The organism is Streptococcus sp. ELY_137 (assembly GCF_058314515.1).
Window position 1 is genome coordinate 115,344 of record NZ_JBZFUL010000001.1, and the last position, 115,343, is coordinate 230,686.

The window sequence follows — 115,343 nt, forward strand, 5'->3', positions numbered from 1 at the left end:
TGAATTGGCATACCATTCATGTTCTAATTTTTCACCATCAGAGAAGATCTCTGGTTTAGAGATATAATTGATGACATCCATCCTAAAGCCATCAACTCCTTTAGCTGCCCACCAATTCATCATGTCATAAATTGATTCCCTGACTTCGGTATTTTCCCAATTTAAATCGGGCTGTTCAGGAGCAAATAAGTGAAGATAGTACTGCCGAGATTTTTGGTCGTATGTCCAAGCAGATCCCCCGAAAAAACCTCCCCAATTTGTGGGTTCTTTGTTATTTTTACCATCGCGCCAAATATAGTAATCTCTGTATTTACTGCTGGGATTATTCTTAGCTTCTTGGAACCATAGGTGCTGGTCTGATGTGTGATTAACGACCAGATCCATCATGATTTTAAGATTTAGAGCGTGAGCCTTAGCAATCAATTCATCAAAATCTGCCATAGTTCCAAAATCAGGGTTAATGGCTCTGTAATCAGAAATATCATAACCATTATCAACTTGAGGTGACTGATAAATTGGACTGAGCCAGAGGATATCAACTCCTAACTTTTTCAAATAGGATAATTTGTTGATAATTCCCTGAAGATCGCCGATACCATCATTATTGCTATCTGCAAAACTTTTAGGATAGATTTGATAAATGACAGCCTTGTTCCACCAGTGTTTGTTTTCCATAATTAAACTCCTAACTTTTTTGGATAAAATATTCAAAAGCTTCCCGTATCTGGGGGACGTTTAAACCAACAATAATTTGAATGCCTCCTTTGGAATTATTAATGATACCAGCAGCACCAGCTTCTTTGAAAGCAGCCTCATTGGCTACAATACTTGAATCTTTTACCGTTAGCCGTAGTCTAGTTGTACAGTTAGTAATGTCAATAATGTTATTTTTTCCGCCAACTAGTTCTAAGTATCGAAAAGCTTGTCGTTCAAATCTAGAAGCATTCTTGGACAGCTCTAATGTCGAATTTGTCGCATTTTCTTGTTTTTTCTTTTCATATAACTGTGGTGCTTGGTCACTGCTCTCTCGCCCCGGTGTTTTTAGGTCAAATTTTAAGATCATAAAAGTAAAAACAAAGTACCAGACCGCCGTGGCTACCAGACCGATCAGAATCTGCGTCAGATAGGTTGCACTGTGAAATTTCCACAAGGGCAACCAATCCAGTCCCAACCAGTTAATTAAGCCGCCGCCAAAGTCTCCCACGACTCCGAAATAGTAGGAGACCGTGGCTAAAATGGCATCTAAACCAGCGTGAACAAACCATAAGGCGGGAGCAGCGAATAAGAAAGTAAATTCAATTGGCTCTGTAATCCCTGTTAAAATAGCTGTTAGGGCAGCTGGCGCAACAATAGCAATCGTCTGTTTCTTTTTCTCCTTATAGGCTGTTTTGATAAGTGCTAACGCCAATCCTAGAGTTCCGAATACTTTGGACATACCTGACAGGGCGAAACCACCAATGGGATAGAGTTCTTTAAGGGTGGCCGAGTCGGTTTGAAAGTTAGAAATATGCGATGCCCAGTAGGCCGACATTCCTCCTTTTACAACAGCGTCATCATAGGCAAATGGGGCATAAACGAAATGGTGCAAACCGGTTGGGATAAGCAATTTTTGCAGGAGCTCGTAAATAAACACCCCCAGATTCCCTGAATGGACAAAGAACCCCTGCATATTTTTTATCCCATCTTGTAAAAAAGGCCAAACGAAACATGTTACCAGAGCTAGAGGCATCATCACAAAGAAACCGATACTAACGATAAATACCGAACCGCTAAAAATGGAGAGGATTTCAGGCAGGACCTTGTCGTAATAGCGGTTGTGTAAATACACTGCAACTCCTGACACCATTAAGGAGCCCAACATGCCAGTGTCCAAGGTTACGATTCCTGCAACAGAAGCCAGTCCAGATCCATCAGCAATCTTGTCTGTTATATGAACACCAAAAGAATCTGGCCATAGTGTTAAGATTTCATTGATAAAGTAATTGAAAACAAGGTAGATAACCAAGGCTTCCATTACCGCGCGGGCAGCGTTTTTTTTGGCTAGGCTGATTGGAAGACCGACGACAAATAAAATAGGTAGCTGAAAGAAAGGAGTCCAAGCACCTGCTGCTATAACCATCCAAAATTTGGTCCATGTGGTATTAGGGGCTGCAATGTTTCCCATAATGACCTGATTTGAGAATAGGAGGGCAAGTCCAATGACTAGACCGAAAAAGGAAAAGAGCATGACTGGGGCAATCATAGCCCCGCCAAAACGCTGTAATTTATTTAACATTTTTAACCTCCTCGTATTAAGATACAAAGGGCGTAAAAAGCGACTAGGATTTTAGGAAGGTGACGCTGTGTGCTGGCACACAAGGAAGCTTATCTAAATCCCAAGCTTTTAGCCCGTGTTCAGTTAAGTTTTTGTGTATAGCTATTGTATCCGGTTAGCCATACGCTTGATATAGATCATTAAATAGAAAATTTCATCGTCAGTACAAATTTTTTCAAGTCTGTCTTCCAAAAAACCAATAATACGTTTGGTACAGATATAAACCTCAGGTTCCTTCTCTCTGATAGTATCTATGAATGAACGGAAGTCTCCCTGACTGACCTGCTCATTATTCTTGATTCGTTTGAGGTAATAGCGAAGGTGCATCACAAAACGGTTGTATTCAAAACTTTTGGTATTGATATGGGTGTCAAACTCTTGTTCCAATATGATAGTTATTTGATTAATCAGATAACCATCACTATGTCCATCAATATCTGTGATGTTTTCTTTAGATTCCAATTGGGAATTAATAAGGTGCATGGCAATTGCAGCAATTTCTGTATTTGGTAGTTCAATCCCCAACTCCTGTTTAATCAGATCAACTGCAAAATGACCTAAAGCAGTTTCTTCTGGGTAAAACTGTTCGATTTCGTAGGTAAAAGGCAACTGGAGTTCACTGTAATGCTGGCCTCTTTGAATGGCAAAATTGATATGGTCTGCTAAAGTAAAAATCAGATTGCGGTTAAAGGAGTTTCTGATTCTAGCTTTTGCTTGGTGGACAATGTTTTCTGAGACGTCAAATATTTCTGTAGGGATCTCTTTTAACAGTTGCAGGTATTTGATATCTAGATTGTAAAAGGTTGTTGAAATTTTGCTGAGATCAGTCAGTTCGTAAGGCATTTTTGGAAAACCTAGGCCCTTGCCGAAGGCAACGAGCTGCTCGCCGTTGTCATCAATACAGACTGCAACATTATTATTAAGTTTTTTAACGACTTTCATGCCAGCCCTCCCATTTAGCCTCTTATAAAATACAAGATTATTTCTGTTGGATTGTTCTGCAACTTCTGAATTTTATAACATCAAAAAACTCTTCAAGGCACACCTCTCCTCCAAAAATAGGAAGAAACGGTAATGCCTCAAAGAGCTGAGTAACAATCCTTATAATATGATAACGTTTACAGTGCCAGTATAATGGATTTCTAAAGTATTGTCAATAGAGAAATTAAAGAAACTATAAGGTTAAGCAAATAAGATTTAGCAACTTTGCTGGGAAATTGATAGTGGCTAATTATTAGCATAAATGTTGGTATTTCAATTTGGAACAATGGCATAGTGGTTTGATTTTCAGAAAGGGGCTTCCAAAAGTCAAATTTTACTTTATCTGTTTTTGTATTGATCACAAAAAAGGTCAGCAAAAGTCAAAAAAAACTATTGACCTTTGCTGACCAATGATGTATACTAGAGTCACAGGGATGAAAGGAGCCCTTGCTAAAGATTATCATTACTTGTCGGTCTTAGAGGCATTTTATTTTTTGATAAATAGTCAGTAAAGGTCAGTGTTTTCGATAGCTATTTGAAGCTTAGATGCCTGGCAAAAATTTTCCGACGAAAGGTCAGTGATAGTCAAAGTTAAGATATGGTATTTGACCGATCCTAGGGTTCAGCAGAAAGAAATAAGAATGATTTGTCATCCTTTCCTAATTCTTTGAGTTGTCTAGTGGTTTAGTGTCATATATCTGCACAGGTCTGTATCCCTGCGGAGTTCAATGGGCTGGAGAAGGTTTGCTGAAGCTCATTGCTTAAAAATGAAAGGAAGCATTAGTTAAGCAAGCATTTGATTTTTGAGTCACTTGGTGACTGAGTATTTGTAAGAAGAGAGGTAAGATTATGAACAACAATTTTGAATTCAATAACATGGATGATATTTTTAACCAACTGATGGGAAATATGGGTGGTTTTAATTCAGAAACCCGTCGTTACCGCATCAATGGACGCGAGGTTAGTCCTGAGGAGTTTGCTTATTTCCGTCAAACGGGTCACTTACCTAATCAAGAAGCGGTGCAAGAAGGATCCCCCCAAGCTGGCAAAGGTCAGTTAAAGCAGGATGGCATCTTGGCTAAATTAGGTCGCAACTTAACGGAAGAAGCCCGCAAAGGTCAGCTAGATCCTGTCATTGGTCGGAATCAGGAAATTCAAGATACAGCAGAAATTCTCGCTCGCCGTACCAAAAATAACCCCGTCCTAGTGGGTGACGCCGGTGTTGGTAAAACAGCTGTTGTCGAAGGTTTAGCTCAGGCTATTGTGAATGGCGATGTTCCTGCCTCGATTAAGAATAAGGAGATCATTTCTATTGATATTTCTGGCTTGGAAGCTGGAACTCAATATCGCGGAGCCTTTGAGGAAAACATTCAAAAGCTGATGGATGAAGTTAAGAGTGCTGGTAATGTTATTCTTTTCTTTGATGAAATCCACCAAATTCTAGGAGCAGGCAGTACTGGTGATGGTCAAGGTTCAAAGGGATTGGCTGATATTATTAAACCAGCCCTTTCACGCGGGGAATTGACTGTTATTGGGGCAACGACCCAAGATGAATACCGCAATACGATTCTAAAAAATGCAGCGCTAGCTCGTCGTTTCAATGAAGTCAAAGTTAATGCCCCTTCGGCTGAAGATACTTTAGCCATCTTAAAAGGGATCAAGCCTCTCTACGAACAGCATCACAATGTGGAATTACCTGATTTAGTCTTAAAGGCTGCTGTCGATTATTCTATTCAGTACATGCCCCAGAGAGCTCTACCTGATAAGGCTATTGATTTGGTCGATGTTACAGCCGCCCACTTGGCTGCCCAGCATCCAGTGACTGATGTCAAGACTTTGGAAGCAGATATTGCCAAGGCACGTGATCGCCAACAAGCCGCAGCTGATAAGGAAGACTATGAAGCAGCCTTGGCTGAAAAGGTTAAGATTGATGAGTTGCAAAAACAAATTGACAACCATACTGAAAACCAAAAGGTTGTAGCTACTATTAACGATGTAGCTCAGGCTGTTGAACGTATGACCGGTATTCCTGTTTCCCAAATGGGAGCTTCCGATATTGAACGGCTCAAGGAAATGGGGCAAAGGCTGAAAGGTAAAGTCATTGGTCAAGATGAAGCGGTGCAGGCTGTTAGTAAGGCCATTCGCCGAAACCGTGCTGGTTTTGATGAAGGCAATCGCCCAATCGGTAGCTTCCTTTTCGTTGGTCCAACGGGTGTCGGTAAGACTGAATTAGCTAAACAATTAGCTTTGGATATGTTTGGCACCAAGGATGCCGTCATTCGTCTGGATATGTCTGAATACAGCGATCGTACAGCAGTCTCTAAGTTGATTGGGACAACAGCAGGCTATGTCGGCTACGATGATAACTCTAATACTTTGACGGAGCGCGTGCGCCGCAATCCCTACTCCATTATCCTTCTCGATGAAATTGAAAAGGCTGATCCACAAGTCATTACTCTGCTCTTGCAGGTTCTGGATGATGGCCGCCTGACTGATGGTCAGGGTAATACCGTCAACTTCAAAAATACGGTTATTATCGCAACCTCTAATGCTGGTTATAGCTTTGGGGCTGCCTCAGAAGAGGATGGTAAAGAGCTCAGTCTGCGCGATAAATTGGCTCCATTCTTCCGTCCAGAATTTCTCAACCGTTTCAACGGTGTCATTGAGTTCTCTCACCTCTCGAAAGAAGATTTGAAAGAAATCGTTGATCTTATGCTGGAGGAAGTCAATCGTACTCTAGCCAAAAAGAATATTACACTAGAAGTGAGCGAAGCGGCCAAGGCTTACCTGATTGAGGAAGGTTATGATGAAGCTATGGGGGCTCGGCCTCTGCGTCGAGTTATCGAGGGTCAGATCCGTGATAAAGTGACAGACTTCTATCTTGATCACCTTGATGTTAAAGCACTTAAGGCCGATATGGTAGATGGCGAACTGTTGATCGAAGCAGCTTAGGTCTGGCTGTTTACCCCTACTAGTTGAATGACACCCCAAAAATTAAACTAAAATGTGAACCGATGATTGGCACCTCAAAAGTTAGATTAAAGCTCTAATGATTGGGGTGCTTTTTCGGCAGGCTCGATTTCTACTAGGGAACTTTTTGCCGAATTATAAGTCAGCTGGAACAGTCTTACTGTGCTATAATGAAAAAAAACTAGGAGGACATCATGACAGTTATTGCATTAACAGGAGTTACAGGTCATCTGGGAGGGTTGGTTGCCCAAGCATTAGACGGCAAATCTTTAAAAATCCGCTATCTGGCTCGTCGGCCTGAGAGAGCTCCGCGGACAGAGGGAGTATCAGTCTATCAGGCAAGCTATGAGTATTCTAGGGAAGCCATTGAGGCTTTGAGGGGGAGCGATGTACTTTTTATGGTATCGGCTTCAGAAAGTCCAACACGTTTAGAAGAGCACAAAGCTTTTATTGATAGTGCTAAAGCAGCGGGTGTTAGGCATATTATCTATACTTCTTTTTACCATGCTGATTTGCAGGCTACCTTTACACTTGCTCAAACGCATGCAGCAACAGAAAACTATATCAAGGAAAAAGGGTTTACTTACACCTTTATTCGTGATAATTTTTATATGGATTTCTTTGTCGACTTGGCAAAGGAATATCGTGAAATCAAGGGACCGGCTGGTCAAGGAAAGGTATCTGCAGTAATACGATCTGACGTTGCTCAGGTTGTTGCTAAAATTTTAGAAGATCCTCGCAGTTGGGAAAATCAAATTTTGGATATGACTGGTCCGGAAGAATTGTCAATCCAAGAAATAGCAGATGTGATCGGTCAAGAGCTTGGTTGGCAGGTTGCTTATGTCCCTGAAACAGTGGAAGGAGCCTATGAATCTCGTAAAGCTTGGCCGGCAGAGGACTGGGAATATGATGCTTGGGTGTCTACTTATACAGCCATTGCTAAAGGAGAGCAAGCAGGTGTTTCCAATGATGTCGAGCGAGTTTTGGGGCAGCCAGCCACCACTTTGCAGGCTTTCTTGAAAACGTATAAATAACTTAGAACTCAACGTACTGACAGTGATGTTTAGCTGTAAGAAAAAGGGATGATTAGCATTGAGAAAAATGGTAGACAGCTCGATGTAAACTGGGAAGAGGGGGGAAGAATATCTATTTTTAAGTTTATACGGCGACTACTACGTGACTGCTTGGGGGGGCTTTGTGGAGGCTTATAATAGGGGTATGCCAGAGACTGAGGAAGAATACTTAGGCAGTACGGATAAAAATCTAACACTCCCTAGTTTTCTTAATTTTATAGTTACCTAGTACAAAATCAGTAACTGATTGTAGGCTGATTAAGAGATACTGATGCTCTTTGAGAACTGAAAAAGAACCGAAAATTTTGACTTTTAGATATAAAATTCCTATTTTACGAAATCCAGCTAACGTGCTATAATGGTGACGTTATGCAGAATGTTATCATTCTTAAAAATCGAAAATGAAGAGGTGAAACCCATGGGACGTAAATGGGCTAATATTGTTGCTAAAAAGACAGCTAAAGATGGAGCCAATTCAAAAATTTATGCTAAATTTGGCGTTGAAATCTATGCAGCTGCTAAGCAGGGAGATCCTGATCCAGAATCAAATTCGGCTTTGAAGTTTGTTTTGGAGCGTGCGAAGCAAGCGCAGGTGCCAAAACACGTTATTGATAAGGCTATCGACAAGGCTAAAGGAAATACCGATGAAACCTTCGTTGAAGGTCGTTACGAGGGATTTGGCCCGAATGGTTCGATGATTATTGTTGATACCCTCACTTCAAATGTTAATCGTACAGCGGCTAATGTCCGTGCTGCTTTTGGTAAAAATGGCGGGAACATGGGGGCCTCTGGTTCAGTAGCTTACATGTTTGACCGCAAGGGGGTTATTGTCTTTAAAGGAGACGATGCGGACAGCGTTTTCGAGCAGTTACTTGAAGCGGATGTTGATGTGGATGATGTTGAGGTAGAAGATGGCAGCATCACAGTTTATACAGCGCCGACAGATCTTCATAAGGGAATGGAAGCTCTCCGTGCTAATGGTACTGATGAGTTCCAAGTAACTGAGTTGGAAATGATTCCCCAATCAGAGGTTGAGCTTTCAGGTGAAGATCTTGATGTTTTTGAAGGTTTGATTGATGCTCTTGAGGACGATGATGACGTGCAAAAAGTCTACCATAATGTCCTTGATATGTAATAAGATGCGACAGAGGCTTGTTATCTAAGTGCTTCGCACTTGATAGCAAAGGAGTCTGGACAAAAACTCGTCCAGTATTCCTCTTTTGAAATAAACTCTTGACGCAGTGGTTGGGAGTAAGACTTGTTGGCTAGACCAAGAAGTCTTACTCTTGCACAGTTCATTAGGTGCTTTAGCACCAATGAACCACTGCTGGCTGGTTTTCCTTTTGCCAGAAGGCCAAAGCGGAAAATCTAAACAAATGTGATGAACGCTGTTCATTTTATCGCCAACCTCCAAAGGTTCCCCGAACCTTTGGAGGTATGCGGGGGTTGGTTAAAAAGGTCTGGGAGACCTTTTTAATCGGGAAATAAAACTTGCAAAGCAAGTGTCAAAAACGGTTTGGGGAGAGACTGTTTCAGGTCTTAAAATTAGGGAGTGGTGAGAACCAAAATTTTCAATTTTTGGGTTGATCCCACTCCCTACCTCTTCTGCTAATTTCGTTTAATTAGTAAGCTTAATTAAGCAAACTTCATGTCGAAGGTGCTGATTCGTTTAACGAAAACTATCAACAAATAGGGGTCATCTCAAAATTCTGTTTTTTGAGGTGACTTATTTTTTGCTTAAGGCAGTATTAATCATGTGTTCAGTCTCTAAGGGACACAGTGCTGGTTCGACTTTATATAAAATTCCTATGGCGCAGGGTAGCTTAGTAAACTAGGTTAATTGCTGTAAACTAGCTGATTTTTTTGCTGAAAAAAGATGAAACCGTTATCAAAAAATGTTATAATGAGGCTAAGAAAAAATAAGTGAGGATGATCAACTATGGCTGTTAAAGATTTTATGACTCGCAAGGTCGTCTATATTTCGCCTGATACAACAGTAGCTCATGCTGCAGATGTTATGCGTGAACAAGGGCTTCGCCGTTTACCGGTCATTGAAAATGATAAGCTTGTAGGTTTGGTGACAGAGGGCACTATGGCAGAAGCTAGTCCGTCAAAAGCGACTAGTTTATCGATCTATGAGATGAACTACCTGCTCAATAAGACTAAAATTAAAGATATTATGATAAAGGATGTGGTGAGCGTTTCGCCATTTGCCAGTGTAGAAGATGCTATTTATATCATGATGACTCATAAGGTTGGTGTCCTTCCGGTCGAAGAGAATGGAGTTGTTTCAGGGATTATCACTGATAAAGATATCTTTCGAACCTTCCTTGAAGTATCTGGTTATGGAGAAGAAGGAATACGGGTGCGTATTCTAGCTGATGATAGCGTCGGTATTTTGGAAAAAATCGCCAGCACTATTGCCAAGGAAGGTCTTAACATTCGTCGAACAGTGCTTGCAGGTGCTAAGGATGGTAAGGTTGTTAATGAAATACAGCTCGATGGCAAGACCGATGTTGCTGCACTCAAGGCCAAGTTAGAAGCGGCTGGCCTGCTTGTTGACGATATTCAAGAAACGAAAGCCAAGGTGTTATTTTAACTGAAATGGCAGGAAAGCCATCTTAAATTTTCATGACTGGTGGGAGAAATCTTGCCAGTTTTTTGGTAAAATAAGTTTAGTATGAAAAATGTAAAAACGGATAAAACAGGCCGATTGGTCACTCTGGAAGGACCGGATGGTGCTGGTAAAACCAGCGTTCTTGAACAGTTAGTCCCCCTTTTAGAAGCTAAGGGGTATGAGGTAGTGACCACCCGTGAACCTGGTGGTGTTGCAATAGCTGAAAGCATTCGTGAGGTTATCCTTGATGTTGCTAATACGGCAATGGATAAAAAAACAGAGCTTTTGCTTTATATTGCTGCTCGGCGTCAGCATCTTATTGAGAAAGTCCTGCCAGCTTTGAGTGAAGGTAAGCTTGTTTTGGTTGATCGGTTTATAGACAGTTCGGTGGCTTATCAGGGCTATGGTCGCGGCCTGTCAGTCAGCGATGTTACTTGGCTTAATGACTATGCCATTGAGAATACTAAGCCTGATTTAACCCTGCTTTTCGATGTTCCTTCGGAACTTGGTCTAGCTCGTATTGAAGCTGCTGATCTACGTGAGGTCAACCGTTTAGATTTGGAAAAATTAGAGTTGCATCAGCGAGTGCGCCAAGGCTATTTGGATTTAGCTGAGTCTAATCCCGAACGCATTAAAGTTGTTGATGCCAGTCAGCCATTAGCAGATGTTGTTGCTGATGCGGTGCGAGTTATTATCAAGGAGCTTGCAGGATAGTATGAATTTACCAGAGTTGCAGCCTAAGATTTTTCAGGAATTTCATCACATTTTGCGTCAGGGTAAGCTCAGCCATGCTTATCTCTTTTCTGGAAATTTTGGCAGTTTTGAGATGGCACTTTTTCTGGCTCAAAGCCAATTTTGCGAAAATAAACAGGATTATTTACCTTGCGGCAGCTGTCGTGAATGTCGCTTGATTGCCGAGAGGGATTTTTCAGATGTCAAGGTGATAGAACCGCAGGGAAATGTGATTAAGACGGATACCGTCAGGGAGCTGTTACGCGATTTTTCGCGCTCTGGTTTTGAAGGTCAAACGCAGGTTTTTATTATTCGCGATGCGGATAAGATGCATACTAATGCAGCTAATAGCTTGCTTAAGTTTATTGAGGAGCCCCAGTCGTCCTCTTATATGTTTCTCTTAACATCCGATGACAGCAAAGTTTTACCTACTATTAAGAGTAGGTGCCAGATTTTTCGTTTTTCTAAAAATGAGGCTTATCTTCAACAAAAACTAGAAAGTCAGGGACTTTTAAAGGACAAGGCCAGTTTGATTGCAGCTGTAGCTGAGGATGAAGAGATGGCTGAGGCTTTGGCAGATATGGGGAAATTTGATGATATATGGCGCAGTCTGGATAGATTTGTCGGCAGTTTATTAAAGTCTCCTGAGCAATCTTTTTTGCAGGCTACTCATATTGCTAGTGTGGCTGGGGAAAAGTTTGAGCAAGATCTAGCTTTTAAAATTATGCTAGTATTACTAGCTAAGGATAGGAACCCAGAAGCTGCTACTAAGGTTTATCAGGCTAGGCAGATGTGGCTAAGCAATGTTAGCTTTCAAAATGCTTTAGAATATATGGTGTTAAGATGACAGAAGTAATAGGGATCAAATATGAAGAGAATGAGGCTCTTTCTTATGTTTTGCCCGATCAGCAGTATAAGAAAGATGATCTGGTCGTTATTCGATTGCAAAAGGGAGACCGCTTAGCGTGTGTGGTTCGCCCTAATGTTAGCTTGGCCAGTGAAACACTGCCAGCTCAGATGGACAGGGTCTTAGGGCTGGCTCGGCCTCAAGATATTGAGCGGCATGAGGCTAATCGAGCTTTTGCTCGTGAGAATTTTTCTTTTGTTAAGGAGATGATTGCCCAGCGCCAGTTGGATATGAAGCTAGTCAGAATCGCATTTCCGCTGGATCGCAGCCATGTGTTCATCTCTTTTACGGCAGAAAAGCGCGTCGATTTTCGTCAGTTGCTCAAGGATTTAGCTGGCTATTTTCGAGCGCGTATTGAACTTCGTCAGATCAATACACGTGAGGAAGCTAAAATATATGGTGGACTAGGTCCCTGTGGTCGGCCCCTGTGCTGCTCGACCTTTTTAGGCGATTTTCCGCCCGTGTCTATTAAGATGGTGAAAAATCAGAACTTATCTCTCAATACCGGTAAGACAACGGGACTTTGCGGCCGTCTCCTCTGTTGTCTCAGCTTTGAGGATTCTTTTTATCAGGAAGCTAGGCAAAAATTTCCAGATTATGGCAGTAGAGTTAAAACGCAAGAAGGAATGGGGATCGTCGCTGGTATGGATGTTTTTGCAGAGACCATTAAGGTACGTTTTGAAGATAAGGCCAGTTTGTTGACCTATAGTTTGGAGGAAATTAGTCTATATGGATAAAAGAGAGCTTTTTAAAGCTTTTGAGGATGTCTCCAATAACCTTATGGAAAATTTTGCCCAAGTTGAATTAATGAAGAAAAAACTTCATGAAATCATGGAGGAAAATTCGCAGTTACGATTGGAGAATGCGAAATTGAGAGAGCGCTTGTCCGATATGGAGCCAGAAGTACCAGTAAAGTCATCTGTGCAGGGGCGAGGTAATTTAGAATCTATCTATGAAGATGGTTTTCATGTTTGCAATAATGATTATGGTAAACGCCGTGATAATAATGAGGACTGCCTCTTCTGTATGGAATTGCTGAATAGGGAATAAAACATGCAGGTACAAAAAAGCTTTAAGACGGATACTGGGAAGGGAAGTCTCTATCTAGTCCCCACCCCTATTGGCAATTTACAGGATATAACCTATCGTGCTGTGCAGGTGCTTAAGGATGTGGATTGTATTTGTGCCGAAGACACCAGAAATACTGGTCTTTTGCTCAAGCATTTTGGAATTGAAACAAGGCAGATTTCATTTCATGAACATAACGCCCATGAGAAAATTGCCGATTTGACTGAGTTACTCTTATCTGGCAAGTCTCTGGCTCAAGTTTCTGATGCTGGCCTGCCTAGTATTTCTGATCCAGGCCATGACTTGGTGCGGGCTGCGATTGATAAGGATATTCCTGTCATTGCTTTGCCGGGAGCGTCAGCGGGCATTACTGGTTTGATTGCCAGTGGCCTAGCTCCCCAGCCTCATGTCTTTTACGGTTTTCTGCCTCGCAAGAGGGGGCAGCAGGAAGCCTTCTTTCATGAAAAGGTGGCCTATCCTGAAACCCAGATTTTCTATGAGTCGCCCTATCGGGTAGTTGATACCCTGACTAATATGCAGAAAGTATATGGGGATCGTCAGGTTGTTTTGGTTAGAGAGCTGACCAAGCTGTATGAGGAATATCAGCGAGGAAAAATTTCTGAACTGTTAGCTTATATAGCATTAAATCCGCTTAAGGGAGAGTGCCTCTTGATTGTTGCTGGTAATGAAAATTTACCTGTAGCTATTGAAGCACAAGATTTGGATATTAAGGCTTTAGTCGCCAATTTGGTCGCTGGTGGTATGAAACCTAATAAGGCTATCAAAGAAATCACGAAAGAGTATCAGCTCAACCGTCAGGAAGTCTATAATATCTACCATGATTTGTAGAACAGAAGCCACCATTAAGCGTCTGGGAGAGGATCAAGCGATCCTCTTTTTTGGCTCTTTGTCAACTGTAAGGTGATCTTTTTGAGCTTTAGTCAGCTGATACTGCTGATCAGCTATGGTTTGGAAGGGTTTAGCTGGGTCTGCTATTTTGAAGGGGGAAGCCATCAGGATTACGGTGCATTATCAAAATTATAGCTGAGGTGCCGATAAGGTGGAAATGTATTTACCTAAAAATCTGATTATAATAATGGCTTTATGCCAAAAGGTTCGGTTATTAAGAAACTTTTACCACTATATTGTGATAAAAATTACAAAATTCAGATAATTGTGCTATAATATTTCCAACTTTATTTTGGAGGTATCGTTATGACGGTTTATAATTTTTCGGCAGGGCCTGCTACCTTACCAAAACCAGTTTTGGAACAGGCGCGTGATGAGATGCTTGATTATCAAGGTTCCGGTATGTCGGTACTAGAGATGTCCCACCGTTCTCCAGAATTCGACAAGATTATTAAAGACGCAGAGAAGTTACTGCGCGAATTGATGGCTATTCCTGATAACTACAAAGTTATGTTTTTGCAAGGGGGAGCCTCCCTGCAATTTTCAATGCTGCCGCTTAACCTAGCACAAGGTAAAAAGGCTTACTATTTAGTAGCTGGCTCATGGGGGAAGAAGGCCTATAATGAAGCTGTTAAACTTGCTAAAACAATTCCTTTTGCCCCCCTTTTACTAGCTTCGTCTGAAAATACAACTTATGACCATATTCCTGACTTTGATCCAGCTAGTATTGATGAGACTGCAGCTTATGTTCACATCACAACGAACAATACGATTGAAGGGACGTCTATCTATGATCTGCCGGACACTAATGGTGTTCCAATTGTAGCAGATATGTCCTCCAATATTTTGGCAGCTCGCTATAATGTAGAGGACTTTGCCTTGATTTATGCTGGCGCTCAAAAAAATATTGGACCAGCAGGTGTTACTGTGGTAATTATTCGAGAGGATTTCTTAAATGATCAGCCTCAATTATCTGCTATGCTGGATTATCGTATTCAGGCGGAAGCAGGGTCTCTGTACAATACGCCACCTGCTTACAGTATTTACATTTCAAAACTTGTCTTTGAATGGGTCAAAAATACTATTGGTGGTGTTGATAAAATGGTGGAGATTAACCGTGAAAAATCCGGTCTCCTCTATGATTTCATAGATCAGTCATCATTTTATACTAGCCCAGTGAAACGTATTGCTGAGCGCTCAGTGACTAATATTCCATTTGTGACACCAAGTAAAGATTTGGATGCTAAATTTGTGGCTGAAGCCGATAAACTAGGCTTTAAAAATATTAAAGGACATCGTAGCGTTGGTGGCATGCGGGCCAGCCTTTATAATGCTTTTCCGCTCCAAGGTGTTCTTGACTTAATTGATTTTATGAAAAAATTTGAAGCTGAAAATGCATAAAAATATCCCCAAAAGGAGAGAATCCAATGAATATTCGTTTAGCTTTTCCCAATGAAGTATCCCAGATTATGACTATTATTGACGATGCTAGACGTTACTTAGCGGAGTCTGGCAGTGATCAATGGCAAGGCGCTTATCCCCAAGAGGCTGATATTTTTAATGATATTCTTCAAGGTCAGGCTTGGGTCGGTCTTGAAGAAGGAGAAATAGTGGCATATGCTGCGGTTATTGATGGCCGCGAACCAGCTTATGATGCAATTTATGACGGGCATTGGGCGCACAATAATCACCGCTACATAACCTTTCATCGCATTGCGGTATCGGCTAAAGTTCGCGGCCGTGGTTTAGCTCAGACATTTTTGCAGGGATTAATTGAGGGGCATGATGGGCCAGATTTTCGCTGTGATACACATGAGAAAAATTTAGCAATGCGTCATGTTTTAGAAAAACTAGGCTACATCTACTGTGGAAAGGTTACCTTTGAGGGTGAGCGTTTGGCCTATCAGAAGATTAAGCGGAAAACTGAAAAAGGCTTTTACCAAGAGGTAGATGAAGCCGATTACCATAGTTTTTAAAAGAAATATTAAAGCAGTAAGGAAGTGAATGTATGGTTTATAGTGTTAAAACTTTTAATAATATCAATCAAGTAGGACTACAAGAGTTGGGCAATCAGTTCCAAATAGATGGTGATTTATCGGAAAATCCAGATGCCTATATTATCCGCAGCCAAAATCTTCATGATGCAGTATTCCCGAGCAATCTTAAGGCAATTGCGCGTGCAGGTGCCGGAACCAATAATATCCCTATTGATATTGCCACGGAACAGGGAATCGTTGTCTTTAATACCCCTGGTGCTAATGCCAATGCGGTGAAGGAGGCTGTGACGGCATCTATTCTGTTATCGGCGCGTGATTACATTGCTGCTAACGCTTGGGTTAATGGGCTTTCAGGTGCTGATGTCCCTAAACAGATTGAAGCTGGTAAAAAACAATTTGCCGGTACTGAGATTCGGGGCAAGACACTGGGTGTTATCGGTCTGGGAGCTATCGGTGCCCGTATTGCTAATGATGCCAGGCGCTTAGGCATGTCTGTTTTGGGTTACGATCCTTATGTATCTATTGAGGCAGCGTGGAATATCTCTCATCATGTCAAGCGGGTTCAGGATTTGAAGGAGATCTTTGCTAACTCTGATTACATTACAATTCATGTTCCGTTGACGGATGCAACGCGTGAAACCTTCAGTACTGAGGCTTTTGCTCTTATGAAAAAGGGGACAACGATTATTAATTTTGCCCGTGGAGAATTAGTCAACAATCAGGCTCTTTTTGAAGCTATTGAAACAGGTGTAGTTAAACGTTATATTACGGACTTTGGAACAGACGAGTTGCTTAATAAGAAGGGAATAACTGTCTTTCCCCATGTTGGTGGTTCAACAGAGGAAGCAGAGCTCAACTGTGCCGTCATGGCCAGTCAGGAAATCCGTCAGTTTATGGAAACTGGCGAAATCACCAATTCGGTTAATTTTCCCAATATGCACCAGGCTCTCGAGGCTCCTTACCGCATTACTTTGATTAACCGCAATGTTCCCAATATTGTGGCTCGTATCTCGACCGCAGTTTCTGATGCCAACATCAATATCGCTAATATTCTCAACCGTTCCAAGGGGGATTTTGCCTATACCTTGCTGGATCTGGATGAAACCGATAAAGATAAAATTAATGCTCTCGTGGCGGCCTTTGAATCCAGTGACAATATCATCAAGGTACGCTTGATTAAGGCTCATAAGTGAAACCATGTTCTTTCGTCAAAAGCAGTGTCTCTTTGAAGGCATTGTTTTTTTCTATAATTTGGTACAATAAGACTACTGACTATCAGCTAGGAGGATCTCATGGATAAAAGAGATTTAAAAGACTATCAGAAATCACTAGGAGAGCAGTCTTATGCACTTAATTTTACGCCTAAGGCACAGGGTATTTATGGAGCGGGTATTCTGTATACAGGTATAGAATATCTTTTTGTTGTTGCTGGTGTTTCTGGCGGCAGTTTAATGCCTTTGCTGGCAGCCCAAAAATCAATGAAAAGTGGCGAAATGGAGAATTATGATTTATAAACAAATCTATCAGTCTCCTTTGGGCCCCATTTCTTTGATTGCTGATGACCGAACTCTTTTAGGAGCTTGGTTTCTCGGTCAGAAATACTGTGAAAAAGGTTTTGAAGAGACTGATTTAACCTTCAAGGCTAATTCTGTTCTTGAGCAGGCTAAGGTTTGGCTGGATACTTATTTTGCTGGTCAAAATCTGCCAGTTGCTGACTTTCTGGCTCCTCAGGGTACAGCTTTTCAGAAGCAGGTCTGGCAGGTCTTGACCACAATCCCTGCCGGCTCCACCATGACCTATGGTCGGATTGCCAAAATTCTTAACTGTCGGTCTGCTCGAGCTGTTGGTTCTGCTGTTGGCAAAAATCCTATCAGTATCTTTATACCTTGCCATCGTGTCTTAGGCAGTCAGGGCCAGCTGACAGGCTATGCAGGAGGTTTAGAACGTAAAATCTGGCTCTTAGAGCATGAAGGTGTCCAGTTACAAACGAATTACTAGAAAAGAGGAAATCATGCTTACTTTCTATGAATATCCCAAATGTTCAACCTGTAAACGAGCTAAAAAAGAACTTGATGAGCTAGGTGTGGACTATGAATCTATTGACATCAAGCAAGAACCGCCCAAGGCTGAGGTGCTTAGGGAATGGATTAGTACCAGCGGCGTGGCTATCAAAAAATTTTTCAACACCTCAGGACAATCTTACCGAGCACTTAATTTGAAGGACAAGATTGATAAAATCAGTCTGTCGGAAGCCGCTGATTTACTAGCAGCCGATGGTATGCTGATTAAGCGGCCTCTGCTGGTTAAGGATAATACAGTCTTGCAAATCGGGTACCGAACTCCTTACATAGATTTGAATCTATAGTATATCTAAACTGCTTCTGTTTTTGAGGCCGTTTTTTTCTAAAAAATAACCGTTCACGACAAAATAACAACCATTCACGACATAGATAATCCAAAAATAAAAAAACGAGTATAATGGATTTATCAACATAACGCTAACTGTGTTGATAAAAAAGGAGCGAGGATATGTAAGTCGATTATTAGAAATCTTGTAAGAAGTTGAAATTAACTTAGAAAATATAGAATCACTTATAACTGATAATTTGTTGTGCTGACTAGATGAGTCATTGTCATGATAATAGAATATCATTTTACGAGGAGAATTGAGATGTTAGGAAAATCACTTGAACTTGGTGAACTCTATAAAGAACTTAGGATGGCCAGAGGACTGAAGTTGAAAGATGTGGCAAGGGATAATCTATCGGTTTCTCAACTATCCAAATTTGAAAATGGTCAGACCATGCTGGCAGCTGATAAGCTTATTTTAGCCATTCAGGGTATCCATATGACTTTTTCAGAATTTAGCTATGCTTTAACCCAATATCAAGAAAGTAATTTTTTTAAGACGGGTCAAAAACTAGTGGAACTTCAGGCGAAAAAGGATACTGAAGGATTGAAGCAAATATTGGCTGATTACCAAGATGTAGAGTCTTATGATGTTTATAATCGCCTTAATACTTTAGTGATCAAAGCAATTATTTATAGTGTAGACGAAAACTTTGAGATTTCAAATGCCGATAAAGAGTTTCTAACTTCTTACCTTTATGCTATTGAGGAGTGGACGGAGTATGAACTCTATCTTTTTGGCAATACTTTATTTATTTTATCCGATGACGATTTAGTTTTCCTAGGGAAGGCTTTTGTTGAGCGAGATAAATTGTATCGGGAACTTCCTGAGCATAAGAAACGCTCAGAGTTGGTTTTAATTAATCTTATCCTTATCTTGATTGAGCACCGTAAACTCTATCATGCTTCATATTTTGTTGAAAATCTTGAAAAGATGTTAACTTACCAAGATATGTTTGCCAGAATTTTTTTAAATTTTTTAAAAAAAGTGATGAATTACTTGACAGGAGGGGGCATTAGTCTATCTGATGTTGAAGACTATATTAGCTTAATTGAGCAGCTGGATAACCCTACACTTGTTATGTTTTTAAGAACGAATTTGGAACATCTTGTAGCAAGAAAAGAATAGAAAAGTGTACAATACGTATAAGTAAAGTCGCTCTGGATAAAAGGATAAAATCCAGAGCGACTTTTAAGTATGAATCTTTGCATTACCTATGTGATGGTATAATGATTTGTTGAATAAGAAATTATAGGTGAGAAAGTAGAATTTCTATAATAATAATGGTAATAGAGCAATCGGTAGACAAAAAGCAAGCGTGATTAATCTTTTAAACATAATGAATTTCAACCCCTTTCATGTTTATTCTACTAAGAAATTTTTGTAAAACGGCATATTCGCAAATATGAAAAATTAGAATCAAAAAGAATCAAATTTGCGAAAATGATAATTTAGATGATAAGCATGTTAATCTATTGTTAATGATATATATAATTTAAAGGAGGAGGAAATTTGGCTAAAATTACTGAGCAACAAATTATAAATTATTGGTTACGATATTTTCCAGAATGCTCTTCTAGTAATGAATTAGCTGAGTTATTTACAGAAAATAGTACAAATGGGTTAGTATCTCTAAAAGAAGAATATAATCAATATGAATTGGCGAGTGAAAATTTTGTATATGATTATTTAAATTTTCTAAATACTGAAAGATTGACGACTTGTGAAGCTTCTTTTTCGAAAAGATCTTTATTTTTACCCTATGTACGCCCAATCGTAAATAAATTTTTTGATGATTTTTATTTTAAACTGAAGACAAACTCTCTGATTTATGATTTTGATTTCATGCTTAATAATGTTGTAGAAGATATATATTTGAGAGTTGAAGGAATTATATATAAATCAGTAATTAGTTTAATTAATGATTTAAAATATTCAAATAAGCTACAAGGTGATAGTCCAAAAGCTCGCCTTGATTACTTTCAGTTTATATATTCTAATATTGATAAAAATATTGTGAAGTTCTACCAAAGATTTTCTGGAGTGTTAAAACTTGCCTCTCAAACTGTATTTGACTCTTTTAACTATATCTTACAAATTTTTAAGCATATTACAATATGTAAAGATAGGATTCAAAAAGAATTTTCATTAGATCTATTGGAAAATATATTAAAGCTAGAGCTAGGAAATGGGGATACACACCAAAATGGAAAAAGTGTGGTTTCGATATATCTGAAAGATGGGAAAAAATTTTTATATAAACCACATTCGCTGGAAATAGATTATAAGATTAACAGATTAGTGAGTTGGTTGACTGAGAGATCAAAGATAATTCTTGATCATAAATTCGCTAAGGTTGTTTTAGGTGATACATATGGGTTTGCCGAGTTTGTTGAGTTTGAAGAATGTAAAGATAAGAAGGCCGTAGGTAGATTTTATGAGAGGATAGGTGAGTTACTATGTGTTCTATATTCCTTAAATTCTGTTGATTTTCATTATGAAAATTTAATCGCACAGGGTGAATATCCTATGTTGATTGATTTAGAAACTATTATACATCCCAATTTTATTTCAAACGATTTAAATATTCAAAAGGATGCCTTTTTTAAAGCTGGTAAGGAGTTTGATAACTCAGTATTAACAACGGGCCTACTACCTATCTATTTAAAAGGAAGTGAAGTTGGTGGAGTCAGTGCTAACAAGGAGCAAGTTTCTACTTTTAAAACTGACTTCATTACGGATGCAGACAACGATAATATTCATATTGTTAGAGACTTATTTACTATATTGCCAGAAAATAATAATCCTATGTTAAACGGAGAAGTTATAGATTCAAGTAAGTATACCTTGGAAATTAAAGCAGGATTTAAAAGAGTATATAATTGGATACTAAAAAATAAGCAAGCATATGAAGAAAAAGTTAACGCCTTACTAGTAGGATGTGAGGGGCGCGTAATTTTGCGACCTACACTATATTATGTTCAATTGCTAAATATTTCATATAATCCGGAATTCACTAAAAAAGAATTTGAAAGGGAACTAATTCTAAAACGGCTCTATGTTGGAGAACAGCGATATTCTAAAGAAAGTATTAATGCTGAATTCAATGATCTATTAATGGGCAATATCCCATATTTTAAGTTTGTTATAGGGGAAAAAATTATTAAAAATTCTGCCGGAATTGAGGTTTCTAATGTACAGATTTCTAGTTTTAAGATGGACATTGAAGATAAAGTTTCATCTTTTAGTGAAAAAGATTTGTATAAACAACTTGGATATATAGATTCATCTTTTACTTCTAGATTCAATCAGTCTGATAAAACGTCTCTAAAATTTCGTACATATCAGAATAGACTTAATACATATAAGTGGCTTCAAACAGCGGAATCAATAGGGAACTTGATTATTGATAAATCTTTTGAAGGTGTAAATCAATTTGGAAATGAAGATTTAGCTTGGGTCTGTGTAACTATGCAGGGATTTGAAGAAGATATTTGGATTCCATCAGTTTTAGGCCATGATTTTTACAGTGGAAATTCAGGAATAGCATTTTTTTTGGCACAACTCTATAGATTGACTGGGAAAAAATATTTTATAGATTATGCCAGAAAAGCAATAGAGTTTCCATTTCAGTTACTAAAAGAGAATATTTTAGAGAATTATTCAAGTCTTGGTGCTTTCACAGGGGTAGGGGGGACTTTATATAGTTTAAACGAGATAGCGAATTTAACAAAAGACGATAAATTAATTTTGGGATTCGAAAAGGACATATCAAAGTTAAGACCATTGATAAAGGAAGATCAATATAAGGATGTTATTAGTGGGACAGCTGGGTTTCTCGCAGTTTTGCTAAAATTGTCCAAATATAGAAATAGTTTTTCAGGTAGTTTATATTCTCAATTTATAAAAGAGTGTGTAGATTATCTCGTAGCTAGTAAAATTGAAAAGAAAGATTATATTTATTGGGATAGTTTTTCTAATAAGCACTATTCAGGATTTGCGCATGGTAATGCTGGAATCCATACTTTTTTATATCAAGGTATGGATTATTTAGGAGATGAAAGGAAAGATAGTATTTTAAAGAAATCATATGCATACGAAACAAGGTGTTTCAATAAGGATAAAAATGATTGGGAAAGGTCAGAAATTGAAAAAGAAGTATCTTTTGCATGGTGTCATGGATCTCCTGGTATTTTGCTAAGTCAATTAATACTCAAAAATAAATGTAACTTATTGGATGATATAATCATTAGGCAAGCTCTTCATAATACGATTAAAAACGGATTTGGAAATAATCCGACATATTGTCATGGGGATTTGGGCAATCTAGCTATTGTAAACTATTATTCCAAATTATTTAAAGATACAGATATGGAAAATAAATCATTTCATATGTACCAGAGATTATTTGAAGAAGTTTTATCTAAGGAGTGGCATAATCGAAATTTAAAATCTACAAATACATACGGTCTAATGGTAGGATTGGCAGGCTGGGGTTATTCAATGTTATCAAATTATTCAAAATATGAGATTCCAAATTTCCTATGGCTTGAATGATGAGTTTTGTTCCACCTTACCTGAAGATATTATTCTGGGCTATAGTTAGCTATATATGTGAAAAGGAGAGAATTAATGGAAAATCCAATTATTTCAAATGTAGTAAATAGTCAACTTCTGGAAGAAATCAATGATAGCATGGTCGTTGGTGGCGGATGGGCTCAGTTGAGTCCAATTAGCAGATCACTTGGTAATAAGGGAGCTGTTTGTACTGGGACTATTGAATGTCAAAATAACTGTAGATAAAATAATTAAAGTGAGGTAATAAGAATGGAAAATATTACTGGACAAATTGACGAACTTGAATTGGAAAAGTTGATTAATGATGATGAAGTGAACGGTGGTGATTTTTGGGATACAATTACTGGCGCTCTTCCAACTGTTCCATGTACAAAAAGTTGTAACAGATAGTTAGCTGTTACAATTGCTATAGCCCAGTGTAATGTCTTCAGGTAGGGGAAAGATTAGGTATGTATAATTATTTAGAAAATATTATTAATTTTTTAGATACTATCTATTTAACTGAAAATTATGAGATATCATTTTACAGTTTTAACGGTATCTTTTCAAAATTTCTTAGGAAAAAATTGAGAAAAACTTTCGATGGTTACTTAAATGAGGCGATTTTAGATGATATAGAAAGATATTTTTGTAAAAACATTTGTGATTTAACAATTAGAACAATGATATTTCAGTTTCAAGAATGGCAAAGAGCAAAAAAAAATTTACCTAGGGAAATCTTGTATAGTTCGTTTTGCTCAGAATTGTGTAAAAAAGATTTTTTAATAAAACTTTTTAATAAATATCCGATTCTACTAAAAAAAATTCATTTAAGACATCAATATACTATTGGGCTTATTAGTGACGCATTAAGGGCGATAAATAATGATAAGCAAAGATTATTAAAATATTTGAATTTTAATGCGGATAAGCTTAGTCGAATAATTTTTTCGAATGGGGATTATCATAATGGAGGTAGAACATCTTTAATATTTAGTGATAAAAATAATAAGAAAATAATATACAAACCACATTCATTAAGTAATGATAAATTTCTATCAGAAGTGTTTACAGAATTTAATAGATACTTACCGCTAAAATTGAAGCATCCTAGTGTAATAAATTGCTCAGAATATGGATGGCAGGAATTTATTAGTCATGAATCTCCGACTCAAGAAGATGATTGGAGAAAATATTATTTTAGATATGGAGAACTACTATTCATTTCATTTTTATTAAAAGTGACAGATTTACATCAAGAAAATGTAGTGATATCACAGAGTTTTCCAATGATTATTGATTCTGAGACAATATTATTTAACAATAATTTTTGTTGGAGCTCTGATGATAAACCTGAATCATTTAAAGAGTTTAGCGGTAAAGTAATTGCTGAAACAGTATTAAGTACATACTTACTACCCAATGATTTTTTTGATGTGGACTTTAGCCCACTTGCTTATGAAAGTCAAATTTCAAAAACTATTGAGCAATATGTTCTAAAAAATGAATTTACTGATAAAATTTGTTTAGTGAAGCAAAAAGGAGAAGTTAGTCCAACAAAGAGAGTTAAAAAACATGATTTAAAACTTATTAGTAACAATATTATTAATGGTTTCGAAATAGGATACCAAATATTTCTTGAACACAAACAACATTTTGTGAGATATATTAATAATTTACTAAATGTTAATAAGTTAGTTGTTAGACAAGTACTAAGACCTACTTTTATTTATGAAAAACTTCTGGAAGCCTCAACTCATCCAGAATATTTAGTTAGTGATCAGAAACAGCAGTTACTTTTTAATAAACTAAGAACTTCTAAATATACTCGGAACGATAAACTACAGTTTCAGGTGGATATAGAGGTGGAGAGTTTATTACGCGGTGATATTCCTTATTTCTATACTACTTTAAATAGCAATGACTTGTTTTCTGGCTCATATATCATCAGATCTTTTTATAATATGAGTTTAAAGGAGTTATTAAACCTTCACTACTCAGAGCTAAATAATGATGATTTAATTTCTGAAATTAGAGTGATAAAAATGTCATTATCCACAAAAAATATTGATAGTAGTGGAAGTCTTCTAAAATACTTTTATGATGAAGATGCTCAAGGAGCAATTAAAATTATAGAGAGCATAGCAGATTACATCTGTCATGAAGTAAGGTGGAATCCTAACAAAAATTTTTGTACGCTTATTAATCATATGGAAATAGATGATAAAATAAGAATCTCGCTTTTAGACTACTCTTTTTACAATGGTGGAGGTATTGTATTTTTTCTATATGCTTTATATTTAATAAACGGTAATTGCAAGTATAAGAAAGTAGCAGAAGGGCTTTTGAAAGGATTTGAACAGCAATTTCTTGAACAAAATAAAATCGAGAGTCTATCTGCTTTTAAAGATATTGGATCTCTTATTTATATAAACTATTTACTATATAATCTTACTAAGATGGACAAATTTTATTCTAGCTATCGTTTTTTCTTAAAACAATTGAATATTGTTAATATTGAAGAAATTGAGAGAATTGATTTTGTTGGGGGAATATCTAGTTTAATTGTACTATTATCCAATATCTATAATAGAGAGAAAGATATAATGTTGATATCTCTAATAAAGAAGTATACTAATTACTGCATTGATAATCTAAAAAGTGTTAATGTTACTGGATTAGCTCATGGATATTCAGGGCCAGCTCTAGCATTAGCTTGTTCCTATAATTTATGTAAAGACAAGCGTTATTTAAATATTGCTAGAGAGTTGATTATAAAAGAAGATGAATACTATAATAGACAAGAAAAAAATTGGATGGATATTAGGGAATTCGCCGCTGAATGCTATCCAGTATATTGGTGTTATGGAGGTGGTGGTATATTTGCTACTAGAATAAAAATAGAAAAACTAATTTCTATTGATTGTGAAAGAGGAGAAAAAATATTCAATATAGAAAACTTTTCTGAGAAATTATATAGTATGAAAAATTACTGTTTATGTCATGGTAAGTTTGGTTTCTTGAATTGTTTGCTGACTGGTGTAGCAGATACAGATGTCTATAGTAAATCAGCTCTGAAGAAAGTGAGAGAGGAGTTTGATAATCAAATAAAACTGTTTATTGAATGTAGAGAAAAGATAGGTGATAATATAGTTATGAATAATAATAAAGACCTCTTCTCATTTATGCTTGGTTTGCCTGGTGTAGCCTACGAAATTCTGAGATATCAATATAGCAAATTACCAAATTTATTATTCTTAGAGGTTTAAGAAAGATGATAAAAAAGAAAAGAGTGCCTTATCTAGAACAGATGACCCAAACTGAATGCGGCTTATGCTGTTGCCTATCTATTTTGCGTTATTTCGGAAGTAAGGAGGAAATACTTGATTTAAGAAAAGAAAAAGAAAAAGGACGAGATGGGTATAGTTTACGTGATTTAAAAGATTTCTTTATCTCAAGAGGGATTGAAGCATCGTCTTATAGAGTGACCGCTAACGATGTAAAAAAATTACCGCTTCCTTTGATAGCTTTTTGGGATAATGAGCACTTTGTTGTTGTATATCAAGTTAAAAATGACAATATTTATGTGATGAATCCTGCGACAGGATACAAAAAATATTCTCTTGACGAATTTTCTAATCATTTTAGCGATGTGGTGCTTCTAATTTCTGAAACAAAAGACTATATTCCAAGAAAGTCTAGTGTACCTTCTCCTTGGAAGATAGTTTCTAAAAGTTTTTTGCACAATAAAAAGGGAATATTCTTAGCAATAATTTTTTCTATAATGAGTTACTTTATAACGCTTTTGGTTCCTCAATTAACCTCTAATCTTATTAATACCTCAATACATGGGATGTCTACAAACTATTTTAATAAATCTATAATTATCGTAGTGACTCTGCTTTTCTTATATCTTTTTTCAGTATTTATGAGGAGCATAGGGGTATTAATTTCCAATTTATCTTTTAGTTATGATATAGAGAAAAATACTTTTAAACATTTACTAAAGTTACCGTATAGTTTTTTTGAACTTCGTGCAAAAGGGGATATTCTATTTAGAATATCAAGTCTTAGTGGCTTTAGAGATTTGTTTACTAATCAAGTTATCAGTGGTGTTGTAGATCTTGGTACAGTCTTTTCAGTATTTATATATATGTTCTATAATTCAGTTACTATGGCAATGTTTACATTGGGAATAAGTTTACTGAATCTTCTATTTCTTTTTAGTACAAGAAATATGCTGTCTGATACCGTAAATCGGGAATTACAGGAACAATCATTACTCTATAGTGTTGAGAATGAAACATTAAGTACAATATCTTCGGTTAAAATTTCAGGATTGGAAGACGAAATTTATCAGAATTGGTTCACTCATTTGAAAGATGTATTATTAAAATACCGTATTAGGACCTTAGCGTATGATTTTTACACTTCTGTCACTACTTCCTTTCAAGTTTTTGCTCCGGTTGTCATTTTAATGGTTGGTTTGTGGCAATATCAACGAGGTCAGAATAGTCTCGGAGGTATAATTGCGTTTCAAAGTTTGACGGCGATATTGTTTAGCTCTGAAGTATCGATTTTTAACTCTTATACACAATTTGCATTAGCTTCTGGGTATTTAAAGAGAGTGAATGATATTTGGGTTGAGGAGGAAGAGGAGACTTCGCAAGGGGAAATACTAGCTAATTTTAAGGGAAATATAGAAGTTAAAGGATTAAGTTTTTCTTATTCAAAAAATTCTGAAAATGTTTTACATGATTTATCATTAACAGTTCAGTCTGGACAGAAAATTGCAATAGTAGGGAAATCTGGATCTGGGAAAAGTACTTTAGGTAAGATTTTATCAGGGCTTTATCCCATAAAAAAGGGAAAAGTTTACTTTGACTCTTATGATCTAAGTACTCTGAACAAAAAAAGTCTAAGTTCTCAGATAGGTGTTGTTCCACAAGATGTTTATTTATTAAACCGAAATATTATGGATAATATTCGTTTAAATAATACCTCCATTACCGAAGAGCAAATTATTGAAGCTTGTAAAGCTGTTCAGATATATGATGAAATTTGCTCGATGCCTATGGGATTTCACACAATTGTTTCAGAAATGGGATTAAATTTATCTGGTGGACAACGCCAACGTATCGCACTTGCACGTGCATTAATTATTAACCCTAAGTTAGTTGTTTTAGATGAAGCTACTAGTGCATTAGATAGTCTCAATGAAAATCGGATTACAGAGTATCTTCGTCATCAAGGATGTACGCAAATCATTATTGCCCATAGGCTATCTACAATAGTCGATGCAGATAAAATATATGTTCTTAAAGAAGGTAGGATTTGTGAAGTTGGAAATCATAGTCAGCTAATGAGTAAGAAGGGTGAATATTACCAGCTTTATTTAAGTAGTAGTAAGTAATATTTCTATTGTGAAAGGATTGGTTTGATGTCTAAAATTGTTGAATTAAAAAGTGTTACAAAAAAATTTGGCGGTATTACTGTTATTGATAATGCCTCTTTCAAAATAGAGAAGGGGAAAATATATGGATTTATTGGTCCCAATGGGTCAGGAAAGACAACTATTATAAAACTTATACTAGGTATTTTGCCTCTGACATCGGGTAAGATTAATATATTTAATGAAGGGAGTATTATTAGTAACGAAGAGTTGTTAGCCAAGGTTGGTACAATAATTAGTGGTTCTAGTTTTTATGGTCATCTAGATGCTTACCAAAATATGAAAATTATGGCAAATATGAAGGAAGTCACGATTTCTAGTGAACAAATTGAAGAGTATCTTGAAATGGTGGGATTAAAGGATGTTAAGAAAAAAAAGGTAAGAAAATTTTCATTAGGAATGCAACAAAGATTGAGTATTGCTGAGTCCCTTATTGGGGAACCAGACTTTCTTATTTGGGATGAGCCCATTAATGGACTTGACCCACAGGGAATATTGGAAATCAGACAATTAATCATAAAATTACACCAGCTAAAAGGTGTTACTTTTCTGATTTCTAGCCACATCTTAAGTGAGCTGGACAAAGAAATTACAAATGCTATTGTAATTAATAAAGGGAAGATACTATTTGCTGGAACATGTGAAAAATTCTTAAGACAGTATGGTAGTGAAGACTTAGAGCAGGCATATTTAAAGTGTTTGGGGGTGACGAGTAATTTATGATAAGGGCAGAGTTAAGAAAGCAAAAAATAAGTGTACTTTGGATTAGTATTTTATTTCCCATATTTTTAAATATTTTGCTTTATTTTGATTTATCTTTTAGATATCAAGGTTATTTACTGCCTCATCAGCATGAATTAAACTTATTTGGCTGGCAGTTAATTCTAAAAGAGCAAACTGTATTTTATTTTTCAGAGTTATTTTATATTATTTTTGCTGTTATTATATATGATATATTTGCTATAGAATTTAAAGAGAATGCGTGGTCGACGGTTGTTTCATCTAAATCAAGAAAAAAAATAATTTTAAAAGGAAAATTATTTTTATCTTTTGTTTATAATTTTGTTTTTTGGGTAACTGATTATATTACATTATTTATCGTTGGAACTTTAATAGATGAAAAATTGGCTGGAAATGTATTGTTAATATTGAAAACTTTTATTATTCAACTTTCGGCTGCTACTATGATTATTGCATTTTACTTCTTCATTCTATCTATCTCTAAAAGATTACTCTCTATCATTCCTACAGGTATAATTTTATTTATTATTACTCTAGTAACATATTATCCAAAAGCAGTTTTTAGGTTATTATATCCGTTTACCTATATTTCTCATACATATAATTCTAAAAATCCGGAAATGATCTATATAGTTGCCATTTCACTTTTATTAACTGTATTTCTGAATATTTTTTCAAACCATTTTTGGAGTAAAAACTATACATTGAGGCGTTAGAGAGGTAGTGTAGGATGATTAACTTAATTAAAAATGAGTTTATAAAAGGTCACCTAGTATTTTGGCTGGTATTTAATTTATTATTCCCTGTTGCAGTATTTATTTTAATAAAAAATTTTATTGTTGATCCAACTTACCAGTACTCTCCTTTGCCTAAACAAACATATTGTTATGTTATGTTTTCTGAAATCTATTTATTGGGGATTCTTCCTGCACAAGTAATTGTACATTGCACGCTTAATTCTTTGATTGAAACTATTAATAATGGCTGGTCAATAGTTATAGTTCATAGTAATAAATTAAGTAAATTAGTTAAAGTGAAATTTATTATAACTATCTTATGTAGTGGACTTTCATATCTAACTTTTACAGTTGTTACTGTATACTTACTACATGATAAAGGCTTTAATATTTTATTAAAGGAAGTTATAATTTCTAATCTGGCTTCCTATTTATGCTTTCTACCGATTGCTTTAACCATACAGATTTGTACATTGTTATTTGATTCAGTTACGCTTAAGATACCAACTTGTATTACAATCTTACTAATTACTTTGGCAACTTTTCAAACAAAGATAAATATCTACTTTCCCACAACATATTATTTTACAATCTTGCAAACATTTGATAATGGTTATTTTAAATTCCTAATCTGTACATGTGTGGGGTTAGTTGAATTTTTTGCTTTTCCTATTATTTTTAATAGGCTAAAAGTAATAGGAAACTTGTAATAGATCTACTCGAATTTTGAATGATTTAAAATTACTATTAATCAAGCTTCATTTGTTTTTTCTGGTATGGCGTTATCATAGACTAATGTCTAGATCAAAAATTCGAAAGTGTTTGTTGAGGGAAGTAGGCAACAACGTAAGGTATGGTTCGACTATGTTTAACAGCCGAGGTTTATCCATTTGGTGTTGTAACTTATACTTGATATCAAGGTATTCAAATTCAAAGGTAAAATTCTCTCTTTAATACTGATTAAGAATTTAAAGTTTTCTGAGTTAAGTATTGAATCTTTTTATGAATAATTGTTATCGTTTAATCTCGAGCAAAATTGATTCATGGTCTTGGCAGTTACTCGAGTCAATCATGTCAGATTTGGTAATTTTATTGGCGATGGGTTGCTGGTTAGCCGGTAGTCAATGCGCCAGCCAGTGTTGCTGATCTTACTGGCCTTGCTGTGCTTATCAGGAATAGATAGAATGTCACTGTATTTATAGCAAAAGCTATCAGTGGAACCTTCTTCTAGCAGAGTAGTGAAGCACTGTGATCTTCATCGGCGAAGTCAAGAAAACGGTGATTGTTCTCTGGTTTGGTGAGATCAAATTCTTTGTAGAGATATGGTACTCATTCGTAAGGGGGCACAAAAATAATATTGTAAGGCAGTAGCTAGTAGTGACTACTGCTCTATTTTTGTTTGTCTAGTTCGGTTGGGGAATCGGTGTGTTTGGTTTTATTTTAACGGCGCAACACATAGTCCCAGAATTAGGATATGTGCTCCCTTTTGCTAAACTGGCCGCTTCCATGAATCAGATGACTGCTGTTAATCCAGAGATTACAAGTTTTGAATGGCTGAGATTGGTTCTCTATACTGTGCTAATCGTGTTAGGAGCTAGCTTTTTACAGATTCGTCATCTTAAAAAAATAGTTTCCTAATGGTTTAGTAGGAGGATAAGATGTGAGGCACCTTATTTTTATGGACAGTAAGGTCTATCGTGTTAATAGTAATAAACATTAACGTCAATATACAAATAAGCCACCATACCATTTTGTATAGGTGGCTTTTCTATATGGAATGTTATAAATCGATCTCCAACAAAATCGGTCCGTGGTCTTGGCGGTCGCCTGAGTTGATCATATCGGATTTGATAATTTTATCAGCGATGCGGTTACTGGTCAGCCAGTAGTCGATGCGCCAGCCGGTGTTGTTGATCTTGCTGGTCTTACTGCGCTGTGCCCACCAAGTATAGACATTGGGAATGTCGCCATGTTTGTAGCGGAAGGTGTCTGTGAAGCCTTTGGCCAGCAGGTTGGTGAAGCCTTCACGTTCTTCGTCTGTGAAGCCGGGAGAACGGCGGTTACTGCTAGGGTTAGCGAGGTCGATTTCCTTGTGGGCAACATTATAATCCCCACTGGCTAGAACAGGTTTTTGGCCATCAAGTTGGGCTAGATACTCAGCGTACTTTTGATCCCAGATCTGGCGTTCGTCCAAGCGTTTGAGCCCATCACCTGCATTTGGGGTGTAGACTGTAGTGACAAAGAATTTATCAAATTCTAACGTGATGATACGGCCTTCACTGTCCATGGTAGATGGAGCATCGATTTCAGGATAGGTTATGATGGGATCGGGAAGATTCTTTTTATAGAGAAAGAGGGTTCCCGCGTAGCCCTTGCGTGCAGGCTCGACGGATGAGCGCCAAACATGACGGTAGTCTGGAAAATAGTCTTCTAGGATTTGAATATGCTTTTTGGTTGGTCCTTTGGCAGAGAGTTTAGTTTCCTGTATAGCGATGATATCAGCGTTTTGATCAATTAGAGTATCAATAACCTGACGGGAAAGCTGAGCGCGTGTTGACTCACTCGTTAGAGCAGCATTAAGGGAGTCGATATTCCAAGAAATGAGTTTCATAATCTATCCTTTACTTTATACATAAGGTTTTCTTCATTATAGCAAAATGCCCAAGGGGGCGCGACTGTTTTGTTTGATATTCTCAGCTAAATTAATACAGATTAAAAGATTGAAAATAGAGTGGAATATTCAAAAACTGACTTGACAGCAACAGCATAAGGCTTTATAATAGTATCGTTATTGACAGAAAAGTCAGAATATTCTATAGATAGGAGTCAACTATGGTTGAACAAACGCAATCTACATCCACTTGGAAAACGAAATTAAGAGCCTTAGGACCTGGTATCCTTATGGCTTCGGCGGCCGTTGGTGGTTCACATATCGTATCATCGACACAGGCAGGAGCAAAATTTGGCTGGCAGTTAGCCATATTAGTCCTCTTGATTAATGTTTTTAAGTATCCTTTTTTCCGTTTTGGATCGCAGTATACTGCTGAGACAGGTAAAAACTTGGTTGAAGGCTATGCCGAAAAGGGCAAGCTTTACCTGATTGTTTACTTTATTTTGAATATCTTTTCGGCTGTGATCAACACGGCAGGAGTGGGAATTCTCTGTGCCGCCATCGTTGCTAGCGCAGTTCCTAGCTCGTGGGGACTTGGTATTAATCAGTTGACGACGATCATCATTGTGATTATTTGGGGGATGTTGCTTCTTGGCGGCTACCGCTTTCTTGATGGTTTATCTAAATGGATTATGTCGGCGCTGACAATTGCGACCGTTCTGGCAGTAGTGATTGCCCTTTTTAAGCATCGTGAATATGCTCCTGATTTTGAAGCCGTATCTCCTTGGACAATTGCTTCTTTACCATTCTTAATTTCTCTTATGGGGTGGATGCCAGCACCAATTGAAATTTCAACGATCAATTCTCTCTGGTCAGTGGAAAAGCGCAAGACAGTTGACTTCAATGAAGAAGACGCAATGTTTGATTTCAATGTCGGCTACATTGGAACGGCTATCCTAGCTTTTATCTTTCTGGCCTTAGGCGCACTTATCCAGTACGGTAATGGTGAAGCTGTTCAAAGTGCTTCGGCAGCCTATATTTCTCAATTTGTTCAGATGTACGCCTCCTCTTTGGGAGCATGGGCTAAGCCGCTTATTACCTTTATTGCCTTCTTGTGTATTTTTGGGACTGTCATCACTGTTATTGATGGTTACTCACGGGCCAACGACGAGGCGCTCCGACTTCTTTTCAATAAGGAAAAAACGACCAAGATCTCATTGACGATTTGGATGAGTCTTACTTCAATTGCTGGTCTACTTATCGTTTATCTTTTCTCTGGTCAAGTGGCACAAATGCTTCAATTTGCCATGATAGGTTCTTTTATCACAACACCATTCTTTGCTTACCTGAATTACAGTTTAGTTAATAGTCAAGGGAAAAAATTACCTGGTTGGCTTAATGGGCTATCTATCGCTGGTTTGATTTACTTATTTGGCTTTGCGATTGTCTTCATCGCCGCCTGGTTGACAGGAAATATTGGCTAATGCCAAAGGGGGATCTGACTGTGAAATTAAGACGACATTTTGCCGAGATAGTTCGCTGAATCTGGCAATCTGTTCTTTCGATCCCAATAACATTTCAGATTTTTCTTATAGGAATACAAAATAAATAATCCACCTGTAGCCTAACAGGTGGATTATTTATTATTTTAGAGCAATTAAAATAACTGTTACAATATAAAAAATTGCTGTTAAGAGATAGCCCATTCGCCAGAATAGCTTGAAGAAGCGCTTGTAAGAAAAAACTTTAATTTTACCTGTTCGCCTTAGAATAAAGAGGCAGGTTGCAATTGCCAGCAAACACATCATGAGTAAGTACTGAGGCAGGAAGCTGTGAGAAAAGTAGATACCAGAGACATAGATAATAGCCCAAGCTAAGAAGGGAAGGGAGAGGTCTGGGAATTTGATGCTGAACCGTTTAAGGTCAAAATACCTAACTAAGGATTGAGCTAGAAAGGGGATTAAAAAGAAATAAAAGACTGCTAGAAAGTATATCATAATCCTATTTTATCCTGATTACCAAAGAAAGTAAACTTATTTCTATAGATAAAAGAGAAAATTTACTGCAAATAGAAAACTTATCTAAATAGAGTTATTTCTGCGATGTTACCGCTTACAAAAATATGTGCTATAATATTTTTGGTAGGGGAAATTTGTCATTTTATAGGCTGCAGATTGTGATAAAAAGATAGTTTTTCATAGACACAAGCGCTTTTATCCAATCTTCGATTTTTGCTTGATCTGCGGTTGCCCTTAGTATCATAGTAATCGAACTTGGTCTAAAAGGCTCAGAATTTAGCTAGGCTATCTTGTTTGTAATTAAGTGACGGTAGGCTTCTAAAATTCCAATCGCTTTTTACGGCCTTAGTATCTTAATATATAAAGGAGTAGAACAATGAGTGAAGAAATTCGTGTTGCTGTTGTAACAGGTGGTGGTCGAGGTATCGGTAAAGGCATTGTAGAACAGTTGTGCACAGACGGTTATGCGGTTGTTGTTGCCGATCTTGATCCGGCAACTGCTCAATCGACTGCTGATGAAATGATAGCTAAAGGATTTAAGGCTGTCAGTGCAGCGGGGGATGTTTCTAAGCGAGAGGACCACGATAAGTTTGTCAAGGCAGCTATTGATAGTTTCGGACGTCTTGATACTTATATCAATAATGCGGGTATTGCGCAGATAAAAACATTGCAAGAAGAGACTCTTGAAGACATGGAAAGAATATACGGCATTAATGTCTTTGGAACCTTGTTTGGTATTCAGGCAGCGACTGCCCAGTTTAGGCAGCAAGATGATGGCGATAAGGTACGAAAAATCATTAACGCTTCCAGTATAGCTGGACATATCGCTTTTGATTTATTGGGAGCTTACTCGTCAACTAAATTTGCTGTGAGGGGGCTAACGCAGGCGGCTGCCAAAGAGCTAGGAAGTGAGCATATTACTGTTAATGCCTACTGTCCAGGTATCGTAGGAACAGACATGTGGGAACTTATTGATGAAAAGATGGTTGACATCAAAGGCGGACAAAAGGGTCAGTATCTGGAACAGTATTCACAGCTAATTACTTTGGGGCGTGTTCAGACACCGGCAGACGTTGCTAATTATGTTTCTTATTTAGCTTCTTCCAAGTCTGACTACATGACAGGTCAAGCTGTTCAAATTGATGGTGGTATTCAGTTCATCTAGTGCAGTTAATTGTTCTGTCTGTAAAACACATGAGGTTTGATTAGGTGCCCATGTGTTTTTTGTTTTCTGCTAAAAATCTTGCATCTTAAAATTATTCCTGTATAATAGTAAGAGTATGCTTGTTGCATACTTGTGGGAGGTAAAAATCTTATCCTTACCGCCAAAACCACAAAGGAGGAAATTACAAATGGCTAAAAAAGTCGAAAATGTCGTAAAACTTCAAATTCCTGCTGGTAAAGCTACACCAGCTCCACCGGTTGGTCCTGCACTTGGTCAAGCCGGAATCAATATCATGGGATTCACTAAAGAGTTTAATGCTCGTACGGCTGATCAAGCTGGTATGCTGATCCCAGTTGTTATCTCTGTGTATGAAGACAAATCATTTGATTTCATCACTAAAACTCCACCAGCTGCTGTTCTTTTGAAAAAGGCTGCAGGTGTTGAAAAAGGTTCAGGTGAACCAAACCGAACAAAAGTTGCTTCAGTAACACGTGCACAAGTGCAAGAAATCGCTGAAACAAAAATGCCTGACCTGAACGCTGCAAATGTCGAATCAGCTATGCGTATGATCGAAGGTACAGCACGTTCAATGGGATTCACTATTACTGACTAATAGAATCCACCTTCACCGAGTTTAAGCATAGTGCTTACGGTGTGGAAGATGAAAATCGATAGGACCACATAACACAAGGAGAATAGATAACATGGCTAAAAAAAGCAAACAAATGCGTGCTGCCTTAGAGAAGGTAGACACTTCAAAGGCATACAGCGTGGAAGAAGCTGTAACACTCGCAAAAGAAACAAACTTTGCAAAATTTGATGCAACAGTAGAAGTTGCCTACAATCTTAACATCGACGTTAAGAAAGCTGACCAACAAATCCGTGGGGCAATGGTATTGCCAAATGGTACCGGTAAAACTCAGCGCGTTCTTGTATTTGCGCGCGGTGCCAAAGCTGAAGAAGCTAAGGCGGCTGGTGCAGACTTCGTTGGTGAAGAAGAACTTGTTCAAAAAATCAACGACGGTTGGCTGGACTTCGATGTTGTTGTCGCTACACCTGATATGATGGCAGTTGTTGGTCGTCTTGGACGTGTCCTTGGCCCACGCAACCTCATGCCAAACCCTAAGACCGGCACAGTAACGATGGATGTTGCTAAGGCTGTTGAAGAATCTAAAGGTGGTAAAATTACTTACCGTGCTGATAAGGCAGGTAATGTTCAAGCTATCATCGGTAAAGTATCGTTTGATACTGATAAACTGGTTGAAAACCTCAAGGCTTTCAATGATGTTATTGTGAAAGCTAAACCGGCGACAGCTAAGGGTGCTTATATCACAAACTTGTCAATTACTACGACTCAAGGTGTTGGTATCAAGGTTGATGCTAGCTCATTATAGTTAAAGAAGCTCGAGCCTGTGCTTGAGTTTTTTTATGTCTCAAGCTGATTTAGTCTCAAACAGTATTGTTTACCTTTTGTTATTTATTTTTTAAACTGCTAGGAGAAAGCCTTATTTTATGATAAAATAATTAGGATAAAATGTAAGGAGAGTGAAGATGGTAGAACCAAAGTATAAACGTGTCCTGATTAAACTATCTGGTGAGGCCTTAGCCGGCGATAAGGGTGTTGGCATTAATCTGCCAAAAGTACAAGCAATGGCTAGGGAGATCGCAGAAGTACATGCATCCGGTGTTCAGATTGCGCTGGTTATCGGTGGTGGTAATCTCTGGCGCGGTGAACCGGCAGCTGAGGCTGGCATGGATCGTGTTCAGGCAGATTATACTGGTATGCTTGGTACAGTTATGAACGCTTTAGTTATGGCGGACAGTCTTAAGCAGGTAGGAGTTGATACGCGCGTTCAGACAGCTATTGCTATGCAGTCAGTTGCCGAACCTTATATTCGAGGGCGTGCTCTTCGTCATTTGGAAAAGGGACGTATTGTTATTTTTGGTGCAGGTATCGGATCTCCTTATTTTTCTACCGATACGACCGCAGCTCTGCGTGCTGCAGAGGTTGAAGCTGAAGCTATCCTGATGGCTAAAAATGGTGTTGATGGGGTCTATAATGATGATCCGCGTAAGAATGCTGATGCTATTAAGTTTGATGAGCTGACTCATGTTGAAGTGATTAAGCGCGGGCTGAAGATTATGGACGCCACGGCAGCTACTATGTCTATGGATAACGATATTGATTTAGTTGTCTTTGATATGAATGAGTCCGGCAATATCAGACGTGTTGTCTTTGGTGAGGCAATTGGGACAACAGTTTCTAATAAACCCTCCAGTTAAGTAGATTAATAGATGTTAAAAGCATAGTAACTCTTATGTAAAGTGGTTATTTAAAAACACCGGCCCTCTTCAATTGCTCTTTTTTCTTGAAGTTTTTAATACTTTATGGCTTTGTGGCTTGGTATCTTATGAAAGGAATAAATATAAATATGGCAAATCTAATTATTGAAAAAGCAAAGGAACGTTTTACACATTCTCACGAATCACTTGGTCGTGAATTTGCGGCTATCCGTGCTGGCCGAGCAAATGCTAGCTTGCTTGATCGCATTGAAGTCGAATACTATGGTGCCCCAACACCCTTGAATCAGTTAGCCTCTATTACAGTGCCTGAGGCACGTGTTCTCTTGATTTCCCCCTTTGATAAGGGCTCTATCAAAGATATTGAGCGTGCTATCAATGAGTCCGATTTGGGTATCAATCCAGCTAATGATGGTTCTGTCATCCGTCTAGTTATCCCTGCTCTTACAGAAGAAACGCGCAAGGAGTTGGCTAAAGAAGTGAAGAAAATCGGTGAAAATGCTAAGGTTGCTATCCGTAATATCCGCCGCGATGCGATGGATGAGGCTAAAAAGCAAGAGAAGGATAAGGAAATCACCGAGGATGAATTAAAGTCTCTTGAAAAAGATATTCAAAAGGCAACTGATGATGCTATCAAAAAAATTGAGGGCATGATCAGCGAAAAAGAAAACGAACTGCTTACTGTTTAGGGTAAAACAAGTAAAACTAGGGGTCTGGGACAGTGGCGTCTCAGATCCTTTTTTATTGGTAAGTCTAATAATTTTTAGAATTTAGAAGGAATACTGAGAGATGAATGATTTATTAGCTAAGACTGTTTTAGCAATGGTGACCGACGAAAATACGTCTTATTATTTTGCGCAAAAAGATGGACAGACTCTTGCTTTGGATAAGAAGGAAGGAGAGCATCATCTAGGTGATATGGTAGAAGGTTTTGTGTATAGCGATTCACACCAAAAGCTGCGTATGACAACTCTGCCTGTGACGGCCAGTCGTTCAAGCTACGGCTGGGGTGAGGTGACAGAAGTTCGCAGAGATTTGGGAGTGTTTGTAGATACAGGTCTGCCGGATAAGGAAATTGTCGTATCGCTTGATCTCCTACCTGATATTAAGGAACTCTGGCCTAAAAAAGGGGATAAACTTTACATTAGACTGGACATTGATAAAAAGGGGCGTATCTGGGGTATTCCTGCAGAGCCATCAATTTTTCAAAAATTAGCTGGTCCAGCTTACGATAATATGCAAAATCAAAACTTACGCGCCATCGTTTATCGCCTCAAATTGTCTGGAACGTTTGTATACCTACCGGATAATAATATGCTGGGATTTATTCACCCTAATGAGCGCTATCAAGAACCACGCCTAGGTGAAGAACTTGATGTCCGAGTGATTGGTTATCGTCAAGTTGATCGCACGCTAAATCTGTCACTGAAGCCGCGTTCATTTGAAATGTTGGAAAATGATGCTCAAATGATTCTGACGTATTTAGAAAGCAAGGGAGGTTTTATGGCCTTGAATGATAAGTCTTCGCCTGATGACATCAGAGCAATTTTTGGCATTTCTAAAGGGCAGTTTAAAAAAGCATTGGGGGGACTGATGAAAGCTCAAAAAATTAAGCAAAGTCCGGAAGGAACGACTCTCCTTTGAATGAGAAGGCTAGGCAAAAGCTTATACACCTCTCATACTTTAGAATAAGCTCTTAAGCGCAGTGATGTGGAGCGGGGCCTCACCCTGCTATGTTTATCAACAATCAGCGCTCTCAGCTGGGGGCGTTTCATTTTGCATAAGGCTCAAGCGGAGACTGTTAAAGGTGCAAATCTTAAAACAGAAAGGTAAGCAGTAAGCAGATATGTTGGGGAGAGTGTTTCAGGTTACTGCTTAGTAAGCAAAGAGTGGTGAGGATCAAAATGGTTTTTCCCACTTCTTTTTTATAGTTATTCGAAAGGGGCTAGCTAAACTATTAAGCTTTAATGACAGCCTGTAAGGAATTTGTAAGCTAGCTAAAAAGCATTCTTGTGTCAGTGATTTTTTCGGGGATTTATGCTGTCATAGAATTATCACAAAAGAAAACTCCTGTTTTAGGCTTAATGCTAATGTTTGACAGTCTAGAACCAAGATTGTAGAATGTGGGCAAGATAAATACAATGGTGTGTTTATCGAAGGGAATTAAGAGTGGTAATAACCGACGATTGCTGATTTTAATTCCTAGAAGGGTTATTGTTATTTTAGTTTGTCGGAACGAAAATACTTAACCTAGTCGTGAGTCGGACGAAAATGTCTATCTCATTCATCATTAAAAAAGGAGATGATTCCCATGACTAAAATGAAAACAAAATTAATGCTTAATAAGAAGAAACTTGCTCTTGCAGCAGCTATTGGTTTAACAGCTGTAGGTGGTGTTGGTGCGGCTAAGGTATCGGCTGCAACCGATATTGGTGCTGAACAAGCTAAAACGATTGCTTTGCAGGATGCGGGACTTAGTGCTAGCCAAGTGACAGCTGTGAAGGTTGAAACGGATTCTAATAACAATATCGCTGTTTATAAGGTAGAGTTTAAGCGTAATCATAATGAATATGATTACACTATCAACGCTGCTGATGGAAGTATCACAGAAAAAGATAATGATATTGATGATGCTTCATCTAACAGTGGTAATAATGGAACAAATGGCAATAGTGGCAGCAATGCTCAAAGAGCGGCTCGCCTATCGTCTGCTGATGCTAAGTCTATTGCGCTATCGGACGCTGGACTGGCAGAAGGAGATGTCACAGCACTGAAAGTTGAATCAGATTCTGATAATGATATCCCTGTTTATGAAATAGAATTCAAACAGGGGGACATGGAGTATGACTATACCATTAATGCTCTTAATGGTGCCATTACAGAAAAAGATATTTCTTAAACCAGTAATCAGGTTACTTTGACTTTAACAACGGTGGCCGAACTAGCTTGCTAGTTCGGCTTTTTTGCTAGGTTCTGGCAGTGATGTGATATAAATTCTTTATCAGTTGATAAGTTTTAAATATTTGTTCAGCTTTGTTAAAGATGGTATGATAGGCTTAAGACTAAATACTATAGGAGTTTTTTTATGAAACTTAAAAATATTGTTAAATTTGGGGCAGTAGCTGTTGCTTCGGTAGCTTTGCTAGCGGCCTGCAGTTCCAATAGTTCTGGTAAGGGAGCTAAGGAAACAGTTACCTTTGCAACAGTTGGTACAACCAACCCTTTCTCTTACGAGGGCAAGGATGGAAATTTGACAGGGTACGATGTTGAAGTTGCTAAGGCAGTGTTCAAGGGATCTGATAAGTATCAGGTTGAGTTTAAAAAGACGGAATGGTCGTCAGTCTTTGCTGGTCTTGACTCTAGTAAATATCAAATGGCAGGCAATAATATTAGTTATTCTGATGAGCGGGCTTCAAAATATCTTTACTCTGAGCCAACGGGGACAACGCCTTCTGTCTTAGCTGTGCCAAAGGATAGTGATATTAAATCATTCGATGACATTGGGGGTCATTCCACTCAAGTTGTTCAAGGAACTACAACAGCTAAGCAACTAGAAGATTATAATAAGAAACACTCAGACAATCCAGTTGATATTAAATATACGGATGAAGATATTACTCAGATTTTGGGTAGCTTGAATGACAGCAAGTTTGATTTCAAACTGTTCGATGCCCCAACGGTTAACAGTGTCATTAAGAATCAATCATTAGATAACTTAAAGACTATTGAATTACCTTCTGATGAACAACCGTTTATTTACTTTGTATTCTCTAACGATCAAAAAGATTTACAGAAGTTCGTCAATAAACGTTTAGAAGAATTGCAAAAAGATGGAACTTTAGCCAAACTCGCGAAGAAATACTTAGGAAATGAGGATTATATTCCAGAAGCTAAGGATATGAAGGTGCCATCTAAAAAAGGATAAAAGGGCAGTGGCTCTTTTATTTTTGACTAATGAAGAGTCAATAGGCAAAAGGCTATAACTTTCAGCTATATGTTTATACAATTATAAACAATTTGAAAGCTTTCAGGCCTTATGAGATAATAATTCCACGATCATAAAGAAAAGAGGACTTGGTATGAAGTTGAGAAAAATTCTTGGTGTTTTGACTGTATTTGTGGTAGCAGCTTTATTTCTGGCAGCCTGCGGCAATAAATCGTCAGATAAAAATACATTGAAGGTTGGTGTCATGACGCTGGATGATGCGACTAAACCGGTTTGGGATCAGGTGAAAAAGGATGCTGCTAAGAAGGGCGTTAAGTTAGAGTTTGTTCAATTTACAGACTATAACCAACCTAATAAGGCTTTGGCTGCCGGCGATATTGATGTCAATGCCTTTCAAACCCGCTATTTCCTAGAGGATTGGAATAAGAAAAACAAGGAAAACTTGGTATCTGCGGGAGATACCCTAATCAGTCCGATTCGTCTTTTCTCGAAGGAAGCCTCAAAAGGTAAGGCTGCTTATTCTGATATCAAGGACCTGCCGGAAGGAGCAAAGATTGGGCTAAATAATGATGCAACTAACCAAAGTCGTGCTCTGTTTTTACTACAGTCAGCAGGCTTGATTAAGCTGTCTACTAAGGATGGCGAACTTGCTTCTGTTAAGGATATTACTGAAAACTCTAAAAACCTTGAATTTAAAGAAGTGAGTGCAGAACAGGTGGCTAAGACTTTGCAAAATGGTGATGTCGATGCTGCTGTTATTAATAACTCCTACGCTCAGACGGCTAAGATTAACTACGATACGACCTTGTTTGTAGAGGATGTTACTGGTCCTAATGCTAAGAATTGGATCAACTTTATTGCTGCTAAACCAGATTGGAAAAAATCAGACAAGGCTGATGCTATCAAGACTTTAGTGAAGGTTTATCAGACTGATAAGATTGGTAAATTGATTAGCAAGGCATCAAATGGTGTCGACCGTCCTATTTGGAAGGGGGCACCAGATACAACCTCATCTAGCAAATAGGTTCAGATGAAGTACTTATCCTGAAAATAGCTAAAAGGAGCTGGAAGGTAATAGCTTTCAGCTCTCTTTATCATTATTAACCGTATTAAAGGAGACTACATTATATGAGTGAACCCATTATTCAGCTGGATCACATTGATATTACATTCCAGCAAAAGAAGCGCCGAATAGAGGCTGTTAAAGACGTTACTGTTCATATTGATCAGGGTGATATTTATGGAATTGTTGGTTATTCGGGGGCTGGGAAATCGACCTTAGTTCGTGCTATCAATCTCCTTCAGGTTCCAACGGCGGGTTCTGTAAAGGTTGCTGGCGACAGTCTTTTTGAGGGTCAGCAAGTTCAGTTAGCCAGCGGTGCTCTGCGTCAGAAGCGTCGTGAGATTGGTATGATTTTTCAACATTTTAATCTAATGTCGCAGAAAACAGCGCGACAAAATGTGGCTTTTGCCCTGCGACATTCAGACCTTTCATCAGATGCGAAGGGGAAAAAAGTTGATGAATTATTAGAGTTAGTGGGTCTTGCGGACCGAGCTGATAATTATCCTGCGCAACTATCTGGTGGTCAGAAACAGCGAGTCGCTATTGCACGTGCTCTTGCCAATGATCCTAAAATTCTGATTTCTGATGAGTCCACTTCTGCTTTGGATCCTAAGACGACTAAACAAATTTTAACCTTGCTGCAAGATTTGAATAAAAAACTTGGTTTGACGGTTGTAATGATTACGCATGAGATGCAGATTGTCAAGGATATTTGCAACCGTGTAGCTGTCATGCAAAACGGTGTTCTTATTGAAGAAGGGAGCGTTTTGGACATCTTTTCCAACCCCAAGGAAGCCCTGACTCAAGATTTTATTAAAACAGCAACGGGGATTGATGAAGCCTTGGTGAAAATAAATCGACAGGAAGCTGTTGAACATCTGGCTGAACATGACCGCTTGGTCCTTTTACGGTATGCAGGTGCCTCGACAGATGAGCCCCTGCTTAATAGAATCTATAAGCAGTATCAGGTGACGGCTAATATCCTTTATGCCAATATTGAAATTTTAGATAATACCCCTGTTGGAGAGATGGTCGTTATTTTGTCAGGGGAACAAGTATCGTTGGCTTTAGAGGCTGTTAAAGCGGCAGATGTATCGGTTTCTATTTTAAAAGGAGGTAAGGCATGATCGAGTTTTTTGAAACTTATTTACCTAATGCTTATAGTTTGGGCTGGGGAGGCGATGCGGGCTGGTGGTCTGCTATTAAGGACACCCTTTACATGACTTTCTGGGGCTTTGTTATCGGTGGCTCCCTAGGCTTGATTGCTGGACTCTTTCTTGTTTTGACTGGACCTAGAGGAGTCATTGAAAACCGCCCAGTGTTCTGGGTTTTGGACAAGTTGGTATCAGTGTTTCGAGCTATTCCTTTTATCATCTTAGTTGCTGTTTTAAGCGGTGTAACAAAAGTTTTTGTTGGCTCGACAATTGGAGCTACGGCGGCTCTTGTGCCTTTATCAGCAGCAACTTTTCCTTTCTTTGCTCGTCAGGTTCAAGTGGTCTTTTCAGAGATGGATTATGGGGTTATTGAAGCTTCCCAAGCCAGCGGTGCGACTCTCTGGGATATCGTCAAGGTTTACCTCAGTGAGGGCTTGCCAGAGTTGGTTCGTATTTCAACAGTAACCTTAATTTCTATTGTTGGTGAAACAGCCATGGCTGGTGCTATTGGTGCTGGTGGTCTTGGTAACTTTGCTATCTTTCAGGGTTATACCTATTCAAGAACAGATGTAACTATCGTAGCAACTGTTTTGATATTACTGATTATTTTTATCATTCAATTTGCAGGTGATTTCTTAACTCACAAAATTAGTCATCGTTAGTAAAAAGTAAGGCAGGATTAAAGGCGCTTCATTTTGCTGGGGGTCTTGATTCTGTCTTTTTTTGTGATGTTGACGATTGTTGACTTTTGTATTATAGTTTTACTTGTCTTAGTAATTTAGGAGTGGGTTAAAATCATCATTTTGAGGACAAGGATTTTATGGTCTTACTTGTGCAAGATTGCCCGAGGTCAAAAATTAATAAACATTTTGAGGCTGGGAATCTTCGCCAAGTGAACCGCCCCTTAGTATCTTAGTAACTGAACATAGGCCTAATTTCCTCGGGAAAAAGAAGGAGCTTCTTGTGCGTCAAGCACACGTCGTCGCTCCCCTATTTTCCTGTCAGAAATTTTCGCTAAGCGAACTGCCCCTTAATATCTTAGTAACTGAACACGGGCTGCGGATTGTGCAAAAAAGATAGTTTCTTCCCAGACGCAAGCGTCCTCGTCGAACCTCCTATTTTTGCTTTATCCTTGATCCGCGGACGCCCTTTGCGACACGACGTTTGGTTAGTCGATTTTACTAACCAAACGGAAGTTAGTGGGAGAGGTAGCCAATTCACTCTAGTGATTGGCGTTTGTTATCAAGTGCGAAGTGCTTAGATAACAAACCTCTGCTGTATCTTAATAATTGAACACGCCTACGACTCTGTGGAAAAAGATAAAGTCTCCTAGATGCCTGCTGCATCTGCGTCAACTTTCCTATTTTCCTTTGAGTCGCTTAACGGCTTTGCGACACGACGTTTGGTTAGTCGATTTTACTAACCAAACGAAGTTAGTGGGGGAGGTAGCCAATTCACCATAGTGATTGGCGTTTGGTATCAAGTGCGAAGTGCTTAGATAACAAACCTCTGCCGTATCTTAATAATCGAACACGCCTACGACTCTGTGGAAAAAGATAAAGTCTCCTAGATGCCTGCTGCATCTGCGTCAACTTTTCTATTTTCCTTTGAGTCGCTTAACGGCTTTGTATCTTAATATAAGGAGTATTTATTGTGAAACGTCTCTTTTCGGTTTGGAATCGTACTAGTTTGCTCAAGCGCATAACTATTGGAGTTCTTATGGGAGCAATCCTTGGAGTTTTGTTACCTAAGCTTACGGTGATTGGACTTTTGGGGGAATTATTTGTCGGTGGTCTTAAGGCTATTGCGCCGCTTTTGGTTTTCGCCTTGGTTGCTAATGCTCTTTCTCAGACACGGGAAGGGCAGAAGTCAAATATGACGACGGTTATTGGCCTTTATTTGTTCGGGACTTTTGCAGCAGCCCTGACTGCGGTAATTTCTCACTATGTGTTTCCCATTCGTCTGACTCTGTCACAAGCAGCAGGCAAAGCTGCTTCAAGTATGTCCCAGTCACCTAAGGGAGTCGGAGAGGTTTTTAATACTTTGCTCTTAAAGATGGTCGATAATCCTATTCACGCCCTAGTAGATGCCAATTATATCGGTGTACTGGTATGGGCTGTTGTCTTTGGTTTTGCTATGCGGACAGCTAGTGAAAATACTAAGGACCTTCTCAATACGATGGCAGAGACAACGTCACAGATTGTCCGCTGGATTATTAATCTAGCCCCCTTTGGTATCTTGGGGTTGGTCTTTACGACTATCTCTGAAAATGGGATCAGTGTTTTATCGCGTTACGGTATTTTGATCTTAGTATTAGTTGTGACTATGGCTTTCGTAGCTTTGGTTATCAATCCGTTTATTGCTTTCGTTATGATGAGACGCAATCCCTATCCCTTGGTTTTTCGCTGCTTGCGGGAATCGGGGGTAACTGCCTTCTTTACACGCTCCTCGGCGGCTAATATTCCTGTTAACCTGAAATTGTGTGAAGATTTGGGACTGGATCCCGATACTTATTCTGTTTCTATCCCGCTGGGGTCTACGATTAATATGGCAGGAGCAGCTGTTACCATTAATGTTTTAACTCTAGCTGCAACAACGACTTTGGGGATTCACGTAGATTTTGCCACAGCTCTTATTTTGAGTTTGGTTGCTGCTATATCAGCTTGTGGTGCTTCCGGGGTAGCAGGAGGATCTTTGCTTTTGATACCGGTTGCCTGCAGTCTCTTTGGTATTGACAATGATACTGCTATGCAAGTTGTTGGAGCTGGCTTTATTGTAGGTGTTATCCAAGACTCTTGTGAAACGGCCCTCAATTCTTCAACAGATGTTCTCTTTACTGCGGTTGCCGAATTTTCAGCATGGGGAAGAAAGAAAGTAATGTAATATGATTTAGGAGTTTGGGACAAGATGTCGCAAACTCTTTTAGCTACTAAGAAGTTTGAGGAAGGTATACTCTTTTAAGTCTGCTGACCAATTTGTTATCTATGCTTTTATAATAGTTATAGCTTATTATAGTAAAAGACTATCTGGTGCTAGCCTGCGAATATGATATAATAAGAACTTATAACAGGGGAAAGGAATGGCGTATGTCAAATTATTTATTAGTCTTACAATCCGATTTTGGTTTAGTTGATGGTGCCGTCTCGGCGATGGTGGGTGTAGCTCTGCAGGAGGAGCCAAGATTAGGTGTCCATCACCTGACTCACGATATCACCCCTTATAATATTTTTGAAGCGAGTTACCGTCTTTTTCAAACAGTTGAATATTGGCCTGAAGGAACGACCTTTGTGTCTGTTGTTGATCCTGGTGTCGGCTCTGATCGAAGAAGTGTGGTTGCTTTAACAAAGAAAAATCAGTATATTGTCACTCCTGATAATGGAACACTTTCTTATATCAAAAAGCATATTGGGATTAAAGCTTTACGGGAGATTTCTGAGATTAAGAACAGACGTGAAAATACAGAGTTATCCTACACTTTCCATGGACGTGATGTTTATGCTTTTACAGGTGCAAAATTGGCTTCTGGCCATATTAACTTTGAGGATGTTGGGCCTGAATTGCGAGTAGAGGATATTGTTGAGCTGCCAGTTGTTGAGACCCTTGTTGAAGAGGACTTGGTGCGCGGTGCAGTTGATATTCTAGATGTGCGTTTTGGATCTTTATGGACTTCTATCACGCGTGACGATTTTTATACACTTAATCCCCAGTTTAACGATCGATTTGAAGTTACTATTTATAATAATGACATGCTGGTCTACCAAAATCAGGTGACCTATGGAAAATCTTTTGCGGATGTACGGATTGGTCAGCCTATTATCTATATCAATTCACTCTATCGTGTTGGTCTAGCAATTAACCAAGGATCCTTTGCTAAGGCTTATAACGTCGGCGTTGGACCGCAGTGGCATATCGAACTCAAAAAGATCTGAGGACCGAGGGCTTAAGATAGAGCTAAATTGTTAGGTGTGTACGAATAGGAGGCATTAACAGGCAGCAGATATGGTAGCACGTTAAAGAAATCTGTACGTGATGCTGATGTGTTCTGTTCATTTTGTCATATGGGAATATATCATAAGGAGTTAATCATGAAAGCTAATTCTATAAAAACCGTTGTCGCTACTGGTATAGGAGCAGCCCTCTTTGTTATTATTGGAATGTTTGTTAATATTCCTATCTTTGGAAATACCAGCATTCAATTACAATATGCTGTACAAGCACTTTTTTCAGTCATCTTTGGGCCTGTGGCTGGTTTCTTTATCGGATTTATTGGTCATGCCCTCAAGGATGGTATTCAGTACGGCAATATCTCGTGGGCTTGGGTTCTGGCCAGTGGATTAGTTGGGTTAGGTATTGGTCTTTTTCGCGGTTTTTACGATGCGAGCAAGGGGAGATTTAGCTTTAAGCAAATTGTTTGGTTCAACTTAGTTCAAATTTTTTCTGTCTATGTGGGCTATGGCTTAATTTGTCCGTTAGGGGATCGGCTCTTTTACAGACAGGCTTGGTCCTACCTATTTGTACAAGGAGCAGTTGCCGGAACGGCTAATGCTTTGACAATCGCCGTCGGCGGTACGATTCTACTTTTGGTTTATGCCGGTACACGCGTTCAGTCAGGAAGTCTTTCTAAAGATTAGTGGTGAAGCAGTTGATTAAGTTTGAAAATTTTTCTTTCAAATATGACGCACAAACGGAACCAACGCTAAAAAATATTACGCTATCAATTAACAAGGGAGAAAAGGTCTTAATCGTAGGACCGTCAGGCTCAGGGAAGTCCACCTTGGCTCAAGTTATTAATGGGATTATTCCAAATACTTACAAAGGAGAACACTCTGGTCAGGTCTTTATCGATGGTCAAGATGCTTTTGAGCTCTCTATTTATGATAAATCCCATTTAGTCAGTACCGTTTTGCAAGACACAGATGGACAATTTATCGGTTTATCTGTAGCGGAAGATCTAGCTTTTGCTCTTGAAAATGATTGTATGCCTCAGAGCGAGATGGTTCAAACTGTACATAACTGGGCTGGGAAATTAGACTTGGTTGATTTGCTCAATCATAGGCCGCAGGATTTATCTGGCGGGCAGAAACAGCGTGTCAGCTTGGCGGGAGTTCTTGTTGATGAGAGTCCTGTGTTGCTTTTTGATGAACCCCTAGCAAATTTAGACCCCAAGTCGGGACAAGATACTATTGATTTGATTGATCAGATTCATAATGAGACAGGAGCGACTAGTCTCATTATAGAACACCGTTTGGAAGATGTTCTATATCGCCCGGTCGATAGGGTTATTCTCATTAATGACGGGTGTATTCTTTTTGACGGTTCCGCAGATGAGATTCTATCCACTCCCCTATTAACAGATAACGGTATTCGTGAACCACTGTACATTACCGTTTTGCGTCAATTGGGAATGGATATCAGTCAGGTCAAAGGTCTGTCAAGGCTTTCAGATATTGATTTATCAGGGGTAGCTTACAGCAGCAGCCCTTTGGAACATGTACGGCCGACTTCACAAGCGTCCTTGCTTGAGGTTAAAGGACTCCAGTTTGCTTATGAAGCTGAGAATCCGATCTTGAAAGATGTCAATTTTACCTTTCATAAGGGAGAACGTATCGCGATTGTTGGTAAAAATGGTGCAGGGAAATCGACCTTAGCTAAGGCTTTGACGAAATTTGTATCGGCAGATGGTGACTTAATTTGGCAGGGGCAAAATATCTCAGGTGACTCTATTAAAGAGCGTGCTAGTCGGATAGGTTATGTTTTGCAAAACCCTAATCAGATGATTAGCGAAACTATGATTTTTGATGAAGTTGCTAAAGGTTTGCGCCTGCGCAATATGTCTGAAGAAGAGATTGAACCACTTGTTTTAAGGACGCTTCAGATATGCGGTCTGTATGAATTTCGCAAATGGCCGATTGCGGCTTTATCCTACGGTCAAAAGAAACGGGTGACGATCGCTTCGATTTTAATCCTTAATCCTGAGATTATTTTTTTAGACGAACCTACGGCTGGTCAGGACATGAAAAATTATACTGAGATTATGGACTTTCTTGATGAGCTTAATCAGGCAGGGCGTACGGTTGTTATGATTACACATGATATGCAGCTGATGCTGGACTATTCTGACCGCTGCCTTGTTATTGCTGATGGCGGAATTATTGCCGATCGATCTCCCATTGAGGTTTTAGCAGATAGGGAACTGATTGCTCGGGCTAATCTGAAAGAGACTAGCATTTTTCATCTGGCTCAGATGATGAGGGTAGATGCTGGTTCGTTGACACAATTTTATCGGCAGCGTAAGGGGGCGTACTATGGCAGATAAATTGATAGGCTATCATGAGGGAACAGGATTTCTCTACCGGTTGTCAGGTAGTACGAAACTCTTATTTTTTGTTTTGGTGTCCATCGCCTGTATGACAACTTACGATACTCGCTTGATTGCTATTGTTGGCTTGGGGGCACTTGTTCTTTTTCGCTGGGCTAGAATTAAGTGGTCGGAAGTCTCCTTTGTCATGCTTATTGTTATGCTCATTGCTTTATTTAATATTGTAATGGTTTATCTTTTTTCCCCTTCTTATGGTGAGGAGCTCTATGGGAGTAAGACAATATTACTGGCTGGCTGGGGGCGCTTTTATCTAACGAGTCAAGAACTATTTTATCTTTTAAACTTGATTTTGAAATATTTTTGTACGGTACCTCTAGCTATTCTTTTCTTGATGACAACTCATCCCAGTCAATTTGCAGCCAGCTTAAATCGTATTGGAGTTCCCTATAAAATTGCCTATTCAGTGAGCTTGACACTGCGCTATATTCCTGATGTTCAGGAAGAGTTTGGTATGATCAAATTGTCACAGGAGGCGCGTGGTTTGGAATTGTCCCAGAAAGCAAGCCTTATCGGTCGTATTAAGGGGAATTTGCAAATTGTTATCCCCCTAATTTTGGGTTCTTTGGAGCGTATTGATACTATAGCAACTGCGATGGAGCTGCGCCGATTTGGAAAATATAAGAAGCGGACTTGGTACCGCGCTCAAAAAATGACAGTCGGAGACTGGTGGACCTTGCTTTTGGCCATTATTCTATTATTGATCAGTTTTCTACTTATCTTTGCTAATGATGGCCGCTTTTATAATCCTTGGCAGTAACCTTTTACAGTCAAAAATGGTAAGTTAGAATGATATATCGGGTTTACTTTTTAGTACTTAGGGGGCTTTTCCTAGTGTTTTCTGACAGCGGATTTGCTGATTTTTGGTAAGCTCTAAGAAATATTTGATAGCCAAAAGGCTCTATAGTTTCTAGTGAGGATTCTGCCCACTACAGAAATTATAGAGCCTTATTATGTTAATTTTCAGCCTGTTTCATGCTCCTTGATGTGATACATGCCCCTATGCGAGCGGGTGAGTATCGAAGGCTATTTGAGAGCATTCAGATAGTCGTATTTTTCAAAGGTATCGGAACCAGCTACAGCGACAATGGAGGAATCTTCAGGAAAGATGGTATCGGCTAGGAGATTGGTTTTTAATGTCTCATTCTTTTTTGGGCGATAGCCGATGACATTGATATCATACTTACTGCGCAAGTTAAGTTTAGAAAGTTCTTTGTTGCGCCAGCTTTCAGGGAGTTGGAATTCTATGATAGCAATGCCTTCTTCCAAATGAAAGATATTTTGGATACGATGGCGCAGTATGGTGGAGGCTAGGGTACGGCCAGATTCTCGTTCGGGTGAGATAACACGACTAGCCCCCATTTCATAAAGTACTTCTTCAAAGGTCGTATTACGAGCCTTGGCAGCAATAAAAGGGACACCCAGTTTCTTACAATTCATCAGCGCTAAGACAGAAGAATCTAGGCTATTACCCGTAGCAATGACAACTTGTTGGCATTGGTCAATACCAGCGTCCCGCAGGGTATCAATATTGGTAATATCTCCTAGAATGGCTTTGTTGACCTTATTAGCAATGGCTTGAATGTGGTCGGGATTATTGTCGATGGCAATGACCTCCTCACCGAACCTTGCGAGTTCTTCGGCAAGGGTAGTTCCGAAAATACCGAGTCCCAGAATACCAACAATTTTTTCTGACATAATATTCCTTTCATTAGCCCAAAGTTAGATCCGTCTGGGCGTAGTTAATGGTTTGTTTATTTTTTTGTCGCAAGCTCAGGAGCACTGTTATTGGCCCGACACGTCCAAAAAACATCAGTGCCATGATAACCCAGCGTCCCCCCGTAGATAAGTGGCTTGTCACGTCCATAGAAACACCGACAGTTGCTAGAGCGCTGCAGGACTCAAATAAAAGCTTGAAAGGGGATATATGAGGTTCAAGCTCCAACAGGCTAACATAACCTATCATTAGAATGACAAAGAAAAAGACTAAGATCGTCAGTGTTTGCTTTAATAGCTGGATAGGAAGGGTTCGATTGTAGACACTGACTTGAGTTTGTCCTGACAGCTCAGCTCTGAAAATCAGGAAGGTAATAGCAGTGACAATGAGTTTCAGGCCTCCAGCAGTCCCGCCTGGTGCCCCTCCAATAAGCATTTGAAGCATGAAGATAAAGTTGATGGAATTGCCGGCCTGTGTGTAATCAATTGTTGCAAAACCTGCAGTTCTCATAGTGACCGTCTGAAAGAAGCTAACGAGACCTTGCTGGTAGAAGCTAAGGTTGCCGATAGTGGCGGGGTTGTTTAGTTCTAGGAGCCAGGCCAATACAGTTCCTAGAATGAGAATGGTAGAAGTTGTGACTAAGACCAGTCGAGTCTGAACAGAGAGCCTTCGCCTTGCCAAACGAAACTGACGAGGACGTTCGCTCAACCATGATTTTATCATGTCGACAATAGCCATCCAGTTACGAAAACCTAGGCCACCTGATATGATAGCGAAAGCAGTGGCTAGGTTGACAGTCCAGTTGAGCTGATAATGAAGTAGGCTGTTTGCGCCAAGATTGTCAAAGCCTGCATTGCAAAAAGCTGACACAGCAAGAAAGAGGCTGTTGAAAATGCCGTGTAACCAGCCAAAACGAGGAATAAAGTCTGTCATTAAAATAAGAGCGGTCAGACTTTCTATAGTCAGTGTTATCTTATAAATGCGAAAAAGGTAGCGTTTAAGGTCGGCGCTAGAATTATTGCCAATAGAAGACTGAAGCAATTCCTGTTGTTTAAGCGACATGTGACGATTGATACTGTAATAACTGAAAGCGATCAGACTGACAAGCCCAAGTCCACCAATTTGCATTAGGCACATAGCAACGACTTGACCTATACCATTGTAGACTTCTCCCATGGGGAAGACAGATAAACCGGTAACACAGACCATAGAGACAGTATTAAAAAGATGATCAAGATAGCTTGTGTTTTGAGCAGAGCTGTATTGCATGACGGGCAGGGATAGGATTAGACTTCCAATCACAATAGTGGAAATGAAGCTTAGGCTAATGCGCTGAGCAACTGAGAAATTTTTAAAAAGTTTAAACATGATTGATGAGATTTGTTTTATAGCGGTTTCTTATTTGGAAGGCCTGCCCTGCGAGGGTATTTATTTGGAGTTTCCTTTTTCTTTTCGATAATAGTAATGGTTCGCGGATCTCCATTGGGCAGATGGTAGGTTTGGGTATCAGTAACTTTAGCAAAGAGCAGTATCAATGCTTGCTTGGCTTGTAAGAGTTCTTCGTCAGCAGCAGCAGCTTTAAGAGCTATGAGATGACCGTTGACCTTGAGAAAGGGGACAGTCAGCTCTGTCAATATTTGCAAACGGGCAACAGCTCTGGCAGTTACTAGATCAAACTGTGCTCGGAAGGCCTTATCTTGTCCAAAGTCTTCAGCCCTTCCATGGTAAAAATGAACACCAGTTATGTTGAGTTTTTGAGCAAGGGTCTCAAGAAAATTAATACGCTTATTGAGGGAATCGATGATAGTCACCTGAAGTTCTGGACAGATAATTTTCATGGGCAGGCTGGGAAAGCCGGCGCCGGCTCCAATGTCTAAAAGTCGTATGGGACGATTAGTGACCATGCCTTGCAAAACAGGAGCCAAGGAATCGTAAAAGTGTTTTAGATAAACCTCGTTTTTTTCAGTGATAGCTGTTAGGTTAATCTTGTTATTCCAGTCAATCAAGAGTTCAAAGTAGGTCGCAAATTGCTGTTTTTGCTGTTCTGTCAGGGGAAAGCCGGCTGCAGCCAGCTGCTCGTAAAATTCTTGAGGTGTCATCAGTTTCCTTCTTTTATCCATTTTAATAGCTCTATTCTACCATGTTTTAGATTATAGGTAAAAATAAGGAATTATTGGTGGAGAAATTTTCTTTTTTTCAATGCTTTTGAAAGTCTGGACAAAAACTGGTTCAGTCCTTATGTTTTTTGGATAAACTCTTAAAACAAAGGTTGCTAATGAGACTAGCTCCACTGCTCTTATCAATGATCTTTAACGATCCCCCCGCACGGTTGAGGTACGTTTTTATCACAAGGACAAAACGAAAAATACGATCCATCTAACTGTGTGGGATCCGATAGCTCGAGGTGCAATGGCTCTCTAAAAACAAAAGGATGGGCTGATATTTTGGGGTTCAGACCATTCCAGCAGATCGAATACCTGAAAATAAGAGAGTTGCCGGCAATCAATTCCTTCTAATTTTTGAATTTTGTCCACTCCCTTTTAATTTCTCCTTACTGAAAAGGCTTTCTTTTTGTATAATAGAGGTGTATCTTTACTTTTATTTTCAAAGGAGATCACAATGTCTAAACATCATTTCTTAAAAAGTGCGCTAGCACTATCTCTTTTTGTGGCAGCCAGTGGTACTGGCCTTCTTGTTCAAGCAGATGAATTACCTTCGGCTAATAGTGGTGCGGTAGCTTCAACAGCAAGTAGCAATATAGCTGAGGAAGACGGTCGAGGGGTTCCTAATCAGGCTGCCGAGTCGGCTGTGCCAACTTCTGCACAAGCCAAAACAAGCACTCAACCTTTATCTGTTGAATCCGTGCCTTCATCTGGAGAAAGCTCGGAAACGCTAACAGGTGAAGCAGATACTGCAGGGTTTAAAATGGCTCCTCCAGTTACAGCAGCATCTCAAACTAAAGAGACTGTGAAAACACCAGAGCCTGTTGAAGGACAAACGGTTGACATGCGTATTCTCTCAACAACTGATCTCCATACCAACCTAGTCAACTACGACTATTATCAAGACAAGGCTTCCCAAACTGTCGGGCTTGCTAAAACTGCTGTGCTTATTGAAAAAGCGCGCAAGGAAAATAGCAACATTGTCCTTGTTGACAGCGGAGATACGATTCAAGGAACCCCATTTGGCACCTACAAAGCTCTTATTAATCCTGTAAAAGAAGGCCAAACCCACCCCATGTACAAGGCCTTTGAAAAATTAGGCTATGACGCTGAAACTTTGGGCAATCATGAATTTAATTACGGACTTGATTTTCTCAACCGTATGGTTAATACATCAGATGTCCCTATCGTCAATGCCAATGTCCGCGATGCTCATACAGGCCAGCACTATTATCAGCCTTATATCATTCTCAACAAAGTTTTCACTGATACAAATGGCAGACAAACAACTGTCAAGGTCGGCATTACAGGCGTTCTGCCAAGACAAATTCTAGTTTGGGATAAGGCCAATCTTGAAGGCAAGGTTATCGTTGATGATCCTGTTGAAGCAGTCAAAGCCATCGTTCCAAGCATGAAAGAAGCTGGTGCTGACATCGTTTTGGTTCTAGCTCATTCGGGTATCGGTGATGATAACTATGAAGTCGGCGAAGAAAATGAGGGCTATTTCCTAGCTGGCATTGATGGGGTTGATGCTGTGGCTACGGGACATTCACATGCTGATTTTCCTAATGGTGACGGTACAAGCTTTTACGCCAAATACAAAGGTGTCGATGATATCAACGGTCTCATCAACGGCAAGCCGGTTGTTATGGCTGGAAAGTTTGGTGATCATCTTGGTATTATGGATTTGACTTTGACCTACAAAGAGGGTAAGTGGCAGGTAACCAACAGCAAGTCTAAACTCCGTAAAATTGATACGACTTCTCCTGTGGCTGCCCAAGAGCTGATTGATATGGTTAAAGAAGAGCATCAAGGTACGATAGATTATGTTCGCCAAAAGGTTGGCCAAACAACAGCACCGATTAACAGTTACTTTGCTCAAGTGCTGGATGATCCGTCTATTCAAATTGTAAACAATGCCCAACTCTGGTATGGTAAAAAACAATTGGCTGGTACAGCTGATGCTAATTTGCCAATTCTTTCTGCTGCCGCACCGTTTAAAGCGGGTACGCGCGGCGATGCCACTTACTACACAGACATTCCTGCCGGAGCATTGGCTATTAAAAATGTTGCTGATCTTTATCTCTATGACAATGTCACTGCTATCATTAAACTTACAGGTGCTCAAATCAAGGAATGGCTGGAAATGTCTGCTGGACAATTTAACCAGATCGATCCAAACAACAGCAAACCTCAGCAGCTGATTAACAGTAACTATCGTTCTTATAACTTTGATGTGATTGATGGTCTGACTTACAAATTTGATATCACGCAGCCCAACAAGTATGACTACGAAGGAAAATTGGTTAATCCGACTGCCAGTCGCGTTCGCGAACTTAAATATCAGGGACAGCCAATTGACCCCAATCAAACTTTTATCGTCATCAGCAACAACTATCGGGCAACAGGTAATTTCCCTGGTGTCAGAGATGCTGCTGAAAAACGGCTGCTCAATCTGGAAAACCGGCAGGCCATCATTGACTATATAATATCTGAAAAAACCATCAACCCTTCAGCCGATGGCAATTGGTCCTTTACAAGTAGTATCAAGGGCTTAGATATTCGCTTTTTATCATCTGAAAATGCTCAAAAATACCTAGCTGACCATGCTGAGATTTCCTATATAGGACCGTCTGCTTCTGAAGGCTTTGGGGAGTATCGCTATACTTACATGGATTCTGACGTATCTAGTTCACTTATATCGTCAGCTGCTCCCTATGCAAATCAATTTGACAATCAGAATATTTACATTCTAACTACTAAATCTTTTGTCCAAGGTAGAGTGACTGCAAAGCCTGTCTATGTTCAGGCAACTGCAGAATCACTGGCTAAGACTAGTAAGAAAGCTCAGGAAGACCCAACATCACTACCTAAAACAGGTTTTTCTGACAGTATGGTATATCATGTAGTTGGCTATCTCTTCCTGACTTTAGCTGCTTTCTTAGTTAGAAAAAGGAAACTATAATTTGATGAGTGTCAAAAAATTTTAAAAGATTCAGTATTGATTTATCTCATGCTGAGTCTTTTTGTTTTTTTTATCATTTAATTCACTTAGACAGCTTATCGGTTTAAAAACTCACACTCAAAGGCATTCCTTCTCTTTTTCTTTTAAAAGATAGCGATTGAAAGAGCTGTTTTTTACTAAGGTTTCTGCTATAATAAAAGGGTAACACAAAAAGGATGGCAAGTTTTAATTTTACTGAGATTGGTATGAGCGTGGCTTCTGCCTGTTTCCCTTGTTAACTTGGAGGATAGATCTATGCTGTGGATAATATTAGCAGTTGTTATTATAATCGTTATTGGTTTTATTGTAGTCAGCTATAATGGTTTGGTACGTTCACGTATGCAGACGCAGGAATCTTGGAGTCAGATCGATGTTCAGCTGAAACGTCGTAATGATCTTATCCCTAATTTGATTGAGACTGTCAAAGGCTATACTGCCTATGAAGAAAAAACTCTAACAAAAATTTCTGAACTGCGTGCACAGGTAGCCCAGGCCAAGAATCCAGCAGAAGCGATGCAGGCTAGTGATGCTTTGACCAAACAGGTATCAGGAATCTTTGCGGTGGCGGAAAATTATCCTGATTTGAAAGCCAATGCTAGTTTTGTAAAGCTGCAAGAGGAACTAACCAATACAGAAAATAAAATTTCTTACTCACGTCAGCTTTATAACTCAACAACAGCCAATTACAATACAAAACTGCAAACTTTCCCAAGTAGTTTAGTTGCTGGTGTCTTTGGATTTAAACCGTCTCAATTTTTAGAAACAGCTGAAGAGGAAAAGGCTGTTCCCAAGGTTGATTTCGACTTATAGGAGACACTCATGCTCTATCAACAAATTGCATCAAACAAGCGGCGCACAGTTCTCCTTCTGCTCTTGTTTTTTAGCCTATTGGCTATTATTGGAGCTGCTGTCGGCTATCTCTGGTTGGGGAGTTTGCTTGGAGGTCTCATTATTGCCCTCATTATTGGAACTATCTATGCTATGTCAATGATTTTTCAGTCAACTAATGTGGTCATGTCTATGAACAATGCCCGTGAAATTACAGCTGGAGACTATCCTGACTATTATCATATTGTAGAAGATATGGCTATGGTAGCACAAGTTCCCATGCCTCGAGTCTTTGTTATTGATGATCCCTCTCTCAATGCTTTTGCGACTGGGTCCTCACCTGAAAATTCAGCAGTTGCTGCAACTAGCGGTATTTTAGCGGCTATGAATCGCGAAGAATTAGAAGGGGTTATCGGCCATGAAATCAGCCATATTAGAAATTACGATATTCGTATTTCAACTATCGCTGTAGCTTTAGCCAGTGCCATTACTCTGATTTCCAGTATCGGTGGTCGCATGATGTGGTGGGGTGGTGGTAGCAGACGTCGCTCTAGCGATAGTGAAGGTGGTGGCAGTATCGGCGTCCTGATGCTGGCTTTCTCTTTAATAGCCCTGATCTTGGCGCCTTTAGCTGCTAGCTTGGTTCAGCTAGCTATTTCTCGTCAGCGAGAATATTTGGCTGATGCCAGTTCAGTAGAGCTGACGCGAAATCCTCAGGGGCTGATTAGTGCGCTCAAAAAATTAGATCGATCCCAGCCTATGCAACAACCAGTTGATGATGCCAGTGCAGCTCTTTATATCAATGATCCTAAGAAAAAAGGCGGGGTTAAATCTCTATTTTTCACCCATCCGCCAATTGAAGAGCGGATTGCCCGCCTAGAGGCAGCTTAACTTAAATATGACAAAACTATCGCTCTCGTTGGGCGATTTTTGTTTTCTTGTAAAGAAATTGCAAACTATTTCTGCTATATTAAGAGCAATCAATTTTGTGAGAGTGATATTCCTTGAAAATCAAAATAGTATTTTATCGCGGCAAGCGCTGTATCTTTTAGATGAAAAAATGGAATTTTTCCCATCTAGAATAGCTGAGTGTTCACTGGGTTATGTTCTGAGGCTTATCAATATAAGTCTCATCTCTTATTATTAGCCAGTTGAACCTTCCAGAGCTTTTAGCTTGTATTGATTTTCTTTGAGTAGGCAACTTAACGACTTGATTAGGAAAAATTACTAATATCATACGTAGGTCGTACTTTCTAAGAAAGGCCTATGTTTATGTTCATCGATTGGGAGAAATTATGTTTAACATTGCAGAATTAAAAAAAAATCCGGATGGTCTTCGATTTGATCAAAAACTGGATATCAAGACTATGCTATTGGAGCGCAATTCAGAAATTATAGATGTCACAGACGTTAAAGCCAAGGGATTAGTTGGTTATGATGAAGGCCTCTTTTTACTGAATTATGATTTAACTTATCAATTGGTTCTTCCGTCAAGCCGATCGATGGAGCCAGTTTATTTGGATCAAAATATTTTTGTATCAGAAGTCTTTGTAGAAGCAGCAGAAGCTGAGGTCCAAAAAGAATTAGTTGAGGATGATTTGGTTTTAATTTTAGAGGATGATCAGATTGATCTCAAAGAGAGTGTTGTTGATAATATTTTGCTCAACATTCCGCTCAAGGTCTTAACACCAGAAGAAAGAGAAAGCGATGTTCTGCCATCGGGGCAGGATTGGTCTGTATTGACGGAATCACAGTATCAGACTTTGCAGGACGAAAAGAAAGCAGCTAAGAGTCCCTTTGCTGCCTTGGAAGGCTTATTTGATTCGGAGTAAACCTGAAGAAGGTGAATAGGTAAAAAGAAAGAGGAGAGTCTATCACTGTTTTACGGAAATAGAGATAGACAAACGAATGGAGGTAGGAGTATGGCTAAACGAATCCTAATTATTGAAGATGAGAAAAGCTTGTCACGTTTAGTATCTCTAAGGTTACAAGAAAAGGGATATCAAGTCACAGTCAGTCAAGATGGAAAATCAGGATTGACGATGGCTCTGGAAAGGGATTTTGAACTAATTTTTATTGATCTCAAGCTGCCTGATAAGGATGGTTTAGATTTGATGCATCAGATTAGACGAGAGAAGTCCATGCCGATTGTGATGATGGTCGATCGAGAAGCAATTGCCAGCATCCAATCAAAGACTGATGAACTAGCGGATGAGTATATGATTAAGCCTTTTGCTGTTGAAGAATTACTGGAAAAGGCAGAAGAAGCCTTTGCTCGCGGAAAAACAAGGATTTATCGCCAAAAGGCTCCTTACCATGATCTGATATTAGATGAAGCCAATCGGTCAGTGATACGTAAGGGGGAGAGTATTGCTTTGACCAATCGTGAATTTGCCTTATTATCGACCCTGCTTAGGCATATCAATACAGTAATGACACGTGAAGAACTGCTGGACTATGTTTGGAGCTACAGTAACGGCGCGGTTGAAACCAATGTCGTTGATGTCTATATTCGTTACCTTCGCGGTAAAATTGATATTCCTGGCAATGACTCATACATCCAGACAGTGCGAGGGATGGGGTATGTAATCCGTAGTTAATTGGGCAATAGTCTGATGAGATAGAGTGGCAATAGATAAGAGATGACTGGATTTGACAGGGAGGGTCAATCCTTTTTTTATACCTAAAAATATGATAAAATAAGGTATTACTAAAAAATGATAGAATTGGGGTGTTTGCATGCGTTGTCCAAGATGTAATCGTAATAAATCCAGCGTTATTGACAGCCGTCAGGCTGAAGATGGCAATACCATTCGTCGCCGCCGTGAATGTGATAACTGTGGCGCGCGTTTTACAACCTTTGAGCGCATCGAAGAAGTCCCCCTCTTGGTTGTTAAGAAGGATGGTACGCGGGAGCAGTTCTCTCGTGATAAAATTCTCAATGGCATTATCCAGAGTGCTCAAAAGAGGCCTGTCTCCAGTAGTGATATTGAAAGTGTAATCAGCCGTATTGAACAAAAGATTCGTGGAGAATACGACAGCGAAGTTACCAGCGAAGTCATCGGCAATCTCGTAATGGATGAACTAGCGGACTTAGATGAGATCACCTACGTCCGCTTTGCCAGTGTCTACCGCAGTTTTAAGGATGTGGATGAAATTGAGGATCTCTTGCAGCAGATAACCAATCGTGTCCATAGTAAAAACAAGAAAAATAAGGAACAAGATGAAACCGATTGATAATTTTTCTTTTGTGAAAAATAATCAGGTCAGCAGAGATATGACTAATCTGATTCGGCTCTATTTACCGATTATAGGCAGTGATGCTGTGGTGGTTTATCAGTATCTGACTAGCTTTTATGATAACGGTCAACAGTTGCATAAGATTGCTGAAATTTTAAATCACACACTCTTTGATCTGCCGCGTTTTGAAAATTCTCTTGCTGTTCTGACTGGGATGGATCTGGTGGCATTTTATCAGGATTTGGATAAATATATTATCGAACTTAGGGAGCCTTTGACACCAGAACATTTCCTCTCTCATGCTGTTTATAGGCGTTTGCTGGAGAGACATATTGGTGATGTTGCTGTGGCAGATTTGGAAAAATCCGATCTAGATCGGGTACGCAACCTTTCCAAAAAATTTTCAGAGGTTTTTTCAGATACGGGTGAGATTGATGTGCAGCCTATGAGATCCAAAACCTATTTTGACTTGGATAGTTTTAAACAAAGAATGACTATTGATGGTCTGCATTTTAGTAAGGAAAAAGAGGATGTTATCGCACTGAATAATCTTGCTGAAAAATTCAGCCTTACTTGGTTTGATGTTTATCAGTTGGCGAAGGAGACTGCCAGTCACCATAAGATTTTACCTAAGCGCATCGCAGCCAAACTCCATCAGCCTAAGTCCAACAAAGCCACTGAACTCAGCCGCGAAGAGGAAATTATCATCAGAGAGGCTAAATCCTCAGTACCTGAGAATTTTTTAGCCAAGATTAAAGTTGGCTTGGGTGCTGTAACAACGACTGATAAGGAAAAGAAGATTTTGTCAGACTTGGTTGAGATGGACTTTCTTGATGAAGTTATTAATGTCATGATAGTCTATTATTTTAAACGACACAGTTCTGCTACTTTGGCTAGAAATGCTATGATGAGTCTGGCAAATGTCGTGTCATCACAAAAGGCTACGACAGCTGAAGCTGCTTTTGAAGCCCTGCGTCAGCACGGTCGAACAAGAAATCAAAAATCCAAGCAAACTGTTTCCAGTGTGCCCGACTGGAGTAATCCAAATTACAAAGAGCAGACGACACCTGAGGAACAGCAGAAGCTTGATGAGATGAAACGTCAAATGTTAGCGAAACTTGGAAAGGGTGGTGAGTAGATGGAAAGTATAGGGGAGACCTTGGCAAAAAAGACTGCTCATGAGCGTGTTGATCTAGAAGCTCTGACTAACCAGATTATGGCTGATCAAGCAATCGCAGATTTTATTCAAGAACATCAGTTGACATCTGATGAGATCAAACGGAGCCTGCCCAAATTTAATCAGTTTTTAGGTGAACGTCGCAAGTATCAGACAGCCGATGATAGGTATAGAGCTAAGGGGTATGAGCCTATTCTTGTGATGAATGAGGGTTACGCAGATGTCTCTTATAAAGAAACACAGGCCCTCAAGCAAGCGCAGGCGCAAAAGGCCATTGCTGATCGTATTCATGTAGTTAGTTTACCGAGATCTTATAAACATATTACTTTTGAGGATGTCGATCTTACTGGCTCTCGTGCGGATGTCTTTAAATATTTGGTTAGCTTTGTAGACAGTTATCCGGCTCCTGGTCAAAAAGGCCTCTATCTGTACGGGGATATGGGAATCGGTAAGTCCTTTATGCTGGCGGCCATGGCGCATGAATTGTCTGAAAAAAAGTCTGTTGAGACAACGATGCTTCATTACCCTAGCTTTGTTATTGATATAAAAAATGCTATTAATAGTGGCAATGTCAAGGAAGAGATCGATGCCGTTAAATCGGTTCCCGTTTTGATTCTAGATGATATTGGAGCAGAGCAGACAACATCTTGGGTACGCGATGAGATCTTGCAGGTTATTTTACAGCACCGTATGCTGGAAGAACTACCAACCTTTTTCACCTCTAATTACAGCTTAGCTAATTTAGAGGCTAAGTTTGGTAATATCAAGGGAGCTGATGAAACTTGGCAGGCTAAGCGTGTACTGGAGCGTGTACGCTATCTGGCTAAGGCTGTTCATCTCCTAGGGGAAAATCGCAGATAGAACTGCAGGGAAAGCAGTGAGTATAGAAAGGAACTTAAGGAATGGCCTTACCAACTGTGGCTATTGTAGGACGTCCCAATGTCGGGAAATCAACTCTTTTTAATCGGATTGCGGGTGAGCGCATTTCAATTGTTGAGGATGTTGAAGGGGTTACTCGGGATCGGATTTATACTAAGGCTGAGTGGCTGAATCGTCAGTTCAGCATTATTGACACGGGGGGGATTGATGATGTTGATGCCCCCTTTATGGAGCAGATTAAACATCAGGCTGATATTGCCATGACGGAAAGTGATGTTATTGTCTTTGTTGTCTCAGGCAAGGAAGGCGTGACAGACGCTGATGAATATGTTGCTAAGATTCTCTATCGGACACATAAGCCTGTTATTCTGGCTGTCAATAAGGTAGACAACCCAGAAATGCGCAACGATATTTATGATTTTTATACCTTAGGGTTGGGAGATCCCTATCCTCTTTCTTCAGTTCACGGCATCGGCACGGGGGATATTTTAGATGCTATTGTAGAAAAACTTCCCGCTGAGAAAGAAGATGATGATCCTAACATTATCAGGTTCAGTTTAATTGGACGTCCTAATGTTGGCAAATCCAGCCTCATCAATGCCATATTGGGTGAGGAGCGCGTGATTGCTAGCCCCCTTGCTGGAACGACCCGTGATGCCATAGATACTAACTTTAAAGACAGTGAAGGTCAAGAGTATACTATGATCGACACTGCTGGTATGCGTAAATCTGGCAAAGTCTACGAAAACACTGAGAAGTACTCAGTAATGCGCTCGATGCGGGCTATTGACCGCTCAGATGTTGTACTGGTTGTTATCAACGCCGAAGAAGGTATTCGAGAGTACGACAAGCGAATTGCTGGTTTTGCTCACGAGGCTGGCAAAGGGATTATTATTGTGGTCAATAAATGGGATGCCATTGAGAAAGATAATCACACCGTAAGTCAGTGGGAAATGGATATCAGAAAGAACTTCCAATTTTTGGCTTATGCTCCAATAGTCTTTGTATCTGCGGAGACTAAGCAGCGGTTGCATAAGCTACCTGAGCTGATTAAACGCATTAGTCAGAGCCAGAATAGACGGATTCCATCTGCTGTGCTTAATGATGTCATTATGGATGCGGTCGCTATTAACCCAACACCGACTGATAAGGGGAAACGCTTAAAAATCTTCTATGCGACCCAAGTTTCGGTCAAACCGCCGACTTTTGTTGTCTTTGTTAACGAAGAAGAGTTGATGCATTTCTCTTATCTGCGCTTTTTGGAAAATCAAATTCGCGAAGCCTTCATTTTTGAAGGAACACCAATTCATTTAATTGCTAGAAAGCGCAAGTAGGTTTAGATAAAGTAGCGATATACCCGTTTGGATTTATACATGAGACTAAGCAGTGGGTGTCTTGTTCAATTAAAGCAGGTAATATCTGTAGAAGAAAGCCTAGTTTGTCTCTTTGTTTAGCAACTTTAATGGCTATTTATAGCAAAAAGAGGTTGAGACAAAAGTTCTCAGCCTTATTTATTTGGTCAATTTTATTTACTAGGCGCAGTGGTTGGGAGAAAAACTGGTTGGCTCTGCCAACTTAGTCTTTCCCCAGCACAGTTCATTAGGTGCTTTAGCACCAATGAACCACTGCTGGTTGGCGGTCCTTATCTTGGGGCGCGGTCATTAAACAGCCCACTGGACTGTTTAATGACCGCGCAAGTGATAGCTCCAACAGTTTGGGGAACTGTTGGAGAATATCCAATTCTATGAACGTGAGTTCATCTCATTCTCTATTTTATTCTAGCTTTTATACTCTTGATAGAGAGAAGTTTCTGAAAAGGGGATAATAGGCTGGGGTAGGCTGGGGTTGGTAGCAAGAGATTTTTCCAGCCATTTCATATCATACCAACGACCAAATTTATAGCCGGCTTGTTTGAAGTGTCCTACAACCTTATATCCTAGATGCTGATGGAATTCCTGACTATTGTTCGTCAGGCGGCTATCTGCTTTGGCTGTTGTTGCAATACAAGCCAAAGCTGTCAGAATTCCTTGGGCTTTCAAGCAGGATTCTAATTGCTCATAAAAGAGGCGTCCTAACCCCATTCCCTTAGCGTTGGGAGCCAGATAGATAGTGACCTCAGCCAACCACTGGTAAGCTTCTCTGGGATGGAAAGCTGAGGCGTAAGCATAGCCTAGGATCTGCTTCTTGTCTTCAGCAACGAAGTAGGGATAGATTTGGCTAATACTTTGCCAACGCTGAGTGAAGTCTTCAAGGGAAGGGCAATTGTATTCAAAGCTGATAGCTGTCTCTTCAACATAGGGTTTATAAATTTCTAACAAATAGGGTAAATCTTCTTGCGTAGCAAGACGAATAGTCGGTGACATAACAGAGATTCTCCTTATCTCAAAATACTAAGCTGTAGGCGATTCAAAGAAAGTTGGGAATAGCCCTTAGGACTTAACTATAGAGTTCAAATGCTGACTTGCTTGCTGGTTTGCAGCCTAGGTTTTATGTGTTACCAGTATAACATAAAAGAACTTTATGGCACTATTTTTGTGAAATAGTTTATATAATCTGCTATAATGACAAGATAAGTAAAATTAGATTGGACTAATGTTTGGTATGGCAAGATTGATTCCGGGACGTATCCGCAATGAAGGAATCGTCCTATCTGAAGCAGGCAAAATCAAAATATTATCCACGGTTGATAAGATTATTAAAGCAGAAGTAGATGGAGTGGCCCTTTCTTTTTCCTTTGATGACGATAAAGTAAGCTGCGAGTGTTTGATGTTTGCGCAAAAGAATTACTGCCCCCATCTAGCTGCTATTGAATATTATTTAAAAAATGATGAGATTGGTAAAGAATTGGTTGAACAGTTGGTTAATGATGACGTTTACCAACAGCATCAAGAGAAGCTTTTTTCTTTCGGCAGCATTTTTTTAGATGGCTTAGCCGTTAATGAGGATGATAGTCTCAAATATCGCTTGTCGGTTACCGGAGAGCAAGATTCTTATTCCTCAGCTATCTGGTGGACGCTTTATATTAATCGCCTGCCAGACGATCGTCGCTATATTATTCGGGATATTAGCACCTTTTTAAAGGTTCTAAGGCGTGAGGATTCTTATCAAATTGGTAAGAATTATTTTGAGCCGATTTCTTATATTCAATTTGATGAAGCTAGTCGGGAGTTTATTGACTTCCTCTGGCGTCTGATTCCTGATGATGATCCCAATCACCTAGATTATCTTTTGCCTAACCGTGCCCGGCATTTGAGCTTACCGCATGGCTTTTTTGAAGAGGGGATCCAGCTGATGCAGGATCTCTACGATTTTCAGATCAGTCTCAATCATCATGATTACCGAGAAATTTATTTTAAGGAGTTGACAGGGGAAGACAGCTTATATACCTTCAAAGTTCTTGTCCATCAGTTATCTTTGGAGCTGATTATTTCAGAAAAAACCAGTCAATCTTTCTTTGATCACGCTTATGTGCTCTACCGTCAGACCTTTTATCACCTTACTGCAAAGCAGCGTAAGCTAGTCAAGGCTATCAAGGGATTAGCTATTGAAGAAGACTTGAGTAAGCATGTCCACTTTGATTTGGACGACCAGGGGAAATTGGCTGCCAGTCTTTTGGATTTTGCAGAGATAGGTCGTATTGATGCGCCTAGATCTTTTGCTATCAGGGATTTTAAGCCTAGTTTTGACTTGGATTTGGCTGACAACCAAGAGATTTTGCTCAAAGTAACGTATGATTACGATGGCGTTAAGGTAAGAAGCCGGGACGGTTTAAATGAATTACCCTTTAGCAGTAACTTTAAGCGCGAAGAACAGATCAATCGGGTGTTGGCAGCAGAGGGCTTTATGGGGCAGTTCACTGCCCGTCATCTGCCACTTTACGGTGAGGAGCTTTATAATTTCTTTACTCGTACGATCCCTCGTTTGCAGAACTTGGGTCAGGTTCACTTAAGTGAGACTTTAGATGCCCTTCGCTATTATGAAAGCCCACAGGTCAAAATATCAGCCCAGCAGGGATTGCTTGATGTATCTTTTGACTTTTCTTCTATCTACGAGGGAGATATTAATCAAGCCCTTCAAGCTTTATTTAAAAATGAACCTTATTATGTCAATGATCAGGGGCGGTTAGTTGTCTTTGATGAGGAAACCCAGAAGATTAGTCGTACTCTAAAATCTCTGCAGGCTCAACCGCAGCAGGATGGCCATCTCAAACTGAGTAATTTGGCTGCTTTTCAAATTTCCCAGCTCTATCAGGATTCCAAACGGGTAGATTTTTCAGCTGATTTCCAGCAATTAGCCTATGATTTGACTCACCCTCAGGAATTTAAAACTACTCAGATATCTGTTCAGGCCCAGTTGCGGGATTATCAGCTGACGGGTGTTAAGTGGCTGTCTATGCTGGATTATTATGGATTTGGCGGTATTTTAGCTGATGATATGGGATTGGGTAAGACCCTGCAGACAATTGCTTTTTTAACTTCCAGATTGCAGGAAAGTTCTCGAGTCCTTATTTTATCACCTTCCAGCTTAATCTATAATTGGAAGGATGAATTCACTAAATTTGCTCCCGAACTTGATGTAGCTGTTTCTTACGGTTTAAAACAAGAAAGGTTGTCTATCATTGAGTCGGGGCACCAGATTATGATTACCAGTTATGCCTCTTTTCGTCAGGATTTTGATCAATATCAGACGCAGCACTATGACTATTTAATTTTGGATGAAGCTCAGGTAATGAAAAATACTCAAACCAAGATAGCTCAATCATTGAGAGCCTTTGAGGTTGATCATTGTTTTGCACTCTCTGGTACGCCGATTGAGAATAAGCTTCTGGAAATTTGGTCAATCTTTCAAATTGTGCTACCAGGGCTTCTGCCACCAAAAAAAGCCTTTCTTAAACTAGAAGCTGCGGAAGTAGCTCGTTATATCAAACCATTTATCATGAGGCGCAAAAAAGAAGAGGTTCTGCCAGAATTACCTGAACTGACTGAAACGACCTATTATAATGAATTAGATGATAAGCAAAAAGCTATCTATCTGGCCCAGTTGAGGCAGATGCAAGATAGTGTTAGTCAGGCTTCCGATGCTGAACTTAATCGTCAGAAGATCCAAATTCTAGCAGGGATTACACGATTGCGCCAAATCTGTGATACACCGGCTCTCTTTATGAATTACGATGGGGAAAGCGGCAAGATTGACAGTCTGCGTCAACTTCTCAGCCAGATTCAAGATAGTGGACATCGCACCCTAATTTTCTCGCAGTTCAGAGATATGTTAGAGATAGCAGAGCAGGAAGCTCATGAACTCGGTTTAACCACCTATAAAATAACCGGCTCTACACCGGCTGAGCAGCGGCAGGAAATGACCAAGGCCTTCAATAATGGCAGCAGGGATATTTTTCTCGTTTCTCTCAAAGCTGGTGGGGTTGGTCTTAACCTAACGGGGGCTGATACAGTTATTTTAATTGATCTCTGGTGGAATCCGGCAGTGGAAATGCAGGCTATCAGCCGTGCCCACCGCATCGGTCAGCAGCAGAATGTTGAAGTCTATCGACTGATTACGAGGGGAACTATTGAAGAAAAAATCTTAGAAATGCAGGATTCTAAGAAGAACTTGGTTACTACGGTCCTTGACGGTAATGAGAGTCGTGCCAATATGACAATCGAAGATATCAAAGAAATTTTGGGCGTAAAAAGCTGATATCTTTTTGACAAGTCCATCATTTAGGGTATAATAGTAATGTTAGAGCCCTACTTAAGGGTCGAAAATGCGATTTGTATAGAAAAAGCAGCGAAGTTGTTTAAGCTTTGACTATTCTGGAGTATAACCGTTTTTTAGAGGTTAACATCTTTGTCAAGTTTTCTATTTTTCAATCGGATTTCACTGGTACTTGCTGTGCAAGGTTTAACCGCCGGTTGCTATAGTTCAGAGAGTTATAGCATGGCCCTGAGTATCTTAAAAAGGAGAGAGATCTATGGTTAGAAAAAAGGATCAGTTTCCATTAGTAGCGGATGATGAGTTGGTTATTGCGACAGCTCCTCAGATGCAGCTCTATGATAATGAAGATTTAATTAATAATATTCACGGAGACTATCATGATAAGTCTTACAGCGATAATTATGTGATGGGGGAACAGTCTGCCAGTTCGGCAGGTCGAGCCTATGCTCAAGGGCGCGTTTCTGAAAGGGAAAAGGCCAAGTCTTATGCTGAGCTGGCGCGTGAAGAAGCTAGACAGGATTTGAAGCGTAAGCGCCAGACCTATATTGCTCAGGAGTCTAAAATCCCTGCCAAACCCAATTTCCAGCGTCGCGAGTTTACTGATAAAGCACCAGCCTCTAAACCTACTATTTTCTTTAATGGTAAGATGGCAGATACTAGTAAAGAATCGCCGGTCAATGAGCTAGCGCGGTTCAGCCATAATCTACATCAGGATCACTATATTTTAGCTGAGTTGCCTAAGACCTACCAGAAACCTAAAAATCCTTCAAATAGGCAGGCCAAGAAAAACAATTACGACTTCCTCAAGCGGAGCCAAATTTACAATCAAGAAGAAACCAGACAGCGTCGTACGCATCAGATTGCCAAAGAGTTAAATCTAATGTTGGATGGCGAATAGGAGAAATGGAAACACATGTCTAAAACCTATCATTTTATCGGAATCAAAGGCTCAGGGATGAGTGCCCTGGCTCTGATGTTGCACCAAATGGGGTACAAGGTTCAAGGGTCTGACGTTGAAAAATATTATTTTACCCAACGTGGACTTGAACAAGCTGGGATTACGATTCTTCCCTTTGATGAAAGCAATATTACGGCTGATGTTGAACTGATTGCCGGCAATGCTTTTCGCCAAGATAATAACATTGAGGTAGCTTATGCTGTGCAGCACGGTTTTACCTTCAAGCGCTACCATGAATTCTTAGGTGATTTCATGGAACAGTTTACTAGCTTGGGTGTAGCTGGGGCTCATGGCAAAACTTCAACGACGGGGCTTTTAGCACATGTGTTACGCAATATTACGGATACCTCTTTCTTAATTGGTGACGGGACCGGTCGCGGTTCAGCTAACAGTCAATACTTTGTTTTTGAATCTGATGAGTATGAGCGCCATTTCATGCCCTACCACCCTGTCTATTCCATTATTACGAATATTGATTTCGATCATCCTGATTACTTCACTTCTATTGATGATGTCTTCAATGCCTTTAATGACTATGCCAAGCAGGTACAAAAGGGGCTATTTGTCTATGGTGAAGATCCTTATCTGCGCAAGATTACGGCTCAGGCTCCGATTTATTATTATGGATTTGAGGAATCTGATGATTTTATAGCTTATAATATTGTCCGTACAACTAACGGTTCTGACTTTAAGGTTAAGCATAAGGGACAGGATCTAGGAACTTTTCATGTACCAGCTTATGGCCGACATAATATTTTGAATGCGACAGCTGTTATTGCTAATCTCTATGTTGCTGGTTTTAATATGGATTTGGTCGCTCAGAACCTTAAGACCTTTGCAGGTGTTAAGCGTCGGTTTACGGAAAAACTTGTCAACGATACTATCATTATTGATGACTTTGCTCACCATCCGACAGAAATTATTGCCACTCTGGATGCAGCCCGACAGAAATACCCATCGCGGGAGATTGTGGCGATTTTTCAACCCCATACGTTTACACGGACGATTGCTCTTTTGGATGAATTTGCAGAAGCGCTGAATGAGGCAGATAGTGTTTACTTGGCTCAAATCTACGGCTCAGCCCGCGAGCGTGATAGAGGTCAGGTCAAGGTTGAAGATTTAGCAGATAAGCTACAAAAGCCTGCAAAAGTTGTGACAGTGGATAATGTATCACCGCTGCTTGATCATGATAATGCTGTTTATGTCTTTATGGGAGCTGGTGATATTCAGCTTTACGAACGCTCCTTTGAAGAATTGATTGCCAATCTGGCTTCCAATACGCAATAGCGTGATAAGAGGGTGAGAATTGGAAATGTTTGACGTTTCCAGCTCTCACCTTTTCCTTTTGGGGAAAGTGAGCCAACTTTGTCCCCTCGAATTCTGCTCGTTTCTCACTTCAGAATATCTACAGGCGGTCGGGTACGCTAGAGAGTTGAATTTGATTAGCTCGCGGGCAAGCCTAGTGGTGACTAGGCAGACTTTGGTAGCGACTGCCGTTAGTTACTGAAGCACTTTGTCGCCTTCTCATTTCTAGACAAGGACCTAAAGCTCTTTGCTGAGCATCTTAGCCGCTTAACTTTGCTGTCTTGCCTAGTTCTGATGGATTTTCTTTGAGTATAAACTAACTTAAACGGAGGAAAAAGATGATAATTAGACAGGTAAAGCTAGAGGATTACGGTGAAATTATCGATATTGAGGAGAGTAACTTTTCCGCCGCAGAAGCAGCGAGCCCAACTGCTATAAAGGAGCGGCTGGGAAAAATTCCTGATACTTTTTTAATTGCTGAAATAGATGGGCGTGTAGCTGGTTATATTGTAGGCCCAGTGATGCAGAACCGTTATTTGACTGATGAATTATTTAATACAGTGGAGGCTAATCCAGCAGTTGGCGGGTTTATTTTGGTTCAGTCTTTATCGGTTGCTCCCTTCTATCAGGGGCAAGGAATTGGAACCGCTCTTCTTGCAGCGCTTAAGGATTTGGCTGTGGCTCAAGAACGTCAAGGAATCAGTTTGACTTGCCATGGAGAGCTCATTACTTATTATGAGATGAACGGTTTTGCTGATGAAGGTGAATCATCTTCCAAGCACGGTGGTAGTATCTGGTATAATATGGTTTGGGAAATCAATAAGGAATAGCTGTTAACTTGAGGCAAATAGGACAGAGAAACCGTGAAAAGTTGCATTTAACCGTAATTTTAGATATAATGGCGTCTGATAATAATGAGGAGGACAAGCTTTGACCGATTTTAAGGATGATAAGTCAAAATCTATTGGCAATGATTTCAAAGGCCAGATTTTGAGCGAATTAGAAGAAGCCAAGCGTTCAAGGGGGATCCAAGATGACGGAACGGTCCAATCAATTGTCGATAGTCTAGATGCCGACAGTAATCGTGAGATTGATCCTAATTTTAATTGGCAGGAGGCTGCAGCCAAGCTGAAAGAACAAGAGGAGCTAGCAGCTAAATCGGCAGAGGAAGAGCAAAAGCGAGCCTTGGCAGAAGCCGAAGCATTAAAAAAAATTCAAGAGCAGGAACATCTAAAAGAATTGAATTTGTTAGGAGAAAGTGTGCCCGAGGATGACGGGGATCTTGAGGAGGGCAGTGGTTTTGTCAGCAGTCTTCCCACCATGCCATCTGAAGCTCCTGAGATTGCTGATGTTGATTTGTCAGGCTTTACTATTCCAATTCCTATCAAGGATATCAACTCAGCTAGTTCCACTATAGGTTTAGTAAACTCAGAAGATGAGGAGAGAAGCGCAGACAGCAGCGATAAAGAGTCCTGGGTCGAGTCTGAATATCAAGAAACTGATAGCATTTCGGAATCTAGCAGTTATTCTGACTACGAGTCAGAGCCTGTTTGGTCTGAGGAAACTGATGACAGCGGTCCCGATGAGGAAGCTGACGATGAAGAACTTGAGCAAGAATCTAAAGCTTCGCGTAAAAATGTCAAACGTAATAAAAAGAAAAAACGTTTAGCTCGCCGTATCAGTACTTGGATTATCAGTCTTATTTTGTTGATGATGATTGCTGGTGGGGCTTATGGGGCCTACTATGTTAAATCCAGCTTGTCACCTGTCAATAGCAAGGCAACGAAGTATGTGACGGTTGAAATACCTAAAGGATCCAGCAGCAAGCAAATTGGTCAAATCTTAGAGAGAAAAGGTTTGATTAAGGATGCTAATGTTTTTAACTACTATACTAAGTTTAAAAATTATAGCAATCTCAAAAATGGTTATTACAATCTCAAGGCTAGTATGAGTGTTGATGAGATAATCAAACAGCTGCAAGCTGGCGGTACGGCTCAGCCTACAGATCCTAACGCAGGTAAAATTGTTATCCCAGAAGGGTATACTGTTGAGCAGATAGCCAAAGCTATCGAAAGTAATGCTAATACTAAAGCAAAAACTGATAAAACACCCTACAATTCTAAAAATTTTCTCAAGTTGATGAAAGATAAAGATTTCGTCAATAAAATGAAGGAGAAGTATCCCAAACTCCTAGCAGATATACCGGATTCCGATAAGGCTAAGTATCAATTGGAAGGTTATCTCTTCCCAGCGACCTATGATTATACAAAGGATGTTAGCTTGGAAGATTTGATTGATCAGATGTTAGGCACTATGGATACTTATCTGGCTGATTATTATGATGCGATTGACCAGTCTAACTATAATGTTAATGAGACGTTAGCTCTTGCTTCTCTGGTTGAAAAAGAAGGGCAGACAGATGATGATCGCCGCAATATCGCTAGTGTCTTTTACAATCGCTTAGATGCTGATATGGAGCTGCAATCCAATATTGCTGTGCTTTATGCTCTTGGGAAATTAGGCGATAAAACATCTCTCAAAGAGGATGCTAATATTGATACCGAAATTGATTCTCCTTACAACGATTACAAGCACAAAGGCATAATGCCTGGGCCAGTTGACAGTCCTAGCTTATCGGCAATTGACGCTACTGTTCACCCAGCAGATACCAAATACCTTTACTTTGTTGCTGACGTTGATACTGGTAATGTTTACTATTCTGAGACCTACGAAGATCACCAAAAAAATGTCGAGACTTACGTTAATAAAAAAGTTTCAGACAATAGTGATTCGAGTTCCAGTAAAGAAAAGTAATTGAGAAATGAGATTCAGGAGTCTGTGATGGTTGTTTCCAGACTTCTGTTTCTGTGTTAGACTTATTTGAAGAAGCAGGCGGGAATAGTCCCAGCCTCCTTTATAGAATATTACATTAAAATAGAAAAGAGAATAAAAATGGCAGAAAAAACTTATCCAATGACTCTTGATGAGAAAGAAAAACTTGAACAGGAATTAGAAGATTTGAAACTTGTTCGCCGTCCAGAAGTTGTGGAACGTATCAAAATTGCTCGTTCTTACGGAGACCTCTCTGAGAATTCAGAATATGATGCTGCTAAGGACGAACAAGCTTTTGTTGAAGGGCAGATCCAAATTTTAGAAACTAAGATTCGCTATGCTGAAATTATTGACAGTGATGCCGTCGCTTCTGACGAAGTCGCTATTGGTAAGACCGTCGTAGTACAAGAAGTTGGCACCAAGGATACAGATACTTATTCTATTGTTGGGGCTGCTGGAGCTGATGTCTTTGCCGGTAAGATTTCTAATGAAAGTCCAATTGCCCAAGCTCTTATTGGTAAAAAAGTGGGTGACACGACCACCATTGAATCGCCAGCTGGCAGCTATGATGTTGAGATTATTAGTGTTAATAAAACAACGGATTAAAAAACATAATAGAAAACGGGTGGATTTTCGCTGATATAATTTTTCCGCCCTTGGTTGAGTCTGAGAGTTTTTGAATCTCAGGCTTTTTTGCTCTTAAGAAGTATCATTATCTTCAGATCTAGCTTTTAGTGGGATGCCTAAAAGCTTATGCCGTAGAAGGTGGTAGCTTTGCTGATTTCTTTAATGCAGCTTCTGAGGGAGCTATCATCGGAGGTGTAGGAGGAGCCGTCACTGGTGGTTTAAATTATTTAATTTAATCAATCATAGCTAGTAATATAAAAACAATTAATCCTATTTTCTAATCTGAAATACAAGAAAAACATATCTGTTGATTTAGTACACTGGTAACAAGAGTGTTTTTGTTGGAAATAATATAAAACTCCCTATGTCGTAAGAATAATCACACCTACGACATAGGGAGCTCTTTTATGGAATGGGAAGACTATTTTTTATGTTTTTGCTTACCAGCGTTACGTTTGCGATTTTTAGTCGTCAGAGCTTGCTGAGATTGTTCAGCTTGCTTAGGTGTAACATCCTTACGAACAGGGGCGGCACTTTTAGGAGCTTTCGGTGGGTTCTTCTTGAATTCTTCTTCGACTTGTTTCTTCAACTTTGGTTTGATGAGGTAGTTGGTAATCAGCTGCTGTAAAATGGAGAAGATCCCGCCGACAAACCAATAGAGAACGACAGCCGATGGCTGAGCTAGACCAAAGAAAACCATCATCAGCGGTGTCATATACATGGTCATTCCAGCTTGTTGGCGCTGCTCTTCTGGCATCTGCTGGACAGCCATCCACGATTGGATAAGATAGAGACCAGCAATAATAATCATCAGGGGAATATCTCGATGGCCAAGGTTGAACCAAAGGAAATCCGAATCAAGAACACCTGGTGTATAGCGGGCTGCAAAGTACATGGCAGAGAAAAAAGGCAGCTGAATTAGGAGCGGCAGACATCCGATTCCCCCCAGCATGCTGACGCCGTTTTCGCGGTTAGCAGCTAGAAGCTCAGTTTGAGCAGCCATTTTTTCCTCTTGGGTTGTCGCTTCCTTCAATCGTTTATTGATAGGTTCAAAGATTGGTGCCAAATGCTCACGTTTAGCAGTCTGGTAAGCAGCACTGCGCGATTGGTGCAAGCCAAGCGGTAGAATTAGGAGGCGAACTAAGACAGTGACAAGAATGATTCCCAGTCCAAAACCGAGACCGAGATCATCGGCGAAATAAGTGATAAGGTGTCCCATCGGTCGACCGATAGTATTCCAAATAGTTCCGGTCGGTTTGCCATTTGAGACACGAACACAACCCGACAGGAGAAGGAGTGTAGACAAACTTATCCCTGCCAACAGTAGACGTTTTATAGTTTTTTTCACAATAAATTCCTCTGATTTTAGTAATACTGTTCTATTTTACTTTTTTTTAGGTAAATTCACAATACTTCTAGAGAAGGATTTTTAATTAGCCATACGAAAATCTGTAAAATCTTCAAAATTAGCCATGCTAACATCTAAATAGGTCACGTTAGACCACGGTGAAGGGCCTTTTCTAATTTCTTGGATAAATTTGGCCAATTTAGCATTATCATTGGACTGAGCTAAGATTTCAACGGTTCCGTCATCCTTATTCCAGACACGTCCATAAATATCACCAATTTCCTTAGCAAGATTAAAGGTAGAGTAGCGGAAACCAACTCCTTGTACGCGCCCCGAGGCAATCATTCTGACTTTCTTCATAAAAATTCCTCCTTTTGACCGAGCTTGACTTTCTCAAGATATGCTATAATAATTATATGATTATTATAACCTCAAAAGCCAATAATCTCATCAAAAAGACAAAGAAACTGCTCCAAAAAAAATATCGCAAGCAGTCTTATCTGATAGAAGGTTGGCATCTCTTTGAAGAAGCCAAGCGTAGCGGAGCCGTTTTTGAGCATATTTTTGTTGTAGAGGAGCAGGCTTATAAGGTTGCTAATCATGAAGGTGTGACTCTTGTGACGCCAGAGGTGCTTAGAGAATTATCTGAAAGTCCGACACCGCAAGGAATTGTTGCTGAGGTTCGTATGGCTTCTCAAACTCTTCCGTTAAAGCTCAAAGGACCCTATTTGATTTTAGAAGATATCCAAGATCCTGGTAATTTAGGAACGATGATTCGTACAGCTGATGCAGCAGGTTTTGAGGCTGTCTTTATTTCTGATAAGTCCGCTGATATTTATAATCAAAAGACCCTGCGTTCCATGCAAGGGAGTCATTTTCATCTTCCTATTTATAAAGGAAGGGTTTTAGATTTTGTAGCAGCTTGTAAAGCAGCTGGTGTTAAGATCATTGCGACAACTTTGGCCAGTAATTCTTTGGACTATCAGGCTGTGAAGGCTGGTGAGCATTTTGCCATTGTTATGGGGAATGAAGGCCAAGGGATTTCGGAGCCGGTAGCTGAGGAAGCTGATATCTTGGCTCATATCACTATGCCAGGTGGAGCTGAGAGTCTCAATGTTGCTGTTGCTGCAGGGATTATAATGTTTCAGTTTATTTAGGAATTTCCTGCTAGTCAGTTAGCAAAGGAGTAAGCAGTTTATGAAACGTTACGAAAAAGATAAAGAATTTATGGCAATTGTTGGCCATTTAATTGAACACCCTAGGTTTCAAAGGCTAGATAAGATTACCCATCACCACTATTCGACACGAATGAAACATTCTATCAATGTGGCTTATTCCAGTTACCGCTTAGCGAAGAAGCTGGGGTGGGATGCGAAGGCAACAGCTAGAGGTGGACTCTTGCATGATTTCTTTTACTATGATTGGCGTGAAACTAAGTTCAATAAGAGCCATGCTTGGGTTCATCCACGAATTGCTGTACGCAATGCTAATAAGTTAACAAGACTTAATAAGAAAGAGAGGGACATTATTCTCAAACATATGTGGGGGGCAACGATTGCCCCGCCTCGCTATAAAGAATCTTATATTGTCACTTTTGTTGATAAGTACTGGGCTATCAAGGAAGGTGCTTATCCTATGCGTCAGCGCTTTAAAAATCGTAAGATTTTTAATCGTAAGCAATTAGGTTCACACAACCATTAATTAGAATGAAGGAGATTATCTATTATGGACTCACAAACAATTATTACTCAGGCCGACGCTGGTTTAAGTCGATTTTTTGCTAAAATTTACGGTTTAGTTGGTTTTGGTATCGGCCTGTCTGCTATTGTTGCAGCACTTATGCTCTATGTTTTCCCTGAGAATATGGCTGCTATTCTTTACAACGCTCCCTACGTTTACTGGGGGGCCCTTATCGTGGAATTGCTCCTAGTTGTCTTTGCTTCAGGGGCGGCTCGTCGCAATAGTCCACTAGCTCTGCCGCTCTTTTTGATTTACTCGGCTTTAAATGGCTTTACTATGAGTTTTTTGGTGGCTATGTATACCCAATCTACAGTCCTAGCTGCCTTCGTCAGCTCGGCCATAGTGTTCTTTGTCATGGCTTTAATTGGGGCGACAACTAAAAAGGATTTATCTGGTATGGCCAAGGCTCTGATAGCTGGTTTGATCGGTATTATCATTGCAAGTGTCGTCAATATATTTATCGGTTCAGGCCCCTTTTCCTTCCTGATTAGTCTTGTGTCTGTTGTGGTATTCTCAGGGTTGATCGCTTATGATAACCAGTTGATTAAGCGAGTTTACGGACAGACCCGCGGTCAGGTGACAGATGGCTGGGCAGTTTCTATGGCTCTTAGTCTTTATTTAGATTTCATCAATCTGTTTATCAATATTTTGCGTATCTTTGGTAGTCGTAACTAGTAACTGGGTTGTTCTGATGCAAACCCCTCCCTTGAAGTAATCCAAGGGAGGGGTTTTATTTGTACAGCAGTAGTAGACATTGTCCTGCATAGGATTAAGCTTATCAGATCCTAGTGGGTCATCATTAATTTAAGCCTTCATAGTCTGCGGAGGTTTTATAGAGGACTTGATTCTTGAACTGATCACTCCCCCCTTCATCTAAGACATCGCTGGCGGCAGTGACTAAGCGATTGCGACTGTTATCAGATGTGTCTGTGCCACTTTGAAAATGACGATCAGGAATCCTTTCACCGGCGCTATACATTAGTATTCCTAGGCTGGTACCGTCTTCATAAGTCACCATCATCAGTGCTTCTCCTTTACCGTCGCGTGTGACGGTTATGCTAGCAGAAGTACCTAAAATATTGGCACTGCCATCCGGAGCGATGATAAGAGTGCGTCCATTTGCATCAGACCAAGTTCCTGCTAAGCTGGAGAAGTCTCCACTTGCTAGGGCATGGTAGTCAAAAGCTGGTTCTGCTGACTGCCCCTGCTCCGTCTTATTAGTATTTTTACTATCCTTACTCTCGTTGCTGCCTGAGTTCTCTGACTTATTTGGAGAGGGTGCTGTCTGGTTGGAAGATTTAGATGTACTAGAATTTTTGCTTTTGGAAGATGAGCGGCTGGTCTGGCTAGTCTTAGGACCATGGGCAGCCTGACTATCTTGCTTCTGACTTTGGATCCCCCAGATACTTAAGGCCAGAATGATAATTGTTAGCCCAGAGATAATAAAAGTTATTTTTTTCTTCATGATATTCTCCTTTGCAGCCCATCATACTATTTTTTATATGGGATGTAAAATAATTTCGGTAGTTTCGACTGGGCACATGTTTGGTCAAATGCTACCCCAGCATGGTATAATGAAGGTCATCTTATTTAAGAAACGAGGATAACAATGTCAAACGATATTCGTGTTCTACTTTATTATAAATATGTCCCCATCGAAAATGCAAAAGCATATGCTCAAATCCATCTTGATTTTTGTAAATCTATTGGCTTGAAAGGGCGGATTTTGATTGCGGATGAGGGTATCAACGGGACTGTTTCTGGTGATTTTGAAACGACCCAAAAATACATGGACTGGGTGCACTCGGATGAGCGTTTTGCAGACCTCTGGTTCAAAATTGACCAAGAGCCCCAGGATGCCTTCAAAAAGATGTTTGTTCGTTATAAAAAAGAAATTGTCCACCTAGGTTTAGAGGACAATGATTTTGATAGCGATATTAACCCACTTGAAACAACGGGTGAGTATCTCAATCCGCAACAATTCAAGGAAGCTCTTCTTGATGAGAATACAGTGGTCCTAGATACACGTAATGATTATGAGTACGATCTTGGACATTTCAAAGGAGCCATTCGTCCAGATATTCGTAACTTCCGCGAGTTGCCACAATGGGTTCGTGACAACAAGGAGAAATTCATGGAGAAACGTGTGGTGGTCTACTGTACTGGTGGTGTTCGCTGTGAGAAATTCTCTGGCTGGATGGTCCGTGAAGGCTTCAAGGATGTTGGTCAACTCCACGGTGGTATTGTGACCTACGGTAAGGACCCAGAAGTGCAAGGCGAACTGTGGGACGGGGCTATGTACGTCTTTGATGAGCGCATCTCAGTGCCAATCAACCGGGTCAACCCAACCATTATCAGTAAGGATATGTTTGATGGCACACCGTGTGAACGTTATGTTAATTGTGCTAATCCATTCTGTAATGAACAGGTCTTCATGACCGAAGAAAACGAGCATAAGTATGTTCGTGGCTGTTCTGCAGAATGCCGTGCTCATGCGAGAAACCGCTATGTCGAAGAGCATGGATTGACCCATGAAGAATGGGCAGAGCGTCTGTCAGCAATCGGGGAAAGTCTAGCAGAAGTCCAAGAAGCATAAAATAGGAAACCTTTAGATGGTTAATGAAGCCCTCTAAAGGTTTTTCGTCTTATTGTCATTAACTGGTTCTTGGTCAACGGCATTGGTCGGTGAAAAGTTTATTAGAAAAAAGGAATGATAAAAAAACACAATCCCTAAGGGGCTGTGTTTTAACGTGCGATGCGTTTTCTTGCAGCTTTTTTACGATTTTCTTCGATGAAGGCTGCTTTCTTTTCTTCTGGTTCGATAATTGTTTTCTTAACAGCGAATACAGCACCAGCAACGGTAGCAGCTGTACCGATAACACCTGTCGCCAGACCACGAGCAAAAGCATGTTTCTTAGCCATAATGGAGTCTCCTTTTCTTCTTATGTTATAATATATACTAGCAAATTCTCGTTTATTTTCAAGGAAAAAGATGCAGACAAAAATTATTGTAGTAGCAGGTCCAACAGCTGTTGGAAAGACGGCCTTGGGCCTTAATTTAGCCCAAACATTTAATGGTGAGATTATTAGTGGAGATAGCCAGCAGGTTTATCGCTTTCTAGATATCGGAACGGCTAAGGTTAGTTCAGAGGAACAGGCCTTGATTCCTCATCATCTAGTAGATGTTCGAAATCCTGATGAAACATACTCTGCCTATGATTTTGTAACAGAGGCTAAGGAGGCGATCGCTGATATTACTAATCGTGGGAAACTGCCAATTATTGTTGGAGGGACTGGATTATATCTGCAGAGTCTTTTGGAAGGCTACCACCTAGGTGGTTCTGTTGATCAGCAAGCAGTTCTTGATTATCGCAAAGTTTTAGAGCTGATGAGTGATGATCAGCTTCGAATCGAGTTGACAAAGCTAGGCACGATTCCTTCGGAACCCAATCGCAGGCGGCTTATCCGAGCTCTAGAGCTAGCTAAATTTGGCCGTGATTTAAAAAATCGTCCATCTAATTATGATGCTTATATCATTGGATTGAATGATGAACGCCAGCGCCTGTATGAGCGTATTAATCAGCGTGTTGATGCTATGATGAATCAAGGCTTGCTTGAGGAGGCCAAGTGGCTCTACGATCATTATCCCGATGCTCAGGCAGCCAGAGCTATTGGCTATAAGGAATTTTTCCCCTACTTTAAAGGGGAGCAGGATTTATCAGGGGCAGTTGATAAGCTTAAGCAGAATACTCGACATTTTGCTAAACGTCAGTTGACTTGGTTTCGCAATCGTATGGCAGTTGATTTCTATGACGTTTCCGACCCTCGCGTTCAAGAGACTATTGAGGCAGCGATTCGTACATTTTTAGAGAAAAAAATTGGGGAATAGGCTGGTCTTGTCTCTCTAGGTTTATGGTATAATGAATAACGTTATGGAAAATTCAAATATGACAATGATTGCTCAAGAACTGGGTATTAAAGAAAAGCAAGTTCAGGCTGTGTTAGAACTGACAGAAGAAGGTAATACAATTCCCTTTATTGCGCGTTATCGTAAGGAGAAAACTGGAAATCTTGATGAAGTTCTGATTAAGTCTATTATTGATACGGATAAATCTCTGAGTGCCTTAGCGCAACGTAAGGAGAGTGTCTTAGCTAAGATTGAAGAGCAAGGTAAGCTGACACCAGAACTCAAACAGGCTATAGAGTCTGCTGAAAAGTTGGTAGAAGTTGAAGAGCTCTACTTGCCTTATAAGGAGAAACGTCGTACGAAGGCGACTATTGCTCGTGAAGCAGGCTTGTCAGGCTTGACCCGCCTCATTTTACAAGACAAGACTGACTTAGAAAAGCAAGCAGAAAGTTTCGTTAGTGAAGCCTTTCCAACGGTAGAAAAGGCTCTAGCTGGGGCGATAGATATCTTGATTGAAGTTCTTTCTGAGGACAACCACTTGCGTTCTTGGACTTATAATGAAATTTGGCAGTACAGTCGTCTGTGTTCCCAACTAAAAGATGAGTCCGTCGATGAGAAACAGGTATTTCAGATTTACTATGATTTTTCAGAAAAAATTTCGGAAATTCAGGGTTATCGCGTACTTGCCCTTAATCGTGGCGAAAAATTGGGAGCACTCAAGGTAACATTTGAACACCACATTGATAAAATTATCCGTTTCTACGAAGCGCGTTTTAAGGTTAGAAACAGCTATATTGACGAAGCAATCAGCAAAGCTGCTAAGGCTAAGATTGTTCCAGCTATGGAACGCCGTATTCGTACAGAGTTGACAGAAACTGCAGAGGATGGAGCTATTCAGCTATTTTCTGATAATCTTCGCCACCTGCTTTTAGTCTCTCCTCTTAAAGGGAAAGTTGTACTAGGGTTTGACCCTGCCTTTCGAACTGGAGCAAAATTAGCTGTTATTGATCAAACTGGCAAACTCTTGACAACTCATGTTATTTATCCAGTAGCTCCTGCTAGTCAGGCTAAGATTGAAAAGAGTAAAGCGGAATTAGCTGAGCTGTTGCAGGCCTATCAGGTAGAAATTATTGCTATTGGAAACGGTACAGCTAGTCGCGAAAGTGAAGCCTTTGTTGCAGAAGTGCTTAAAGACTTCTCTGATGTCTCTTATGTTATTGTCAATGAAAGCGGAGCATCCGTGTATTCCGCTTCGGAATTGGCACGTCAAGAGTTTCCAGAATTAAGTGTAGAGAAGCGATCGGCTATTTCCATTGCCCGTCGTTTGCAGGATCCTTTGGCAGAGCTGGTAAAAATTGATCCGAAATCAATTGGTGTCGGCCAGTATCAACACGATGTCAGTCAAAAGAAACTTTCGGAAAACCTTGATTTTGTGGTTAATACAGTGGTGAACCAAGTTGGTGTTAACGTTAATACAGCTAGTCCAGCCCTCTTATCACATGTATCGGGACTCAATAAGGCTATTTCTGAAAATATTGTTAAATTTCGCGAAGCTAACGGTCGTCTGACTTCACGCCAACAAATAAAAGAAGTTCCCCGTTTGGGTGATAAAGCCTTTGAGCAGGCGGCTGGTTTCTTACGTATTCCTAATGGTAGTAATGTGTTAGATAATACGGGTGTCCATCCAGAGTCCTATCCAGCGGTTGAAGAGCTGTTTAACCGTCTGGCTATCGAGGATTTGGATGATGAAGCTAAGGAAAAATTGGCAGCGGTTGATATTGTTGATATGGCAGCTAATTTAGGATTGGGACAGGAAACTCTGCAGGATATTATTGCTGACTTGCTCAAACCAGGTCGCGATTTGCGAGATGACTTTGAGGCACCAACTTTGCGGCAGGATGTTTTAGATTTAAAAGATTTAGAAATTGGTCAGCAGCTAGAGGGAATAGTCCGTAATGTCGTGGATTTTGGGGCTTTTGTAGATGTCGGTGTGCATGAGGATGGTCTTATCCATATTTCTGAAATGTCCAAGAACTTTGTTAAGCATCCTAGTCAAGTGGTTTCTGTAGGTGATATTGTGACTGTCTGGGTCTCCAAGGTCGACTTGGATCGCGAAAAACTAAATCTTTCTCTGGTGGCTCCGCGTGAAACTGATTGACTATGTCAAACAGGTATCCCTAGAAGATTTTGGTTTGCCTTTTGTTCATGAGGCTACCTGGAATAAGCGGCTGCGTTCCACTGGTGGGCGTTTCTTTCCCAAGGATGGCCATTTGGATTTTAATCCTACAATGTACGAAAAATTGGATAGGAAAACCTTTCGTCAAATTGTACGACATGAACTCTGTCATTACCATCTCTACTTTGCTGGTAAGGGCTATAAGCATGGGGATGCTGATTTCAAACGTTTGCTCAGGGAGGTAGGCGGTTTGCGCTATGCTCCTGCGACTCACCCTTCCCCCTCTTATTGCTATCAGTGTCAGGGCTGTGGACAGCTGTATTTCAGACAGCGTCGAGTCAATCTTCAGAAATTTCGCTGCGGTCGTTGCCGCGGGACACTTATATTGTTACCATCGGATTTTAGCTGTAAAAATCAGCCCTAGGGCTGATTTTATTTTGCTATCAAGACAGTATACTATTAGTAAAGTAAGGGGAGTGTGGGGTAGTAACAGGAATCCATCACTCCAAAGTTTAGGAAGCGAGGAAACTCGGATGACAGAATTTTATAAAAAGCGGCAGGGTCGGATATTATGCGGTGTCCTAGCTGGCTTGTCAGAGAAGTTTGGTTGGGATATTACTTTAGCGCGCGTGCTCTTTGCGGTATTTGCTTACTTTACAGGTGGTTTTGGTATCTTTCTTTACATCCTATTAGCGGTTTTGCTTCCTAATAAAGAGGATATTGAGCGCGATAAATATGGTACAGGTCCCAGACGCCGAAAAGATGCAGAAGTTGTCGACGATGATCATAAGTGGTTTTGGTGAATCGTATTAAGAGAGTTGGGTTTCCAGCTCTTTTGTTTTATTCAAATAATTTTTGGATTTACTTGTTTTTGCTAGAATACTAGTTTTATCTGGATTTAGTCGCTTCGAAACTAGCAGTCAGCAATAGATGTATATTAGCCCTTTAGCCTTACTCAGCTTTTATGATATAATAAGGCTATTAAATAGAAATGAGAAAAGCCTATGACTGTTACTGTTGATATGCTAGCTAAAAAGGTTAAGTTGGAAGCGGTATATACCCAGCCAGAATTCTTGCAAAAAGAAATTACGACTTCGGATATTTCGCGTCCAGGCTTGGAGTTAACTGGGTACTTCGACTATTATTCGCCTGAGCGTGTTCAGTTGATGGGGATGAAGGAATGGTCCTACATGATGGCTATGACCTCTCACAACCGTTATTCAGTTTTACGAGCTATGTTTCGCCCCGAAACACCAGCTTTAGTGGTCGCTCGTGACTTGGAAATTCCTGAGGAACTGCTGAAAGCCGCCCAAGAAGGTGAGACTCCTATTTTTCAGTCTCATCAGGCAACATCCAGTATCTCAGGAGACATGTCTTGGTACCTCAATTCTTGTCTAGCTGAACGTACCAGCGTTCATGGTGTTCTCGTTGATATTTATGGCATGGGAGTTCTTATTCAGGGAGATTCCGGCATCGGTAAGAGCGAAACTGGCTTGGAACTGGTTAAGCGTGGCCATCGCCTTGTTGCTGATGATCGCGTGGATATCTATGCTAAAGATGAGGAAACACTTTGGGGGGAACCGGCTGAAATTTTACGCCACCTTTTGGAGATTCGAGGGGTCGGTATTATTGATGTAATGAGCCTTTACGGTGCTAGTGCTGTCCGTAATTCTTCTCAAGTGCAGCTGTCCATTTATCTAGAGAATTTTGAGAAGGGTAAGGTCTTTGATCGCTTAGGCAACGGCAATGAAGAAATTGAATTACAAGGAGTTAAAATTCCGCGGGTGCGCATTCCTGTTAAAACAGGCCGTAATGTATCGGTTGTAATTGAAGCAGCGGCTATGAATCAGAGGGCTAAGCAGATGGGCTTTGATGCGACAAAAACTTTTGAAGATCGTCTAACCAGCCTGATTAGCCAGAATGGTGAGAACTGATGGATCCAATAGCTTTTCAATTTGGTCCGATAGTCATTCGTTGGTATTCCCTTTGTATTGTAACAGGCATGGTGGCAGCTGTTTGGCTGGCAATGAGAGAAGCACCCCGTAAAGGAATGACGTCGGATGATATTATAGATTTTATTTTAATCGCTTTTCCTTTAGCTATTGTTGGTGCACGGCTCTATTATGTGGCCTTTGACTGGGATTATTATGCGAGTAACCCACTAGAAATTCTTGCCACTTGGCATGGTGGAATCGCTATCTATGGAGCCCTTCTAACAGGAGTTGCAGTCATGCTGATCTTTGCTCATTGGCGAAAGATTATTGTCTATGATTTCTTGGATATTGCTGCGCCAGGCGTTATGCTGGCTCAGAGTTTAGGTCGCTGGGGCAATTTTTTCAATCAGGAAGCTTATGGCAAGGCGGTGGCCCACCTTAATTATCTACCCAAATTTATTCAAAAGCAGATGTACATTGAGGGGAGTTATCGAGTTCCTACTTTCTTATATGAATCCCTTTGGAACTTGCTCGGTTTTGCTATCATTATGAGTTTGCGCCATCGTCCTAAGTTACTGCGGCAAGGGGAGGTAGCGTGGTTTTATCTCATTTGGTACGGTTGCGGTCGCTTTATCATTGAAGGTTTGCGGACTGATAGTCTTATGTGGGGCGGATTGAGAGTGTCGCAGTGGCTTTCGGCCCTCCTTGTCTTAGTAGGAATTGCCATGACTATTCATGGACGTAGGATAGGGCGACAGCCCTACTATCAAGAAACAGAGTAAAATTTTATAATGATAGAGGAGACATGTATGGTAGGATATGCACTGTTAATTATTGCCTTGGCTTTTGTTGCCCTGGTTATCTATTTAGTGATTGTTTTGCACAAGATTGCTGGAACAGTTGATGAAACTAAGCGAACAATTTCGCTGTTAACGTCGGATCTTGATGTGACCTTGCACCAAACTAATGAACTTATCAGCAAGGCTAATGTCTTGGTTGATGATGTCAATAGTAAGATGGCCACTATTGATCCCTTGTTTGAAGCTGTAGCTGATGTATCTGTCAGTGTTTCTGATCTTAATAGTCAAGCGCGGACGCTCGGCAAAAAGGCAACGAAAGCTGGCTCTAATGCAGCCAAAGCTGGGACAGCAGCAACAGTCTATCGTTTTGCTAGCAAGCTATTTAGAAAGAAAGATAAGGAGGTTTAAATATGGGTAAGGTTTTTAAAACATTAGTATCGGGTGCAGTTTTAGGTGTGGCAGCGGGTTATTTCCTGTCTACGAAAAAGGGACAAGAGTTCAAGGAGAAGGCTGTTGACTTTGCAAAGGATTATAAGGATAATCCTGAGGTCTACAACCAGGCAGCAAAGGAGAAGGCTGCGTTTTATAAGGATGCAGCTCTTCATACCGTTAAAGATTATAAAGAGAAATTTGAAACAGGTGAGCTGACTAAGGATGATGTTATCGAAAATGTCAAGGATAAGGCTGTGCAGGCGAGTGAATTTGCTAACGATCAGGTTCTAGCTTTTCGAGATAAATTTGCTAAGGTGCCAAAAGAAGGTGCCTCGCAGACGCAGGCAGAAGTTGATGATATTATTATTGACTATCCAGCAGATGATGGTGATGAGGAAACACCGGAATAAGAAATTTAAAAAGTAGATTTAAATGAAGAGTGCTTCAAGCGTAGAATTTAGCTAACGTTTGAGGTGCTTTTCTTTTTTACCGATCGGCAAGTCAAAAGTTCATCTTGCAGTTGCAAGTGAATTTTGTCTTTCTGCTACCCATTGTAAGGTAAGGGAGGTTGCTTCCTTTGTAGGGAGGGAGTTCAAGTGCTAATAAAAGCCTAATTACTTTTAAAAAGAGACGCTAGGCCGAGCAAATTTCCTTATTGATTTTTACAATTTCTTTAAGAAATAAAAAAGATAATGAAAAGGTTTACAAAGTGTGCTAAACTAGGAAATGAAGGGGAAATAATCCAAATAAGGAGGAGAGCCTTATGGGAAAAACTTTAAAAATTTTATGCATCACTGCTGTTAGTCTATTTTTTTTGACAGCCTGCAATACAAAAGACACAGACAATAAGGTTTACCAAGAAAAAATGACGGTTGCCAAAGTTATTAAGAAAGCTAAAAAGGCTAATCAAGATATAGAAACAGTTCATTTTGATATGGTTCTTTCTACCCACTCCAGCAGTGGAAAGAAATCACAAAAGATGAAGGCCGATCTTGATTATGGTAGTCAGGCTAGTAAGTTGCAGCGTGCAAGAGGGGTGATTAGAACAAAGGAGAATGGTATAGAAAATTACCAAGAATTTATCATGGCTGATAAAGGCTCTATTTATTCAAGAGATAGCCAAGCTGGTTCTTGGAGTGGAGGACAGCAATCTTTTGATAACTATAATGTTGATCCGGATTATTTTGATTTCTTGGACATTGTTTATTCGATGAAGGATGATTTCAAATTAAAAGAAGGCAAAAACACCTATACCTTGGTTTTAAAGAGTCAAAATATAGATCTTGTTTCTCTTTTTAGTGAGGAGTTAAATTTGTCGTTAACTGGTTACAGTCAAGGTGACATGAAGAAAACATTTGAAGTTTCTTTTGACAAAGAAGATTTCTATCTAACAGATTTTTCGATGACCATGGCCTATAAAAAAGCTCCTAGAAGAGTAAATATAAAGGTGAAATCAACTTATTCTAAGTGGAATAAGGTTAAAAAGTCTAAGTTTGAGGCTCCAGATGATATTCTCAATGATTCCGGTAGCGTCGGTGACACAGAAGAGATCAGCTAGTGGAGTGGTCTGGCAGTGCAAGATTTTGAAAGATCAAAAGTTTTTAAGGGATAAATGTTTAACATTATAGATAAGTTGGAGGCTGAAAAAATCTCTTGTTGACGGCTACTAGGTAGATTTGAAACCTAAAAAAATGGTTCAACCGAACCATTTTTATTTTTTCTTCATAGATAGGACAAAAGTAGAAATCGTTGATGTGATAGCAATTCCTAGGAGGAGAGCTAGGGTAAAGGAAACAAGGGTTCCAAGCCCCAGTGCTAAAAAGAGAAAAGTTAAGAGGACAGATGAGATAGAGAAGAGGGCAATGCGGGCAAAGAACAGAAGCTCACGTAACTTGGCACTCTGAGTATCTATTTCATAAAATTCTTGGTATTTTGGTTCAGATTGATTAAGTGATTTGGATTCTTGATTATCAATATAATCAAAATCATGTTGGCGTTGGGCTGCCATAATAAACTCCTTTCGCTAAGATATAAATAAAGGGTTATTAAAAGATAGATAAATGAGGGCTCAGAGACCAGCTTACTTTTCCAATAGGAATAAATCTAGCATGCCGACAGAGCCTCCTCCCTTTTTTATACTAGCAAGATAGGTAACTTTGTTAGGTTGGTAATATTCTAACATAAAATTAGAAATCTGTCACGAAATTTCAGCAATATCAAGGTTTTTTGGCTATTAAAAAAGGAAAGGAGTCAATTTTTGATTAAAATTGCGACAATTCTCATCTATAAAATGGTAAATAACTACGACTCAAGGAAAATCAAAATCAGACTGGGCAATGATCTACAGACAGCTTAAACGAGCCAGTGGATAGTTTAGATTTAACAATGATAAAGAAGCTAGTTGGTCAGATGATTTAGAACTAGCTCAGAAGGGCCCCTTTTGTGGTCTAGAATAAGCTCAGTGGAGCTGATATCATAAGTCAAAGATATATCGAGATTTTCGAAAAGCATGAGAAATGGTTGAATAGTAAGGCAATTCTGCTGTTAAACAAAAGTGTTTTTCTCCTAGCTTGCTTAGGCTTTATATCCTGTAAAAATCTGCTATAATAAAGATATTATGGAAAAAATTATTATAACAGCAACCGCAGAGAGTGTGGGACAGGCTGAAGCTTTGTTAAAAGCGGGGGTTGATCGTATTTATGTAGGGGAGAAAGCTTTTGGATTGCGACTGCCTAAAACTTTCTCAGACAAAGAATTGGAACGAATAGCCCAGTTAGTACATGAAGCAGGAAAGACATTAACAGTGGCCGTCAATGCCCTGATGCATCAGGCTATGATGGATGCCTTGCCTGAATATTTGGATTTTCTTGAAAAGATTGGTGCTGATTACATTACTGTGGGTGACGCAGGGGTACTCTATATTTGTCAACGAGATAAGCGTCCTTTTAAGATTATCTACGATGCTTCGACCATGGTTACTTCTAGTCGTCAGGTTAATTTTTGGGGCAAAGTAGCAGGTGTTTCAGAGGCTGTTTTAGCACGGGAAATTCCTTCAGCTGAACTCTTTAAGATGTCGGAGAATCTGGAGATACCGGCTGAAGTTTTGGTTTATGGCGCTAGTGTTATTCATCACTCTAAGCGCCCACTGCTGCAAAATTACTATAATTTTACTCACATTGATGATGAAAAGACGCGCCAGCGGGATCTTTTCTTATCTGAACCAAGTGACCACGACTCCCATTATTCTATCTATGAAGATAATCATGGAACACATATATTTGCCAATAATGACCTCGATTTAATGAGTAAACTGTCTGATTTAGTTGAGCATGGTTATAGACATTGGAAGTTAGATGGGATTTATACACCAGGCGATCATTTTGTGCAGATAGCTGAATATTTTACTAAGGCACGTGATTTGATAGTAGCTGGTCAATGGTCATCAGATCAAGCCTTCCTTTTTGATGAGTCTATTCGTAAGCTTCACCCGGCTAATCGCAATCTAGATACAGGATTCTATGACTTTGATCCTGATTTGGTTAAGTAGGAGGATTTTTATGTTTTATGCTTATTTACGCTGGCTGGTCTCCTTTTTGGTGTGGGTAGTCAATGGTAACGCTCATTATCATAATCGTAATAATCTGCTGGATCCTCAAGAAAACTATGTCTTAGTGGCTCCTCACCGCACATGGTGGGATCCAATTTATCTTGCGTTTGCGACTAAACCTAAGCAATTTCTTTTTATGGCTAAAAAAGAACTGTTTAACAACCGTATCTTTGGCTGGTGGATTCGTATGTGCGGAGCGTTTCCGATTGACCGTGACAATCCAGGACAGGAGGCTATTAAGTATCCTGTACAAATGCTGAAGAAGAGTCAACGCTCTTTGATCATGTTTCCGAGCGGTAGTCGCCATTCAACAGATGTCAAAGGCGGTGTAGCGGTTATTGCCAAGATGGCCAAGGTCAAAATTCAGCCGGCTGTTTACAGTGGTCCTCGATCCTTTTCTGGTTTACTCAAAGGGGAGCGTATTGATATGAACTTTGGTCAACCAATTGATATTTCTGATGTTAAGCGCTTGAATGATCAGGGCATCGAGACTGTTGCTAATCGTGTCCAAACTGCTTTTCGTCAACTAGATAGCCAAAACGAAGATTATAATGACCACAAAAAACTCAATCCCCTGACCTATATTTATCGTCTGCCCTTGGGAGTAATTGCCTTTATTTTAGTTATCTTAACGATGGCTTTCAGTTACGTGGCTAGTTTTATCTGGAATCCAGAGCAGCATCGAAAATAGGAAGTGAGATCGGACAAAAAATTCGTCCATAATCAAGATTATCCCCTCACCCTAAAGCAATCCGTTTGGATTGTTTTTTTTATTTTACGAACTAATAAATGAAGAGGAAAACAAAATGGCAAAAGAAGATCTGTATTTATTGTTGGTATTAGTTTTGTTGGGAGTCGTCATTATGTTTCACCGATAAATCTTAAGGGGGGATGATTGATGTTTGATGATTGGATCGAGACAGTTAAAGAGCATAAAGCAGTGACTGGGTTGGTGTCAGTTTTGATCATTTTAGTGCTGGTTTTGGCTGTTAATTTGTATGGAGGAAGGCAGGCAGCAAGCTTTCCAGAGGCTGTCTCGTCTTCTGTAAGCCAGAGCAGTTCGTCTTTTGGCAGTTCTTCTGATGCTCACAAGCAAACTGATACCATTGTGGTGGATGTTAAAGGAGCTGTAAAAGCAGAAGGGGTCTATGAACTGCCGGCTGGCAGTCGAGTGACAGATGCTATCAAAAAAGCTGGTGGTTTTGCGGATAACGCTAACAAAAAGACGGTGAATCTGGCTCAAAAGCTTGATGATGAAGCCGTAGTTTATGTGGCTGCTCAAGGTGAAGAAGCGCCAGAGGTGGTGGCTAGCAGTGATAATGCAGAAAAGGGCAGTCAAGCTTCTGATAATCAGGATAAGGTTAATATTAATACAGCTAGTAAGGAGGAATTGCAGACGATTTCAGGTATTGGTGAAAAACGCGCCCAAGATATTATTGACTACCGAGAAGAGCATGGTGGCTTTAAATCCCTTGATGAGCTAAAAAATATTTCAGGTATTGGCGATAAAACCTATGAAAAAATTGAACCTGAGGTAACACTATGAGTAATTTTTTCCCCTTTAAGCCAATTTATCTGGCTTTTTTACTGATTTTAATCTACTATCTAGTTGTTTTTTGGCATCCTTTGGTCGTATTGATTTTAGCTTTTGTACTTAGTCAGCTATGGCGGCATTACAGCGTTAACATTTTCGGTTTTGTTCTTGCTGTTTTACTAGTGTTTGGTCTACTAATCTATGCCTATCAGTCAAAAATTCAGTATGACTATAGGAATACTTCTGAGCGAGTTGAACAATTAACGATCGTGCCGGACACACTGTCTGTAAATGGCGATCAGTTGAGCTTCCATGCTAAGGCTTATGGTCGGACTTATCAGGCTTTTTATCGGTTAAGATCAAGACGGGAAAAGGAGTTTTACCAACATTTAACTAAGCAAGTTGTTCTGCACGTTTCTACTAAGGTGGAGAAAGCTCAAAGTCAGCGCAATTTCCATGGCTTTGATTACCGATCTTATTTAAAAAATCAACAAATTTATCGGGTCGTCAATATTGAACACATTGAATCTGTTGCATTATCTAGGCGTTTGACTGTTTATGAGCGTTTGCATGAACTGCGACGCCAAGCTTTAGTTTATTGTCAAAGTAGCTTTCCAAGTCCTATGGATCACTATATGACAGGACTTTTATTTGGCTATCTTGATAGAGACTTTGATAGAATGAGCGACATTTATACGAGTTTGGGGATCATCCATTTATTTGCGCTATCTGGTATGCAAGTTGGCTTCTTTGTGGGAACCTTTCGTAGGATCCTGTTACGGATAGGAATCCGACAGGATTGGGTAGATATATTACAGGTGCCTTTTTCTGTCTTTTATGCGGCTATGACAGGTTTTGCTGTCTCAGTGGTAAGGAGTCTGATTCAGTCTTGGCTGAAATGCTTAGGACTCCAACGTTTAGATAATATGGCCATCACTATTTTTATCATGTTCGCGCTTATGCCCCAATTTTTGCTGAGCCTCGGCGGTATTCTCAGTTTCACCTATGCATTTATTTTGGCTGTCTTTGATTTTGAGGCTTTGTCGGGGATTAAAAAATATTCAGTGCAAGGGTTTAGCCTTTCTTTGGGGATTTTACCAGTCTTGCTTTATTCCTTTTCCGCTTTTCAGCCCTTATCGGTTCCATTGACAGCTATTTTTTCTCTTCTCTTTGATACTTTATTGCTACCATTTCTCAGCCTGGCCTTTTTAATCAGTCCCTTGATTAAACTGACTAGTGTCAATATCTTTTTTATCGGCTTGGAAAAGGTAATCTCTGGTATTTATACTGTGTTAGGAAGGCCGCCTATTTTTGGCAGCCCTAGTTTGTTGTTACTGCTAGCTATGATTCTAGCTCTGGCTTTTCTCCATGACTATTGGTCCAAAAAGACTATCAGGTATGCTCTGATGGTAGGCTTTTTCTTTCTTTTGGCTTGGGTCAAGCATCCTTTAGTTAATGAAGTGACTATGATTGATGTTGGGCAGGGCGATAGTATTTTTATACGGGATAGTTGGGGCAAGACCATACTAATTGATACAGGAGGCAGAGTCGATTTTGATGAACAGGAAAATTGGCAAAAGAGGGAACAAGAGAGCAATGCAGAAAAAACAGTGATTCCTTATCTAAAAAGCAAAGGTGTGGGGAAAATTGATCAATTAGTCCTAACCCATACAGATACTGATCATATTGGAGATTTAGAGGAAGTTGCAGAAAATTTTAAAATCGGTGAGATCTTGGTTAGTCCGGGGAGTCTGACCAAGCCTTCTTTTGTAAGCCGATTGAGGCATCTTGAAGTTAATGTACGGATAGTTCGGGCCGGAGATCAACTGCCTATTATGGGCAGCCAACTAAAAGTTCTCTATCCTAATCGTATTGGCGATGGCGGTAACAATGATTCTCTTATTCTTTACGGAAGGCTTTTGAATAAAACCTTTTTATTTACAGGTGATTTGGAAACCCAAGGAGAAACAGAGCTCTTACAAGCCTACCCTACTCTTCATGCAGATATCCTAAAAGTTGGTCACCATGGCTCCAAGGGCTCGACCAGTCAAGCTTTTTTAGAACAACTGCGAGCTGATACAGCTCTTATATCTGTCGGTCAGCACAATCGTTACAAGCATCCTAGTAAGGCAACTTTGCGACGCTTGGACAGACAGGGAATAGCCGTCTACCGAACAGATAAACAGGGGGCGATTCGCTGCTATGGCTTGTGGTGCTGGTCTTTGGAAACTGTGCGATAAGGTCATTAACATAATCAGCAATTGTAGAGTTTTTATGATTCTTTCTATATTTCCTTTCCCCTAAGTTTGTAATTAACCTTAAATTATGCTATCCTAATAGGTAATCATTTATTTAGGAGATAGCCTATGTTTACAGCTTATACTAACTTTTGGAAACAGTATGTTGACTTTAAAGGGCGTGCCAAGCCTTCAGAATTTTGGTGGCCTTTTCTCTTTAATAATCTAGTGAGGTTAGGCTTTTATTTAATTTTTATCATTGATTTAGTACTGCCTTTCAGCCGTCGTGTAGCAGAAATGCAGGAAAGTGCTTTATCGACAGAAGGAATATCTATTTGGACAGATATCTCCCCTGTTGTCGTTGTTACTTTAATTCTTTGGCTCATCTTTGAACTAGCTATTTTAGTACCTAGTCTGGCAATTGGTGTTCGCCGTCTTCGTGATGCAGCCTTTCATTGGACATTTATCTTTTTATACGGTGCAGCTTTGCTGATTAGTTTAATCCCGCTCGGTTGGATCTTAGCTATTCCTTTGACCATTGCGAGCATTGTACTTTGGGCTTTTCCAAGTCGTGAAAAGAAACCCAAAGCTAACTCTTTCTATAATCAGGCTGCCGTACAATTTGTAACAACACCGCAAGCTGGTTTTGAGCAGCCTACACCACCAGTACAAACACCACAAGCTCAGCCGCAAGCTGCTCAAGCGTTGATCAATGGTCAGCAAGTACCTGTACAGCCACAGCAGTTCAATGCGAGCCAGCCTGGTCAAACTGTACCACAAGGCCAGCCGTTTCAGGATCCATTTGGTCAGCCTGCACCGCAAGCTCCTGTGATGCCTCAAAATCCTAATATTCCTCAAGGAGATGGCTTTGCACCAGCTCAACAGGTCAATCCTCAGATGCCTCAACAGCCACAAACTCAAGCACCGCAAGTGCAAGATGAGTCTTCTCAGCAAAATTCAAATAATTTCACAAATACGCCACAGTAAAAACTTTATTTGCTGAGCTTTTATGAGATTATCAATTCGTGTATAAACTTTACGTAATAATAGGAGTGCCCACCTAGTTGGTGGGGCTTTTTAATTAGTTATTTATGTCTCTAACTCGGCCTTCTATATGAGGCGATATAATAGTGGTTAATGGCTACAAACAGTTGAATATCAGGCTTCAGACAAAAGCGGTGGAGGATATTAATATTAGTTTAGGTGCCTAATTCTTACCTTTTCTGTTCACTTGGTACGGATGATTTTCAAAGGTGGGCAGTTAGACCGTAAGGCAGGGCTCTAGGATTTTCTTGACTGTGCTCTCAAGCTTATCTCCAAGAATCTTTAAGGGAGAGTGGTCAGCCTTCACACCGTGCTGGTTAAGTGCACTGGGTATACTAAGGCCACTCCTCAGCAATTTCAGGGGTAAGCTTCTCAATTCTCTTACGCTCCTTATCAACAAGTCAAGGTTCCCAAGGACAAGTCCCTCAATCGCCTCGCCGGACTAATACTCAGCCCGTCCCTACTCCTAGTCAGCCCTTGTACCAGCAGCCAGCAGGGAATCTAGCTGCTCAACCGCAGCAAGCAAATCAAGAGTTCCAAGGATTTGTTCCTGACGCTGGAATGGCTAAAAGGCAGTACGGACGGGGGGAGGAGATTTCTAGCAAGGATCAGTTTCAGAGTCCACAGATGGGTGGGTAAGCCCATCAGCCACAAAATCCTACCAATATTCCCCAATAAATCTCATGGGACAATTTTCGTGAAGACTGTCCTGTTTGACAGGTTTTAAGTTTTAGTTTAAAATAAGCTTTAATAAGAAAAAGGAGTTATTTCATGCTTGAAGCATATAAGAATTATTGGAAACAGTATACCGATTTTAGCGGTATCACAAATCGCCCTGGATTTTGGTGGGTCTACTTGATGAATGCCCTTATTATCTTCGGTTTTTGGCTTATTACTATTTTTATGCTGGCTCTTATCTTCTCAGCTAGTGGAACAGCTGGTGTTGGATTTAGTATTTTATTCTGGTTACTGTGGCTAGCTTGGGGGGTGGCTAATATTGTGCCTTGGATAGCTATCACAGTTCGCCGTCTGCGTGATGCCGGTTATGACTGGCCTTGGATTTTTATTGCCTTTGTTCCAGGGGTTGGAAGTATTGCCTTAATTGTCTTGCTCTGTATGCCGTCTAAGGTTATGGCATTTGGAAATTATCAGCAGTATCAACAGTATCAGCAATATCCTAATCAGGGTGCTCCGACGACCGGTTTTCAGCAACCGAATCCGATGAATCAGTCCTTTAATGCTCAAGCGCAGCAACCGATGACTGGCGGTCAACCAATGAATCCTGACTTCCCACCTCAAGGTCAGTTTACTGCTGCTCAGCCACAGGCACCGCAACAGCCTCTTCAGGGAGCTGCTGTCCAGCCAGAAGCTGTTCAAGGAGCGACAAGTACAGCACCGACGACGCAATCACAAAATATGTCCGAATCTGGTTATACAGAAAGTCCATTTCAATAAGCAGCAGGGAACGGTTTGGCCTTAGGCCGAATCGTTTTTATGATATAATAACGTTATGATTGCAATTGAAGAAGTTGAAGGGTTAACCAAGGAAAAGTTGCCTTTGATTACCCTAGTGACAGGAAGTGACTCAGGACAATATAGTCACCTCAAGCAGATATTTTTGGAACGAGTGAGGTTTGATGCCAGTGATTTAACCTTTTCTTATTTTGATTTTCCTGAGAATAGATTTGCAGAAGCTCAAATGGACTTGGAAAGTCTGCCTTTCTTTTCGGATGAGAAGATTGTTATTTTTGATAATCTTTTAGATATCACGACTGCTAAAAAGTCTTACTTAGATGAGAAAGAAGTAAAAATGCTGGAAGCCTATTTGGCTAATCCTGTAGAGACGACACGTCTGGTTATCTTTGCTCCTGGGAAATTAGACGGTAAGCGTCGGTTGGCCAAATTACTTAAGCGTGAGGCAAAAATTTTTGAAGCAGCGGAACTTAAGGAAGCAGAATTGCGCACTTACTTTCAAAAGTTAGCCCATAAAGAAGGACTGGTTTTTGAAAGTGGTGCTTTTGAAGAACTTCTGGTTAAATCTAGCTTTAATTTTAGTGATATTCAAAAGAATCTGGTCTTCCTGAAAGACTACAAAGCAGACGGGCGTATCAGTGTTCAGGATATTAATGAAGCTATTCCAAAGACACTGCAGGATAATATCTTTGATTTGACTCAGTTTATCTTAAATGACCGCATAGATGAAGCACGTGATCTGGTTCACGATTTGCGCCTTCAGGGGGAAGATGAAATCAAACTGATTGCGATCATGATAGGGCAGTTTCGCCTTTTTACTCAGGTCAAAATTCTCAGTCAGGAGGGTAAGAATGAGTCGGCTATGGTGAGCAGGTTATCTGAACTTTTGGGGCGCAAAATCAATCCCTACCAAGTGAAATTTGCTGTGCGAGACAGCAGGAATTTGAATCTGTCTTTCCTTAAAAATTCTTTGGAACTCCTAATTAAGGCAGATTATGATATTAAGCAAGGAAAACTGGATAAGGAGTATCTCTTCGATTTAGTCTTGCTTAAAATAGCGCATGAAAGACAGGATTTATCCTAGTAGTACCCTGGTGCGAAAACATACTGATTGGGCAAACAGGTTAGTCGATGCTATTAGGTAATGCTCCTTAAGGCTAACAAAGAGGTGCAATAGAATAGATCTTGAAAAATTTTTTCTTCCAGCTTTGCTGAGATAGTCTGCATATGGACACAGGCCTTGATAGCTTTTCAATATAAGCTATAACACCACTTACCCCATCCATACAAGAATGAAAATTCTACATCTTCGCTAAGTAAAGAGAGTGAGAACATAGTAGTATATTTGAAGAGTAAGCAAATTTCTTGAAAGCTCTACCACTTTCCTATAGAATGAGAATATCAAAAAGAAAAGGGGAAACCTATATGGCCGTTATTTTACCTGATCTTCCATATGCCTATGATGCTTTGGAACCCTATATCGATGCTGAAACAATGACTCTCCACCATGATAAACATCATGCCACCTATGTAGCTAATGTGAATGCAGCTCTGGAAAAACATCCAGAAATTGGTGAGGACTTGGAAGCTCTCTTATCAAATGTTGAAGCGATTCCAGCTGATGTTCGACAAGCGCTTATCAACAATGGCGGTGGCCACCTTAATCATGCTTTATTCTGGGAATTGTTGTCGCCTGAAAAGACTGAAATCACATCCGAGGTCGCTGCCGCTATTGACGAAGCTTTTGGCTCCTTTGCCACTTTTAAAGAGGCCTTTACAGCAGCGGCGACTGGCCGGTTTGGTTCGGGCTGGGCTTGGCTGGTTGTTAATGGTGATGGAAAGCTTGAAGTGACCTCAACAGCTAATCAAGATACACCAATTATGGAAGGTAAGAAACCTATTCTTGCACTTGATGTTTGGGAACACGCTTATTATTTGAGTTACCGCAATGTGCGACCAAATTATATTAAGGCCTTTTTTGAAATTATCAATTGGAATAAGGTCGCTGAACTCTACGCAGTAGCTACAAAATAAGTTACTATTGCTTAAATGTGGAGCGTTCTTTTACAAGAAGAACGTTCTTTTTATTTTTGACTCGCTTGATGAGGGATAAAAGATGGGAAGTTGTAAAAAAATTGTTGAAAATAGTAGATTTAGCTTGCAAAAACTCAATTTTCCCTTAAAATAATAGTGATGGAAGTTATATCAAAAAGAATTACTATAGTATTAAGTATTATTCTGCTTATTGTTCTAGGTATTCTAGGCAGTTTTTATTTGCAAGATAGTTGGAAAGCAGCTAGGCAGCAGGCCGACCAAACGTCTGGTTCCAGCCGAGGCAACCAGAAGGAAGAAAAGGTGATGCCGCGCAATAAATCTGCCGAGGAAAAACAGGCTGTCATGATGGCGGATGCTGATCACATGAATGCTTTGGGACTTTATTACGACTATGCTAATATGAGTTTGAATGATACCGTTAACACCTTTTTAGCTGAGCAAGGGATTGATCCGTCACAGGTAGCTTTTTCTTATAAAAATCCTGCAACCAATGAAAGCTTCTCGATGAACGATACTGAGCTTATGACGGCAGGATCGACTTATAAGCTTCCTTTAAATATGCTAGTGGTTGATGCTGTGCAAGACGGCCAGTTTAATTATGACCAGCGTTTCGATATCACACAGTTGGACTATGAATACCAAGGTGAGCATGACGCTTATGTCAATAATTATGGCGGTAGTATGAGTATCCCAGAAATGCAGTATGGTTCTTTGGTAGTATCAGAAAATACACCAGCATATGGCTTAGCTAGCTTGCTGGGCGGTGTTGAAAAAGCCTACAGTATGTATACGCGTTACGGGAAGTCGAATAATCCTGATGTACCAGCCTTCCAATACCAAGGTAATAAAACAACAACAAGCTATTATATTCAGGTTTTGGATTATCTCTATAAGAATCAGGAGAAGTATAAAGATATTTTAAACTATTTGGGAGAGTCCTTTCCGGATGAATATTATAAAACCTATCTGCCAAGTGATTTAACGATTTATCAAAAGCCAGGCTATGTTAGAGAGGCGCTCAATGTCGATGCTATTGTCATGGAGTCTAGTCCTTATCTTATTGCTATCTACACACGTTACCTAGGTGGTTCTAGCGAAAGCAGTTCAGAAATCAATGATTACGGCTATAGCCAGCTGGCTATGTTGACTTATGTCATTAATGAGTGGCACAGGGTCAATATGAATTAGTCCTTTTCTTGTTTTATCTCAAAAAGATTTCAAGTCTCCCCTTGTTTGTGGTATAATGGAAACAATTTTGAATCAATGATAGTGCTGAGCTCATTTCCAGCCCAATTTTCGTCAAGCGAATCGACCCTTAGTATCTTAATAAAAGGAGATAATATGTTGACATCTTACCGTGAAGGCCAATTAGATGATATTAAGCAAAGAATGTATACTTATTTAACACTGGTACGCAACTGGTTTCTTCTCTTTTTACTCTTGTTCGTAGCAGCTCTTGTTTACTGGTTTATGTATCCTAAAAATATTATGGAAGCCGCTTTTAGCTTGATTAGCTTTTTACCGCTTTTGGCTTTAGGGGTCCAGTATGTACGTGAAAATAACATCTATCGCAAGGAAGCATCTGCTATTCTCAATCAAGATCTTGACTTGGAAAAGTATGCTCAAATTTTGGACTATGAAACCTTGGTAACTGTGAAGTTTCAAACGAATTGGGATCGAATCATTATTCGTAAAGCTGAGCTGGCTTGGTTGCAAGGGAATTTTGAAGAGACCAATAAATTTCTTGAAATGGTTAACCCCTTGAAGGTTCGAGTATCACCTAAGGAGCGGACGCCGCTTTTGTTGACTTACTATTTGGTTGAATTTGCGACTGGGCTCTTTGAAGGAAAAGAGGTAGAGCTTCAAAATTATTTGTCTAGGGTAGAGGAATTGGTGGTTCAAAATGATGCCGAGGCCACACAAAAGACTTATACTCAGCAGATTCTCAGCTTGATGAACAGCGTATTAAAGGATAAAGAGGCTGTTAGTGATTTTGATGATATCCCCGTTAACTATAAGCTTGAAGAAGTACTTCGGGACTATCTCTTGGCAGAAAATGCTCGATTGGCAGAAGATAAGGATATTTCTAAAAAGCTTTTTAAAAAGGTTTCTCAGGAAGAAAAGTCCCTTTACCTTGTCAAACAAGCCAAGGCAGCTGTGAAACAAATGAAATAAAAGAGCTCCTTGTCAACTATTATAGTAGGTGACAAAAAGCTTGATTCTAGAGAGAAACCAATCGGTTTTCTCTTTTTTAGTGTTCAAGGTTAAGAAGATCTTCTTCTTGAATTGGGGAAATTTCTAAATCCAAAAACTTGTCACTTAATATTATTGAAGTTACTAATTGCAAAATTTATAGAACGTTCGAAGTTTAAAAGTTTGTTAGTGATTGTTACTCATCCTAGACTTACAAATTCAGAAATTTACTGTTCAGCGTGTGCGGTTTTAGGAGCATAAAAATGCATGATTTGATTTCTCACATAAATGTAGTCAACGATATAGTTGAAAATCTATTACCAATTATAAAATGCTGACAGATAGACAATCTTATTTCTGCTTTATGAACTTTTCTACAATTGTTGATTTGAAAGCTAGAGACGTCTTTAAAACCTAAAACGATTATAAACTTGTCGGGAGTTGAGGATGTGATATAATGAGTACGATATGTGATTTTAAAGGGTAAATTTATGACTAAAATTTGTGATTTTTTACGAAATCTTTTTAATAATGATAATAACATTCAATTGGGTAATCAAAATATTCGTGGGAATAGAAACACTATAGATAATAGGCGTATAGATGCAAGTACTAATGTAATACTAGTATCAGATAATTCAATAAAGTTAATCTCCCAAAGTAGAAAAGGGAAGATGATCTTGTTAGCTTTAATTGCTGCTGCTATACTTTTGGGAATTTTTTTATACCAATATATTAAAAGTCCAACGATTAGCTCGATTACTGTCAGAAACGTTCCGAAGGTTGTTGATGGTGAGGAACTGCCCATAGCTCAAGATAAAAAATATTATGAAAACTATATTGAAAATGAGCTGATTATTGATAATCCTCCTAAAAAGAATATCCATGTAAAAAAACTGATTGTTGATAATATAAAAATCCAAGATTATCAGTATGAGGATGTTGTTATGCAGAATGGTTTTGATAATGATAATCAAACTGTAGACTTTATTATTTTTAATAATGGAACTAAAAAGACTAAAAGTAAAAAATATACACTAAAAATAAGCTATAGTAATTCGGTTACTGATACTACTAAAGAAATAATTTCTCAAAATATTGATGAGAATGGTTTGGAAAGTGGTGAGATCAATAGATTAATTTCAGAGAAACTAACTAGTCAAAATATATTGAAGCATTTCTCAAATAAAGTAGAAGATGGTAAACAATCGGTCAAATTAGAAATAAAAGATTTAAAATCGAAAAAAGTTAAAAGTAAGATTGAAGTTTTATATTCAAGCTCAAAAAAGAAATTTGAAACAGGAGGTATTGGATTCATTGGAGGCATTGATAAACCACTTGTCCCTATTGTTGAATTAGTTTCTCCTTATCAAAAGAAATTTGAATTTACTGTGAATTGGTTTTTAGCCGAAAAAAACAATGAGCGTAAGTTTAATATTTTAGTAGATAAACCAAGTAAGTTAACGTATAATGTTAAACTATTAGATGAGAATGATAAAATTTTAACAAACTCGATAAAAAAGGAAGTACCTGTTCGCTTTTCTGTTTATAAACTACAAAATTCTCAGGAACTATATAATTATATGACTTCTAATAAACTTTCTACCAGTAATGCTGAAGAAGTCAACCGAAGAGAACCTGATCTAATCAATAGTGTTGAAAAGACAAAAGAAGAATATAATTTAGAGTGAGTATTTCTATTCAACTATTTAGTTAACTGCCCAACGAGAAGGCTGCCTCAGCCTTCTTTTTATTTTTTCGCCAGTATTAGTTTTTTGTGTTACTTATGGAATCGATAGCAACTGTAATCAAGTTATGTTAAACGGTTATGGTAGATATTAAGATGAATGGTTGGACTGCCAATAATTCTTAGGCTTTTATGGAAAATCGTTGCACTTAGTTTGGCCATCGTCCTATAAACCATAAGAAAAATTTATAGTCAACAATAATAAAAATAGATTAGGCAGATGTCTTTGGAGATGGTAAGATAAGAGCAAGTTTTATGGGAAGTAACAATATCTCTTCTTGTTTTTGCCATATAAGTAAGACATTTTAGAGCAAGTGTTGTTCTCATTTTAAATGATTGTAATTTCTTACTGGGGCTAGGCTAATCACTGTGCTGAATGCTTTACCAGATGGATGAGCTAGTGAAGATGATGACTGGTACAGACTGGATGTCTTCAGGGGAATTTGCTTTAGAAACATGGTATAGATTGTTTTATTTCCTATTTTTCTTTAAAACATTCAAGGGATTCGCATTTTATTTAGATAAGGAGATGAGCTTATGACTGATAGTAAAAAGGAATGGGTTTTAAAGGCTTTTTGTGGAGAAGCTGTGGATAGAGTACCAGTTGGCTTTTGGTATCATTTTTTGCCAGAAGAGGAATTGGGACAAGGGCTTAACAGTCGCACGCTTTTTAATAAAAATCTAGAAGGACATCGTCAATTTATCAAGGACGTTAATCCTGATTTTATCAAGATTATGAGCGATGGTTTTTTCACCTATCCCAATCCTCTGATTTCTACCAATGTCTCTTCTATTCAAGAATTAGCGGATATCCGTTCTATCGGTGAAGATCATCCTTGGTTTGAACAGCAGGTGGAGTTAGTTAAAGCGATTAAGAATAGTTTCACAGAGGATATTGTTGCGATTTATAATATTTTTGCTCCTGTGACTTACCTTAAATGGCAGTTGTCTGGTCAGATAGCAAGCGGAGACACAATCATTGCTAACTTTTTGCAAGAAGATGCATCAACCTTGAAAAAAGTACTGGATACCATTGCCGAAGATATTGCTATTCTCGTCAGAAAAATCATTACCGAAGCTAATATTGAAGGGATTTATCTCAGTGTACAATCTATTCAGGATGATAGGGTCTCCGCAGAAGATTATCGCGATTATATCGCTCCTAGCGATTTGAGGATTCTTGAAGCAGCCCGTCAAGCTGATGGTTTAAGTGTCCTTCATATCTGTGGCTATGAGGGAGCTAGTAATGATATTCGATTCTTTAAGGATTATCCGGCACAGGTTTATAATTGGGCGGTAGGTCCAGAGGGAGTTAGTCTTTCTCAAGGACGCGAGATCTTTGGCGGTAAAACCGTTTTAGGCGGTTTTATCAATACTAAAGAAGGTCTTCTTTATCGCGGCAGTAAAGAGAGTGTACAGGCACAAGTGAAGGAGCTTTTGCAAGAAGCAGGCACAAGAGCTACGATTATTGGTGCGGATTGTACAATTCCCAGTGATATTGCCGCTGAGCGTATCGCTTGGGTCAGAGAAGCAGCTAGTTGGTAGAGTGGAGGTAAACGGATGGAACAGAAAAAATGGTTTGTGATTGGGGGGATCCTTGTTTTACTGATTGGTGGTACCTTTATTGGCCGTCAGCTTGCTGGAGATGGTGCCGCTAATGGTAAAGTAACTACCTTAAAAGTGGCTCATACACAAAATTATGCGCCCTATGATTATGTTAATGACAAGGGTAAGCATACAGGCTATGAAGTTGACGTTCTAAAAGCCATTGATAAGAAGCTGCCCCGGTATAAGTTTAAATACACTGGGACGAGCGATGAAGATTTGCTGATTGGCTTGGAATCTGGAAAGTATGATATCGGGACAAAGGGGGCCTGGTATACGAAGGAGCGGGCTGAAAAATTTATTATTCCTAAAGATGCAATTGGTGCTAGTGTCATCGGTTTTACGATTCGTAAGGACGATAAAGAAAAATTCAAAGACATTAATTCTTTTGCCCAATCCAGTGGTAAACTGGTTCCTATTTCCCCTCAAAATGCTCAGTGGAATGTGATTGAAGACTATAACAAGGAGCATAAGGACAGTCCAATAGACCTCAAAGCAGCTGAGAGCTTTACCATGGCAGATGCCTATGCTTGGGTACTGGAAGGGCGCTATGATGCCTATTTTGATATAAAGTTATCCTTTGAGCAGGCGGTTAAGGACAAAGACGGTGCCTACCACAAATATGCTGATCAGTTGACCTGGGTTCCATACAAAGGTATTGAGACCTATCCTTTAATTCATCGCAATAAATCTAATGAAAAATTTGTTAAAGAGTATGCTAAAGCTGTTAAAGAATTAGAAAAGGACGGCACTCTGGCTAAATTATCAAAGAAATATTTTGGAGAAGATGTCTTTAATTACGTGACAAAATAAGGAGGAGCCATGGTTTCTTATACGCCATCCTATATTTTTAAGTTTCTGCCAACGATTTTGTCTGCCTTACCTCTGACCTTGTGGGTTATTACCCTGACAGTGTTCTTGGGGACGCTTCTGGGATCCGGTTTGACTTGGGCACAGGTCGTACCTGATATGGGGCTGGCACGCATTGCTAGAGGGTATGTTTTCGCCTTGCGCTGTACGCCGCCCATTGTCTTACTCTTTTTAGTTTTTTATGGCCTGCCTGAATTTTTGGCTTGGTGGCTCCATTTGGATGTTGATAGCTGGTCACGAACTATTTTTGTTGTAGTGACCATGGTTTTACTCTTTGCTGCTTCTATATCGGAAGTTTTTAAAGCAGCCTATTTAGCAGTCCCTAAAGGACAGCTGGAAGCTGGATTAAGTATCGGTTTAACAGGCTATCAGACTTTCCGCCGCATCTTGTTACCGCAGATTTTTAGAATTGCGCTTCCCAATATTACAACGGCTATTTTGAATTTGATGAAAGATGCAGCCCTAGCCTACACTATCGGTTTGGTAGATGTTATGGGAGCGGGAAATTTGCTGATCAGTCGTAATTTGGGAAATTATTCGCTGGAAACCTATACAGCGGTAGCTCTTATTTATTGGGGGCTTGCTCTGATTTTATCAGTAGCCTCTCACTTGATGGAACATCGTCTGGATAGGGGCAATGCTTAGACCTAGGAGGGATCATGGATTTTAGCTATATTCTTCATACATTTTTACTCTCCTTACGAGGTGTTCCCGTTACCTTGGCGATTATGGCTGTTTCTATTCTGTTGAGTTTTTTCACAGCTCTTTTGTTGGCATTGGGAAGAATCTACAGAGTAAAAGGAGTAACAGCTTTTTCTGTAGTCTACTTGGCTTTTATTCGAGCGACACCTCCCATACTTTTAATCTTATTCTTCTATAGCCTTTTACCCAGTGTCTTAAATGCGATTTTAAAATCAGGTGGATTTGATATCTTTAAGCTCAATCCCATTTATTATGCTTTTATCATTTTTAGCCTGATGACAACGGGAACCTTGTCGGAGATTTTACGTTCCGCTATCTTAACGGTTGATAAAGGACAGCTAGAAGCCGCTCAGTCGATTGGTTTGACGACAAGTCAGAGTTATATCAGAATTGTTTTTCCTCAAGCCTTGAGAAATGCTCTTCCGAATCTTTGCAATTTAGTTATCAATATTGTTAAAGGAACATCCTTGGTCTTTGTTATGACAGTTAAGGATATCACAGCGATTGCTAAGGTGGAAGCAGCCCATGGCTATCAGTATTTTGAGTCCTACTTAGTTATTTTTATCATTTATCTTATTATCTGCGGTCTGATTCAATGGGGTTTTTCGAGTCTAGAAAAGCGGTTTGCTTAAGGAGACATTATGTTAGATATTAGAAATTTATCAAAGCAATTTGGGGATAAGACTGTCCTTGATAATGTTAGTTTGCAGGTCAATAAGGGAGATGTTGTTGTTATCTTGGGCCCCAGCGGTTCAGGAAAGACCACCTTTTTGCGCTGCCTCAATCATCTGGAAAAGGCTGATCAAGGGGAACTTGTCCTAGATAACCGGTCCTATAATCTGGAAAATTTAAATCGGAAGGATATTCTAACTATCCGCCAAAAAACAGCCTTTGTTTTTCAACACTATAACCTCTTTGCCAATAAGACAGCTATGGAAAATATTTTAGAGGGACTTATAATTGCCAGAAAAATTCCTAGGGAAGAGGCAGAGCCAATAGCTTTAAAAGCCTTGGAAAAAGTGGGGCTGCTGGGCCAAAAAGATTATTACCCCAATCAGCTATCTGGTGGTCAGCAGCAGCGCATTGGTATTGCGCGTGCTATTGCTGTCAAGCCTGATGTTATCTTTTTTGATGAGCCGACGTCTGCTCTGGATCCGGAGCTGATTGGTGATGTTCTGGGTGTTATGAAACAGTTAGCGCAAGAAGGTATTACCATGATTGTGGTGACACATGAAATGAGTTTTGCTAGGGATGTCGCCAACCATGTGGTCTTTATGGATGGGGGTCATATTATTGAATCAGCTCCGCCTCAGGAATTTTTCTCCGCACCGAAAGAGGAGCGGACACGCCGCTTTTTAGCACGCATTCTATCAGACGATGCTTATGCTGTTGATTATATTATCTAGTCAAAATTACGGCTTATAGACGGAAATCATTTAAAATAAATCCAGTTCTATTAGTTCTATTTCTGGGTGGCCTAAACAACTAAAGCACTGGGTCCTCGTTTATCACCGAACTTGGCGCCCTTGATAACAACGATAAAAAAAGAAAGAGTCACAGATCGACCACTTAAAACCATCGTTAGCACTTTTAGGTAACGATAGAAGAGAGGTAGAATCTGCGGCCCTTTTACTATTTAACAAACATGGCATCGCCGAAACTAAAGAAGCGGTAGCCTTCCTCAATGGCATGCTGGTAGGCATCGAGGACAAATTTACGGCCGGCGAAAGCAGACACCAGCATGACAAGTGTTGATTTGGGGAGGTGAAAATTGGTAGAGAAAGCGTCAACGATTTTGAATTGGTAGCCGGGTTTGATAAAAATATTGGTCCAGCCAGAGTCAGCTTGAATAGTGCCCCCAAATTTATTCCCAATGGTTTCCAAGGTACGGATGGATGTAGTGCCCACGGCAATGATACGTTTACCTGCTGCTTTTACCTCACGTAAGGTTTGTGCTGCATCATCGGATAGACTGTAAAATTCTGAGTGCATGTCATGCTCTTCGAGATTGTCAACGGCAACAGGCCTAAATGTCCCCAGTCCAACATGCAGTGTTAGATAAACAAGTTTTATACCTTTATTCTCAATCTTCTGGAGGAGCTCCTTGGTGAAATGCAGACCAGCAGTAGGTGCAGCAGCAGAACCGTTCTCTTTAGCATAGACAGTTTGATAGCGCTCCTTGTCTCCTAATTTTTCGTGGATATAGGGTGGTAGGGGCATCTCGCCCAAACTTTCCAAAACTTCAAGGAAGATACCTTGGTAGTGGAATTCGGCGATACGCCCGCCGTGCTCTAATTCCTCACGAATGGTTGCTGTGAGACGACCGTCGCCAAAACTAACCTTGGTTCCTACCTTTAGTCGCTTGGCTGGTTTAGCAAGGACTTCCCACTGATCACCTTGAGTATTTTTGAGCAAAAGAAACTCTACATGCCCGTGGGTTTCTGATTTTTCACCATAGAGCCGGGCTGGAAGAACACGTGTGTTGTTCATGACCAGCGCATCACCAGGATCTAGCTCATCTAAGATGTGGTCAAAGCGAGTATCTGTCATCATATGTGTTTGTCGGTCAATGACTAGTAGTTTTGAGCTGTCGCGTTTTTCCAATGGGGTCTGAGCAATGAGTTCTTCAGGTAAAGTAAAATCAAAATCATCTGTGTGCATGGCTTATCTTCTTTCTGTTAATTATCAGCTTTCCTATTATATCATGAGAGAGGATTTAGGGCACCTTTCTTTTTGTCTTCAATATCTGACTCCCTTTAACCCTTAATTGTAATGATTATTAATAAGTGCTATAATAAGGATAGTAATTAGAATAGTTATAAATAAGGAATTAGGGTACTGATTATGCTGAATTTACGACATTATGCCAAGTCCATTGTTTATGGAGGTCTGGATGGGATTGTGACTACCTTTGCAGTTGTAGCAGGTGCTGTTGGCGGCCGTCTTGGAACGATGGCCATTGTGATTATGGGATTTTCTAATTTGTTGGCAGATGGCTTTTCCATGGCGGTTGGTGATTACTTAAGTTCAACGACTGAAACGCAGACCGACAGTAAGCAAGCTCTTAAAAATGCCCTTGCGACCTTTTTATCTTTCAATATTTTTGGCCTCTTTCCTTTAGTTTCTTATCTCCTCGTCAATCGTCTGGGTGTCTTTAGAGGCTATACTTTCTGGGTTGCCTGTCTACTGGTCACGGTCGCTTTGATTCTGCTGGGTCTTGTTAAGGGAAGTATTACCAACCAAGGACGGTATAAGGAAGTATTTAGGACGGTTGCGGTTGGTCTTGTGGCAACTTTGGTTGCCTATTATATTGGTTATCTCTTGGGTGGTTTGGTTTAGAAGAGTTAGTTGTAAGAGAGGCACTAAGCAGCTGGCTAAGGGATTTGCTTTAATCGCACTGGAAGGGACTTATTGGATGCAATTGATAGTTTGGTATAGTTGACAGGATAATTTTTAATCACCTTCGGAGGGTGGTTTTATTTTATTTCTGACTCTTGACAAAAATTGGTATAGACCATATACTAATAGTAAGGAGGGATAGCGATGAATATTAAGATAGTTGCTTCACAGGAAGATGGCGCTCAATATGCCTTAGGCTTGGTAAAAGAAAAATTAGCACAAGGTGCCAGAGTCTTGGGCCTAGCGACAGGGAGTTCACCAGAGGCTTTCTACAAAGCGTTAGCTGCCAGTGACCTTGACCTATCACAGGTGACCTCTATTAATTTGGATGAGTATGTTGGTCTGGCCCCTGAGGATCCGAGATCCTATCATTATTTTATGAAAGATCAACTCTTTGATCACAAGAATGTAAAAGAGCATTTTCTGCCAGATGGCCAAGCGGAAAATTTGGAAGCGGCAGCGGCGGATTATGAGGACTTGATCGCTGATCATGGTATTGATATACAGATTTTAGGTATCGGTCGCAATGGACATATTGGTTTTAATGAACCAGGAACACCATTTAACAGTAGGACGCATGTGGTTGATTTAACGCCAAGTACGATTGAGGCTAATAGTCGATTTTTTGCAAGGCCAGAGGATGTGCCAACTCAGGCGGTCTCAATGGGAATTGCTTCTATCATGTCAGCTAAGAGCATTATTCTTTTTGCCTATAGTCAAGATAAAGCGGAGGCAGTCTCGCAGATGATCAATGGGCCAGTGACTGAAGCCTTACCAGCCAGCGTTCTGCAGGAACATCCGGATGTTACCATCATTTTGGATCAAGAAGCTGCCTGTAAGTTATGAGACAAAAGTAAGGAGCTGCCTAAGCTCCTTTTGTGTTACAATGAATGTATGCGATTAGATAAACTATTAGGTCAGGCGGGTTTTGGCTCTAGAAATCACGTTAAGAAATTGATTCGCAGTCTACAGGTGCGCGTGGATGGCCAGCTAGCGCGTTTTGACAGCCTCAATGTCGATCCCAGCCTGCAGACCATTACAGTGTCAGGTCAACAGCTCAGTCATTCTCCAGACACTTATTATATTCTCAATAAACCCAGGGGTGTGGTGTCAGCGGTAAAAGATACCCAGCACCAGACGGTCATTGATCTCATTGCCCCTGGTGACCGCAAGGAAGGCCTCTATCCCGTTGGCCGCTTGGATCGCGACACGGAAGGGCTGGTTCTTATCACCAACAATGGTCCCTTAGGTTTTCGTCTGCTCCATCCCAAGCACCACGTGGACAAAACCTATTATGTGGAGGTTAACGATACGCTTGCTTCTGATGCGCCTGCTTTTTTTGACAAGGGCATTGCTTTTTTAGATGGTAGGGTTTGTAAGCCAGCTAAGCTACAGATTATCAGTTCTGGATCAGAGCTCAGCAGAGCTTATATTACCATTTCGGAAGGTAAGTTTCATCAGGTCAAGAAAATGTTCCTAGCCTATGGTGTTAAAGTTACCTATCTCAGTCGTATTTCCTTTGGTCCTTTTGAGCTGGGAGATCTACCTGTGGGTTCTTATCGGAAACCAACAGTTGCTGAAAAAGAGTTATTAAAACGATACTTGGATTAAAAGAGGGAGAGAGGAGGTAGCTGGATATTAAACCGTGGTAGCAGGTGTATCACAGTCTTGCATCTCAGAGTCTTTCTAATTATTGTTGTGGTGATGACAATTATATCTCTCTGGGGAATTTGCATATCCTCAACTAACTAACTTCATTTTGGAATTTTCAAATTCTTTAAAAAACCAGCCTACGTTCTCGTAAGTGGTAAGAGTTTTTAGAATAGAAATAAATTAACCTTGATTAGAGGACAGAGTTACATCTGTTCTCTTTTTTTGTTGCCGTTTAATAGTGAGTCTATAGAGGAAGGAGCAGCAGCTATGAAAGGTTTAGAACTTATCCTAGATATTGATCAGTTGAAAATCTTTGAGGTGATTGATCATGATCATCCTGCAGTTGAAACAGGAACTAAAGGATTATCAGTGAGTTCTCAATATCAGCTGGATCTATTTGAAACAATGGGTTTGTAGGAGGGAAGATTATAATGACTCAAGAAAAGGTAGAAATAGCAATTAGTAGTAGAAAAGGTTCTTCAGAACTAAGAATTAAAAAGCTGTTAGAAAATCCGAATGTGGATTCTGTTGCGATTATGGATCCAACAGGTGAATATACAGTTTTTAATCCAGTCAAAGAACTATCTAAAAAGCTTCCTATTTCTGATGGAAATATTCTTGTTGATGAGTTTGGTAAATATAAGGAAATAGCAATCATGCTAGGTTTAGAAATTACTGAATTTAAAGGAAAATTAGCTTATAAAATCGTTGATAGTAAGGAAAGAGATGAACGTAACTAATATTTACAGATTGATTTTAAAAGACGGTCTTAGGCAAACAAGATTTAAAAATAGTCGGTTAAAAAGTCTATCTTCAGCTGATGAAGGAGCTAAGGGATCCATTTTCGGTTATCGCTCTAAGCAGGAGATGATGGCGGCTAAAGGGTTGGTTCTAACCTCTCTTGAAGCTTTGGAAGATCATCAGGCAACCTTTAGCCACTGGACCCCGAACGTTTATCGTTATGGGACGTATAGTGATCAGAACCGTCAGATCACTAAAGGGCACAGTGAGGATAATTTAAGGCAAATTAATACCTTCTATGTGGACTTTGATATTCATTCTAGGGTTGAAGCTATGACCAGCAGCGATATTCTAACGGCTGCGATCGATCTGGGCTTCATGCCAACGGCTATTCTAAAATCTGACCACGGCTATCAAGCGTATTTTGTCCTTTCTGAGCCTGCTTATGTCACGGCTAACTCTCAGTTTAAAGTAGTTAAAGTTGCTAAGACTATTTCTCAAAATCTGAGACTTTATTTTCAAAAAGAAGGACTGCCTGTCGATATGACGTGTAATCACTTTGGGATTGCTCGAATGCCCCGAACAGATAATATCGAGTTTTTCCATGAAGAGTACACTTATCCGTTTCAGGAGTGGCTTAATTGGTCAATGAAACAGTCAGACCTTCCATTTCCAAGTAAGAAACCTAATCTAACAGTTATTACGGGAACATCGGGACAGAAACAAATTGATGAACCCTGGTATCACAAGCTGATGAATGAGTCAGTCATTAAAGGCGCTAAAGCTCAAATGGGCAGAAACAACGTATTGTTTACATTGGCTTTAGCGAACTATTCATCAGGTGTCTCTCAGGGCGATTGTGAGGCCGTTTTAGATCAATTCAATGACCGATTGGCCGAACCGCTCGCCTCAGAGGAAGTCCTAAAGATTATCAAGAGTGCTTATTCAGAGAAATACGAAGCAGCCAGTCGGGAATATATTTTGCTGCTGTGCAAGACTTGGGTCGATGCCGATTTAATGGTAAAAGACCTCTTTATCCGTCAAGGGTGGACCAAGTTTAAGAAAAAGCGCAGCCAGCGTTCTCGATCTCATTTTTACGAGTGGAAGGAAGATGTTCTGGCTTACCTGAGGGAAACAACCTCAATGGATAGTCCAATCTTATACACGTCTAAAAAGACAATCCGAGAGGCTCTCAAAATTCCTGAACGCAGTTTGGATAAAGTTTTACAACTGCTGAGAGAAGATCAGAAAGTCTTCTATACCGTTAAAGCTGGCCGCGGAGGCGGCATTAGGATTGGAGCTGTTAGAACGCTCTTACTGCAGGTTCTCCAGCTGAAAAAGGAGAAGCAGGCGGCTTATATGAGCTATTTAGCAGATCTATTTAGAGAAAAGAGGGAAAGGATAGCGAGAGTCATAATAGAAGCTTTAGAAAGCCTAGAACAGGCTAGACAGCTCTATTTGTTTGAGGCTGATATTGGCTAAAATTCTAAACCCGCAATCTGCCATTACATTTATATCTAGGATAGGCCATGCTATCTGTTGAAAAGACAGAGCGGGGAAATTTAATTTAGCTGGTGTTAGCAGGTGTCAAAAAGGAGAATCTTATGTGCTGGATTATTTTTAATTATGAAAGTGGGGATTTTGTGAGGGAAAAGGGAGCAATCAAGACATTTGATAGCTTGGGTTTGGCTCATCAGTATCTAGAGCGATTCCGTTTAGAGCTACCAGAGGCTGTTACTAAAAAAGTCAGTGAGTATGACCAAGATAAGATTTGTTATTACAATGCCCCGTTTAAATTTTTCCGGGCTAGTTAGGAGGTCTTATGGCTGAACAAGCTGGTCTCCAAACCAAAATTATAAAAGGGTATTACCTTACTGGTTTGGGGCAAGAAGCCAATGTTTATTATTTTAAGATCAATAATAAACATCAGAATTTTTACCAAATTGAGCCTGGTCAGGTTTGCCTGACGTTTTATCAATCTTCTGATTATTTGACGCCCCTACCAGCTTTGATACGGGTTGATCGGATCATCAGTTCAAAAAAGGGTGTTGCTCATTTTCTTAAAGAGGAGAAACAAAAGCATTATCCTCTAATGCCAATTTTAGGAATTTATACCGAGTTTGATATTGATTCCTTTGGGTCTATTTTAGAGGCTTATAAACAGGTAGAAAAGGAAGTTCACCAACTAGCCAAGGTAACCAAGGTTCAGCTTAGCTTACTTGATTTTATGGAGGACTAAATAAAAATGAAAAATAGAATTGAAAAATCACTCGGACTCGTTGCAGGCAGACATGATTTGCCTGTGAAAGATTACGTTTTTGGAGAAGGAGATATTATATTTCCTATCAATCCTGCCCATTTATATGATGTTGTCGGGACAAAATTAGACAATTTAAATATTAAACCAGGGACAGGTGATCTCACAGTTTATGTAACGGGCTTAACTCCAGCATTAGTAGCGGTGATTAAGTCGGCCAGAGACAATGGCCATTATCTCACGCTTATGTATCATGATCGTGATACAGACAGTTGGATTCCTGATGTCATTTCTGGGAAAGAAATTGAAGGAGAAGATTATGACATATAAGTTGCTAGATTATGTTGGGGACCGAAGCCTAGTACTTAAAAGTATCAAGACGGCAACAGAAAAACCTTGCACACGGCAGGGGCAAGCTGCTATTAGGATGCTGAATAAAAGGTATTTTAAAAATTATAAAGGCACTTTATATTTGCCTTCTCTAAAGAGGTGAAGATATGAGATCCCTATTACGTTACCCAGGCAGTAAGTGGAATCTTGCCAAAAGGATTGTGGACTTACTGCCTAGACATAAGAGTTACTTGGAACCCTATTTTGGCTCTGGAGCGGTGCTCTTTACCAAATCGGCCAGCTCAATAGAGACAGTTAACGACTTATCAGACGAGGTTATTAATCTTTTCCAAGTTATCCAGTCTGATCCTGGCACCCTTCAGGAGAAGCTGTTCTTAACGCCTTACAGTCGCAAAATCTATGATATGGCTTGGGAACAGCACCCCAAAACAGAAGTTGATCAAGCTTTTAATTTCCTGATTCGCTCGACCATGTCTCACGGCTTTCGTCTGAAAGAAAAGTCAGGCTGGAAGAACGATATTATTGGCCGTGAACGGGCTTATGCTGTTAAGCATTGGAATGATTTACCTAGCCTGATTCAAGAGATTGCTCTGCGCCTGAAAAAGGTGCAGATAGAGAATCGGCCAGCTCTGGAATTGATCAGCCGTTTCGATCATCCAGAGGTCTGCATGTATATTGATCCGCCTTATGTTCTGTCAACCAGAACAAGGGAGCAGTACCAGTATGAGATGACAGACAAGGATCACATAGAACTTTTAGAAGTTTTGAATCAAAGCAAAGCTAAGATTATTCTTAGTGGCTATGCCAGTGATTTGTACAATCAGTATTTATCCAACTGGGAACACTTGGAATTTGCAGCGACTGCAGAACAAGGACTACCACGGACGGAAGTCCTTTGGATGAATTTTCAGCCAGCCCGGCAGTTAGAATTGTTTAGTCAAGATGTGGAACAGCAGAATTTATTTAGTTAGAAAGGTGGAGAAATGACATGGAAAACA

General features: G+C 39.8%; 109 protein-coding genes and 4 pseudogenes (2 of these 113 cut by a window edge). 98 read left to right on the forward strand and 15 right to left on the reverse strand.

Annotated features, from left to right (window positions below):
• From AC4HAO_RS00565 to AC4HAO_RS00575, 3 genes are all read right to left on the reverse strand, one after another.
• On the reverse strand, positions 1-675 hold the beginning of the coding sequence (locus AC4HAO_RS00565; RefSeq protein WP_491134246.1) for an alpha-glucosidase. It extends 1,008 nt beyond the left edge of the window; only the first 675 of its 1,683 coding nucleotides appear in the window; the start codon lies at positions 673-675; its stop codon lies off the left edge, out of view.
• Between the two features lie 10 nt (positions 676-685).
• Positions 686-2,275, reverse strand: a complete 1,590-nt coding sequence (locus AC4HAO_RS00570) for an alpha-glucoside-specific PTS transporter subunit IIBC (protein WP_491134247.1) — start codon at positions 2,273-2,275, stop codon at positions 686-688.
• Between the two features lie 141 nt (positions 2,276-2,416).
• Entirely contained in the window at positions 2,417-3,256 is an 840-nt protein-coding gene (locus AC4HAO_RS00575) for a PRD domain-containing protein (RefSeq protein WP_491134248.1), read from the reverse strand.
• 888 nt (positions 3,257-4,144) lie between these two features.
• Between AC4HAO_RS00575 and AC4HAO_RS00580 the strand changes: the two genes are divergently transcribed.
• From AC4HAO_RS00580 to AC4HAO_RS00700, 25 genes and pseudogenes are all read left to right on the forward strand, one after another.
• Positions 4,145-6,247, forward strand: a complete 2,103-nt coding sequence (locus AC4HAO_RS00580) for an AAA family ATPase (protein WP_491134249.1) — start codon at positions 4,145-4,147, stop codon at positions 6,245-6,247.
• Between the two features lie 212 nt (positions 6,248-6,459).
• The gene (locus AC4HAO_RS00585) at positions 6,460-7,299 is read left to right on the forward strand and encodes an SDR family oxidoreductase (protein WP_491134251.1); all 840 of its coding nucleotides are present in this window, start codon (positions 6,460-6,462) and stop codon (positions 7,297-7,299) included.
• 457 nt (positions 7,300-7,756) lie between these two features.
• Entirely contained in the window at positions 7,757-8,473 is a 717-nt protein-coding gene (locus AC4HAO_RS00590) for a YebC/PmpR family DNA-binding transcriptional regulator (RefSeq protein ID WP_491134252.1), read from the forward strand.
• An 804-nt stretch (positions 8,474-9,277) separates the two neighbouring features.
• Positions 9,278-9,937, forward strand: coding sequence for a CBS domain-containing protein (locus AC4HAO_RS00595; protein ID WP_491134253.1), 660 nt, complete (start codon positions 9,278-9,280; stop codon positions 9,935-9,937).
• 81 nt (positions 9,938-10,018) lie between these two features.
• Positions 10,019-10,669: a dTMP kinase gene (tmk, locus tag AC4HAO_RS00600; RefSeq protein WP_491093779.1), complete on the forward strand. Its 651-nt coding sequence runs from the start codon at positions 10,019-10,021 to the stop codon at positions 10,667-10,669.
• Position 10,670: 1 nt separating this feature from the next.
• On the forward strand, positions 10,671-11,534 hold the full coding sequence (locus AC4HAO_RS00605; protein WP_491093778.1) for a DNA polymerase III subunit delta': 864 nt from the start codon (positions 10,671-10,673) through the stop codon (positions 11,532-11,534).
• Positions 11,531-12,331: a PSP1 domain-containing protein gene (locus tag AC4HAO_RS00610; RefSeq protein WP_491093777.1), complete on the forward strand. Its 801-nt coding sequence runs from the start codon at positions 11,531-11,533 to the stop codon at positions 12,329-12,331. The genes AC4HAO_RS00605 and AC4HAO_RS00610 overlap by 4 nt, the downstream gene beginning before the upstream one ends.
• Positions 12,324-12,644, forward strand: coding sequence for a DNA replication initiation control protein YabA (gene yabA, locus AC4HAO_RS00615; protein ID WP_447451955.1), 321 nt, complete (start codon positions 12,324-12,326; stop codon positions 12,642-12,644). Before AC4HAO_RS00610 ends, yabA begins: the two co-directional genes overlap by 8 nt.
• A gap of 3 nt (positions 12,645-12,647) precedes the next feature.
• Positions 12,648-13,511: a 16S rRNA (cytidine(1402)-2'-O)-methyltransferase gene (rsmI, locus tag AC4HAO_RS00620; protein ID WP_491134254.1), complete on the forward strand. Its 864-nt coding sequence runs from the start codon at positions 12,648-12,650 to the stop codon at positions 13,509-13,511.
• A 366-nt stretch (positions 13,512-13,877) separates the two neighbouring features.
• Positions 13,878-14,972: a 3-phosphoserine/phosphohydroxythreonine transaminase gene (serC, locus tag AC4HAO_RS00625; protein WP_491134255.1), complete on the forward strand. Its 1,095-nt coding sequence runs from the start codon at positions 13,878-13,880 to the stop codon at positions 14,970-14,972.
• A 26-nt stretch (positions 14,973-14,998) separates the two neighbouring features.
• The gene (locus tag AC4HAO_RS00630) at positions 14,999-15,547 is read left to right on the forward strand and encodes a GNAT family N-acetyltransferase (RefSeq protein ID WP_491134256.1); all 549 of its coding nucleotides are present in this window, start codon (positions 14,999-15,001) and stop codon (positions 15,545-15,547) included.
• Positions 15,548-15,579: 32 nt separating this feature from the next.
• A complete protein-coding gene (locus AC4HAO_RS00635; protein WP_491134257.1) occupies positions 15,580-16,761 on the forward strand; it encodes a phosphoglycerate dehydrogenase in 1,182 nt (393 codons plus the stop codon).
• Positions 16,762-16,860: 99 nt separating this feature from the next.
• Positions 16,861-17,075 (forward strand): annotated as a pseudogene (locus tag AC4HAO_RS00640) (DUF6440 family protein).
• Complete coding sequence (locus AC4HAO_RS00645) at positions 17,072-17,566, forward strand: methylated-DNA--[protein]-cysteine S-methyltransferase (RefSeq protein WP_491134258.1); 495 nt, start codon at positions 17,072-17,074, stop codon at positions 17,564-17,566. The pseudogene AC4HAO_RS00640 and the gene AC4HAO_RS00645 overlap by 4 nt, the downstream one beginning before the upstream one ends.
• 13 nt (positions 17,567-17,579) lie before the next feature.
• On the forward strand, positions 17,580-17,933 hold the full coding sequence (locus AC4HAO_RS00650; RefSeq protein WP_447451961.1) for an arsenate reductase family protein: 354 nt from the start codon (positions 17,580-17,582) through the stop codon (positions 17,931-17,933).
• Positions 17,934-18,239: 306 nt separating this feature from the next.
• The gene (locus AC4HAO_RS00655; protein ID WP_491134259.1) at positions 18,240-19,106 is read left to right on the forward strand and encodes an Rgg/GadR/MutR family transcriptional regulator; all 867 of its coding nucleotides are present in this window, start codon (positions 18,240-18,242) and stop codon (positions 19,104-19,106) included.
• Positions 19,107-19,490: 384 nt separating this feature from the next.
• Positions 19,491-22,535, forward strand: a complete 3,045-nt coding sequence (locus AC4HAO_RS00660; protein ID WP_491134260.1) for a type 2 lanthipeptide synthetase LanM family protein — start codon at positions 19,491-19,493, stop codon at positions 22,533-22,535.
• A gap of 75 nt (positions 22,536-22,610) precedes the next feature.
• Positions 22,611-22,781, forward strand: coding sequence for a lichenicidin alpha family lanthipeptide (locus AC4HAO_RS00665; RefSeq protein WP_491134262.1), 171 nt, complete (start codon positions 22,611-22,613; stop codon positions 22,779-22,781).
• Positions 22,782-22,805: 24 nt separating this feature from the next.
• Positions 22,806-22,946: a hypothetical protein gene (locus AC4HAO_RS00670; protein ID WP_491134263.1), complete on the forward strand. Its 141-nt coding sequence runs from the start codon at positions 22,806-22,808 to the stop codon at positions 22,944-22,946.
• Between the two features lie 59 nt (positions 22,947-23,005).
• On the forward strand, positions 23,006-25,804 hold the full coding sequence (gene lanM / locus AC4HAO_RS00675) for a type 2 lanthipeptide synthetase LanM (protein WP_491134264.1): 2,799 nt from the start codon (positions 23,006-23,008) through the stop codon (positions 25,802-25,804).
• 5 nt (positions 25,805-25,809) lie between these two features.
• On the forward strand, positions 25,810-27,948 hold the full coding sequence (locus tag AC4HAO_RS00680; protein WP_491134265.1) for a peptidase domain-containing ABC transporter: 2,139 nt from the start codon (positions 25,810-25,812) through the stop codon (positions 27,946-27,948).
• Between the two features lie 27 nt (positions 27,949-27,975).
• Positions 27,976-28,710 (forward strand): ABC transporter ATP-binding protein, encoded by a 735-nt coding sequence (locus AC4HAO_RS00685; RefSeq protein WP_491134266.1) that lies wholly within the window; start codon positions 27,976-27,978, stop codon positions 28,708-28,710.
• Positions 28,707-29,444, forward strand: coding sequence for an ABC transporter permease (locus AC4HAO_RS00690; protein ID WP_491134267.1), 738 nt, complete (start codon positions 28,707-28,709; stop codon positions 29,442-29,444). Before AC4HAO_RS00685 ends, AC4HAO_RS00690 begins: the two co-directional genes overlap by 4 nt.
• A gap of 14 nt (positions 29,445-29,458) precedes the next feature.
• On the forward strand, positions 29,459-30,175 hold the full coding sequence (locus tag AC4HAO_RS00695; RefSeq protein WP_491134268.1) for a hypothetical protein: 717 nt from the start codon (positions 29,459-29,461) through the stop codon (positions 30,173-30,175).
• Positions 30,176-30,890: 715 nt separating this feature from the next.
• Positions 30,891-31,103 carry a hypothetical protein gene (locus AC4HAO_RS00700; RefSeq protein ID WP_491093418.1) on the forward strand — a complete coding sequence of 71 codons (213 nt, stop codon included), beginning with the start codon at positions 30,891-30,893 and terminating at the stop codon, positions 31,101-31,103.
• A gap of 142 nt (positions 31,104-31,245) precedes the next feature.
• Here the strand turns inward: AC4HAO_RS00700 and AC4HAO_RS00705 are convergent, their stop codons facing one another.
• Entirely contained in the window at positions 31,246-32,076 is an 831-nt protein-coding gene (locus AC4HAO_RS00705) for an exodeoxyribonuclease III (protein ID WP_491093417.1), read from the reverse strand.
• Between the two features lie 221 nt (positions 32,077-32,297).
• Between AC4HAO_RS00705 and AC4HAO_RS00710 the strand changes: the two genes are divergently transcribed.
• Positions 32,298-33,560 (forward strand): NRAMP family divalent metal transporter, encoded by a 1,263-nt coding sequence (locus tag AC4HAO_RS00710; protein ID WP_447453152.1) that lies wholly within the window; start codon positions 32,298-32,300, stop codon positions 33,558-33,560.
• A gap of 159 nt (positions 33,561-33,719) precedes the next feature.
• On the opposite strand, the gene AC4HAO_RS00715 is transcribed toward AC4HAO_RS00710, so the two are convergent.
• Positions 33,720-34,073: a DUF3397 family protein gene (locus tag AC4HAO_RS00715; RefSeq protein ID WP_447453153.1), complete on the reverse strand. Its 354-nt coding sequence runs from the start codon at positions 34,071-34,073 to the stop codon at positions 33,720-33,722.
• 397 nt (positions 34,074-34,470) lie between these two features.
• Between AC4HAO_RS00715 and AC4HAO_RS00720 the strand changes: the two genes are divergently transcribed.
• From AC4HAO_RS00720 to AC4HAO_RS00800, 17 genes and pseudogenes are all read left to right on the forward strand, one after another.
• Entirely contained in the window at positions 34,471-35,259 is a 789-nt protein-coding gene (locus AC4HAO_RS00720) for an acetoin reductase (RefSeq protein ID WP_491134269.1), read from the forward strand.
• A gap of 187 nt (positions 35,260-35,446) precedes the next feature.
• Positions 35,447-35,872 carry a 50S ribosomal protein L11 gene (gene rplK / locus AC4HAO_RS00725; protein ID WP_491093415.1) on the forward strand — a complete coding sequence of 142 codons (426 nt, stop codon included), beginning with the start codon at positions 35,447-35,449 and terminating at the stop codon, positions 35,870-35,872.
• A 91-nt stretch (positions 35,873-35,963) separates the two neighbouring features.
• Positions 35,964-36,653, forward strand: a complete 690-nt coding sequence (rplA, locus tag AC4HAO_RS00730) for a 50S ribosomal protein L1 (RefSeq protein WP_491093414.1) — start codon at positions 35,964-35,966, stop codon at positions 36,651-36,653.
• A 157-nt stretch (positions 36,654-36,810) separates the two neighbouring features.
• Positions 36,811-37,542 (forward strand): UMP kinase, encoded by a 732-nt coding sequence (pyrH, locus tag AC4HAO_RS00735; RefSeq protein WP_491134270.1) that lies wholly within the window; start codon positions 36,811-36,813, stop codon positions 37,540-37,542.
• Between the two features lie 149 nt (positions 37,543-37,691).
• Positions 37,692-38,249 (forward strand): ribosome recycling factor, encoded by a 558-nt coding sequence (gene frr, locus AC4HAO_RS00740; RefSeq protein WP_447453158.1) that lies wholly within the window; start codon positions 37,692-37,694, stop codon positions 38,247-38,249.
• Between the two features lie 100 nt (positions 38,250-38,349).
• Positions 38,350-39,204 (forward strand): CvfB family protein, encoded by an 855-nt coding sequence (locus AC4HAO_RS00745; RefSeq protein ID WP_491134271.1) that lies wholly within the window; start codon positions 38,350-38,352, stop codon positions 39,202-39,204.
• Between the two features lie 691 nt (positions 39,205-39,895).
• Positions 39,896-40,159 (forward strand): annotated as a pseudogene (locus AC4HAO_RS00750) (PepSY domain-containing protein); the annotation flags it as partial.
• A 102-nt stretch (positions 40,160-40,261) separates the two neighbouring features.
• A pseudogene (locus AC4HAO_RS00755) lies at positions 40,262-40,459 on the forward strand (PepSY domain-containing protein); the annotation flags it as partial.
• Between the two features lie 186 nt (positions 40,460-40,645).
• Positions 40,646-41,485, forward strand: a complete 840-nt coding sequence (locus AC4HAO_RS00760) for an amino acid ABC transporter substrate-binding protein (RefSeq protein WP_491093412.1) — start codon at positions 40,646-40,648, stop codon at positions 41,483-41,485.
• Positions 41,486-41,639: 154 nt separating this feature from the next.
• Entirely contained in the window at positions 41,640-42,530 is an 891-nt protein-coding gene (locus tag AC4HAO_RS00765; protein ID WP_491093411.1) for a MetQ/NlpA family ABC transporter substrate-binding protein, read from the forward strand.
• 104 nt (positions 42,531-42,634) lie between these two features.
• Positions 42,635-43,696: a methionine ABC transporter ATP-binding protein gene (locus tag AC4HAO_RS00770; RefSeq protein WP_491093410.1), complete on the forward strand. Its 1,062-nt coding sequence runs from the start codon at positions 42,635-42,637 to the stop codon at positions 43,694-43,696.
• Positions 43,693-44,385, forward strand: coding sequence for a methionine ABC transporter permease (locus AC4HAO_RS00775; protein WP_447453163.1), 693 nt, complete (start codon positions 43,693-43,695; stop codon positions 44,383-44,385). The genes AC4HAO_RS00770 and AC4HAO_RS00775 overlap by 4 nt, the downstream gene beginning before the upstream one ends.
• Before the next feature lie 991 nt (positions 44,386-45,376).
• A complete protein-coding gene (gene sstT, locus AC4HAO_RS00780; RefSeq protein WP_491134272.1) occupies positions 45,377-46,606 on the forward strand; it encodes a serine/threonine transporter SstT in 1,230 nt (409 codons plus the stop codon).
• A gap of 203 nt (positions 46,607-46,809) precedes the next feature.
• Positions 46,810-47,652: an SAM hydrolase/SAM-dependent halogenase family protein gene (locus AC4HAO_RS00785; RefSeq protein ID WP_491093408.1), complete on the forward strand. Its 843-nt coding sequence runs from the start codon at positions 46,810-46,812 to the stop codon at positions 47,650-47,652.
• 156 nt (positions 47,653-47,808) lie between these two features.
• The gene (locus AC4HAO_RS00790; protein ID WP_491134273.1) at positions 47,809-48,354 is read left to right on the forward strand and encodes an ECF-type riboflavin transporter substrate-binding protein; all 546 of its coding nucleotides are present in this window, start codon (positions 47,809-47,811) and stop codon (positions 48,352-48,354) included.
• Between the two features lie 2 nt (positions 48,355-48,356).
• A complete protein-coding gene (locus tag AC4HAO_RS00795; protein ID WP_491134274.1) occupies positions 48,357-50,039 on the forward strand; it encodes an ABC transporter ATP-binding protein in 1,683 nt (560 codons plus the stop codon).
• Complete coding sequence (locus AC4HAO_RS00800) at positions 50,029-50,859, forward strand: energy-coupling factor transporter transmembrane component T family protein (protein ID WP_491093405.1); 831 nt, start codon at positions 50,029-50,031, stop codon at positions 50,857-50,859. Before AC4HAO_RS00795 ends, AC4HAO_RS00800 begins: the two co-directional genes overlap by 11 nt.
• 266 nt (positions 50,860-51,125) lie before the next feature.
• On the opposite strand, the gene AC4HAO_RS00805 is transcribed toward AC4HAO_RS00800, so the two are convergent.
• From AC4HAO_RS00805 to rsmG, 3 genes are read right to left on the reverse strand one after another with little or no spacing between them, the layout of a single operon-like run.
• Positions 51,126-51,797: a potassium channel family protein gene (locus AC4HAO_RS00805; protein WP_491093404.1), complete on the reverse strand. Its 672-nt coding sequence runs from the start codon at positions 51,795-51,797 to the stop codon at positions 51,126-51,128.
• Between the two features lie 13 nt (positions 51,798-51,810).
• Positions 51,811-53,184 carry a TrkH family potassium uptake protein gene (locus tag AC4HAO_RS00810; protein ID WP_491134275.1) on the reverse strand — a complete coding sequence of 458 codons (1,374 nt, stop codon included), beginning with the start codon at positions 53,182-53,184 and terminating at the stop codon, positions 51,811-51,813.
• Positions 53,185-53,201: 17 nt separating this feature from the next.
• A complete protein-coding gene (gene rsmG / locus AC4HAO_RS00815; RefSeq protein WP_491093402.1) occupies positions 53,202-53,915 on the reverse strand; it encodes a 16S rRNA (guanine(527)-N(7))-methyltransferase RsmG in 714 nt (237 codons plus the stop codon).
• A 520-nt stretch (positions 53,916-54,435) separates the two neighbouring features.
• Here rsmG and AC4HAO_RS00820 point away from each other — a divergent pair.
• From AC4HAO_RS00820 to der, 9 genes are all read left to right on the forward strand, one after another.
• Positions 54,436-56,943 (forward strand): bifunctional 2',3'-cyclic-nucleotide 2'-phosphodiesterase/3'-nucleotidase, encoded by a 2,508-nt coding sequence (locus tag AC4HAO_RS00820; RefSeq protein WP_491134276.1) that lies wholly within the window; start codon positions 54,436-54,438, stop codon positions 56,941-56,943.
• A 294-nt stretch (positions 56,944-57,237) separates the two neighbouring features.
• Complete coding sequence (locus AC4HAO_RS00825) at positions 57,238-57,792, forward strand: LemA family protein (protein WP_491134277.1); 555 nt, start codon at positions 57,238-57,240, stop codon at positions 57,790-57,792.
• Positions 57,793-57,801: 9 nt separating this feature from the next.
• Positions 57,802-58,701 carry a zinc metalloprotease HtpX gene (gene htpX / locus AC4HAO_RS00830; RefSeq protein ID WP_491093399.1) on the forward strand — a complete coding sequence of 300 codons (900 nt, stop codon included), beginning with the start codon at positions 57,802-57,804 and terminating at the stop codon, positions 58,699-58,701.
• 404 nt (positions 58,702-59,105) lie between these two features.
• Entirely contained in the window at positions 59,106-59,642 is a 537-nt protein-coding gene (locus AC4HAO_RS00835; RefSeq protein WP_491134278.1) for a YceD family protein, read from the forward strand.
• A 90-nt stretch (positions 59,643-59,732) separates the two neighbouring features.
• A complete protein-coding gene (locus AC4HAO_RS00840) occupies positions 59,733-60,410 on the forward strand; it encodes a response regulator transcription factor (protein WP_447452753.1) in 678 nt (225 codons plus the stop codon).
• A gap of 139 nt (positions 60,411-60,549) precedes the next feature.
• A complete protein-coding gene (gene nrdR / locus AC4HAO_RS00845; RefSeq protein ID WP_447452754.1) occupies positions 60,550-61,047 on the forward strand; it encodes a transcriptional regulator NrdR in 498 nt (165 codons plus the stop codon).
• On the forward strand, positions 61,034-62,188 hold the full coding sequence (locus tag AC4HAO_RS00850; RefSeq protein ID WP_491093397.1) for a replication initiation and membrane attachment family protein: 1,155 nt from the start codon (positions 61,034-61,036) through the stop codon (positions 62,186-62,188). The genes nrdR and AC4HAO_RS00850 overlap by 14 nt, the downstream gene beginning before the upstream one ends.
• Positions 62,189-63,088 carry a primosomal protein DnaI gene (dnaI, locus tag AC4HAO_RS00855; protein ID WP_447452756.1) on the forward strand — a complete coding sequence of 300 codons (900 nt, stop codon included), beginning with the start codon at positions 62,189-62,191 and terminating at the stop codon, positions 63,086-63,088. It abuts the gene before it with no gap.
• Between the two features lie 41 nt (positions 63,089-63,129).
• The gene (gene der / locus AC4HAO_RS00860; RefSeq protein ID WP_491134279.1) at positions 63,130-64,440 is read left to right on the forward strand and encodes a ribosome biogenesis GTPase Der; all 1,311 of its coding nucleotides are present in this window, start codon (positions 63,130-63,132) and stop codon (positions 64,438-64,440) included.
• Between the two features lie 444 nt (positions 64,441-64,884).
• On the opposite strand, the gene AC4HAO_RS00865 is transcribed toward der, so the two are convergent.
• Complete coding sequence (locus tag AC4HAO_RS00865; RefSeq protein ID WP_491093395.1) at positions 64,885-65,469, reverse strand: GNAT family N-acetyltransferase; 585 nt, start codon at positions 65,467-65,469, stop codon at positions 64,885-64,887.
• 238 nt (positions 65,470-65,707) lie between these two features.
• On the opposite strand from AC4HAO_RS00865, the gene AC4HAO_RS00870 reads away from it, so the two are divergent.
• The 6 genes and pseudogenes from AC4HAO_RS00870 to greA all read left to right on the forward strand — a co-directional run bounded on the left by AC4HAO_RS00870 (position 65,708) and on the right by greA (position 74,519).
• A complete protein-coding gene (locus tag AC4HAO_RS00870; RefSeq protein ID WP_491134280.1) occupies positions 65,708-68,800 on the forward strand; it encodes a pilus expression-regulating Snf2 family helicase in 3,093 nt (1,030 codons plus the stop codon).
• 274 nt (positions 68,801-69,074) lie between these two features.
• A complete protein-coding gene (gene zapJ / locus AC4HAO_RS00875) occupies positions 69,075-69,716 on the forward strand; it encodes a divisome accessory protein ZapJ (RefSeq protein ID WP_491134282.1) in 642 nt (213 codons plus the stop codon).
• 15 nt (positions 69,717-69,731) lie between these two features.
• Positions 69,732-71,063: a UDP-N-acetylmuramate--L-alanine ligase gene (gene murC, locus AC4HAO_RS00880; RefSeq protein WP_447452761.1), complete on the forward strand. Its 1,332-nt coding sequence runs from the start codon at positions 69,732-69,734 to the stop codon at positions 71,061-71,063.
• 356 nt (positions 71,064-71,419) lie between these two features.
• The gene (locus AC4HAO_RS00885) at positions 71,420-71,911 is read left to right on the forward strand and encodes a GNAT family N-acetyltransferase (RefSeq protein ID WP_491134283.1); all 492 of its coding nucleotides are present in this window, start codon (positions 71,420-71,422) and stop codon (positions 71,909-71,911) included.
• Between the two features lie 778 nt (positions 71,912-72,689).
• A pseudogene (mltG, locus tag AC4HAO_RS00890) lies at positions 72,690-73,895 on the forward strand (endolytic transglycosylase MltG); the annotation flags it as partial.
• Between the two features lie 138 nt (positions 73,896-74,033).
• The gene (greA, locus tag AC4HAO_RS00895) at positions 74,034-74,519 is read left to right on the forward strand and encodes a transcription elongation factor GreA (RefSeq protein ID WP_447452764.1); all 486 of its coding nucleotides are present in this window, start codon (positions 74,034-74,036) and stop codon (positions 74,517-74,519) included.
• A gap of 442 nt (positions 74,520-74,961) precedes the next feature.
• Here the strand turns inward: greA and yidC are convergent, their stop codons facing one another.
• Positions 74,962-75,888, reverse strand: coding sequence for a membrane protein insertase YidC (gene yidC, locus AC4HAO_RS00900; RefSeq protein WP_491093390.1), 927 nt, complete (start codon positions 75,886-75,888; stop codon positions 74,962-74,964).
• An 81-nt stretch (positions 75,889-75,969) separates the two neighbouring features.
• Positions 75,970-76,248 carry an acylphosphatase gene (locus AC4HAO_RS00905; protein ID WP_447452767.1) on the reverse strand — a complete coding sequence of 93 codons (279 nt, stop codon included), beginning with the start codon at positions 76,246-76,248 and terminating at the stop codon, positions 75,970-75,972.
• Between the two features lie 56 nt (positions 76,249-76,304).
• Here AC4HAO_RS00905 and AC4HAO_RS00910 point away from each other — a divergent pair, with 56 nt between their 5' ends.
• From AC4HAO_RS00910 to AC4HAO_RS00920, 3 genes are read left to right on the forward strand one after another with little or no spacing between them, the layout of a single operon-like run.
• Entirely contained in the window at positions 76,305-77,045 is a 741-nt protein-coding gene (locus tag AC4HAO_RS00910; protein ID WP_491093389.1) for a TrmH family RNA methyltransferase, read from the forward strand.
• Positions 77,046-77,085: 40 nt separating this feature from the next.
• Entirely contained in the window at positions 77,086-77,589 is a 504-nt protein-coding gene (locus AC4HAO_RS00915; RefSeq protein ID WP_447452769.1) for an HDIG domain-containing metalloprotein, read from the forward strand.
• A gap of 24 nt (positions 77,590-77,613) precedes the next feature.
• Positions 77,614-78,303 carry a Bax inhibitor-1/YccA family protein gene (locus AC4HAO_RS00920; RefSeq protein ID WP_491134284.1) on the forward strand — a complete coding sequence of 230 codons (690 nt, stop codon included), beginning with the start codon at positions 77,614-77,616 and terminating at the stop codon, positions 78,301-78,303.
• Between the two features lie 124 nt (positions 78,304-78,427).
• Here the strand turns inward: AC4HAO_RS00920 and AC4HAO_RS00925 are convergent, their stop codons facing one another.
• Positions 78,428-79,093 carry a DUF6287 domain-containing protein gene (locus AC4HAO_RS00925; protein WP_491093387.1) on the reverse strand — a complete coding sequence of 222 codons (666 nt, stop codon included), beginning with the start codon at positions 79,091-79,093 and terminating at the stop codon, positions 78,428-78,430.
• A 144-nt stretch (positions 79,094-79,237) separates the two neighbouring features.
• Between AC4HAO_RS00925 and trhO the strand changes: the two genes are divergently transcribed.
• Entirely contained in the window at positions 79,238-80,224 is a 987-nt protein-coding gene (gene trhO, locus AC4HAO_RS00930) for an oxygen-dependent tRNA uridine(34) hydroxylase TrhO (RefSeq protein WP_491093386.1), read from the forward strand.
• Between the two features lie 149 nt (positions 80,225-80,373).
• On the opposite strand, the gene AC4HAO_RS00935 is transcribed toward trhO, so the two are convergent.
• Entirely contained in the window at positions 80,374-80,550 is a 177-nt protein-coding gene (locus tag AC4HAO_RS00935; protein WP_447452775.1) for a DUF3042 family protein, read from the reverse strand.
• 70 nt (positions 80,551-80,620) lie between these two features.
• Between AC4HAO_RS00935 and miaA the strand changes: the two genes are divergently transcribed.
• From miaA to AC4HAO_RS00980, 9 genes are all read left to right on the forward strand, one after another.
• The gene (miaA, locus tag AC4HAO_RS00940; protein WP_447452776.1) at positions 80,621-81,517 is read left to right on the forward strand and encodes a tRNA (adenosine(37)-N6)-dimethylallyltransferase MiaA; all 897 of its coding nucleotides are present in this window, start codon (positions 80,621-80,623) and stop codon (positions 81,515-81,517) included.
• Between the two features lie 43 nt (positions 81,518-81,560).
• A complete protein-coding gene (locus tag AC4HAO_RS00945) occupies positions 81,561-83,693 on the forward strand; it encodes a Tex family protein (protein ID WP_491134285.1) in 2,133 nt (710 codons plus the stop codon).
• Positions 83,680-84,135, forward strand: coding sequence for a SprT family protein (locus tag AC4HAO_RS00950; protein ID WP_491134286.1), 456 nt, complete (start codon positions 83,680-83,682; stop codon positions 84,133-84,135). Before AC4HAO_RS00945 ends, AC4HAO_RS00950 begins: the two co-directional genes overlap by 14 nt.
• A 109-nt stretch (positions 84,136-84,244) precedes the next feature.
• On the forward strand, positions 84,245-84,514 hold the full coding sequence (locus AC4HAO_RS00955; protein ID WP_447452779.1) for a PspC domain-containing protein: 270 nt from the start codon (positions 84,245-84,247) through the stop codon (positions 84,512-84,514).
• Positions 84,515-84,715: 201 nt separating this feature from the next.
• A complete protein-coding gene (gene hprK, locus AC4HAO_RS00960; RefSeq protein ID WP_447452780.1) occupies positions 84,716-85,645 on the forward strand; it encodes an HPr(Ser) kinase/phosphatase in 930 nt (309 codons plus the stop codon).
• Positions 85,642-86,427: a prolipoprotein diacylglyceryl transferase gene (lgt, locus tag AC4HAO_RS00965; protein WP_491092531.1), complete on the forward strand. Its 786-nt coding sequence runs from the start codon at positions 85,642-85,644 to the stop codon at positions 86,425-86,427. Before hprK ends, lgt begins: the two co-directional genes overlap by 4 nt.
• Before the next feature lie 27 nt (positions 86,428-86,454).
• Entirely contained in the window at positions 86,455-86,853 is a 399-nt protein-coding gene (locus AC4HAO_RS00970) for a DUF948 domain-containing protein (protein ID WP_447452781.1), read from the forward strand.
• 2 nt (positions 86,854-86,855) lie between these two features.
• A complete protein-coding gene (locus AC4HAO_RS00975; protein WP_491092526.1) occupies positions 86,856-87,287 on the forward strand; it encodes a YtxH domain-containing protein in 432 nt (143 codons plus the stop codon).
• Between the two features lie 353 nt (positions 87,288-87,640).
• Complete coding sequence (locus AC4HAO_RS00980; protein ID WP_491092525.1) at positions 87,641-88,435, forward strand: DUF6612 family protein; 795 nt, start codon at positions 87,641-87,643, stop codon at positions 88,433-88,435.
• A 153-nt stretch (positions 88,436-88,588) separates the two neighbouring features.
• Here AC4HAO_RS00980 and AC4HAO_RS00985 read toward each other — a convergent pair whose 3' ends face one another.
• Positions 88,589-88,885, reverse strand: a complete 297-nt coding sequence (locus AC4HAO_RS00985; protein ID WP_447452784.1) for a DUF3270 family protein — start codon at positions 88,883-88,885, stop codon at positions 88,589-88,591.
• Positions 88,886-89,494: 609 nt separating this feature from the next.
• Between AC4HAO_RS00985 and AC4HAO_RS00990 the strand changes: the two genes are divergently transcribed.
• The 16 genes from AC4HAO_RS00990 (at position 89,495) to AC4HAO_RS01065 (ending at position 107,350) form a co-directional block, all read left to right on the forward strand.
• A complete protein-coding gene (locus AC4HAO_RS00990) occupies positions 89,495-90,424 on the forward strand; it encodes a peptidase U32 family protein (protein ID WP_491092524.1) in 930 nt (309 codons plus the stop codon).
• A 10-nt stretch (positions 90,425-90,434) separates the two neighbouring features.
• Positions 90,435-91,175: a lysophospholipid acyltransferase family protein gene (locus AC4HAO_RS00995; protein WP_491134287.1), complete on the forward strand. Its 741-nt coding sequence runs from the start codon at positions 90,435-90,437 to the stop codon at positions 91,173-91,175.
• Between the two features lie 207 nt (positions 91,176-91,382).
• Positions 91,383-92,030: a helix-hairpin-helix domain-containing protein gene (locus AC4HAO_RS01000; RefSeq protein ID WP_491134288.1), complete on the forward strand. Its 648-nt coding sequence runs from the start codon at positions 91,383-91,385 to the stop codon at positions 92,028-92,030.
• The gene (locus AC4HAO_RS01005) at positions 92,027-94,258 is read left to right on the forward strand and encodes a DNA internalization-related competence protein ComEC/Rec2 (protein WP_491134289.1); all 2,232 of its coding nucleotides are present in this window, start codon (positions 92,027-92,029) and stop codon (positions 94,256-94,258) included. The genes AC4HAO_RS01000 and AC4HAO_RS01005 overlap by 4 nt, the downstream gene beginning before the upstream one ends.
• Before the next feature lie 126 nt (positions 94,259-94,384).
• A complete protein-coding gene (locus tag AC4HAO_RS01010) occupies positions 94,385-95,242 on the forward strand; it encodes a DUF805 domain-containing protein (RefSeq protein WP_491134290.1) in 858 nt (285 codons plus the stop codon).
• A gap of 828 nt (positions 95,243-96,070) precedes the next feature.
• Positions 96,071-96,754, forward strand: coding sequence for a DUF805 domain-containing protein (locus AC4HAO_RS01015; protein ID WP_491092518.1), 684 nt, complete (start codon positions 96,071-96,073; stop codon positions 96,752-96,754).
• 55 nt (positions 96,755-96,809) lie between these two features.
• Positions 96,810-97,856 carry a DNA polymerase III subunit delta gene (holA, locus tag AC4HAO_RS01020; RefSeq protein WP_491134291.1) on the forward strand — a complete coding sequence of 349 codons (1,047 nt, stop codon included), beginning with the start codon at positions 96,810-96,812 and terminating at the stop codon, positions 97,854-97,856.
• 341 nt (positions 97,857-98,197) lie between these two features.
• A complete protein-coding gene (sodA, locus tag AC4HAO_RS01025; RefSeq protein ID WP_491092516.1) occupies positions 98,198-98,806 on the forward strand; it encodes a superoxide dismutase SodA in 609 nt (202 codons plus the stop codon).
• Positions 98,807-98,974: 168 nt separating this feature from the next.
• Positions 98,975-100,015: a serine hydrolase gene (locus AC4HAO_RS01030; protein ID WP_491134420.1), complete on the forward strand. Its 1,041-nt coding sequence runs from the start codon at positions 98,975-98,977 to the stop codon at positions 100,013-100,015.
• Positions 100,016-100,168: 153 nt separating this feature from the next.
• A complete protein-coding gene (locus tag AC4HAO_RS01035) occupies positions 100,169-101,002 on the forward strand; it encodes a hypothetical protein (RefSeq protein ID WP_491134292.1) in 834 nt (277 codons plus the stop codon).
• 509 nt (positions 101,003-101,511) lie between these two features.
• Complete coding sequence (locus AC4HAO_RS01040; protein WP_491134294.1) at positions 101,512-102,711, forward strand: hypothetical protein; 1,200 nt, start codon at positions 101,512-101,514, stop codon at positions 102,709-102,711.
• A gap of 593 nt (positions 102,712-103,304) precedes the next feature.
• Positions 103,305-104,312 carry a uroporphyrinogen decarboxylase family protein gene (locus AC4HAO_RS01045; RefSeq protein ID WP_491134295.1) on the forward strand — a complete coding sequence of 336 codons (1,008 nt, stop codon included), beginning with the start codon at positions 103,305-103,307 and terminating at the stop codon, positions 104,310-104,312.
• A 15-nt stretch (positions 104,313-104,327) separates the two neighbouring features.
• Complete coding sequence (locus AC4HAO_RS01050; protein WP_491134296.1) at positions 104,328-105,185, forward strand: transporter substrate-binding domain-containing protein; 858 nt, start codon at positions 104,328-104,330, stop codon at positions 105,183-105,185.
• 9 nt (positions 105,186-105,194) lie between these two features.
• Positions 105,195-105,887 carry an amino acid ABC transporter permease gene (locus AC4HAO_RS01055; protein ID WP_491092511.1) on the forward strand — a complete coding sequence of 231 codons (693 nt, stop codon included), beginning with the start codon at positions 105,195-105,197 and terminating at the stop codon, positions 105,885-105,887.
• A gap of 14 nt (positions 105,888-105,901) precedes the next feature.
• Positions 105,902-106,576 (forward strand): amino acid ABC transporter permease, encoded by a 675-nt coding sequence (locus tag AC4HAO_RS01060; RefSeq protein ID WP_491134297.1) that lies wholly within the window; start codon positions 105,902-105,904, stop codon positions 106,574-106,576.
• A 9-nt stretch (positions 106,577-106,585) separates the two neighbouring features.
• Positions 106,586-107,350, forward strand: coding sequence for an amino acid ABC transporter ATP-binding protein (locus AC4HAO_RS01065; RefSeq protein WP_491134298.1), 765 nt, complete (start codon positions 106,586-106,588; stop codon positions 107,348-107,350).
• Positions 107,351-107,576: 226 nt separating this feature from the next.
• On the opposite strand, the gene queA is transcribed toward AC4HAO_RS01065, so the two are convergent.
• Positions 107,577-108,605, reverse strand: a complete 1,029-nt coding sequence (gene queA, locus AC4HAO_RS01070; protein ID WP_491134299.1) for a tRNA preQ1(34) S-adenosylmethionine ribosyltransferase-isomerase QueA — start codon at positions 108,603-108,605, stop codon at positions 107,577-107,579.
• A 183-nt stretch (positions 108,606-108,788) separates the two neighbouring features.
• Between queA and AC4HAO_RS01075 the strand changes: the two genes are divergently transcribed.
• The 11 genes from AC4HAO_RS01075 to AC4HAO_RS01125 all read left to right on the forward strand — a co-directional run.
• Complete coding sequence (locus AC4HAO_RS01075) at positions 108,789-109,283, forward strand: VIT1/CCC1 transporter family protein (protein ID WP_491092506.1); 495 nt, start codon at positions 108,789-108,791, stop codon at positions 109,281-109,283.
• Positions 109,284-109,487: 204 nt separating this feature from the next.
• Entirely contained in the window at positions 109,488-110,189 is a 702-nt protein-coding gene (nagB, locus tag AC4HAO_RS01080) for a glucosamine-6-phosphate deaminase (protein ID WP_491134300.1), read from the forward strand.
• A gap of 48 nt (positions 110,190-110,237) precedes the next feature.
• Positions 110,238-110,954: a pseudouridine synthase gene (locus AC4HAO_RS01085; RefSeq protein WP_491092505.1), complete on the forward strand. Its 717-nt coding sequence runs from the start codon at positions 110,238-110,240 to the stop codon at positions 110,952-110,954.
• Positions 110,955-111,263: 309 nt separating this feature from the next.
• Positions 111,264-111,413 (forward strand): hypothetical protein, encoded by a 150-nt coding sequence (locus AC4HAO_RS01090; protein WP_491134301.1) that lies wholly within the window; start codon positions 111,264-111,266, stop codon positions 111,411-111,413.
• A 14-nt stretch (positions 111,414-111,427) separates the two neighbouring features.
• A complete protein-coding gene (locus AC4HAO_RS01095) occupies positions 111,428-111,736 on the forward strand; it encodes a hypothetical protein (protein ID WP_491134302.1) in 309 nt (102 codons plus the stop codon).
• Positions 111,723-113,219 (forward strand): primase C-terminal domain-containing protein, encoded by a 1,497-nt coding sequence (locus AC4HAO_RS01100; protein ID WP_491134303.1) that lies wholly within the window; start codon positions 111,723-111,725, stop codon positions 113,217-113,219. Before AC4HAO_RS01095 ends, AC4HAO_RS01100 begins: the two co-directional genes overlap by 14 nt.
• Positions 113,220-113,341: 122 nt before the next feature.
• Positions 113,342-113,551, forward strand: coding sequence for a hypothetical protein (locus AC4HAO_RS01105; RefSeq protein WP_491134304.1), 210 nt, complete (start codon positions 113,342-113,344; stop codon positions 113,549-113,551).
• A gap of 8 nt (positions 113,552-113,559) precedes the next feature.
• Entirely contained in the window at positions 113,560-113,976 is a 417-nt protein-coding gene (locus AC4HAO_RS01110) for a hypothetical protein (RefSeq protein WP_491134305.1), read from the forward strand.
• Between the two features lie 6 nt (positions 113,977-113,982).
• On the forward strand, positions 113,983-114,324 hold the full coding sequence (locus AC4HAO_RS01115) for a hypothetical protein (protein WP_491134306.1): 342 nt from the start codon (positions 113,983-113,985) through the stop codon (positions 114,322-114,324).
• Between the two features lie 167 nt (positions 114,325-114,491).
• Complete coding sequence (locus tag AC4HAO_RS01120; RefSeq protein WP_491134307.1) at positions 114,492-115,316, forward strand: DNA adenine methylase; 825 nt, start codon at positions 114,492-114,494, stop codon at positions 115,314-115,316.
• Between the two features lie 17 nt (positions 115,317-115,333).
• Positions 115,334-115,343: the beginning of a hypothetical protein gene (locus AC4HAO_RS01125; protein WP_491134308.1), read on the forward strand. Its footprint extends 353 nt past the window's final position; the window shows 10 of its 363 coding nt (coding positions 1-10); it begins with the start codon at positions 115,334-115,336; the stop codon falls past the right edge of the window.

What these genes read in the sequence shown, in the direction of transcription:
- AC4HAO_RS00805 (WP_491093404.1), bottom strand. Translation starts at nt 51,797, where the DNA reads ATGTCAGAAAAAATTGTTGGTATTCTGGGACTCGGTATTTTCGGAACT.
- holA (WP_491134291.1), top strand. Translation starts at nt 96,810, where the DNA reads ATGATTGCAATTGAAGAAGTTGAAGGGTTAACCAAGGAAAAGTTGCCT.
- AC4HAO_RS00635 (WP_491134257.1), top strand. Translation starts at nt 15,580, where the DNA reads ATGGTTTATAGTGTTAAAACTTTTAATAATATCAATCAAGTAGGACTA.
- AC4HAO_RS00790 (WP_491134273.1), top strand. Translation starts at nt 47,809, where the DNA reads ATGAAAGCTAATTCTATAAAAACCGTTGTCGCTACTGGTATAGGAGCA.
- pyrH (WP_491134270.1), top strand. Translation starts at nt 36,811, where the DNA reads ATGGTAGAACCAAAGTATAAACGTGTCCTGATTAAACTATCTGGTGAG.
- AC4HAO_RS00745 (WP_491134271.1), top strand. Translation starts at nt 38,350, where the DNA reads ATGAATGATTTATTAGCTAAGACTGTTTTAGCAATGGTGACCGACGAA.
- AC4HAO_RS00905 (WP_447452767.1), bottom strand. Translation starts at nt 76,248, where the DNA reads ATGAAGAAAGTCAGAATGATTGCCTCGGGGCGCGTACAAGGAGTTGGT.
- AC4HAO_RS00630 (WP_491134256.1), top strand. Translation starts at nt 14,999, where the DNA reads ATGAATATTCGTTTAGCTTTTCCCAATGAAGTATCCCAGATTATGACT.
- AC4HAO_RS00765 (WP_491093411.1), top strand. Translation starts at nt 41,640, where the DNA reads ATGAAGTTGAGAAAAATTCTTGGTGTTTTGACTGTATTTGTGGTAGCA.
- queA (WP_491134299.1), bottom strand. Translation starts at nt 108,605, where the DNA reads ATGCACACAGATGATTTTGATTTTACTTTACCTGAAGAACTCATTGCT.
- AC4HAO_RS00945 (WP_491134285.1), top strand. Translation starts at nt 81,561, where the DNA reads ATGGAAAATTCAAATATGACAATGATTGCTCAAGAACTGGGTATTAAA.
- AC4HAO_RS01090 (WP_491134301.1), top strand. Translation starts at nt 111,264, where the DNA reads ATGAAAGGTTTAGAACTTATCCTAGATATTGATCAGTTGAAAATCTTT.
- AC4HAO_RS00770 (WP_491093410.1), top strand. Translation starts at nt 42,635, where the DNA reads ATGAGTGAACCCATTATTCAGCTGGATCACATTGATATTACATTCCAG.
- lanM (WP_491134264.1), top strand. Translation starts at nt 23,006, where the DNA reads ATGTATAATTATTTAGAAAATATTATTAATTTTTTAGATACTATCTAT.
- tmk (WP_491093779.1), top strand. Translation starts at nt 10,019, where the DNA reads ATGAAAAATGTAAAAACGGATAAAACAGGCCGATTGGTCACTCTGGAA.
- AC4HAO_RS01045 (WP_491134295.1), top strand. Translation starts at nt 103,305, where the DNA reads ATGACTGATAGTAAAAAGGAATGGGTTTTAAAGGCTTTTTGTGGAGAA.
- frr (WP_447453158.1), top strand. Translation starts at nt 37,692, where the DNA reads ATGGCAAATCTAATTATTGAAAAAGCAAAGGAACGTTTTACACATTCT.
- AC4HAO_RS01000 (WP_491134288.1), top strand. Translation starts at nt 91,383, where the DNA reads ATGTTTGATGATTGGATCGAGACAGTTAAAGAGCATAAAGCAGTGACT.
- AC4HAO_RS01010 (WP_491134290.1), top strand. Translation starts at nt 94,385, where the DNA reads ATGTTTACAGCTTATACTAACTTTTGGAAACAGTATGTTGACTTTAAA.
- AC4HAO_RS01110 (WP_491134305.1), top strand. Translation starts at nt 113,560, where the DNA reads ATGGCTGAACAAGCTGGTCTCCAAACCAAAATTATAAAAGGGTATTAC.
- murC (WP_447452761.1), top strand. Translation starts at nt 69,732, where the DNA reads ATGTCTAAAACCTATCATTTTATCGGAATCAAAGGCTCAGGGATGAGT.
- AC4HAO_RS00760 (WP_491093412.1), top strand. Translation starts at nt 40,646, where the DNA reads ATGAAACTTAAAAATATTGTTAAATTTGGGGCAGTAGCTGTTGCTTCG.
- AC4HAO_RS00810 (WP_491134275.1), bottom strand. Translation starts at nt 53,184, where the DNA reads ATGTTTAAACTTTTTAAAAATTTCTCAGTTGCTCAGCGCATTAGCCTA.
- AC4HAO_RS00690 (WP_491134267.1), top strand. Translation starts at nt 28,707, where the DNA reads ATGATAAGGGCAGAGTTAAGAAAGCAAAAAATAAGTGTACTTTGGATT.
- AC4HAO_RS00720 (WP_491134269.1), top strand. Translation starts at nt 34,471, where the DNA reads ATGAGTGAAGAAATTCGTGTTGCTGTTGTAACAGGTGGTGGTCGAGGT.
- nrdR (WP_447452754.1), top strand. Translation starts at nt 60,550, where the DNA reads ATGCGTTGTCCAAGATGTAATCGTAATAAATCCAGCGTTATTGACAGC.
- AC4HAO_RS01075 (WP_491092506.1), top strand. Translation starts at nt 108,789, where the DNA reads ATGCTGAATTTACGACATTATGCCAAGTCCATTGTTTATGGAGGTCTG.
- trhO (WP_491093386.1), top strand. Translation starts at nt 79,238, where the DNA reads ATGTCAAACGATATTCGTGTTCTACTTTATTATAAATATGTCCCCATC.
- AC4HAO_RS00870 (WP_491134280.1), top strand. Translation starts at nt 65,708, where the DNA reads ATGGCAAGATTGATTCCGGGACGTATCCGCAATGAAGGAATCGTCCTA.
- rplK (WP_491093415.1), top strand. Translation starts at nt 35,447, where the DNA reads ATGGCTAAAAAAGTCGAAAATGTCGTAAAACTTCAAATTCCTGCTGGT.
- AC4HAO_RS01105 (WP_491134304.1), top strand. Translation starts at nt 113,342, where the DNA reads ATGTGCTGGATTATTTTTAATTATGAAAGTGGGGATTTTGTGAGGGAA.
- AC4HAO_RS01115 (WP_491134306.1), top strand. Translation starts at nt 113,983, where the DNA reads ATGAAAAATAGAATTGAAAAATCACTCGGACTCGTTGCAGGCAGACAT.
- AC4HAO_RS01035 (WP_491134292.1), top strand. Translation starts at nt 100,169, where the DNA reads ATGTTGACATCTTACCGTGAAGGCCAATTAGATGATATTAAGCAAAGA.
- htpX (WP_491093399.1), top strand. Translation starts at nt 57,802, where the DNA reads ATGCTCTATCAACAAATTGCATCAAACAAGCGGCGCACAGTTCTCCTT.
- AC4HAO_RS00575 (WP_491134248.1), bottom strand. Translation starts at nt 3,256, where the DNA reads ATGAAAGTCGTTAAAAAACTTAATAATAATGTTGCAGTCTGTATTGAT.
- AC4HAO_RS00990 (WP_491092524.1), top strand. Translation starts at nt 89,495, where the DNA reads ATGGAAAAAATTATTATAACAGCAACCGCAGAGAGTGTGGGACAGGCT.
- AC4HAO_RS00695 (WP_491134268.1), top strand. Translation starts at nt 29,459, where the DNA reads ATGATTAACTTAATTAAAAATGAGTTTATAAAAGGTCACCTAGTATTT.
- AC4HAO_RS00645 (WP_491134258.1), top strand. Translation starts at nt 17,072, where the DNA reads ATGATTTATAAACAAATCTATCAGTCTCCTTTGGGCCCCATTTCTTTG.
- AC4HAO_RS01050 (WP_491134296.1), top strand. Translation starts at nt 104,328, where the DNA reads ATGGAACAGAAAAAATGGTTTGTGATTGGGGGGATCCTTGTTTTACTG.
- rsmG (WP_491093402.1), bottom strand. Translation starts at nt 53,915, where the DNA reads ATGACACCTCAAGAATTTTACGAGCAGCTGGCTGCAGCCGGCTTTCCC.
- AC4HAO_RS00710 (WP_447453152.1), top strand. Translation starts at nt 32,298, where the DNA reads ATGGTTGAACAAACGCAATCTACATCCACTTGGAAAACGAAATTAAGA.
- AC4HAO_RS00970 (WP_447452781.1), top strand. Translation starts at nt 86,455, where the DNA reads ATGGTAGGATATGCACTGTTAATTATTGCCTTGGCTTTTGTTGCCCTG.
- AC4HAO_RS00650 (WP_447451961.1), top strand. Translation starts at nt 17,580, where the DNA reads ATGCTTACTTTCTATGAATATCCCAAATGTTCAACCTGTAAACGAGCT.
- AC4HAO_RS01085 (WP_491092505.1), top strand. Translation starts at nt 110,238, where the DNA reads ATGCGATTAGATAAACTATTAGGTCAGGCGGGTTTTGGCTCTAGAAAT.
- AC4HAO_RS00605 (WP_491093778.1), top strand. Translation starts at nt 10,671, where the DNA reads ATGAATTTACCAGAGTTGCAGCCTAAGATTTTTCAGGAATTTCATCAC.
- AC4HAO_RS01095 (WP_491134302.1), top strand. Translation starts at nt 111,428, where the DNA reads ATGACTCAAGAAAAGGTAGAAATAGCAATTAGTAGTAGAAAAGGTTCT.
- miaA (WP_447452776.1), top strand. Translation starts at nt 80,621, where the DNA reads ATGCAGACAAAAATTATTGTAGTAGCAGGTCCAACAGCTGTTGGAAAG.
- AC4HAO_RS00775 (WP_447453163.1), top strand. Translation starts at nt 43,693, where the DNA reads ATGATCGAGTTTTTTGAAACTTATTTACCTAATGCTTATAGTTTGGGC.
- AC4HAO_RS00825 (WP_491134277.1), top strand. Translation starts at nt 57,238, where the DNA reads ATGCTGTGGATAATATTAGCAGTTGTTATTATAATCGTTATTGGTTTT.
- hprK (WP_447452780.1), top strand. Translation starts at nt 84,716, where the DNA reads ATGACTGTTACTGTTGATATGCTAGCTAAAAAGGTTAAGTTGGAAGCG.
- AC4HAO_RS00590 (WP_491134252.1), top strand. Translation starts at nt 7,757, where the DNA reads ATGGGACGTAAATGGGCTAATATTGTTGCTAAAAAGACAGCTAAAGAT.
- AC4HAO_RS00975 (WP_491092526.1), top strand. Translation starts at nt 86,856, where the DNA reads ATGGGTAAGGTTTTTAAAACATTAGTATCGGGTGCAGTTTTAGGTGTG.
- AC4HAO_RS00715 (WP_447453153.1), bottom strand. Translation starts at nt 34,073, where the DNA reads ATGATATACTTTCTAGCAGTCTTTTATTTCTTTTTAATCCCCTTTCTA.
- AC4HAO_RS00800 (WP_491093405.1), top strand. Translation starts at nt 50,029, where the DNA reads ATGGCAGATAAATTGATAGGCTATCATGAGGGAACAGGATTTCTCTAC.
- AC4HAO_RS01005 (WP_491134289.1), top strand. Translation starts at nt 92,027, where the DNA reads ATGAGTAATTTTTTCCCCTTTAAGCCAATTTATCTGGCTTTTTTACTG.
- AC4HAO_RS00680 (WP_491134265.1), top strand. Translation starts at nt 25,810, where the DNA reads ATGATAAAAAAGAAAAGAGTGCCTTATCTAGAACAGATGACCCAAACT.
- AC4HAO_RS01040 (WP_491134294.1), top strand. Translation starts at nt 101,512, where the DNA reads ATGACTAAAATTTGTGATTTTTTACGAAATCTTTTTAATAATGATAAT.
- nagB (WP_491134300.1), top strand. Translation starts at nt 109,488, where the DNA reads ATGAATATTAAGATAGTTGCTTCACAGGAAGATGGCGCTCAATATGCC.
- AC4HAO_RS00840 (WP_447452753.1), top strand. Translation starts at nt 59,733, where the DNA reads ATGGCTAAACGAATCCTAATTATTGAAGATGAGAAAAGCTTGTCACGT.
- AC4HAO_RS00785 (WP_491093408.1), top strand. Translation starts at nt 46,810, where the DNA reads ATGTCAAATTATTTATTAGTCTTACAATCCGATTTTGGTTTAGTTGAT.
- AC4HAO_RS00685 (WP_491134266.1), top strand. Translation starts at nt 27,976, where the DNA reads ATGTCTAAAATTGTTGAATTAAAAAGTGTTACAAAAAAATTTGGCGGT.
- greA (WP_447452764.1), top strand. Translation starts at nt 74,034, where the DNA reads ATGGCAGAAAAAACTTATCCAATGACTCTTGATGAGAAAGAAAAACTT.
- AC4HAO_RS00980 (WP_491092525.1), top strand. Translation starts at nt 87,641, where the DNA reads ATGGGAAAAACTTTAAAAATTTTATGCATCACTGCTGTTAGTCTATTT.
- AC4HAO_RS01120 (WP_491134307.1), top strand. Translation starts at nt 114,492, where the DNA reads ATGAGATCCCTATTACGTTACCCAGGCAGTAAGTGGAATCTTGCCAAA.
- AC4HAO_RS00910 (WP_491093389.1), top strand. Translation starts at nt 76,305, where the DNA reads ATGATTATTATAACCTCAAAAGCCAATAATCTCATCAAAAAGACAAAG.
- AC4HAO_RS00985 (WP_447452784.1), bottom strand. Translation starts at nt 88,885, where the DNA reads ATGGCAGCCCAACGCCAACATGATTTTGATTATATTGATAATCAAGAA.
- AC4HAO_RS00915 (WP_447452769.1), top strand. Translation starts at nt 77,086, where the DNA reads ATGAAACGTTACGAAAAAGATAAAGAATTTATGGCAATTGTTGGCCAT.
- AC4HAO_RS01015 (WP_491092518.1), top strand. Translation starts at nt 96,071, where the DNA reads ATGCTTGAAGCATATAAGAATTATTGGAAACAGTATACCGATTTTAGC.
- AC4HAO_RS00665 (WP_491134262.1), top strand. Translation starts at nt 22,611, where the DNA reads ATGGAAAATCCAATTATTTCAAATGTAGTAAATAGTCAACTTCTGGAA.
- der (WP_491134279.1), top strand. Translation starts at nt 63,130, where the DNA reads ATGGCCTTACCAACTGTGGCTATTGTAGGACGTCCCAATGTCGGGAAA.
- AC4HAO_RS00670 (WP_491134263.1), top strand. Translation starts at nt 22,806, where the DNA reads ATGGAAAATATTACTGGACAAATTGACGAACTTGAATTGGAAAAGTTG.
- AC4HAO_RS00705 (WP_491093417.1), bottom strand. Translation starts at nt 32,076, where the DNA reads ATGAAACTCATTTCTTGGAATATCGACTCCCTTAATGCTGCTCTAACG.
- AC4HAO_RS00850 (WP_491093397.1), top strand. Translation starts at nt 61,034, where the DNA reads ATGAAACCGATTGATAATTTTTCTTTTGTGAAAAATAATCAGGTCAGC.
- AC4HAO_RS00570 (WP_491134247.1), bottom strand. Translation starts at nt 2,275, where the DNA reads ATGTTAAATAAATTACAGCGTTTTGGCGGGGCTATGATTGCCCCAGTC.
- AC4HAO_RS00580 (WP_491134249.1), top strand. Translation starts at nt 4,145, where the DNA reads ATGAACAACAATTTTGAATTCAATAACATGGATGATATTTTTAACCAA.
- AC4HAO_RS00595 (WP_491134253.1), top strand. Translation starts at nt 9,278, where the DNA reads ATGGCTGTTAAAGATTTTATGACTCGCAAGGTCGTCTATATTTCGCCT.
- rplA (WP_491093414.1), top strand. Translation starts at nt 35,964, where the DNA reads ATGGCTAAAAAAAGCAAACAAATGCGTGCTGCCTTAGAGAAGGTAGAC.
- AC4HAO_RS00955 (WP_447452779.1), top strand. Translation starts at nt 84,245, where the DNA reads ATGACAGAATTTTATAAAAAGCGGCAGGGTCGGATATTATGCGGTGTC.
- AC4HAO_RS00865 (WP_491093395.1), bottom strand. Translation starts at nt 65,469, where the DNA reads ATGTCACCGACTATTCGTCTTGCTACGCAAGAAGATTTACCCTATTTG.
- AC4HAO_RS00935 (WP_447452775.1), bottom strand. Translation starts at nt 80,550, where the DNA reads ATGGCTAAGAAACATGCTTTTGCTCGTGGTCTGGCGACAGGTGTTATC.
- AC4HAO_RS01100 (WP_491134303.1), top strand. Translation starts at nt 111,723, where the DNA reads ATGAACGTAACTAATATTTACAGATTGATTTTAAAAGACGGTCTTAGG.
- AC4HAO_RS01065 (WP_491134298.1), top strand. Translation starts at nt 106,586, where the DNA reads ATGTTAGATATTAGAAATTTATCAAAGCAATTTGGGGATAAGACTGTC.
- AC4HAO_RS00655 (WP_491134259.1), top strand. Translation starts at nt 18,240, where the DNA reads ATGTTAGGAAAATCACTTGAACTTGGTGAACTCTATAAAGAACTTAGG.
- yabA (WP_447451955.1), top strand. Translation starts at nt 12,324, where the DNA reads ATGGATAAAAGAGAGCTTTTTAAAGCTTTTGAGGATGTCTCCAATAAC.
- AC4HAO_RS00820 (WP_491134276.1), top strand. Translation starts at nt 54,436, where the DNA reads ATGTCTAAACATCATTTCTTAAAAAGTGCGCTAGCACTATCTCTTTTT.
- AC4HAO_RS00995 (WP_491134287.1), top strand. Translation starts at nt 90,435, where the DNA reads ATGTTTTATGCTTATTTACGCTGGCTGGTCTCCTTTTTGGTGTGGGTA.
- AC4HAO_RS00920 (WP_491134284.1), top strand. Translation starts at nt 77,614, where the DNA reads ATGGACTCACAAACAATTATTACTCAGGCCGACGCTGGTTTAAGTCGA.
- AC4HAO_RS01060 (WP_491134297.1), top strand. Translation starts at nt 105,902, where the DNA reads ATGGATTTTAGCTATATTCTTCATACATTTTTACTCTCCTTACGAGGT.
- dnaI (WP_447452756.1), top strand. Translation starts at nt 62,189, where the DNA reads ATGGAAAGTATAGGGGAGACCTTGGCAAAAAAGACTGCTCATGAGCGT.
- AC4HAO_RS01055 (WP_491092511.1), top strand. Translation starts at nt 105,195, where the DNA reads ATGGTTTCTTATACGCCATCCTATATTTTTAAGTTTCTGCCAACGATT.
- AC4HAO_RS00585 (WP_491134251.1), top strand. Translation starts at nt 6,460, where the DNA reads ATGACAGTTATTGCATTAACAGGAGTTACAGGTCATCTGGGAGGGTTG.
- AC4HAO_RS00835 (WP_491134278.1), top strand. Translation starts at nt 59,106, where the DNA reads ATGTTTAACATTGCAGAATTAAAAAAAAATCCGGATGGTCTTCGATTT.
- rsmI (WP_491134254.1), top strand. Translation starts at nt 12,648, where the DNA reads ATGCAGGTACAAAAAAGCTTTAAGACGGATACTGGGAAGGGAAGTCTC.
- serC (WP_491134255.1), top strand. Translation starts at nt 13,878, where the DNA reads ATGACGGTTTATAATTTTTCGGCAGGGCCTGCTACCTTACCAAAACCA.
- AC4HAO_RS00885 (WP_491134283.1), top strand. Translation starts at nt 71,420, where the DNA reads ATGATAATTAGACAGGTAAAGCTAGAGGATTACGGTGAAATTATCGAT.
- zapJ (WP_491134282.1), top strand. Translation starts at nt 69,075, where the DNA reads ATGGTTAGAAAAAAGGATCAGTTTCCATTAGTAGCGGATGATGAGTTG.
- sodA (WP_491092516.1), top strand. Translation starts at nt 98,198, where the DNA reads ATGGCCGTTATTTTACCTGATCTTCCATATGCCTATGATGCTTTGGAA.
- AC4HAO_RS00610 (WP_491093777.1), top strand. Translation starts at nt 11,531, where the DNA reads ATGACAGAAGTAATAGGGATCAAATATGAAGAGAATGAGGCTCTTTCT.
- AC4HAO_RS00925 (WP_491093387.1), bottom strand. Translation starts at nt 79,093, where the DNA reads ATGAAGAAAAAAATAACTTTTATTATCTCTGGGCTAACAATTATCATT.